A 111080-nucleotide genomic window follows, 5' to 3' on the forward strand; every position below is an offset into this window, starting at 1 on the left:
CCGGCGGACGCGACGAGGTCGACGGCTTCGTGCACCTCCGCGACCTGCTCCGGCCGAGCGACCCGGACGCACCGGTGTCGACCCTGGTGCGCCCCGTACTGGCACTGCCGGAGACGAAGTCGCTGTCGAGCGCGATCGCGGACATGCGGACCGACGGGCACCAGATCGCCCTGGTGGTGGACGAGTACGGCGGCAGCGCGGGCATGGTCACGCTCGAGGCGCTGCTCGAGGACCTCGTCGGCCGTATCCGCGACGAGTACGACGAACCCACGGCCGAGCACGACGGCGTGGACGGGTCCACGGTGCTCGAGGACCTCGTCGCCGACGGCGGTCCGGCGCTGCCCGACGGTGACTACGAGACCGTCGGCGGCCTCGTCCAGGTCCACCTGGACCGCGTACCGGAGGTCGGCGACGTCGTCGCCGCCGGCGGACACCGCCTCGAGGTGACCGCCATGGACGGTCACCGCGTGGCGCGCGTCCGGATCACGGCCGACATAACGCTCTGAACTCCGCGCAGCTGACCTGGAGGCCCGTGGCGTCGCCGCCACGGGCCTCCCGTCCGCCCGGCGGGTACCGCCAGTGCCTGCCGGACGGACAGCGCCGCCACGTACGCTCTCCCCATGGGTATCGACGTGCGCAACGAGATCCGCGACTTCCTGTCCTCCCGGCGAGCGCGGCTCACCCCCGAGCAGGTCGGCATGCCGTCGTTCGGCGGCGGGGTCCGACGCGTCCCCGGGCTGCGGCGGCACGAGGTCGCGATGCTCGCCGGCGTGAGCGTCGACTACTACACGCGGCTCGAGCGCGGATCGCTCAAGGGGGTCTCGGACAGCGTGCTCGAGGGCCTCGCGAGCGCCCTGCAGCTCGACGAGGACGAGCGCGTCCACCTGTGGGACCTCACCCGACTGGCGAACTCCGGCGTCAAGACGATGCACCGCACCGTCCCCACCCGGGTCCGCCCCGGCGTCCAGCGCCTGCTCGACGCCATCACCGGCGCGCCTGCCTGGGTGCGCAACGAACGCGGTGACGTCGTCGCGACGAACGAGCTCGGTCGCGCGCTGTACTCGCCGATGTTCGCCGGCCCGGGGCGCCCCGTGAACACCGCACGCTTCACGTTCCTCGACCCCGCGGCCCGTGACTTCTTCCCGGACTGGGCGCAGACCGCGAAGGACGCCGTCGCCGTGCTCCGGGCAGCCGCGGTGTCGAACCCGTGCGAGCCCGGACTCATCACCCTGGTCGGGGAGCTCTCCACCCGCAGCGAGGAGTTCCGCGGTTGGTGGGCAGCACACGACGTCCGGCTGCAGCGCGCCGGTGGGAAGCGCATCGACCACCCGATCGTCGGCGAGCTGCGGTTGTCGTACGAGGCGCTCGACCTGGTCGCCGACCCCGGCCTGACCCTGTTCACGTACTCGGCCGAGCCGGGCAGCGAGTCCGAGCGGTCGCTGGCCCTGCTCGGCACCTGGGCCGCGACGGAACGGGCCGAGCAGTACGCGGCCCTGCGCGCGGCGGAGTCGGAGTCCGAGTCGGTCGACTGAACCGCTGGTCGGCCCGGCGCACGGTTCGTAGGCTGGGGACGTGACCAGGACGACGGACGGATCAGCGGGGGACGCCGACTACGCCCGCATCGGGCAGGACTACCGGCAGTACCGGCGCCCCGAACCGACATTCGCGCGGGCGATCGCGAAGGCCCTCGGCGACGCCCGCACCGTCCTCAACGTGGGTGCCGGTGCCGGATCCTACGAGCCGACCGATCGCGACGTCACGGCGGTCGAACCCTCGGCGTCGATGCGCGCCCAACGGCCGGACACCCTGTCGAGGGCGATCGACGCCACCGCCGAGGACCTGCCCTTCGACGACGACACGTTCGACGCCGCGATGACGACGTTCTCGGTGCACCAGTGGGGCGACCTCGAGCGCGGGCTGGCCGAGCTGCGCCGGGTGACCCGGGGTCCGGTCGTGATCCTGACGTGCGACCCGGCCCGCGTCGAGGACTTCTGGCTCGCCGAGTACGCACCCGAGGTGATGGCGACCGAGGCCCGGCGCTACCCGGCGCTCGACCGCATCGCCGCCGCGCTGGGCGACGACACCGTCACGAACACCCCGCTGCCGATCCCGTTCACGTGCGTCGACGGCTTCTCCGAGGCGTACTACGCCCGGCCGGAGCGCCTGCTCGACCCGGGCGCCCGGAAGGCGAACTCGGCGTGGAGCTTCGTCGACGAGCTCACCGCACGGCGATCGGTGGCCGCCCTCCGTACCGCGCTCGACTCCGGCGAGTGGGACCGGCGGCACGGGGCGCTGCGGATCCGGCCGACCTACGAGGGCGCCCTTGTCCTGGTGACGGCCGTCCCCGCGCTTGACACGTCGACGTAGGCTGTTGGGGTGAGCTTCCAGGAGGTGGTCGGCGCCCGTAACGCCGGCATCAGGGCGTGAGGCCCCCGGTCGTGCCCGCAGGCACGGCCGCCCTCGTCGAACCCTGACCTCCTTCCGCCCGGTGCGGTGTGCGTCCGCACGCCCCGGGCCCGCTCGAAAGCGATGCACCATGCTCCCCATCACGGAGAAGACCCTCCGCACGTCCTTCGTCAACGCCTCCCGCAAGGAGACGACCGACATCACGCTGCCCGCCGACTTCGAGACGATCGGCTGGGACGCCCTCGACTTCCTGGGCTGGCGCGACCCGAAGATCGGTCGGCGTGCGTACGCCGTCGTGCCGACGCTCGAGGGAACGCTCGTCGGCATCGTGTTCCGGCAGGCCGAGGCCTCGTCGCGCTCGCGCGCCCAGTGCTCGTGGTGCCAGGACGTCAAGCTGCCGAACGACGTCGTGTTCTACAGCGCGAAGCGGTCCGGCAAGGCGGGGCGGAACGGCGACACCGTCGGCACGCTCGTCTGCCAGGACTTCCAGTGCTCGCGGAACGTCCGGAAGCTGCCGCCGCCCGCCTACGAGGGCTACGACGTCGAGGCCGCGCGCCTGCGGCGCATCGAGGACCTGCAGCTGCGCGCAGCGTCCTTCGCCACGGAGGTCTGAGCGCTCCTGCGCAGCAGGACGACGAGTGCGCGTGTTCCTGCCCGCGCAGACGTCGTCGACGTGCGCACGAGCGGACGGGAGGCGCGGGGCGGGGCCGCCACGGGCCTCCCGTCCGGCAGACGCGACCGTTTCAGGGCCGCGGGTCGCGTTGCGGGGGAAACCGCCCGGTAACGCGGGTGAAACGGTCGTTCCGTAGCCTCGCCACATGGACCTCGGCGACCTCGACGACGCGACCGCCCCCGACGCCGCCGCGGTGATCCGGCGATGGGCCGACGTGCCCGCGTGGGTCGACGCCCTGGTGGCCGCGCGCCCCTTCGGCTCGGTGCCGGCGCTGATCGACCGGGCACGTGCCGAGTCGGCGTCGTGGGGTGGGCCGGAACTCGACCACGCCCTCGCGCAGCACCCGCGGATCGGGGAGCGGACGACCGATGCCTCGTCCGCCCGCGAACAGTCGTCGATGCGCACCGCCGGCGACGAGGTGGCCGGCCGGATCGCCGACGGCAACGTCGCGTACGAGCAACGGTTCGGGCGGGTGTTCCTGGTGCGGGCCGCCGGTCGGACCCCCGAGGAGCTGCTGGCCGAGCTCGACCGGCGCCTCGGGGCCGACCCGGCGGTCGAGGCGCACGAGGCCGCCGCTGCCCTCGCCGACATCGCCCTGCACCGCATCCGTGCGACCTTCGCCGTGCCGCACCTGACCACGCACGTGCTCGGCGCCACCACCGGCACCCCGGCGGTCGGCGTCGGCCTGACGCTCAGCACCGTCGACGGTGACGTCGTCGCGACCGGCTCGACCGATACCGACGGCCGTGCGGCACTCGGCCCCGACGTGCTCGCGCGCACCGACCACGTGCTGCGTTTCGACACCGGCCCGTACTTCGCCGCCGCCGGGGTGCCGACCTTCCACCCGTTCGTGACCGTGGCGTTCCGCGTCACGGGAACCGAGCACCTGCACGTCCCGCTGCTGCTGAGCCCCTTCGCCTACAGCACCTACCGAGGGAGTTGACCGCCATGTCGGAGACCACCGTCCACTTGGGACCGAACAAGTACGGCAAGGCCGAGAACCGCCTGGTGCGGGTGACCCGGCACGGGGACCGGCACGAGATCGCCGACCTGACCGTGACGTCGCAGCTCATCGGCGAGGCGTTCGCCGGGTCGTTCACCAGCGGCGACAACTCCCGGATCGTCGCGACGGACACCCAGAAGAACACCGTGTTCGCCCTGGCGAAGGAGCACGGCGTCGGAGCTCCGGAGGACTTCCTCGCCCTGCTCGCCGACCAGTTCACGAGCGAGTTCGACTGGGTCGAGGGCGGGCTCTGGCAGGCGGAGGTGCACCCGTGGGAACGCATCACGGTCGACGGGCAGCCGCACGACCACTCGTTCCGCCGCACCGGCACCGGGACCCGTCTGGCGACGGTGCACGTCGAGGGCGGCGAGCGCCACGTCACCGGCGGCGTCAAGGACCTGGTCGTCCTGAAGTCGACCGGCTCCGAGTTCCACGGGTTCCCGCGGTCGCGGTTCACGACCCTGCCGGAGACGACGGACCGGATCATGGCGACCGAGGTCACGGCGCGGTGGCGGTACCTGCCGTCCGCCGTCGAGGCCGGGATCGACTACGACCACCTGTACGAGGAAGTCGTCGCCGTGATGCTCGAGCAGTTCGCCACGGTGCACTCGCTCGCCCTGCAGCAGACGCTGTGGGAGATGGGGCGGGCGGCGATCGAACTGCGGCCCGAACTCGCCGAGGTGCGGTTCGCGATGCCGAACAAGCACCACTTCGTCGTGGACCTCTCGCCGTTCGACCTGACGAACGAGAACGAGGTGTTCATCGCGGCCGACCGTCCCTACGGGCTGATCGAGGGGACGGTCGTCCGCGACGGCGTGGCCGAGGCGCCCCGCGCGTGGGAGCACCTGCCCGCCTTCGTCTAGGCCGAGGGCTCCTCGCGCGGCAGTGCGATCGGCGCCGTCGACCGCACCCCGTCGTACGAACCGACCGCCGGGTCCTCGCCGTACCGCTCGGCCACGGAACGCGACCCGAGCAGCAGGTTGAGCAGGATCGCCGCGACGGCGCCGGCCGAGATCCCCGAGTCGAACACCAGCGTGAACCAGGTCGGGAACTGCCCGTAGATCTCCGGGGCGACGGTCGGCAGCAGCGCGATGCCGAGCGGCAGCGCCACGACCAGGACGTTCCGGTTGTCGAACCGCACCTTCGACAGCGTCCTGATGCCCGACGCCGCGACCATGCCGAACAGCGCGACACCGGCACCGCCGAGCACCGCGTGCGGGATCGCCTCGACCACCGCGGCCACCTTCGGCACCAGGCCCAGCACCACGAGGATGCCGCCTGCCGCCGTCGCCACGTACCGGGAGCGCACGCCGGTCAGTGCGACGAGCCCGACGTTCTGCGCGAACGCCGTGTACGGGAACGTGTTGAACACCCCGCCGACGACGGTGCCGAGTCCGTCCGCGCGCAGACCGTCGGCGAGCGTGCGCTTCGACACCGGGCGGCCGGTGACCTCGCCGACCGCGATCATGTCGCCGGTGGTCTCGGTCATGATCACGAGCCCGACGACGAGCATCGACACGATCGAGGCGAGGTCGAACGTCGGCAGCCCGAAGTGGAACGGCGTGACGAAGGCGAACCAGCCCGCGCCGCCGATGCCCGAGCCGTCGACCATGCCGGGGACGAACAGCGCCACGACCGTGCCGAGCAGCAGTCCGAACAGCACCGAGACCCGGGCGAGACCGCGCGGCGCGAACCGTTCGACCAGGACGATCGCGAGCAGGACCCCGGCGGCGAACGCGACGTCGAGCGGGTCGGCAGCACCGTCCTTGCCGCCGTCGGTGACCCAGCCGGCGGCGACGCTCATGAGCGACAGACCGATGATGAGGATGACCGTGCCGGTGACGATCGGTGGGAACAGCCGGACGAGCTGCGCGAACCACGGTGCGACGACCACCATGAAGACACCGCAGGCGATCGTCGCCCCGTAGACGGCGGTGATGCCGTGCTCCGATCCGATCGCGATCATCGGGCCGACCGCGGCGAAGGTGACACCCTGCACGAGCGGCAGCCGGACCCCGAACCGCCAGAAGCCGACGGACTGCACGATCGTGGCGAGGCCCGCGACGAACAGGTCGGCGCTGATGAGGAACGCCAGGTCGGCGCTGTCGAAGCCGAGGGCCCCACCGACGATGAGCGGCACGGCGATCGCGCCCGCGTACATCGCGAGCACGTGCTGCAGGCCGAGCGGCAGGAGCCTGGCGAGCGGTGGGACGGAGTCGACGCCGTCCTCGGTCGGTGTCGCGCGCGGTGTCTTCGTGGTCGTCATGGCGTCCCCTTCGAGCGGTGGTTTCCCTGTGCTCCGGACGCTATGCACCCCGTGTTTCCCCGCGATGACGGGCGTGGGTCGCGTCGGTCACCGGACCAGCGCCCGAAACGCACGCCGAGACGGACGGGAGGCCCGTGGCGGATCCGCCACGGGCCTCCCGGCCGTCATCCGGTTGCGTCAGCGACCGATGGTCGACATGTCGGGGTAACGGTCGCCGCTCGGGACCGGGAGCGCCGACAGGCGCGTGACCTGGTCCGCGGTGAGGGTCAGGTCGGCGGCACCGACGTTCTCCTCGAGGCGCGACACGCGCTTCGTGCCCGGGATCGGCACGACGTCGTCGCCCTGGGCGAGCAGCCAGGCGAGGGAGACCTGGGCCGGGGTGGCTTCGGCCTCGGTCGCGATCGCCTTGACGGCGTCGACGATGCGCATGTTCTGCGCGAACGCTTCCTCTTGGAAGCGCGGGTTCGCCAGGCGGAAGTCGTCGGAGTCCAGGTCGGACGGCTTCGTGATCGCACCGGTCAGGAACCCACGGCCGAGCGGCGAGTACGGCACCAGGCCGATGCCGAGCTCGCGCAGGGTGTCGAGCACCGCACCCTCGGGGTCGCGCGTCCACAGCGAGTACTCGCTCTGCAGGGCGGTGATCGGGTGGACCGCGTGGGCCTTCCGGATCGTCTCGGGTCCGGCCTCGGACAGGCCGATGTGCCGGATCTTGCCCTCCTGCACGAAGCCCGCGAGCTGCCCGATGACGTCCTCGATCGGGACGGCCGGGTCGACGCGGTGCTGGTAGTACAGGTCGATGTGGTCGGTGCCGAGGCGCCGCAGGGACCCCTCGAGGGCCTCGCGCACGGACTCCGGTGCGGAGCTGATGCCGCGGCCGGTGGCGGGCGTCTCCTCACCGGCGGTGTGGGTGATGAGGCCGAACTTCGTCGCGATCACGACGTCGTCGCGGCGGTCGGCGAGGGCCCGGCGGAGCAGGTCCTCGTTCGTGTAGGGGCCGTACGCCTCGGCCGTGTCGAACAGGGTGACGCCGAGATCGATCGCGCGGTGGATCGTGTGGATCGACTCCGCGTCGTCGGTGCCGGCGCCCGTGTAGAAGGCGCTCATGCCCATGGTGCCGAGGCCGACGGGTCCGACCTCGAGGTCTGCGAGCTTGCGTGTCTGCATGGTGCAGGTCTACTCCGGGTGCGCCGCTCGGAGGAAGGCACTGCCTGTGCCGGTCAGACACGGGCACCGTTCGTGTGGATCCTCCAAGGTCCACGCGGGGCAGCGCGGCCTTCTGGTGTGATCGGGGCGTGAACCTGTACTTCCGGCTGTTCCTGTTGCGCCTGCGTGTCCGGCTCCGCCCGACGACGGGTGGACGGCGGCCGTCGCTCTGGGACGAGGCACGCACACCGTTCCGCGTGACCCTGACCGACCTGGACCCGCTGCGGCACGTGAACAACGGGAAGTACCTGTCGATGCTCGACCTCGGGCGGCTCGACCTGATGCTGCGGTCGGGGTTCTGGGGCGCGATCGCGGAGCGCGGCTGGTACCCGGTCGTCTCGGCGCAGACCATCACGTACAAGCGGCCCCTGACGCTCGGGCAGCGGTTCGAGCTCGTGACCCGGGTGCTCGGCGTCGACGACCGGGCCGTGTACCTGGAGCAGACCTTCGTCCGTCGCGGAGCCGTCGTCGCCCGTGCCGTCGTGCAGGCGCGGTTCCTGCGCCGCGCCGGCGGAACGGTCCCGATGGCGGACCTGCTCGACGCCGTCGGCGGAGCACCGGCCGACCGTGAACTGCCCGCGTGGGTGCACGGGTGGGCTGGTGCCGTTCGGATCAGCAGCGCGGCGTAGTCACGGCGGCGGTACGCTCGGGGGACGGGGTGGACGCCCCGGGACGGAAGGGGAACGTCATGGTCGTCATGTGGATCGTCATCGGAGTGGTCGTGGCCATCGCCGCGCTGCTCACCGTGCTCGAGGTGCAGAACCGCCGTCGTGCGAAGCGCCTCGCCCACCTCGAACCGGTCGACCCGACACTCGGCGCCCGCTCCCTCGCCGACGCCGAAGCGGCGCACTCGATGACCGAGGGCCTCGCGAAGTCTGCACACCCCGGCATCACCGGTGCCAGCGGGGGACTCGCCGGCTCGTGAGCCGCACGTCGACCCGGCGCGCCCTGCTCGCCGGGGGCGTCGGACTCGGGCTCGCCGGGGTCCTGGCAGCGTGCACCCGGCCGAGCCCCACTCCGTCGGGTTCGCCGCGACCGACCGCCAGCGGCTCCGCACAGCCGACGAGGACGCCTTCGAGCACGCCGACGCCCGGCGGCCCCGACTCGTGGGACGCCCTCGCCGCCGCGGTCTCCGGCACGGTGCTCCGGTCCGGGTCGAACGGGTGGGACAGCGCCCGCGTGCTCGAGAACCCGCGGTACGACGACGCCGACCCGCAGGGCATCCTGCGCGTCGCCGGGGTCGCGGACGTGCAGGCCGGTCTCGCCTTCGCGCGGAACACCCGCACCCCCGTCGCACTGCGCGCGGGTGGGCACTCGTACACGGGCTGGTCCGCCGGCGGCGCACCCGGGACCGACGTCCCGCGGTCGCTCGTGATCAGCACGCAGGACCTCGACGACATCGAACTGCACGACGACGACACCGTCACGATCGGCCCGGGCGCGCAGCTCGGGGACGTCTACGCCGCGCTCGCGAAGGCCGGACGGGCGATCGGCGCCGGCTCCTGTCCGACCGTCGGCATCGGCGGGCTCACCCTCGGCGGTGGGGTCGGCGTGCTCGTCCGCTCGTTCGGGCTGACCTGCGACCAGCTCACCGGCGTCACGCTCGTCACTCCGGACGGCGCCGTGCACGAGGTCTCGACGTCCAGCGAACCGGACCTGTTCTGGGCTTGCCGCGGTGGGGGCGGTGGAACCGTCGGCGTCGTGACCGCACTGACGTACCGGACGCAGGCCGCGCCTCCCGTCCTGCTCTTCAGCATCACGTTCGCGTGGTCGGCCGCCGCTGCCGTGGTGCGCGCCTGGCAGGACTGGGCGCCCACCGCCGACCCGAAGCTGTGGTCGACGCTCAAGCTGCTGAACGGCAGTCGGCACACCGCGCCGACGGTCACCGTGACCGGCGTGTGGACCGGATCGAAGACCGGCGCCGACACCTCCGTCGACGGTTTCATCGCCGCCACCGGTGCGAAGCCCCTCGCCCACACCGGGCAGGTGCTCACCTACGGCGCCGCGATGTCCGCGCTGGCGGGGAAGCCGCAGCGGGTGTCCGAGGCAGCGACGTCGTCGATCGGATCGGCGAAGCTCACCGACGCGCAGATCGACGTGCTCGTCGCCCGGGCGGCCGCGGCGGGCGACGTCGACGGCAACCTCGAGGGCGGGGTCGCGCTCGATGCCCTCGGCGGCGTCGTGGCGGACATCGGCCGGACCGACTCGGCGTTCCCGTGGCGGTCCGCGCTCATGACAGTGCAGTACACCGCGGTCTTCGCCGACGGCGCGGACCCCGCACCGTTCGACGCGTACGTGCGGGGGTTCCGACGGGCCATGCGGCCGGCGTGGGGCGACGCGGCGTACGCGAACTACTGCGACGCGGCGATCACGGACCCGTCGGCGTACTTCGGGGACAACACCTCGCGCCTGCACCGCATCGCCGAACAGGCGGACCCGACGGGCGTGCTCGACCAGCCGAACTGGGTCTGACGCCGCACGAGTCTCGGCCCGACGCACGCGAGAGCCGGGGCCGGCCGGCGGGCCGTCCTACGATGACCGCATGGACATCGTCGACCTGGTGCTGCCGGACGTCGCTGCCTGGCGCGCCTGGCTCGACGCGCACGAGGGTGACGCGGACGGGGTGTGGCTCGTGCTCGCGAAGAAGGGCGTCACCGAGCCGACGACCCTGACCTACGACACCGCCCTCGACGAGGCACTGTGCTCGGGCTGGATCGACGGGCAGCGGCGTGGGCGGGACGACACGACCTACCGCCAGCGGTTCACCCCGCGGCGGAAGGCCTCACTCTGGTCGCAGCGCAACCTCGGGCTCGTGGCGACGCTCATCGCCGACGGCCGGATGCGCGAGCGCGGGCAGGCCGAGATCGACCGGGCGAAGGGCGACGGCCGGTGGGACCGCGCGTACGCCGGGCCGGCGACCGCCACCGTCCCCGAGGACCTGCAGGCCGCGCTCGACGCGTCACCCGCGTCAGCCGCCCTGTTCGCCGAGCTCGACGGCACGAACCGGTACGCCGTGCTGCACCGGATCACGACCGCGCCGAGTGCGACCTCGCGGACGAACCGGCTGACCAAGCTCGTCGCAGGGCTGGAACGGGGTGAGACGCCGCACCCGCGTCCGGACCGGTCGGAGCGGCGGGGGACACCGACTCAGGGACCGGCAACGCCTCCGGCGTAGACCGGGGACATGACCACTGGCACCGACACCACGAACCGTCCGGCCGCCGCCTCCGGCACCTTCCGCATCGGGGGCGACCTCGAGGTCCACCGCCTCGGCTACGGCACCATGCAGCTCACCGGCCCCGGCGTCTGGGGACCTCCGAAGGACCACGACGAGGCCATCCGCGTGCTGCAGCGCGCCGTCGAGCTCGGCGTGGACTTCTTCGACACCGCCGACTCGTACGGCCCGTACGTCGCCGAGGAGCTCCTGCACGAGGCGCTCCACCCCTACGGGGACGACGTCGTCATCGCGACGAAGGCCGGACTCACCCGGACCGGCCCGAACGAGTGGCCGCCGGTCGGCCGTCCGGAGTACCTGCGTCAGGAGGCCGAGATGAGCCTCCGCCGTCTGGGCCTCGAGCGCATCGACCTGTTCCAGCTGCACCGCATCGACCCGAAGGTCCCGCTCGAGGACCAGGTCGGCGAGCTGAAGAAGCTGCAGGACGAGGGCAAGATCCGGCACATCGGCCTGTCCGAGGTGTCGGTCGACGACGTCAAGGCTGCCCAGGAGATCGCGACGATCGTCTCCGTGCAGAACCTGTACAACCTGCAGAAGCGCGACGCCGAAGAGCTCCTCGACTGGTCGACCGAGCAGGGCATCGCGTTCATCCCGTGGTTCCCGCTCGCGACCGGCGGGCTGACCGGCGAGGACTCCCCGCTCACCGAGATCGCGTCGCGGAAGGGTGCGTCCCCGGCGCAGCTCGCCCTCGCGTGGCTGCTCAAGCGCTCGCCCGTCGTGCTCCCGATCCCGGGTACCTCGAGCGTCTCGCACCTGGAGGACAACCTGCAGGGCGCGACCATCGAGCTGACCGACGACGAGTTCGAGGAGCTGTCGAAGCTGGGTTCCTGACCCGGGGTCGCGGACGCGACCGAAACGGCGGACGGGAGGCACGGTGCCAGCTGGCACCGTGCCTCCCGTCCGTCTCCCGCGCTCCCCACCACCGCGCTTGCGCATGCATACGCAGTATGGGCATACTCGGTATGTCCATGGTGGACGAGAGACGGGGGAAGTGTCATGAGCGTACGGATGGGCGTACTCGCGCTGCTGGTGGGGGGACCCGGTTACGGGTACCAGCTCCGGGGGGAGTTCGAGCACCGCACCGGCGGGAGCTGGCCGCTGAACATCGGCCAGGTCTACACGACGCTCGACCGCCTGGAACGCGACGGCCTCGTGGCCCGCGGCGACACCGACGACGACGGCCACGTCGTCTACACGGTGACCGACGCGGGTCGCGGGGAAGTGGCGCGCTGGTTCAGCGAGCCGGTGCCCGCCAAGCGCGGGCGTGACGAGCTCGCGATCAAGTTCGCCCTGGCCGTGACGGTGCCCGGCGTCGACGTCGCGCGCCTGGTGCAGGTGCAGCGCGGTGCCGCGATCCGGAACCTGCAGGACCTGACCCGGCTCAAGCGCACGACCGATCCCGCGACGGACCTGGCGTGGTCGCTCGTGCTCGAGTCGATGGTGTTCCAGGCCGAGGCCGAGGTGCGGTGGCTCGACCACGTGGAGTCGACCGTGGCGCGGTACCGGCCGGAAGAGCATCCGGCGGCGGACGCTGGCTCCTCGTCCGCGACCGCTGCCGACACCGCGCGGAGTGCACGGTGAGCGCCGCACCGCTCCTGCAGCTCGACGCCGTCAGCGTGCACTACGGCTCCGGCGCGAAGGCCGTCACGGCGCTGGCCGGCATCGACCTGGCCGTCCAGCGCGGCGAGATGGTCGCCGTCATGGGGACCTCGGGTTCCGGCAAGTCGACGCTGCTCGCCTGCGCCGGCACCCTGCTGCCGCCGACGAGCGGCGAAGTGCTGATCGACGGCGAGTTCGTGTCCGACCGGCCGGCCAAGGAACTCGCGGCCCTCCGCCGTCGCCTCATCGGGTTCGTGTTCCAGGACTTCAACCTGATCCCATCGCTCACCGCGGTCGAGAACGTGGCGCTGCCGCTCGAGCTCGACGGCTGGAAGGCCTCGCAGGCCCGCCGCGCCGCGGAGCTGGCACTCGACAACGTCGAACTCGCACACCGCGGCGACGCCTACCCGGACGACCTGTCCGGCGGGCAGCAGCAGCGCGTCGCGATCGCCCGGGGCGTGGTCGGCGAACGTCGGCTCGTGCTGGCGGACGAACCGACCGGCGCCCTCGACTCGCAGACCGGCGAGGTCGTGCTCCGCATGCTCCGACGGCACGTCGATGCCGGAGCCGGCGCGCTGCTCGTCACCCACGACGCCCGGCACGCTGCCTGGGCGGACCGGATCGTCTTCCTGCGCGACGGTCGCGTGGTCGACGAGACCGTGTACTCGGGCGTGGAGCTCGCCCTGTCGGACCGGACCGCGTCGTGAGCCGGCGTCGGCGTCCGGGTACCGGCCGGACGCCGTTCGCCCTCCGACCGGCGTTCCGTCTGGGGCGTCGACTGGCGTTCGCGAAGGTCGGTCGGGCGGCGCTGATCATCGCGCTCATCGGCATCCCCACCGCCGGGTTCGCCGCGGTGGCGGTCGTCGTGCAGTCGACGCAGCCCACGACCGCGGAGTCGCTGGACTACGACCTCGGCAAGGCAGCCGCGCAGATGCGGGTCTCCGGCCCGGACCTGCCCGGCATGCGGCAGGACCCGGTGCAGTGGCAGTTCACCGATGCGAAGCGGAACAGCCCGGTCACGGAGGCCGACGAGGACCCGCCGTTCGCGAACGTGCTCGCCCACGTGCCGGACGGTGCGCTGTCCATCCCGGTCGGCGGCACGCCCGTCGTGGTGCAGGGACCCAAGGGACCTGTCGGCCTGGCCGCGGTGGAGGGCAGCGTCTGGGACCCGTCGCTCGAGGGCCACTGGCGTGTCCTCGACGGTTCGGCGCCGACCGCGCGCAACCAACTCATGGTCACGCCGGCGACGCTCGACCGGCTCGACGCCCACATCGGTGACACCGTCGACATCACCGATCCCGTCACGAAGCGGTTCACGATCACCGGGACGATGCGCGACCTCGGCTCGGCGCCCAGCGAGCAGGGCGTGTTCCTGCCGTGGGGGACGACCCTGTCGACGACCGAGACCACTGACGACGCGGGTCTGACCGACGTCACCGTCTACCTGCCGTCGGACGCGCCGACCTGGTCGGAGATCCGGCAGCTCAACGCGCACGGCATCGTCGTGCAGTCCCGCCCGGTCGTGCTCGATCCGCCGGATGCCCGCCTGCCCGGCGGCCAGATGAGCTCGTCACTCGGCTGGTACCTCGGCGCGATGGCACTGCTCGGGGTCTTCGCGATGTTCGAGGTCGCGCTGCTCGCCGGGGCCGCGTTCCTGGTCGGCACCCGGGCGGACACCCGTTCGTACGCGATCGTCACGAGCGTCGGCGGGGACAAGCGGTTCGTCCGGACGATCGTCGCCGGGTCCGGCCTCGTGCTCGGGTCCATCGGCGCCGTCCTCGGCGTCGCGGTGGGCACCGGGATCGGCGTCGCGGTGTTCCGCCTGATCGACAACGGCGACGTCGTGTCGTTCCCCGGCTTGCACGTGCCACCGCTCCTGCTGCTCGTGGTCGCGGCCGCCGGCGTCCTCGCCGGGCTGGTCTCCGCACTCGTCGCCGCCCGGGCCGCCACCCGCATCAACGTGCTCGCGGCGCTGCGGGGTTCACTCCGACCCGCGCCCGTCGACCGTCCTGCTCGTCGTCGGCGACGCATCTGGGGGCCGGTGCTCATCATCGCCGGTGCCGTGATGACGCTGGCCTGCGGCGCCGGGGTGCTCATGCTCAACGACCGCCGGGTGCAGGACGACCACTGGGCGTGGGCGGCCGGTGCCGGGGTCGCGCTCGGGCCGTGCCTGATGCAGCTCGGCATCGCGATCTGCTCGCCGTGGCTCCTGGCCCTGGTGTCCCGGATGTCCGCACGCCTGGGCCTGTCGGCTCGGTTGGCCGCCCGCGATGCCCGGCGCAACCCGGTCCGGACGGTGCCGGTGCTCGCCAGTGTGATGAGCGTCGTGTTCGTCGCGTCGGTCGTGATCACGTGGAGTGCGTCGAGCCACGCGCAGTACGTCCGCGGGTACGAGTACACGACGGCGGTCGGGGTCGCGACGTCCGAGGTGCAGCTGTCCAGCGAGGACGGTGCCGCCAGCGGGCACGACGCGGCGTTGACGGCGCACGCGGCGAAGGTCGTGGCGCGGGTGCTCGACCACGACCGGATCCGGGTGCTCGGCGTGGCCGAGGGCTGGGCGGGCGACACCCCGTCGTCCGTGACGATGCCGCACCGGTGGACGGACTTCGACTGCGACGGCTACGACTCCACGTCGTGCTCGTACTACCTCGACACCGCTGACGCGACCGTCCCGCACATCTGGACGGGCACCGTCGACGACTACGCGGTGCTCACCGGACACCGACCGTCTGCTGCCGTGCGGGATGCGCTCGAGGGCGGCAAGGCGGTGTCACTGTGGCCGGAGTACGCCCACGACGGTGCGGTCCGCATCGACACGTTCCACGACCGCACGTGGGAGAGCCCGACGATCACGACGACGACGAAACCGGACGCCAGCGTGTCGATCCCGGCCGTGCTCGACGTGCAGTCGCCGCGGATCCAGGTCGGCGTCTTCATGACGAAGGCGACCGCGGCGCACTACGGGGTGCGCGCCGTCGACGGCATGCTCGTCACGACGCTGCCCGGGGACATCGCGCCCGAGCAGTGGGACGAGCTGAGTTCCGCCTGGCAGAGCTTCGGCGGCGCGGACCGCGCTCGGTGGGACGGCCCGCAGTTCGCCTACGAGGCCGGGCCGGTCGACAACGGCGCGCTCATCCGGGCGATCGTGCTCGCGCTCGCTGCGGCGGTGACGATCGGTGCGACGGCGGTGGCCATCGGGCTCGCGCGGTCCGACGGGCGCCGGGACGACGAGGTGCTCGACGCGATCGGTGCCGCACCACGACTGCGACGGCGGGTGTCGACCTGGCAGGCGGCGATCCTGGCCTCGGTGGGCGCGGTGATCGGCACCCTGCTGGGGCTGCTGCCGATGCGGGCACTCACCCTGCGGTTCACGGAGCCAGCGGTCGGGTCGAACCACATGCCGTTCGTGCCGGACTGGTCGATGCTGGCCGTGCTCGGGATCGGGTTGCCGCTCCTGGTGACGGCCGGGGCATGGCTCACCGCGCACGGCCGACGCCGGGTGGCGGTGCGGCGGGCGCACTGAGGTGTGGGGCGGCGCTGCACGTGGCGCCGCCCCGGTGCAGCCCGGTCAGGCGCCGGGCTGCACCACCATGAGCACGGCGACGACGACCCACACCAGGTTGAACAGGCCGACCAGGGCAGCGAGCTTCCGCGGCGAGCGCTCGGTCCCGTTCCCGCGCAGGACCTCGCGCTGCTCCGGCAGGACCCCGAGCGCGAGGATCCCCGCAGCCACCGCGGTCAGACCGATCGAGACGAGCAGCCACGCCTCGTCGAGTGCCCCGACCTCGAACGCCAGGGCCATGCCGAACGTCGGGACGGCGAGCGAGATGATCGAGTACACGTGGCAGATCCGGTGCAGGACCCTGGCGACCGCTCGGGCCACCTGGTCGCCCGGATCGGCGACGAGCGCGCGAGCCGGCTTCGGGAACATGCTCCCGGCGACCGCGACGGGTCCGAGGGTGAGCAGCGCCGCCACGACGTGCACGGTGAGGAGGACGCTGGACATCGCTTCCAGCCTAGGGCGCGGTACTTCGTGAGCAGAAATGGTCGGGTGGCCGTCGGCGGACTCGACCATTTCTGCTCACGAAGTGGTCACACGTTCGGGATGGGCACCTCGGCCAGTACGACCTCGGCGTCCATCGGGATCGGACCGCGCACCCGGGGGAGACCGTCGACCCACTCGACCGGCACCCCCGCAGCCGCGAGCCCCTCGACGCTCAGGTCGATCCGGAGCAGGGGCAGCGCGAGGTCGCCGTACCGCTCGGTGACGACCTCGGCCACCCGGTCGGGCGTGGTGGCGCGGACGTACCCGCCCGGCTCGAGCGGCACCCCGCGAGTGGACACCTCGTACTCGCCGAACCCGCGGCTCATCTCCCAGTCGTCGGCGATCGCCACGTGACAGACCACATCGGTCATGGACCCTCCTCGGTAATGAAACGGGAGCGTATCATTACCGCTAGGATGGGTCTGTGAACAAGCGTGGACGTCCGACCGCCGACGAGCGGATCGCCCGTGACGAGCGGATCCTCGACGTCGCGACCGACCTGTTCCTGGAGCACGGGTTCGCGGGCGTCGCACTCGACCGCGTCGCCGCCGAGGCCGGGGTCACCAAGCGCACGCTCTACACGGCGTTCGGCGACAAGCCCGCGATCCTCCGAGCGGTCGTCCGGCGGCAGCACCCGTACGCCGCGCAGCCCGCCGCGGACCTCGTGTCCACGGCCACGGCGATCGGCAGCGCGTTGCTCTCGGACCGCGCCGTCGCCCTGCACCGGCTCGTCATCGCCGAGTCGGCGCGATCACCCGAGCTCGCCCGTGAGTTCCACGAGGCCGGCCCGCTCGCCGCGCAGCAGGCCCTGGTCCGCGCCGGAGCCACTCCGGAGACCGCCGCCGAGCTCTTCACCCTGCTGCTCGGGGAGCTCCACCGCGAGCGCCTGCTCGGCCTGGCTCCGGCCCCGACGGCGGCCGCGGTCGCCGCACGCGCCGCGCGTGCCGTCGCGGTGCTCTCGACGTGACCCCAGGGCGGACGGGAGGCCCGTGGCCAGCTGGCACCGGGCCTCCCGTCCGCCACGGAGTGAGCAGAAGGCGACGGGTCACGCGCTCGGACTCGTCGCCTTCTGCTCACTCGATGCGGCGCGAACCGCGCTCAAGCGGGGTCGGGCAGCGCCTCCGCGTACGTGCGGAACTCGCCGCGCTCCGAGTGGATCGCCCACAGACGATCCGCGATGGACTCGCCGGAGTGCTCCGGCTGCCCGTCGTCGATGCCGAACGGGATGATGAGCTGACCGACGTGGACCTGCTCGTCGCGCACGGCGTCGTGCAGGAGCTGGGCGTAGGCGCTCTCGGCAGCGAAGGCGACCGAGGTGCCGGTGACCCGAGCGCCGGGACGCACCGCACTGCCGCCGTTCACGAACAGGATCGTGCCGTGGCCGATCGCGCGCATGCCGGGCAGCACCTGGCGGACCGCGTTGACCGAGCCGTAGACCGAGAACTCGATCGGGCCGACCAGGTCCTCCGCGGTGGTCTCGAGCACCGGGCGCATGTACTCCTTGGCGGGGAGCGGGCTGTACTGCAGCACCTCGATGGGACCGAGCTGCTCGGTCGCACGCTCGAGGGCGCTGCGGAGCGAATCGCCGTCACGGACGTTCGCGGCGAACCCGGCGGCCGTGATGCCCTGCTCGCGCAGCGACGCGGCGAGGCCGTCCAGGCGGTCCTGGTTGCGGGAGACGAGGGCGATCGAGAAGCCCTCGCGGCCGAAGCGTTCGGCGACGGCGAGACCGAGGCCCTTGCCGGCCCCGATGATGGCGATGGTGGTCATGCGGAGTACTCCTCGTCGGTGACGTGCTCGAGCCAGGTGGTGGTGGTCGCCGGGTCGTCGGCGAGGTCGAGCATCGCGAGGTGCTCCATGTAGTCCGTCGGGGTCGCACCGTGCCAGTGCTCCTCACCCGCAGGCGTGTAGACGGTCTGGCCCGGCTGGACCTCGACCACGCCGCCGTCACGGGTGCCCATGCGCGCGACACCCTCGGTGACGTGCAGGGTCTGGCCGTTGGCGTGCGAGTGCCAGGCGGTGCGGGCGCCGGGCAGGAACCGGACCTTCGCGACGGTCATCGACTGGCCGGCTTCCTTCGGGCTGGCGATGGCGTCGAGGTACACGTCGCCGGTGAACTGCGCGGCCGGGTTCTTGACGGTCGGCTGCTTCGGTTGGATCTCCATGGCCCCGACGGTAGGCCGATGTGCGCACCGGAGGGAGGTGCCGGCCGTACCCCTCAGCCGTTTCCCGAACACGACGTGTGTGATCGACGCACGATCCGGGAGGACCACCGTGGACAGCAGCGAACACCCGAACCCGCACCCGAGCCCGAACCCCACCCGAGCCCGACGCGGCTGGTCCGCTGCGGGCATCGCCGCGGTGGCCGCCCTCGCCCTGGGCGGCTGCGCCGATGCCGCACCGGACGACGACCGCGGCTCGTCGGCGAGCGCCCGCGCCACCGCCCCCGCCGACCTGCCCACCGGGCAGATCGCGCTCGACGGCGACACCAGCGACGTGGTCACCGGACTCGAAGCACCGTGGTCGGTCGTCCGCACCGGCGACGACGGCGACGCCCTGGTCAGCGAACGCGACTCCGCGAAGGTCCTCGAGCTGCAGGACGACGGCACGACGCGCGAGGTCGGCACCGTCGACGGCGTCAGCCACGGCGGCGAGGGCGGGCTGCTCGGGCTGGCCCTGCACGACGACGACCTGTTCGTGTACTCGACGGCCGAAGACGGCAACCGGATCCAGCGGTTCGAACTGACGGGCAGCGCCGGGTCGTGGGCGCTCGGCGACGCCACGACGATCATCGACGGACTGCCGTCGAACACGTTCCACGACGGCGGCCGCATCGCGTTCGGCCCCGACGACATGCTCTACGCCAGCGTCGGGGACGCCGGCACGAGCAGTGACGCGCAGGACGAGGACTCGCTCGCGGGCAAGATCCTGCGGCTCACCCCGGACGGCGACGTGCCGGACGACAACCCGTTCGACGGGTCACCCGTCTGGAGCCTCGGGCACCGCAACGTGCAGGGCCTGGGGTGGTCCTCCGACGGCACGATGTTCGCGTCGGAGTTCGGCGAGAACACCCTCGACGAGCTGAACGTGATCGAGGCGGGCGAGAACTACGGCTGGCCCGAGGTCGAGGGTGAGGGCGGCGAGGACCAGGGCTTCGTCGACCCGGTGCAGCAGTGGTCGACGGACGAGGCGTCCCCGAGCGGCCTGACGGTCGTCGACGACACCGTGTTCGTGGCCAACCTGCGCGGCGAGGTGCTCCGGGCGATCCCGGCGGACGACCCGGGGACGTCGACCGAGTACTTCCAGGGCGACTTCGGCCGGATCCGGACCGTGCTCGAGGGGCCGTCGGACACGCTGTGGTTCGTCACGAACAACACCGACGGCCGTGGTGACCCTGCGGAGGGCGACGACCGCATCGTGTCCGTGCCGCTGACCCGCGCCGAGGGGTGAGCCGACGGAGCGCTGCCACAGGGGTTCCGGCAGCCCCTCGCTCGCACGCTGTCCAGCGGGTTACCGTGACGGCATGAACCACCGCGACGAAGCCCGCGACTTCCTGTCCAGCCGTCGCGCCCGCATCACCCCCGAGCAGGCCGGGGTCAAGACGTTCGGAACCCGCCGTCGGGTCACGGGGCTCCGGCGCGAAGAGGTCGCACGGCTGGCAGGCGTCAGCATCGACTACTACACGCGGCTGGAGCGGGGGAACCTGCAGGGCGTCTCGGACAGCGTGCTCGAGGCCGTCGCCGGCGCACTGCAGCTCGACGCCGCCGAGCTCGAGCACCTGCGCGACCTGTCCCGGCACCAGAACGCGACACCGCGGCGCGCGGGCAAGGTGGTGCCGGTGGCCGCCGTCCGCCCGGAGCTGCAGTACCTGCTCGACGTCATCACCGATGCGCCGGCGATGATCATCAACAACCGGCAGGACATCGTCGCCGCCAACGCGCTCGGCTACGCGATGCACTCGGACCTGGTCTCGGCACCGGCCCGGCCGATGAACTTCTCGCGCTTCATCTTCCTCGACCCGCAGGCCCGGAACTTCTACCAGGACTGGCAGCGGGCGGCGCACACGAACGTCGCGATCCTGCGGCGCGAGGCCGGCCGTACACCGAACGACCGCGACCTCGCAGCACTCATCGGCGAGCTGTCGATGCGGAGCGACGACTTCCGCGCCCTGTGGGCCGCGCACGACGTCCGCCGCCACTACGCCGGCGTGAAATCCTTCCGGCACGCCGTCGTCGGTCCGCTCGAGCTGCACTTCCAGACGCTCGAACTCGCCGAGGACCCCGGGCTCGCGCTCACGATCTACCCGGCGACCCCGGGCAGCCCGACCGCCGACGCGCTCCGCCTGCTCGCATCGTGGGCGGCGACGGAGCAGATCGCGGAACGTGCGCGCAGCGCGGTCAGCCCCGGATGAGCGGTGCCCCGCGGAGCGTCAGCCCCGGATGATGTCGTCCGCGATCCGTGCGGCGTCGTCGATGGGCACCGCGAAGCCGATGCCGATGTTGCCGGAGGAGTAGCCGAGCGTCGCGATCGACGTGTTCACCCCCACGACGCGGCCGTCGAGCCCGACGAGCGGCCCGCCGGAGTTGCCGGGGTTGATCGACGCGTCGGTCTGCACGAGCGGCTGCGCGGATCGCTGCGAGGTCCGTTCGAGGGCGCTGATGATGCCCGAGGTGACGGTGCCGTTCAGGCCGAGCGGGGACCCGACCGCGATGACGGACTCGCCGATCCGCAGGTCGGCGCTGCGTCCGAGGTCGGCTGCGGGCACGGTCAGGCCGGTCGCCTCGATGACCGCGATGTCGCTGTCCTCGTCGCTGCCGACGACCCGGCCGTCGGTGCTGGTGCCGTCGGGCAGTACGAGCCGGACGGCCGACGAACCGTCGACGACGTGGTGGTTCGTCATGACGTGTCCGGCATCGTCGATGACGAAGCCGGAGCCGCTCCCGCCGGTCGTGCGGACCTGCACGACGCTCTGCAGCATCCGCTGGGCGGCGTCCTCGGCGTCGGTCGCAGTACCGCCGGACGAGCCGGACGTCCCCGACGAGCCGGACGTGCCGGACTGCTGCCGCCCGGCCACCGGGGCGCTGACCGGGGAGTCCGGGGTGACGAGCAGGGCGCCGGTGACCCCCGCGGTGCCGCCGAGGACGAGCGCGGCGACGAGGACGGTCGCGGTCCGGCCGCCGCCCCGCCGCTCGCGGCGCGGTGCCGGCTCGTCGAACTCGGACCGGCGGGTGGCCGGGTCCGGTGGGGGGCCCTGGACGGGCGTGGGGACGGACGGGAGGCCCGTTGCGAGCTGGTCCCGGGCCTCCCGTCCGCCGTCTGGTCGCGCAGATCGCTCGGGCGGTGCGCCGGTGGACCAGTGCTGTGGACCTGCGGGCCGGCCGATGCCGGGAGGGGTGTCACTCATGGTCGTGTCCTCGTGTTCAGACGATGCGGGCGAACCAGCGGAGGGAGAGCGCGCCGGCGGTGAGGGCGAGGAGCATGCCGAGCAGGGCGAGCCATGGTGTGATCTCGACGGGTTCCTCGTGCCAACCGATCGACGAGCCGATGTCCTGGTAGACCTCGCGGAGTTCGTCGGTGCTGGACGCCCGGTAGAACCGTCCGTCGGTCTCGTCCGCGAGCTGGCGGAGGGAGGTCTCGTCGACGGGGACGGCCTGCTGCGTCCCCCACAGGTTCGCGACCCCGGAATCGGTGCCGTAGGCGATGGTGGAGACGGGCATGCCGGCTTCGCGAGCTGCTTCGGCGGCCGCGGCGGGTTCGCGCCCGGTGGTGTTCGCGCCGTCGGAGAGCAGCACGAGTCGCGCCGGGATGCGCTCCGGTTCCCCGGACCCGCCGGGGGTCGGGGACGGCGACGCCGAGCCGGTGGCACCCTCGTCACTGAGGCGGTCGACCTCGCCGACCGCCTCGAAGACGGCCTCGCCGATCGCCGTCCCACCGCCGCCGTCGTCCATCCCGGCGATGGCCTCCCGGACCGCTTCGTGGTCGCGGGTGGCCGGAGCCAGGACGTCCGCGCCGCCGGCGAAGGCGATCGCCCCGACGTTGAACGTCTCCGGCATCTCGGCGACGAAGGACTCGGCGGCGGACTTGGCGGCCTCGAGCCGGTTCGGGTCGACGTCGTCGGCCTGCATCGAGCCGGACGTGTCGATCGCGACGATCACCGTGGCACGCTCGTAGGGCACCCGGACGTCGATCTCGGGGCGCGCACCGGCGAAGCCGAGGGCGGTCAGGCCGACCAGGACGAGCGCCGCGGGCAGGTGCCGACGCCACCGGGGCTGCTTCGGGACGAGCTTGTCGAGCATCGGCAGGGTCGCGAAGCGCACGGCGTACCGCCGGCGTCGGCGCTGGACGAGCAGGTGCGCGACGGCGAGCGCCGCCACCGGCACCAGGGCGAGCAGGAACCAGGGTGTGAGGAAGGTCATCGGGTCCTCCGTGCCGATCGGGCGGGCGTGCGGTGCCGGCGGTGGATGAAGCGGGTGAGTTCGCGGCCGAGGTCATCGTCGGTGCGCAGGACCAGGTGGTCGGCCCCGGCGGCGCGGACGGCGGTGGCGGTGGCCGCGCGGTGGGCGGCTGCTCCGGCGGCGTAAGCGGTGCGGAGTGCCCGGTCCGAGGTGGCGACGACGCGCTGGGCGCCGGACTCCGGGTCGACGAAGACGACGTCGCCGACGTCGGGCAGGTCGAGTTCGCGGGGGTCGAGCACCTCGACGACGATGACCTCGTGGCGTGCCGACAGCCGACGCAGGGCGGGCTCCCACGGCAGCCGCGCGCTGTCGGTCGCCGGCTGGTCGAGCAGGTCACTGATGACGACCCGCAGACCGCGGCGGGGCGCCTGGGCGGCGAACACGCGGAGCGCTGCGGACAGGTCGGTCGTCGGGACGCCGTCGCGGGGGCCTGGATCGGCACGGAGCACGCGGCGGGCGGTGGTGCGACCGGCGCGCGGAGGGGTCCAGCGGATCCCCTCGGTGCCGACGACGCCGAGTCCCACCCGGTCACCCGCGCCGGTGGTGAGCAGGCCGATCGCCGCCGCCGTCCAGGTGGCGACGTCGGCCTTCTCACGGTCGGTGGTGCCGAAGGCCATGCTCGGCGAACGGTCGACCAGCACCCACGTCTCGAGGGCGTGCTCAGCGCGGGTGAGCCAGACGTACGGTTCGCCGGCGCGAGCCGTGGCGTTCCAGTCGATCCGGCGGACGTCGTGCCCGGGCTGGTAGCGCACGAGTTCCTCAGGGTCGCTGCCCGTGCCGAGGGACAGGCCCTGGTGGTCGCCGTGCACCGTGCCGTCGACACGGCGCCGGACGGTGAGCTCGAGGCGGCGGAGCCGTGCGGCGTCGCTCACGGCGTCGCCTCGTACGGGGTGGAAGCGGCCGCGGCGGGGGTCGGTGCGGCTGGGGGGTACCGCACGTCACCGCCCGCCGCGACCGCGCTCGGGTCCTCGGACGCCGCGATCCGAGGCTGCGGGACGGCCACGAGCACGGCCTCGACAGCGGTCCTGGGGTCGACCCCGTCGGCGACGGCGTCGAAGGTGAGCACGAGGCGGTGCGCGAGCACGTCGGAGGCGACGTCCGCGATGTCACCGGGCAGCACGTAGTCGCGGCCCCGGAGGAGCGCGAGCGCACGGGCCGCGGCGACCAGGCCGAGCGACCCGCGAGCACTGACGCCGTACTCGAGTACTCCGTCGAGGGTGTGCACGCCGTACCGGTGCGGGTGGCGGGTCGCCATCACGAGCTGCACGGCGTACATGGCGACCGCGTGGTGCACGAAGACCTGCTCGGCTTCGGCCTGCAGCCGGACGATGTCCGGCACCGTCAGGATCTGCTGCGCGCGTGGCCGGTCGGCGCTCATCCGCTGCACGATGGTCAGCTCCCCGAGCTCGTCGGCATGGTCGACGTCGACCTTGAGCAGGAAGCGGTCGCGCTGCGCTTCGGGGAGCGCGTACACGCCGTCGTTCTCGATCGGGTTCTGGGTGGCGAGCACGATGAAGGGGTCGGGGAGCCGGTGGGTCTGCCCACCGATCGAGACCTGCTGCTCGGCCATCGCCTCGAGCAGCGCCGACTGCACCTTGGCGGGAGCGCGGTTGATCTCGTCCGCGAGCACGAGGTTGGCGAACACCGGTCCGGGTTCGACGTCGAAGGTCTCGGTGGACGGCCGCCAGACCCGCGTGCCGACGATGTCGGACGGCATCAGGTCGGGGGTGAACTGCAGGCGGACGAAGTCCCCGCCGACGACGGTGGCCAGGGTGCGCACCGCGAGGGTCTTCGCGACGCCGGGGACGCCCTCGAGCAGCACGTGGCCCCGGGCGAGCAGCCCGATCATCATCCGTTCGACCATGGCGTCCTGGCCGACGACCACGTGCTTGACCTCGAACAGTGCGCGTTCGAGGACGGCTGACGCGGACGGCGTCGTGTACGGGTCGGCGTGGGCGGCTTCGGTCATGGTGTCCTCCTGTCGTTCGGGTGCGTCCCACTCCAGTCGCCAGGGGCGAAAACGACGGGAAGCCGGATCGAAACCAGACCGAAAAGGGGGAACGGACAGTACCTGTCAGTCGCCCAGCCGCCCTGGTTACCGTGAGGCATGCGTGTGCTGATGGTGGAGGACGAAGCCGGTCTGGTGACCGCGTTGCGCGTCGCCCTGCAGCGTGAGGGGTACGCGGTCGACGCCGCCGGCACGCTCGGGGACGCCCGCGGGAAGCTCGCCGTCACGGACTACGACATCGTCCTGCTCGACGTGAACCTGCCGGACGGGGACGGCTTCGAGCTCGCCGGCGAACTCCGGTCGACCGGCGAACCCGGTGGGTCCGGTGGCCCTGGCCCACGGATCCTCATGCTCACCGCCCGCGGCCAGCTGCGCGATCGGGTCCGCGGGCTCGACCTCGGTGCCGACGACTACCTGGTGAAACCGTTCGCGCTCGTCGAGCTCACCGCCCGGATGCGCGCACTCACCCGGCGCTCGGGCGAGGCCGCGTCCTCCGTGCTCGTCGACGGCCCGATCGTCGTCGACACCGCGCGGCAGCTCGCGCGCCGTGGCGACCGCGAACTCGCGCTGACCCTGAAGGAGTTCGGGGTGCTCCGGTACCTGCTCGGCCGTGTCGGCTACGTGGTGTCGGCAGAGGAACTGCTCGAGCACGTGTGGGACGAGAACGCCGACCCGTTCACGCAGACCGTCCGGGTCACGGTGGGCACGCTCCGCCGGAAGCTCAGCGTCGCGGACGAAGAGCCGGCGATCGAGACCGTCGTCGGCCGCGGGTACCGGCTCCGGGAACTCATCGAGGACGGCACCGGGGACTCGTCGACGCTCGGAGCGCCAGCCGCGCCGGTACGGGCGGTCGGCGCGGCCGGCGCTGCCGGCGCTGCGTCGTGAGCGCGCTCGACCGCGCCAGGCGCGAGGTCGGCCACCGCCGGTTCCTCCGCCTGCCGGCCTGGGCACGCACGATCCGGATGCGCCTGACCCTGACGTACAGCGCCGTCCTGTTCGGGATCACCGCACTCGCCCTCGCCGCCGTCTACGTCGCCCTGTCGAGCACGGTCAGCGCCGAGCCCCTCAACCCCGTCACGGTGAAGAAGTTCTACAAGGCCGCCGACGGCACGATCGTCTACAAGCCCGGCGAGCAGTTCCAGGTCGCCGACCTCGAGACGGTGCAGGGCGCCGTCAACTACACGTCCCTGCAGTCGCTGCAGCAGTACTCGATCATCGCCCTCGTCGTGATGTTCGTCCTGAGCCTGGCGATCGGCTGGTGGGTCGCCGGCCGCGCGCTCCGCCCCGTCGGTGCGATCACCCGGGCGACGCAGGAGATCACCGCGACCGACCTGTCACGCCGCATCGACGCGTCAGGGCCTCCCGACGAGCTGCACACCCTCGCCGACACCATCGACGGGATGCTCGACCGGCTCGACCGCGCGTTCCGGGCCGAACGGATGCTCGTCGAGGACGTCTCCCACGAACTGCGGAACCCCGTCGCCGTCGTGCAGTCGAACGTCGAGGCCGTCCTCGCGGACGACGCCGCCACCCCGGCCGAACGGCAGGCGTCAGCCGACGTCGTGCTGCAGTCCACCCGGCGGATGAGCCGCCTGCTCGAGGACCTGCTCGCGACCGCCCGCACCCGGTCCGAGGCCTTCACCGACCGCGACGTCGACGTCGCGCGGCTGGCCGCGTCCGCTGCTGCGGAGTACGGGGTCCTGGCGAGCCGCCGCGACCTCACGATCCGCGAGCGGATCCACGGCGGCCCGGTGGTGTTCGCCGATCCCGACGCCCTGTCGCGCGCACTCGGCAACCTGCTCTCGAACGCCGTCCGGCTCGCACCCGTCGGCTCCACCGTGACGATCGGCGTCGGGAGCGTCCGTGGGTGGGCGTGGCTCGCGGTGCGTGACGAGGGCCCCGGCATCGCCGACGATGCCCGGCCACGGGTGTTCGACCGCTTCTACCGGGAGTCCTCGGACGCCTCCACCGGCAGCGGCCTCGGGCTGTCGATCGCGCGCCAGATCGTGGAGAGCCACGAGGGCCGCCTCCGCCTCGAGAGTCGCGGCTCCGACGGGTCGACCTTCGTCATCTGGTTGCCGGAGCGCGCCGTGCCGGGCGCCCCGACGAGGACGGACGAGCCGCCGGACGGCGACCCGCTCGCCTGAGTGCCGACCCCGTGACGGCCAGGAGGCCCGTGGCGGCGCCGCCACGGGCCTCCTGGCCGTCTCCTGGTCGCGTCAGGCCTCCGGGATCACCCGCTCGAAGCGGCTCGTGTCCGCACCGTCGGGGTCCGGGCCGTTCCGGCGGCCCGTGTCGAGCGCGTCCAGGGCCCTGAGGTCGTCGTCGGACAGCACGAAGTCGAAGACGTCGAAGTTCTCCGCGATCCGTCCGGGGTTCGTCGACTTCGGGATCGCGTTCCGCCCTTGCTGCACGTGCCAGCGGAGCATCACCTGCGCCGGCGTCTTGCCGTGCCTCTGGGCGATGGTCCGGATCATCGGGTCGTCCATCACGCTGACCCGCTCGTCACCCCAACCCGGGTAGAAGGTGATCCCGCCGATGGGGGACCACGCCTGGTCGAGGACCCCGTGCTCCGCGTCGGCGCGCTGCACGTCCGGCTGCGTGAAGTACGGGTGCAGCTCGACCTGGTTGAGCGCCGGGATGACGTCGGTCGCGTCGAGCAGCGACTGCAGGTGGTGCGGCATGAAGTTGCTCACGCCGATCGCTCCGATCCGACCGTCGGCGTACAGCGTCTCGAGCGCCTTGTACGCCTGCACCGTCCGTTCGAAGCGGTCCGGCGCGGGCTGGTGCAGGATCAGCACGTCGACGCGGTCGAACCCGAGCTTGCCGGTGGCCTTCTCGAACGCGTGCAGGGTCTCGTCGTAGCCGTAGTCGGAGACCCAGATCTTCGTCTCGACCACGATCTCGTCGCGGTCGACGCCGGAGGCGCGGATGCCCTCGCCGACCTCGCGTTCGTTGCCGTACGCGGCGGCGGTGTCGATGTGGCGGTACCCGGTCTCCAGTGCCGTGCGGACCGCGTCCACGGTCTCGTCGGGTGCGCTCTGGAACACGCCGAAGCCGATCGCGGGGATCTCGAGTCCGTTGTTGAGGGTGAGTGTGTCCATGCCCACGACGCTAGGCCGGTGCCCCTGACCCTGACGGGTACCAGCAACCCCTTCTTCCCCGCCCGGCACCGTCCTACCGTGGACGCATGGACACCAAGAGCGAAGTGCGCGACTTCCTCCGCACCCGCCGCGAGCGGGTCACGCCGCAGCAGGTCGGGCTGCCCGACTTCGGTGGCGCCCGACGGGTCAAGGGTCTCCGCCGCGAGGAGCTCGCGCTCATCGCCGGCATGAGTGTCGACTACTACATCCGCCTCGAGCGCGGGAACCTCACCGGCGTCTCGGAGAGCGTGCTCGAGTCGCTGTCGCGCGCGTTGCGCCTCGACGACGCCGAGCACGCGCACCTGTTCGACCTGGCCCGCGTGCAGAACGCCTCGGCGACCACGCGGCGGAAGCCCCCGACGTCGAAGGTCCGACCGAACGTGCAGCGCATGCTCGACGGCATGACGATGCCCGCGTGGGTCCGGAACGGCCGCTCGGACTTCCTGGCCGGCAACGCCTTGGCACGTGCGCTCTACTCGCCGCTCTTCCTCGACCCCGCCGGCACCCCGAACACCGCCCGCTTCGCGTTCCTCGACCCGCGCGGTCAGGAGTTCTGGCGCGACTGGGACGTCGTCGCGAGCGACATGGTGGCCGTGCTCCGTGCCGAGGCCGCCCGGTCGCCGTACGACAAGGGGCTGACCGACCTGATCGGCGAGCTCTCCACCCGCAGCGAGGAGTTCCGGCAGCGCTGGGCCGCGCACGGCGTCATGCGGCACCTGAACGGCTCGAAGCGGGTGCACCACCCCGAGGTCGGCGACCTCGACCTGACGTACGAGACGATGGAGCTCGCGACCGACACCGGTCTGACGCTCATCGCCTACGGCACCGAGCCGGGCTCACCGTCCGAGGAGCGCCTGCAGCTGCTCGCGAACCTCGTCGCCACGACGGCCGCAGCCGTCCCGGAACCGGAGGACGCATGAGCGAGACCGAGTCCGTCCCGACGACCGCAGCCGCCGCGCCGCTCGGGTTCCTGGGCCGGTTGCGGTTCCGCTGGCGCGCGGAGCAGGAGATCCACGACCTGACCCGCGACCGTGCGCTCGAGGAGCGCGTGCGTGCCGAGGCCGCTGTGCGGCTCGCGCCCGGCCCGTGGCACCTCGGCGAGCTGTTCCGACGTCGCTGACGTTGCGCGCGTGCCCAGATGGCGGACGGGAGGCCCGTGGCCAGCTGGCCGCGGGCCTCCCGTCCGTCAGTCGGTCGCGTTCACCGGCGACGTGCGGCGGGCACCAGGGTGTGCTGCCCGTAGCTGTTGTCGTCGGGGTTGATCGTGACGCCCGGTGCGACGAGCTCGTCGATGCGGTCCAGGACCTCGTCGCTGAGCACGCGGTCGGCGGCAGGGAGCTGCGACTCGAGCTGCTCCATGGTGCGCGGGCCGATGATCGCGCTCGTGACGCCGGGGTGCCGGATCACCCACGCCAGCGACATCTCGATGAGGGACATGTCCTGCGACTCGGCCAGGAGTGCGAGTTCCTCGACGATGTCGAGCTTCCGCTGGTTCGCGGGCGTCGACATGTCGAACCGGGCCGCGGGGCGGTGCTTCGCCGTCGGGGTCCCGGGAGCGTCCTTGCGCCAGCGGCCGCTGAGCCAGCCGCCGCCGAGCGGGCTGTAGACGAGGGTGCCCATGCCGTAGCGCTGCGTGGTCGGCAGGACGTCCTCCTCGATGCCGCGCACCAGGATCGAGTACGGCGGCTGCTCGGTGCGGAAGCGCTCCAGGCCACGGCGCTCCGAGGTCCACTGGGCCTCGACGATCTCGGCGCCCGAGTACGACGACGATCCGATGTTCCGGACCTTGCCCTGGCGGACCAGGTCGGTCAGGGCGCCCAGGGTCTCCTCGACGTCCGTCGTCGGGGACGGACGGTGCACCTGGTACAGGTCGATGTGGTCCGTGCCGAGGCGGCGCAGGGAGTTCTCGACCTCCTGCATGATCCAGCGGCGCGAGCCCCCGGAGCGGTTCGGGCCCTCACCCATCGGCATGAAGAACTTGGTGGCGAGCACGACGTCGTCACGGCGGTCCTTGATGGCCTTGCCGACGATCTCCTCGGAGACGCCGTCCGAGTAGGCGTCGGCGGTGTCGACGAAGTTGATGCCCGCGTCGAAGGCACGGTGGATGATCCGGATCGAGTCGTCGACGTCGGCGTTCGCCCACGGGCCGAACATCATGGTGCCCAGAGCGAGCGGGCTCACCTCGACGCCGGTGCGTCCGAGCTGGCGGTACTCCATGGTTTCCTCTCCGTGCCCGCGGGTCTCGCCGGGCACGGCTGCCACGCTAGGCCGGTCACCCACGGCGAAAGGGGGGAGGCCCTTACCTCCCTCGGTCGGCGGGGCGGTCGTAGCGTCGGGGGCATGACGTTCGCCGAGACCGACCCCGAGTTCGCCCAGTACCACGCCGACTTCGTGGACGATACGCTGCAGCACGCGTCGCTCAGCAGCCACGACCGCGCGGTCGTGCAGCTCGGCGCGATGATCGCCGCCGGCGCGCAGACCGCCTTCCGACAGCTGCTCGGCACCGCGCTCGACGGCTCGCTGACCCCGGTCGAGGCGAAGGAGATCGGGTACCAGGCCGTCGCCTACGTCGGGTCCGCACGCGCCTCGGACTTCCTCACGATCACCAACGACGTGCTGATCGCGCGCGGTGTCGAGCTGCCGCTCCCGGGCCGGTCGACGACCACCCCCGACGACCGACTCGAACGGGGCCGTGCGGTCCAGAGCGCCGTCGTCGGCGCCGGACGTGTCGACGCGATGTACGAGAACGCGGCCGACGACACCGTGCACTTCCAGCGTTTCCTGTCCGGCAACTGCTTCGGTGACACCGTCGGACGGGACGGGCTCGACCTGCCGACGCGTGAGCTGCTGACGTTCGCGGTCCTCGTCGCGCTCGGCGGCGCGGACGCGCAGGTCACGGGACACGTCGCGGGCAACCTGCACGTCGGGAACACCCGGCAACAGCTGCTCGACGTGCTCACCGTCCTGGTGCCGGTGATCGGCTACCCGCGGACGCTCAACGGGCTCGCCGCCGTGAACGAGGGTGCGCCCGCCGCTTGAGGTCGCGGCCGGTCCCTCAGACGACGAGGGGGCCTGCGACCTCGAGCTGGTCGTGGTCGACCTGCCAGCGGATGGCGTCGAGCACCGTCTGTTCGGCGGTGAACCCGGGCGCGTGACCGAGCAGGCGGCGGGCCTTCTCGACGCTGAACACCTGACTGCGTGACAGGTGCTCCCAGCTGGCGCCAGCGTGCTCTGGAGTGGTGGTCTCGCGGAACCGGTCCCAGCTGACGGACTCGAGCCGGGCCTCCTGGCCGAACCACGACGCTGCCAGGTGGGCGTACCCACGCGCGGTGAGCGCCGTCGGCGCCGTGATGAAGAAGTCCTCGCCGACCGCCGCCTCGCGGTGTTCGACGGCGAGCTGGAAGGCCTGCGCAACGTCGTCCGCGTGCACGTGGGCCATGGTCTCGGCACCGAGACCGGGGACCTCGATCGCCTCGCCGGCGGACAGCCTCGTCAGCACCGACGGGTCGAGGTTGCCGAGCGGACCGATCGGCATCCAGCCCGGACCGCTGATGTGACCCGGGTGCAGCGTCGTCGTCGCCAAACCCCCTGACACGGTTTCTTCCTTGAGCATCCGCGCGATCGCGTCCTTCTGCACGCCGTAGTCGCCGAAGGGCGGCGTGAAGTCGTCCTCGGTGATCGGCAGCACACGGGATGCACCCGCGCGCCAGATCGAGCCGCAGTGCACGAGGTGCGTGCCCGTGCCGCGGAGCGCTTCGACGAGGGCGGCGGCGGACGACTCGGTGAAGCAGACCAGGTCGACGACGGCATCGGCGTCGAGCGCAGCGATCCGCGCTCCGAACGTGCCGTCGCGGTCCTCCTGCTCACGGTCCGCGGTGACGCGTTCGACCCGCTGCCACTCGGGGGAGTCGGCGTAGGGGGTGCTGGTGCCGCGACTGATGGCGACGACCTCGTGACCGGCGCGGACGAGGCGGGGGACGAGGAACGTGCCGATGTGGCCGGTGGCTCCGATGACGACGATGCGCATCAGTCGGCGGTGATGACCTTCACGGAGCCGGCGATGGTCGCGGCGTCCTCGGCGAGCGCCACGACCGGGTCGGGCAGGCGGGTGGTGGCACCGACGAGCTTGCGGGCACCCCACCCGACGAACGACCCGACGATCGCACCGACGCCGCCGAGGATCGCGCCCTCGATGCGCAGGTCGCGCTTGCCGGTCGTGCCGAGTGCTGCGCCGACGAGCGCACCGGACCCGATGCGGCCGATCAGGCCGGCGGGGGAGATGCGGTTCGGGGTCATCGGCAGCTTGTCGCCGATGAGTTCACCGACGGCCGAGGCGACGAGGAGTCCGCGGCCGAGCGGGGTGCTGAAGACCTTCCAGTCCTGCCACGACCCCTTCAGCGAGGACCGGTCGTGGTTCAGCGCCAGCACCGCGAGCGGGGTGGCGCTGCGGCCGCCGCTCAGGATGCCGAGCACCAGGGTGCGGACCAGGGTGTGCTGCTCGTGCTGCGTGCTCATCGTGTCTCCAGTCGTGATCAGGTCCGACCGTACGCACGCGGGCCGCGAGCGCTCCGAGGGTCCTCACGGACTGCGGGTACTGAGCCGGCCCGAGTAGCGTCCGCCGCATGAGCAACGTCATCGTCTTCGGCGGCCACGGCAAGGTCGCACTCCTCACCACCCGCATCCTCAGCGACCGCGGCCACTCGGTCACCTCGGTCATCCGCGACGCGGACCAGTCCGACGAGATCCGTGCCCACGGCGGCGAACCCCGTGTCGCGGACATCCAGCAGCAGTCCCTGACCGACTTCGCGGAGCTCGTCCACGGGCACGACGCCGTCGTGTGGTCGGCCGGTGCCGGCGGCGGGTCCGCCGACCGCACCTGGGCGATCGACCGCGACGCCGCGATCCTGTCGGTGCAGGGCGCGAAGCAGGCTGGCGTCGACCGCTACGTCATGGTGTCGTGGTCCGGGTCGCAGCTCGACCACGGGGTACCGCAGGACAACGACTTCTTCGCCTACGCGCAGTCGAAGGCGATCGCCGACGCCGTGGTGCGCGACTCCGGTCTGCAGTGGACCATCGTGGCGCCGAGCACCCTGACGGACGACGACGCCACCGGTTCGGTCGACTGGGCGGGCTCGTCGAGCGACGTGCCGCGCGGCGACGTCGCACACGTGATCGCCGACGTGCTCGAGACCCCCGGCACGGCGGGCAACACCATCCGGTTCAACTCGGGATCGACCCCGATCGCGGACTTCCTCCGCGCCGACGCTGTCTGAGGACCCCGACGGGGTCTGACGACGGCCCGCGGCCCGCAGCCGCGCTTCAGTAGATCGCTGCGATGCCGGTCATGTCGCCGAGCCCGAGCGTGCGTGAGCCGGTGTCGCAGTACCCGCCGGACGGCTCCATGACCTGACCGGTTCCGGTCTTGACGTGGCCGAGTCCGTACAGGTGTCCCCACTCGTGGGTGGCGACGGCCTGGGTGTCGAACCGTGCGCCCGAGCAGGCGGTCGTCGAGCTCCACTTGTAGCTGGTGGCGTACCGCTGGTCGGACTCCTTCGCAATGCCGTTGCCGTCGTACCAGACGCACGTCACGCCGAGGGTGCCGGAAGGGAGCTTGCCCCATCCGACGACGCTGTAGCCGTTGCTCTTCGAGCAGCCGCCCTTGTCGGTGAGCCCGGGCACCTGGGTCGCCAGGCGCACGTAGGAGTTCCGGGCCGACGAGGTCACGGTTCGGTCGCACGACGCGATCGTGCCGGTCCACGCGTTCGCCGCCTTGCGCAGGGCGTCCTTGGCGTACGACGACTTCTGGCCGGACTCGTTGTAGTACCACTGCACCGTGCTCGACCAGCGGTACGGGTTCCGTGCGTTGGCCGTGCTGGTGCACTTGGTGGTGGCCGCGGCCGTGGCGGCCGGTGCTGCGGGTGCGCTGGCGGCGGCGCTGGCCGCCGCGCTCCTCGCTTGCTCGCGGCGCACGGCGGGCGCCGAACCGCTCCACCCCTCGTCGATGCGGACCGCGACACCGCCGGTGCCGGTGTTCGCGATGACGACCTCCGCCAGCTCCGGAGCACCCGGCGCAGCCGAGCTGCTGGCCATGACGCTCTCACCGGGTGCCGGCACGGCGAAGGTGCGGCCGTCCGGCAGCGCGACCGTGCCCGACGAGACCGTGCACCCCGACCGGAGCGTCTGCACCGAGAGCGTCCCCGTGGCGCAGCGGGTACCGGCCCCCGGCGTGGATGCCCCCGGCGTCGCCGCCTGCGCGGGTGCCGCCGTCGCGGTGAGGCCGACGACGAGTGCGATGACCGCTCCGGTGGTGAGCGTGTTCCTGACAGGACGCATGGTTGCCCTTCCCGCGGTGGGCCCCTGTGCCCGCCGTCCCTGATCGGGTCCATGCTCGCCGATGAGCCCCCGTCAGGTCCAGGGCTGCGCCGACAGGACAGGAAGCGCCCAGCCGTCGCGGTCGGTCAGCGCAGCCGCTCGACCATCGGACACGCGAACGGATCGCGAGCCGCGAGACCGACCTCGTTGAGGTAGCGGACCACGATGACGTAGGAGTGCACCAGCGTCGTCTCGGTGTACGGCACGCCCTGGTCCGCGCAGTACTTCCGGACCATGTCCCGGGCGGCCCGCAGGTTCGGTCGGGCCATGCTCGGGAACAGGTGGTGCTCGACCTGGTGGTTCAGGCCACCCATGAAGTACTCGACCCAGGCGCCACCACCGATGTCGCGCGAGGTCAGGACCTGGCGCGAGAAGAAGTCCACGCGGCGGCCGGGTTCGATGACGGGCATGCCCTTGTGGTTCGGCGCGAACGCGATCCCCATGAGGAACCCGAACACGGCGAGCTGCACACCGAGGAACGCGAAGGCCAAGCCGACCGGCAGGAACCAGAACACGACACCCAGGTAGAGCACGAACCGGCCGACGAAGACCGATCCCTCGGCCCACCGTCGCTTCACCGGGCCACGGCTCGTGTACGTGCGGATCGACTGCCAGTGCAGGTTCACACCCTCGACCAGGAGCATCGGGAAGAACGCGTACCCCTGCACGCGGACGAGCACACGCAGGAACCCGGTCCGGCTGGCAGCGTCCTCGGGTCGGAACGAGATCGCGTCGAACGAGATGTCCGGGTCCTTGCCGACGGTGTTCGGGTTGGCGTGGTGCCGGGTGTGCTTGTTCATCCACCACGCGTAGCTGATGCCGGTCAGGAACGTGCCGGCGTACCGGGCCGCTCGGTCGTTCCAGTGGTGCGACGCGAAGACCTGTCGGTGGGCAGCCTCGTGCGACAGGAACGCGAACTGCGTGAACAGTGCGCCCAGCACCCCGGCGACGATCAACTGGTACCAGGAGCCGCCGAGCACGGCGAACGCCCCGCCGGTGATGCCGAGCAGCGCGGCGAGCACTGCGATGAGGCCCCAGTACCAGCCCGTGCGGCGACCGAGGAGCCCAGCGGTGCGGACCTGCGCGAGCAGCGCGGTGTACGTGGAGGTGGTGTCGGTCCGAGGCGACCGTCGTTCGGTCTTCCGGTAGCCCGTCGGTACGACCAGTTCGTCGCCCATGGTTTCCTCCTGGATCCAGTGCTGCGCCTGCAACCGGGGTCCGGGGCTACGACTTGCTCGTGATCGTACGCCGGCCCGGACCGGGGACACACGGGATCAGGCGGGGAGGACCAGGCGGCGTTCGACGATGGCCCGAGCGACGTCGGCGAGGCGCTCCTGGTTCGACCGCGCGTACTGCCGCAGCAGTTCGAACGCCGCCTCGGTGTCGACCGAGTGCGTGTACGCGACGAACCCCTTGGCCTGTTCGATCACGACCCGGCTGTCGAGGGCTCGCTGCAACTGCGCCTGCGTCAGCGCCGCGTGTTGCAGGGTCCGCTGCTGCAGGATGCTGATGGTCGCGACGTCAGTCAGGGCCTGTGCAGCCAGGGCGTCGTCGCGGTTCAGCGCCCCCTCGGTCTCGCGGAACAGGTTGAGCGACCCGAGCGTGGTGTCCCGCAACCGCATCGGGATCGCGTGCACCGACGCGTACCCCGACTCGGCGGACGCGGCCGCGAACGTCGGCCACCGGCGTTGCATCTCCGCCTGGTCACTGACGGACACCGGACGGCCGGTCGCGAAGCACTCCACGCACGGCCCTTCGCCGGCGTCGAGCTGCAGGAGTCCGACGAAGCTGGACCGCTCACTGGTCGACGCCACGACCTCGAGTTCCTGGTGCTGGTTGGCCAGCAGGATGCCGGCCGCCGAGGCGTCGAAGATGTCGACGACGCTGTCGACCAGGTTCTGCAGCAGGTCGACGACGTCGTACTCGTCGACGAGGGTGTCGGTCAGCGTGACGAAGGTGTCGATGAGCCGGCGCTCGCGGGTCGGTGCCATGGTGCGTGCTCCTCAGTTCTCGGAACCGTACGGCCGGGCGAGGTCGATGCGGCGAGCGATGACGTCGGTGGCGACGTCGCGGACGGTGCGTTCGGTGGCGAAGGCGTGCGCCTGCAGCACGAGGAGGGCGTCGGTGACGTCCACCCCGAGCTGTGCTGCGACCATGCCGGTCGCCTGGTGCACCTCTCGTCGGGAGTAGCGGCTGGTGCCCATGTCGGCACGGCCGTCGGCGGCCGCGGCGAGCAACGCACCACGGAGCACCCGACGGGCTGCGACCTCGGTGAGCTCCACGGCGCCGCGGATCTGCCCCACGGTCAGGGTGCGCTCGCTGTCCACGGAAAGGTCGACGGCGCCGACGGGGATCGTCCCGATGCGCATCGGGAACGAGAACACCGCCCCGACCCCGGCGCGCAGGAGTTCCTCGAGCGCGAGCGGCCAGTCGGTGTTCGTCGTGCCGGACAGGTCGGACTCCAGGACCGGGCGGCGGGTCGTCAACGCCTGCCAGCACGGGCCCTCGCCGAGGTCGAACTGGATCTCGTCGATCCGCGCGGCGCGCGCGTCGCTCGCGCACACCGTCGCCGACCCGAGCGGGTTGCCGAGGGTGGAGATGCCGACCCCGGTGACGGGCAGCGTCGTCAGGAACGGCGGGCACATGTCGGCGCCGTCGGGTGCGGCCTGCAGTGCGGAGACTGCCGTCGTGAAGTCGTTCATCGCGAGGAAACCGTCCGGGTCCGTGAACGCGGGGCTGATCCGGCCCCCGCGTTGTGCAACGCTAGCGCAGTGCCCCGCTGGCGTCGCCCGCCGGGCACGTCGACCCGCGCGGACACGGTCAGCCCGCGCTGACGCGCGACGGCTCCGGCACGAAGTGGATCCGCTCCGCCGCCCGCGTGACCTCGCGGGCCCGGGCCGTGCGGTCGTCGAACTCGATGCGCGCTGCGTCACGGACCTGCTCCTTGTCGAACAACGACGCCCGGCTCACGACGTCGACGATCGTCGCGACCACCGTGGCGAGACCGCGTTCGAGCTGTCCGAGGTTCGTGTTGCCGATGACGAGACGCCGGTCCTGCACGTCGAGCGTGACGTCGGGGTAGCCGGCCGTCACGAGCTGCGCGTGTCCGTCGGCACCGCGCAGGCCGGCCATCTCGGCTGCGTCGGGTCGGCGGTTGAACACCGCCGGGACGTCGTAGTACTTCGCCGCCGTGGGCTTGCCGAGCTCGGTGGGCAGGCCGGAGGCCACCACACTCGTGAGCGCGAGCGGCGTCGAGGCCGCCTCGGACTGGTCCGTCATGATGACTCCCTTGGCGGATCCCCGCGGGAGCTCGAGAGGATCTCGGACTCGGTACGGCGACACCGTGGCGTCAGTGTGGGACCCGCGGATGTGAGCACTCCCAGCCGCGGCCCGACGCCGGGGCTCCACCACGCCCCGGCGCCACCCCGCTCAGGCGAACTGCGCGTAGAACGCCGACGGGTCCTGCGACAGCGACGCCTTCACCGCACTGCTCCACTCGTCGACGACGACCTCGGCCGCGCCCCGCTCGACGCCGTCCAGCGCGGCCCGCGCCACGTCGGCCGGGTCGACCTTCGGCCCCTCGTAGCCGTCCATCATGTCCGTGTCCGCCGCCCCGAGGTGCAGCCCCTGCACGCTGATCCCCTTGCCGGCGAGCTCCAATCGGACGGCGTTCGTCAGGTTCCACTCGGCGGCCTTCGCCGCCGCGTACGCGCCGGATCCCGGGTAGACGAACCAGGACAGTGCGGACAGGACGTTCACGATGCCGCCGCCGCCGTTCCGCTCGATCACCGGTGCGAACGCCCGGATCATCGCGAGGTTCCCCCAGTAGTGCGTGTCCATCTCGCGGCGCGCATCGGTCAGGTCGTCGGTGAGCAGCGAGCCCGTCGTCGAGATGCCCGCGTTGTTCACGAGCAGGGTGACGTCGCCAGCGGCTGCGGCCGCCGCCTCGACCGACGCCGGGTCGGTGATGTCGAGCGGCAGCGCCACGACGCCCTCGATGTCCACGAGCTCGGGTCGGCGTGCGGTCGCGTAGACCTTGGTGGCGCCGCGCTCCAGCAGCTGCAGGACGAAGCGGCGTCCGATGCCCCGGTTCGAGCCCGTGACGAGTGCGACCGATCCAGCGATGTCCATGGTGTCTCCTCCTGCCGCGCGGGTCTCTCCCGCAGCGGCTCGGTTACGCTAAGACCTCACATCGATGTCAGGGGCAAGCCCCGGATCGGAGTCCGCATGCGGATCGGCGACCTCGCCGCAGAGACGGGTGCCAGCGTGCGCTCGCTGCGGTACTACGAGGAGCAGGGACTGCTCACCGCGTCGCGGACCACCAGCGGGCAGCGCGTCTACGACACCCCGGCGGTCGAGCGCGTCCAGCTCGTGCAGCAGCTGTTCGCCGCCGGTCTGCCGAGCCGCACCATCGTGCAGCTGTTGCCGTGCGTGGACAGCGGGCACGCGACACCGGAGTCGTTCGCGCTGCTCGTGGCCGAGCGCGACCGGATCACGGCGCAGATGGCGGAGCTCGAGGCCGCGCGTGGCCGGCTCGACGAGGTCATCGCCATCAGCGAGCACCCGACTGCCGAGCACTGCCCGGCCCTGCGTGAGCCGGCAGACGGAGCGGTCGCGGCCTGAGACGTGGTGCGGGACGGACGGGAGGCGCGTGGCGGGTCCGCCACGGGCCTCCCGTCCGTCATCTGGTCACGACCAGAGCGCCGCCAGCGTCGCGGAATCGGCCCCTCGACCGCCGCGCGGTCAGATCAGCGCGTCGCAGGCGGCGTCCACGCCGGAGCTGCGTCCACTGCGTCGCCGATGCTCCGCGCGATGACCCCGAGCTGCCGCGTCTGGGTTTCGGTGAGCGTGTCGAACACCAGGCGCTCGACCAGGGCATGGTGCGCGGGCGTCGACTCGAGGACCTTGCCGTGCCCGTCATCCGTCAAGACCGCGAGGGTGAAGCGGCCGTCCGTCGGGTCGACCACGCGGCGCACCCACCCCTTCGCCTCGAGCCGAGTCACCGCGCGGGACAGTCGCGAGAGCGTCGAGCTCGCGTACCCGGCGAGCGTGCTCATCCGCAGGGTCCTGTCCGGCGCGGCGTCGAGGGCGGTGAGGACCCCGAGTTCGAAGTGCGTGAGGCCACTGTCTCGTTGGAGTTGGGCGTCCAGGGCGACCGGGAGCCGTTCGAGCATCGTCGCCACGGCTGCCCAGATCTCGAGTCGTTCGCCGCGCAGGCCGTGTGGTTCATCGGGCGGTGCCATCACGGCATCGTACGACCGGTGACTTGCCTGAGCAAGTAAACGGCCGTACGGTGACTTGCTCAGGCAAGTCACCGGGTCGAGTGACGCGGGACGACGAAGGAGGATCCATGGACCTGCAACTCCGAGGCAGAACGGCGTTCATCAGCGGATCGACGCAGGGCATCGGGTACGCGATCGCCTCCGCACTCGCGGCCGAGGGCATGCGCGTGATCGTCAACGGCCGGGAGGATGCCCGGGTCGAAGCAGCCGTCGATCGCCTGCGGCGTGACCAGCCGGGAACCACGGTGTCCGGGATCGCGGCCGACTTCGGAGACCCGGGCGACGTCACCCGACTGCTCGGGTCCCTCGACGACGTCGACGTCCTCGTCAACAACGTCGGACTCTTCGGCCTCGCCGCCTTCGAGTCGATCGCCGACGAGGACTGGTCCCGGTACTTCGAGGTCAACGTGATGAGCGGGGTCCGCCTGTCGCGGCACCTGCTCGGCGGGATGCTCGAACGCGGGTGGGGTCGCATCGTGTTCATCGGCAGCGAGTCCGGCGTGAACGTCCCCGCGGACATGGTGCACTACGGCGTGACCAAGGCCGCGGTGATCGCGCTCGCGAACGGACTCGCGAAGCAGACACGTGGGACCTCGGTCACGATCAACACCGTCCTCGGCGGTCCCACGTACTCCGACGGTGTCGCGACGACGGTCGAGGCGATCGCCGAGGCGCAGGCTCTTCCGGTCGAGGCGATGCAGGCCGCGATCATCGGTCAGAACCGGACCAGCCTGCTCGAGCGCTTCATCGACCCGGCCGAGATCGCGGCGCTCGTCACCTACCTCGCGAGCCCGCTGTCCTCCGCGACGAACGGCGCCGCGATCCGGGCTGACGGCGGCGTCCTGACCGGGCTCCTGTAGGTGGCACGTCAGCCGAGGTGTGCGTAGTCCGGCAGGTCGATCGCGTCCGCCGGCGGCGTGAAGAAGCGGTCGCCGAGCCGACCGATGAACGGGGTGGAGGCGACCCGAACCGCAGCACCGAACGCGGCGATCCCGAGCCGGCTCTTCGGGTTCGCGACCCGCGGCACCCCCGGCGGCAGCTGCTGCGCCTGGGTGACGTACGGCCGCATGATGCGCTCGTAGCCCCGGAATGCATCGCGGTGGTCGACGTGGGCGGCGAGTTCGCCGGCCAACACGTACGCCCCCGTGAGCGACAGGCTCGTGCCCATGCCGCTGACCGGCGAGGCGCAGTACGCGGCGTCGCCGACGAGAGCGACCCGACCCTCGGACCACCGCGGCGCACGGACCTGCCCGATCGACTCGGAGTACAGGTCGTCAGCGGCGTCGATGCCCGCGAGCACACGACGTGCTTCCCAGCCGGCATCGGCGAAGACCTCGTGTAGTCGCCGGCGCTGCTCCTCGATCGACCGTCGCTCGGAGCCGGCGCGCTCCCGTGTCCGGTCGGTCACGAACGACAGCGTCGCCCGGATCGTGCCGTGCGGGTCCGGACGGAGGGTGACCGACCGACCACCCGGTGCGTTGTACCAGCGCCACCAGTCGTCGTCGGCATCGGTGCGGGGGATCGTCGCGTAGGAGGTCTCGAGGCCGAGGGACCGGATCTCGGGCTCGTCGCCGAAGACCAGTCGCCGGGTGCTCGACCCGATGCCGTCCGCCGCCACCACCAGGTCGAACCGCTCGTCGGCGGCGTGCTCGAACTGCACGGTCACGCCGTCGCCGGCGCCGTCGTTGTCCGCGATGCCGGTGATGCGGTCGCCGAACCGGTACTCGGTGGTGTCGGTGGTCCGGCCGACCAGCAGCTGCGCGAGGTCACCGCGCAGGATCTCGAGCTCCGCGGTGGCGCCGCCCGAGTCCGTGGTTCCGGCCGGGAACTCCGCGATGACCGAACCGGAGCGGCCGATGAACCGCGTGCCGACCTCACCGGTCGTGGCGGCACGGATGTCGTCCTCGATCCCCATCCGCCGCGAGACCTCGCGCCCGGCGCCCCGCACGTCGACGTTCTGGCCGCCGGTCCGGAGCTCCGGCGCGCGCTCGACGATCGTCGTGTCGTAGCCGTACCGGTGCAGCCAGTAGGCCAGGGCGGGTCCGGCGATGCTCGCACCGGAGATGAGGACGCGCTTGCGGTCGGTCGACATGTTGCCTCGAATCTTGATTACCAATTAGATTGGCAATCTACACGACTACCATCGACCTCGTGCCGCACGACGAACCGACAGCGCCCACCGACGGACGACGAGACCGCGACGCCCGGAGCGACCGCGAAGATCGACGCGACCGCGAGGACCGACGCGACCGCGAAGCCGCCCGTCGCGACGGGCGACCGCTGCCCGACGACGACATCCGCGCACGGGTGCAGCAGGTCGGGGTGCGGCAGCAGCGCTTCGAGCGACACCTCGCCCGGACACTCGACGTCGACGCGGCCGGGCTCGAGGCGATGGACCACCTCATCACCCACGGACGGTCCACCCCGACCGAGCTCGCGCGGCGACTGGAGATCTCCACCGCCGCCATGACCCTCGTGCTCAACCGACTCGAGTCCGCCGGCCACGTCACGCGCGAGCGGCACCCCAGCGACGGCCGGAAGCTCGTGGTCACCGCAGCCGAGCGGTCGTCCGATCGTGCGTACGACCTGGTGCTGCCGCTGATCGAGGGGATCGAGGACGTCGTCGCCGACATGGACGACAGCGAGCGCGCCACGGTGCAGGCGTTCCTCGACCGCCTGATCGGGATCTACGACGACGCGATGGACTGATCAGTCGACTCCGTCGGGTGACCACGGTCGCTCACCGAGGCTCCACCGCGCCATCGCCTCGACCTGTGCCTTCGCGCTCTCCAGGCTCGTGTGGTCGCCGAAGACCTCGCCCGACCACCCACGGACTTCGTACCGGTTCGTGAAGACGACTGTTCCGATGTGGGACCGGCCGGAGCGGGCTTCCCACCGGCCGACCTCGAGCGCGGTCCAGCTCGTCGGGTCGTGCTGGTGTGGGAGATCGGTCTGCGAGGAGGACATGGCGTTTCCGGTCGGCATCGGACGAGGAGATCGTGCCGGCAGCCGGGGGCCTGGGTCACCTGCGGTCGACGGTAGTCCCTCCTCGTGCGGGTGGCCCAACGTCGACCGATTGACATCGGTTACTGAGTGCACTCAGAATTGAGTCTTCTCATCGACCCTCAGGAGCACCACCATGCGCGCCTTCGCGTTCGACCAGCACAAGCAGCCCCTCCGCGAGACCAACGTCCCCGAACCGGTCGTCGGCGACCACGACGTCCTCGTGGCCGTCGCCGCCGCCGGCCTGAACCAGCTCGACGAGAAGATCCGCCAGGGCGAGTTCAAGCTGATCCTGCCGTACAAGACCCCGCTCGTCCTCGGCCACGACGTCGCCGGCACCGTGATCGCGGTCGGCGCAGGCGTCCGACGGATCAAGCCCGGCGACGAGGTCTTCGCCCGCCCCCGTGACCACCGCATCGGCACGTTCGCCGAGCGCATCGCCGTCGACGAAGCCGACGTCGCCCGCGCGCCGTCGAACGTGAGCGCAGCCGAGGCTGCCTCGATGCCGCTCGTCGCCCTGACCGCGTGGCAGGCGCTCGTCGAGAAGGGCAGGGTCGGACCGGGCACGAAGGTGCTCGTCCACGCGGGCTCCGGTGGCGTGGGGACGATCGCGATCCAGCTCGCCAAGCACCTCGGTGCCCACGTCGCCACCACGGTGTCGGCCGCCAACGCCGACTTCGTCCGCGAGCTCGGTGCCGACGTGGTGATCGACTACCGCACCCAGGACTTCGAGCAGGAACTGTCCGACTACGACTTCGTCCTCGACAGTCTGGGCGGCGAGAACCTCGAGAAGTCCCTGCGCGTGCTGCGCCCCGGCGGCAAGGTCGTGAGCATCAACGGCACCCCTGACCCCGCCTTCGCGAAGGAGGCCGGGCTGGGCCCGGTGATCCGACTGGTCATCGCCGGCATCAGCCGCGGGGTCCGCGCGCAGGCGAAGCGACTCGGGGTCACGTACGAGTTCCTGTTCATGCGAGCGGACGGCGCGCAGCTCCAGCAGATCGCCGACCTCGTGCAGGCCGGCGCGATCCGCCCGGTGGTCGGCGCCACGTTCGCCTTCGACCAGACCCCCGAAGCGCTCGCGTCGATCGGGACGAGCCGCGTGCGCGGCAAGACCGTCGTCACCGTCGCCTGACGGGAGTCCGGCTCAGCGCGGCAGGACCGCCCCGAGCTGCGCCCGGATCGACTCGACGACGCTCGCCACGCTGGTCTCGGGGTCGACGTGCGACACCATGGTGACGAACACCACCGCCGAGACCACGTGCGCGAGCGTCGCGGCCCGTGCGTCGTCGAGACCACCGCGGTCGATCAGGATCGCCGCGATCGCCTGCTCGGTCATCCCCGAGATCGCGAGCGCTCGCGCATGATGCGGCTCGCCAGGGTCCCCGAAGGCCATCTCCCGCAGGTAGGTCCGCCCGTTGGACACCTGCACCCGGTTGCAGGCGACGATCGGCGTCACGAGCGCGAGCACCGCATCGAGCACGTCGTCGGTCGCCTCAGCAGCTCGACGGCCCTGTTCGAGCGCTTCGTCGTACTTCGCGTTCTGCACCAGCAGCAGCAACTCGCCCTTGGTCTTCGCGTACAGGAAGAGCGTGCCGGCTCCGATGTCCGCGCGCTCCGCGATCTGCTGCGTCGTCACGTCGTCGACGCCGTGCTCGGCGAACAACTCGCCGGCAGCAGCCGTGATCCGGTCGAGCTTGTCCTGCCGGTTCCGCTCACGCCGACCTGGAACCTGTGTCACGTGCACACTCCGGATCTGATCGGCGATGGGGTCGACCAATCCTGCCATCCGCAGGAGAACCCCGGGACCGCCGTCGGTCGTCGACGTGGCGCGCAGTGCGGACGGGAGGCCCGTGGCGGGCCCGCACCGTTCCTCCCGTCCGCCGCCCCCTGCGTTCAGTGCCCCCGGCGGTCAGCGCGCCGCCCGCGTGAACGTGCGGTGCACGACGCCCGACGGCGACGCGACCGTCTCGACGGCGAAGCGCTCCTCGATCCCCTCGAGTCCGTCCCAGAGCCGCTCGCCGCGGCCGAGCACGATCGGCACCTCGACCAGGTGCAGGTGGTCGACCAGGTCGGCCTGCAGGAACTCGCGGACGGTCTCGACCCCGCCGCCGATCCGGACGTCCCGGCCCGGTGCGGCCTGGCGGGCGAGCTCGAGCGCTTCCGCCGGGGTGGCGTCGACGAAGTGGAAGGTCGTCCCGCCCGCCATCTCGAGGGGCTCGCGCGGGTGGTGGGTGAGCACGAACACGGGCGTGTGGAACGGCGGTTCGTCGCCCCACCACCCGGTCCAGCCGTCGTCGGGCCACGGTCCGCGCTGGGGTCCGAACTTGTTCCGCCCCATGATCTCGACACCGATCTCCGGTCCCCAGGCGCGGGCGAACTCGTCGTCGACATCGGTGGTCCCGCCGGACGCTCCTTGCATCGCGCGGAAGGTGGCAGTGGCGGCGAACCACCCCATGAGTCGGCCGTCGGCGTGCCCGAACGGCCGGTCGATCGACTGGTCGGCTCCGGCGCCGTACCCGTCGAGCGAGATCGCGAAGTTGTGGACCCTGACCGTCGACATGGTGCTCCTGTCCTGCTTCAGAGGGTGATGCCCGTCGCCGTCGCCAGGGCGTCGACGAGTTGGCGGAGGAACTGCGGGTCAGCCACCGCCTGGTGCGGCTCCTGCCGCTGTCCGTGGAACCAGTAACCACCGCTGACGGTTGCGTCGGGGTCGGTCACGAGGACTTCCTGGGTACGGTGCCCGAGCTCGAGGTCGTCCGACGCCCCCGCGCCGCCCATCTTGGTCGGGACCCAACCCGGGTCGACGGCGTTGCTCAGGACCCCGGGCCGGCGCGCCGCGACCTCGGCGGCGAGCGCGGTCACGAAGAGCTTGGTGTCCGAGTACGTGTTGGTCTCCGCGGTGCCGTCCCAGTCGACGCCGTCCAGTCGGGGCCGGCCGCCGCGGTGCATCCCGCTGCTCAGGTACACGTGCCGGGTCGGCGCGTGGAGCAGCGCGGTGAACAGGTACGGCGCGACGACGTTGACCGGGATCAGCGCACGGCCGGAGATCACGCCGGCGTTGTGCACGACCGCGTCGATCGGGTCGCCGGCGTCGAGGTCGCGCGCAGCGGCGATCACGGCGTCGCGGTCGGACAGGTCGGCGACGACGAGCGTGGCACCACGGTCGAGCAGGTCGGCGACTGCCTCCGCCCGTGCCGTGCTCCGGGCGTGCACGACGACGTCGTGCCCGTCGCGGAGCAGGGTGTCGGCGGTCGCCCGCCCGAGGCCGTCGGTCGAGCCGGTGACGAGGATGCGGGACATGCGTTCATCATGCGCCGGGTGGCGCGGGCGCGTGCGGCGCGACACCGCGGCCTCAGCCGATGACGCCCGTGTGCTCGAGCACGATGTTCACGCCGATCAGGATGAGCACGACACCGCCGGCGATCTCGGCCGGCTTGCCGAACCGGGCTCCGACGCGGCGCCCGACGACCACGCCGGCGAAGGACAGCACTGCCGTCGTCACACCGATGAGCAGCACCGCGCCGCCGATCGACACCGGCAGGAACGCCAACGTGACACCGACGGCCAGGGCGTCGATGCTCGTCGCGATCGCCAGGACCAGGAGTTCGCGGATCGGCAGACGGTCGGTGTCCTGCTCGGTGTCCTCGTGCTTCGAGAACGCCTCCCACAGCATCTTGCCGCCGATCAGCGCGAGCAGCCCGAACGCGATCCAGTGGTCGAAGGCGGCGATGTACTGCGCGAACGCCGAACCGAGCAGCCATCCGAGCAGGGGCATGAGCGCCTGGAACGCACCGAACGTCAGCGCGATGACGAGCGCGTGCCGCACGTCGAAGCGCTTCATGTGCAGGCCCTTGCCGAGGGCGACGGCGAAGGCGTCTGCGGAGACGCCGAGCGCGATGAGGAAGAGGGCCCAGAACGACATGGGGGCGGCGCCTTTCGAGACGGTCGGACGGAGACGCCGACGTCTCAGGACCTGACGATCCTGGCATGGTTCCGAGGACGAAAAGGCCTGATCAGCGGTATTCGTCGTGCCGAATCCGGGGGTTGGTGCGCCCGCCCCGGTTCCTGACGGAAGGCTCGCGGCGGTGTCGGGCTGCGCGAGGTTCCACGACACCCCGCCCGCGTGCCGCCGAGGTTCCGATCGGGGCGCTGCGCGCCGGTGAGGTTCCGAGATCTCGGAACCTCGCCGGCGGGGTGGGCGGGGTTGGCGGGGTGGGCGGGGTGGGCGGGGTGGGCGCGACCGCGGGCGGACGGGAGGCCCGTGGCAGGCCCGCAACGGGCCTCCCGTCCGGTCTGCGGCGCGTCAGCGACCGGCTGCTGCGTGGGCGGCGACCTGGGTGGCGGAGAGTTCCGTCCCGTAGACGGCCGCGTACCGCATCGAACCGGTGAAGTAGGGGTTGGCCGGGGAGCCCGGCCATCCGCTGACGGTGTCGTAGCCGATCCGGAAGTAGCCGGTGTAGCTCTCCGGGTTCTTGTACGCCGCGTTCGACGCGACCAGCGTGCCGTCGACGTACAGGCGCATGCCGTTCGTCGGCGACATCGTCGTCACGGCGTGGTGCCACGTGCCGTCGGTGTACACCTTGGGCGAGGTGACGACCTGGGTCGTGCCGCTGTACGTGCCGAACACGAGCTGTCCGCTCGTGTTCAGGTAGAGCTTCCGGTCGTGCTGCCCGGACCCGCCGGTCTGGCTGCTGCCGAAGCCGATGAGCTGTCCACCGGCGACCGTCGTCTTGAACCAGACCTCCTCGCTGAAGGTGGTCGGGTTGGCGTACGAGCGCGAGGTGGAGACGTAGCTTGTGGAGCCGTTCAGCACGTAGGCACTGCCGGTGTCGCGCGGGCAGGCGTTCGGGTCGGGCGTGACCGCCGTCATCGATCCCTGGTAGGTGCCGTTCACGCCGCGGCCCGACCAGTCCGTGGCGGTTTTCGCGTTCGTCGACTCGGTGAGCCGGTACGCGAACAGGGCGTTCGCGGTGTCGGCTCCGACGGCGCCCGTGCAGGTGAAGTACGGGGCGGTCGCGGCGGTGTTCGTGTCGTTCCGGACGGTGGCGCTGTAGGCGGAGCGCGTCGGCGCGAACTGGTTCAGCAGGACGACGACAGCCAGGGCGACCACGAGCAGGAGGGCGACGACGCGGCCGTCACGCATGCGACGGAGGATCACGAGGGACGCACCGCCTCGACGCGGCCGACGGCCAGGCAGGCCACGAGCGGCACCAGGCACATGGCGATCAGCGCCACCCACCCGAGCGGGTCGAGGTCGATGTTCGAGGTCAGCTGGTAGTGCCCGTTCTTCGTGAGTTCGTGGATGACCATGCGGCCGACCTCACCGTCGACCAGGTGCACGGTGTTGCCGCCGTGGGCATCGACGCGCACCGGGAAGATGCCGGACGAGATGACGGTGGCCTCGACGCCCGTGGGGCTCGAGGTGTTCGTGATGGTCGTCACGTTGACGAACGGCTTGAGCACGAACGCGGCGTACGAGACCGTCAGGGCGGAGCCCGCGATCCGGAGGCAGGTGCGGGTCACCCGGTCCGTGAAGGCACTGGTCAGGGTCAAGATCAGGAGCGTGCCGATGAGCAGGATCGGGGCGGCGCGGAACAGCCAGCCGAGGTGCGGGACCAGGAGCGCCGGGGTGCCGATCACGTCGGCCTGCGACAGCGTCCACGGGTCGACCGCGCCGTTCACGTCGCCGCGGGTGTGCAGGCCGCCGTCGGCGTCGATCGCGATGATGCGGTGCGTGTAGACGACGTCGGGGTTGGCGGAGGTCTCGAACGAGACGACGTCGCCGACGCGCAGGGTCGTGACGTCGACCGGCAGGTCGAGCACGAGGGTCCCCACCGGGGCTGCTTCACCCATCGAGGGCGTCTCGACGACGAACCAGCGGCCACCGGCGGACAGGAACAGCACCGCGGCGGTGAGCAGCAGGGCGGCGACCAGGGCGAGCAACCAGGCGAGGACGGTCTCGGACCGGGTGACCGCGCGACCGCGGAGGACCGGACGGTCGAGCGTGCCGCTGAGCGGGATCGCTGCGGTCTGGCTCATGTCGTGCTCCTGCGGCTCGGTGGGGTGCGGCTACTGCGCTGGTGGAACGGGGGTGGCGACGCTCGGCCGGAGGGGGGTCGGTCGAGCGTCGCCGGTCTGGGGTCACGGGACGTCCCGGGACGGCTGGGGGGAGCCGGCCCGGAGCGGGATCAGGCCGTGAACGTCCAGGTCATGGGGACCGAGGCTGCGAGGCCCTGGTAGGTGTTGCCCGCCGAGGAGTCGAGGGTCACCGCGAAGTTGAACGGCGTCGAGGCGCCGGCGGCCGGAGCTGCGGGCATCGTGAAGGCCGACGCTGCGGCGCCCTTGAAGCTGGCGAGTGTGCCGCTGAAGACCGTGGTCGAGCCCGAGGTGATGACGAGGTTCATCTTGGCGCAGAGGTCGGTCGCGGTTCCGTTCGAGGAGCCGTTGTTCGACTGGGTGCACGTGCTGCCCGGCGTCAGGGTGAAGGTGCTCGCGGCAGCGGTGCCGGTGTTCTTGATCGAGATCGCCGTGTTGACCGTGTTGCCCGGCGTCATCGTCGTGCTGCCGCCGAACTTGTTGATCGTCGAGCAGGTCGCGGAGTTCGTCGAGACCGAGCCGCCGTCGGTGCTGAGGCAGGTGACGGTCGCGCCGGCGTTCTGCTCCTGCATGATCAGCGTGCCGCTGGCGGCGGTGTTGCTGCTGTTCGTGATGCTCGCCGCGAACCCGGACAGGGTGCCGGTGAGCGAGAGGGAGAGGAGCACGGCGGCGAAGATGCCGGCGAGGAGCGCCACGGGGGCGAAACGGATCCGCTTCAGCGCGGAGGTGCGGAGCTTGGTGGACACGGTGTACCTCATCGGTTCGGTGGTTCGCAGTGGTTGGGGGAAGCAAGTCACTCGGGCGGATTTGCTTCAATCATTAAGATAGTCACCGCTTGACCAAGTTAGCCACTCGCACACCTACCCCAGTGCGGGGGACGCTCCCGTCCCCCGGGTTCCCGACATGGAAGGATTCCCCCCGTGACCCCCGCCGCACCCGATGACGACGCCGCCGACCTGATGGCCGCGTTCACCGCTGTCGTGCGCGCGAACGCGAGCCTGGTGAACCAGCTCAGTGCCCGAGCCGGGGTGCACGAGAACGCCCTGCGAGCACTCGTGCTCATCAGCGACACCGGGTACTCCACGCCAACGGAGGTCGCTGGCTACCTCGGCCTGACCTCGGGCGCGGTGACGAACATGATCGACCGGATGAGCACCGCCGGACTCCTCGAGCGCGCGCCGAACCCGAACGACCGTCGTGGGTCGTTGCTGCGGCTGCTGCCGAGTGGCGACGACGTCGTCGCGGACTACCGGCAGCGCTACGCCGCCATGCTCCGGGCGGTCGACGGCGCGCACGGCGGCGAGCTGCACGAGGTGCTCAACGACCTGGCGACGAGTCTGTACCAGCAGGCCGCGGCAACGGGGGAGTAGGGGCTCGTCAGACCGGCTGGAGCGCCTGCTGCTCGCCGGCGGGGAGCTCGACACGGATGCGGTCACCCGTCCGGACGACACCGCCGGTCACGACGACGCTCATCACGCCGCCCTTCCGCACCACCGCACCGTCCTCGTCCCGCCCGAGCACCTCACGCAACAGACCCGGTTCGAACCCGTTGATCTGCTGGCACGGGTTCCGCAGGCCCGTCACCCGGACGCACGCCTCGTCGCCGAGGTGCAGCACGGTGCCGGTCGGCAGGCCGAGCAGGTCGACGCCGCGGGTCGTGACGTTCTCGCCCATCTGGCCCGGCTCGAGGTGGTACCCGGCGTCGGCGACCTCGTCGAACACCTCGGCGTGGAGCAGGTGGACCTGCCGCAGGTTCGGCTGGGAGGGGTCACGTGCCACGCGGGAACGATGTTGGACGGTCGTCCCGGCGTGGGCGTCGCCCTCGATGCCCCAGCCCTCGACCAGGGTCACCTCGTCGACGACGGGCTTGCTGAACCGATGGACGTCGTCCCGGCTCACGGCGATCACACGCGGATGGTCGTCACGGTTGTCGGTCATGGTGCGATTCTGGCGCAGGTCGGGGTCCGGCGCAGCACAGATCTGGTCACGCGCTCACGCGCTCACGCGCTCACGCGCTCACGCGCTCAGCTTCGCGAACGCGGATCGGTGCCAGACCAGCGGGCTGTGCGAGAAGTCCGACATCAGACCGTTCACCCGGAGGACCACGATGTAGTGGTCACCCGCCGGGTAGGTGTGCTCGACCGAGCACTCCAGCCAGATCGGGGCTCCTTCGAGGAACACCGCGCCGGTGTCGGAGACCATCGTCTCGATGCCGACGAACCGGACGGACTTGTCGCGCGACGCGAGCTGCCGCGTGACGGGTTCGTGGCGCTCCCCGAGGACCGAGACGCCGATCGTCCGTGCGCCCGCGAGCGCGGGCCAGGTGGTCGAGGTGTGCTGCACGGCGAACATCACCAGCGGCGGGTCCTGGGAGACACCCACCGTGAACGAGGACGCGACGAGGACGGTCGGCTCGTCGTCGACGACGGCGGACAGCGCGGCGACGCCGCACGGGAAGCCGGAGAACGCCTGGCGGAGCAGGGCCGGATCGGCGGTGGACGGTGCGGTGAACATCGGGACTCCTTCGAGGGTGGGCGGGCAGAGGGTCAGGCAGCGTCCGCGTGTGCGGTGAGTCCGGACCGGTCGAGGGCGGTGGTCACGGCGCGGACGAACTCGTCCGTCGCGAGGGCCGGGAACTGACCGGTCGAGGGCATCGCCACGACGTCGGTGCCCGGGACCACACCGAACGTGATCGGGTCGTCCGAGGTGAACTGCGCGGTCGGCGGCTCGAGGACGGTGAGGTGCACGCCGGCCGCCACGAGCGCGTGCATGTCCTCCCACGTCTGCCGGTGCCCGCGGAACACCGCGGGGTAGACCGAGGCGTACCGATCGGCGTTCGCGATCGTGTCCGCGACGGCTTCGTAGAGCACCCGTGGGTTGTCGCTGCCGTACAGGCCGACGTTCTTCGCGTAGAGCTTCGTCAGCGTCGACCCGTCCGCCGGGAACGCGATCGATGGCGCCCAGTCGTTGGCCCAGTGCTCGAACGCTGCGTCGTCCGGCTCCTCCTGCGCGTAGAGCACGGCGCCGGGGACCCGGTCCGCCCCGGCCGCGACCGCCATCGCGGTGACGAGTGCCGACCCGGTCTTCATCCCGACCGGCAGGAACCGTCCGACCCCGAGCCCGTCGAGGGCCTGCAGCAGCACGGTCGCGTAGTCACCCAGGGGTCGGTCTGCCGGTGCGTCGTCGGACTGTCCGAACCCCGGGGTGTCGAAGGCGAGCACGGCGACGCCGTCCGGGAACGCCTCGAGGACGGGGTCGTAGACCGCCGAGGTGCGAGGTGACTCGTGGTACATCGCGATGACGCGCTCGGCGTCCCCCGGGGTCGGTCCGCCGGCGCGGAAGTGCACCTGGCCCCAGTCGGTGTCGACGTAACCGCGCATGATGGTTCCTCTCGTCGGGCCGATGCCCGGTCAGAACGCCCGCAGGTTGTCCCGCAGGTGCTCGTGGTCGTACTCGGTGCGGGTCAGCCCGCGAGCCTGGAGCTCCGGGACGAGCCCGTCGCACACCTCGGCGATGAACCGCCGGGTGACACCGTTCGTCCCGATCAGGAAGCCGTCCCCACCGGACACGTCCGCGAACGCCTCGAGCTGGTCCGCGACCTGCTCGACGGACCCGACGAGCGCCGGACCGGCGCCACCGGCCTCCTTCGCGACCGCCTGCCGCAGCGTCAGCGTGGCGTTGCGGTCCCGGTAGAGCGCGAAGTTCTGGGTACCGTTCGTCGCCAGGTCGAGTTCGCCGAGCGGGGTGTCGAGCGGCACGGTCGAGAAGTCGATGTCGGTGGACTTCGACATCGTTGCGAGCGGGATGTCGATGTTGTCCATCGCGAGCTGGACGCGGTCGTCGGCACGTTGCCGCGCCTCCGCCTCGCTGGACCCGACGATCGGCCAGACCCCGAACAGCACCTTGACGTCGTCCGGGTCGCGCCCGACCGCCGCGGCGGCGTCACGGACGCGGTTCCGGTAGTCGCGCGCCTTCTCGGGGGACGAGTGGATGGCGACGATGGTGTCCGCGTACTGCGCTGCGAACGCGATGCCGCGCGGCGAACCACCGGCCTGCGAGATCACCGGGCGGCCCTGTGGCGAGGGCCCGGAGTTCAGCGGCCCCCGGGTCGAGAAGTGGCTTCCCCGGTGGTCGGCGTACCGGACCTTCGTGTGGTCGGCGAAGGTCGCCGTGCGACGATCCGCCACCACCGCCCCGGGCTCCCACGTGTCGAACAGCGCGGTCATCGAGCGGACGAAGTCCTCGGCCACGTCGTACCGGGAGTCGTGCTCGTCCATCCCGTCGTGGCCGTAGTTCTGCAGCGCACGGTCGCTCGTGCCGGTCACCACGTTGACGCCGAACCGGCCCTTCGACAACTGGTCGAGCGTGCCCGCCATCCGCGCGAGCAGGTAGGGGTGGTACGCGAAGGTCCCGGCCGTCGCGATGATCCCGAGCCGTTCGGTCGCCTGCGCGAGCAGTGTCGCGACGATCATCGGGTCTTGCCGCGGCGCCTGCATGGCGTACTTCAGGTAGACCTCCATCGAGTCGCCGTAGCGGTCGCCGACGAAGGTGTTGTCCTCGATGAGCACGTAGTCGAACTTCGCGCGCTCCATGGCCCGGGCCAGGTCGACGAAGATCTGCGCGTCCTGCCAGTCGTCGCCGATCGAACCGGAGAACGGCTGTGCCCAAGCGGGTACCGAGGTCCCGTTGCAGAACCACCCGAGGTGGAATGGTGAGGCGGTCATGAGTGCTCCAGTCCCGACGCTCAGAACGCGGCGAGGTTCGCTTTGAACGTGGACTCGGGGTAGTCGCTGCGGATGAGCCCGCGCTTGCGGAGCTCCGGCGCCAGACCCGATGCGATCTCGTCGATGTACCGGCGCGAGTGCGTCCGCACCGGTTCGCCGCGGATCAGGAACCCGTCACCGCCGACGGCCTCCATGACCTCGTCCATCTGCTCCGCGACCGACGCCGGTGTGCCGACGAGCTCGACGGCCTCGGTCTGCTGCCCCATCAGCGCCTCGCGGATGGTCTTGCCCTGCGTGCGCTTCCGGAACTGCTCGAGCCCGGACTGGTGCCCGTTCGTCGAGACGTCGTCGGGCAGCGGGGCGTCCAGGTCGAACTGCTTGAAGTCGACCTCGGTGGTGATCGACATGATGCCGAGGATGGTCTCGATCTGGTCCTGGGTCAGCTCGTTCCGGCGGCGCGCGATCTCCTCGGCGTCGGCCAGCGTCTCGCCGAGGACGGGCTGGATGATGTACATGACCTTGACGTCGTCGGCGTCCCGCCCGTGACCGACGGCACGCGAACGGATGTCGTCGCGGTACTCGCGCATCTGGTCGACGCCCTTGGGCGCCGAGAGCAGCACGTTGGCGTGCCGCGAGGCGAAGTCACGCCCCTTCGGCGAACCACCGGCCTGGCAGATGACGGGGTGGCCCTGCGGCCCGGCCGGCAGGTTGAGCGGTCCGCGGACCTTGAAGTACTTGCCGTCGTGGTGGATGGGGTGCACCTTCGTGTGGTCGGCGAGGTACCCGGACTCGCGGTCGGCGACGATCGCGCCCGGTTCCCAGGAGTCCCAGAGGTCCTTCACCACGGTGATGAACTCGTCCGCCATCACGTAGCGCTCGTCGTGTGGCAGCAGGTGGTCGAGGCCGTAGTTCTTGCCGGCGAGGTCCTCGGAACTCGTCACGACGTTCCAGCCGACGCGCCCCTTGGTCAGGTGGTCCATCGTCGCCATCACCCGTGCGACGAGGAACGGCGGGTAGAACGAGGTCGACATCGTGGCGATGAAGCCCATGTGCTGGGTGACCTGCGCCAGCATCGGCAGCAGCGGCACCGGGTCACCCTTGGGGGAGTGCAGCCCGTGCTTCAGGTCGTTCTCGGTGCTGCCGCCGTAGGTGTCACTGACGAGCGTGGAGTCCTCGAACATCATGAAGTCGAAGCCGGCGCGCTCGAGCGAGCGGGCCATGTCCATGTAGTACTCGCCGTTGAGCCAGGTGAGCGGGGTGTCGGCCGCCCAAGGGGACTTCCACGCGGGCGTCTTGAACGGGGTGAACCACGCGAGGTGGAAGGGTTCGGCTGCCATTCGTGCTCCAGAGGGGGACTGAGGTGGTGGTGCGACCAGTCGATCAGTGCGCGATTTCGCCGCGGCTGCGCCACCGTGAGGATTCGATTACGCGTGCACCCGATCGCTCGGACCACCCGCTGATCGGGGGTTTCAGGCGGACGTGGAGATTTCCGCCTGCGGTTCGGGCGTGCCGGTGGTCCGGTCCGCCACCGCGCCCGCCAATACGCCGGAGCGGTGGCCGGCGAGCACGGCGTCGGCGGACGGCACCGGGATCCGGTAGGCCGACGTGATGGTCGTGTAGAGCGCGCCGCCGAGGCGGCCGACGGGGCGGTAGCGCTCGATGTCGATGCGCCCACGGTCGTCGAGGACCCCGTCGTCGGTGTGCACACCGACCACCTCGGCGAAGACGAGCGTCGCGCCGGGCATCTCCTTCTCCTCGGTCGCACGACACTCCAGGGCGACCTTGGCACCCGCCAGGCGTGGCGGCGTGACGACGGTGCTCGGGGTGGTGTCGAGTCCGAGCAGGGCCGCTTCGTCGACGTCGGCGTCGAACAGCGCGGCCGTGTCCGTCTGGTCGGCCTCGAAGCCCTCCGTGACCAGGTTGACAACGAAGTCGCCGGTGTGCCGGATGTTGTCGAGCGTGTCCTTGCTGCCGGTGAAGGACACCATGAGCATCGGTGGGTCCATCGTGACGAGCTGGAAGTAGCTGTACGGGGCCAGGTTGTACCCGCCGGCGAGCGAGACCGAACCGATCCAGGCGATCGGCCGCGGCACGACCGCGTTCTTGATCATCCAGATGAAGTCGACGTGTTCGGACGAGGTGTCGAGGTACATGCGGTGGCCTCCTGGCGCGCGTTCGTGGGTCGAGATCTGACGGGAGGCTCGGTGCAGGTCCGGTGGGTCGGCGCGCCTCCCGGGGCAGCCGGTCGCAGGGCCCGGCTCAGGCCGCGCGGTCGTCGTCCAGCACGCGGGCTCCGGGGATCGCCCGGAGGAGCGTCCGGGTGTACTCGTGCTGCGGGGCACCGAAGATCTGGTCGGGGGTGCCGGACTCGACGATCTGCCCGTGGTCCATGACGTGCACGCGGTGCGACACCATCCGGACGACGGCGAGGTCGTGGCTGATGAACAGGTACGCCAGACCGAGTTCCTGCTGCAGCTCGACGAGGAGCTCGAGGATCTGCTCCTGCACCACGACGTCGAGCGCGGAGACGGCCTCGTCGAGGACGACCAGGTCGGTCTGGAGTGCGAGGGCGCGGGCGATGGCGACGCGCTGGAGCTGCCCGCCGGACATCTCGTTCGGCAGCTTGTCCGCGGTCGCCGCCGGCAGAGCGACCCGGTCGAGCAGGTCGAGGGCGCGGGCCTTCCGCGTTGCGGCGTCGCCGATGTCGTGCAGCACCATCGGTTCCTCGATGCTCCGACGGACGGTCCAGCGGGCGTCGAGCGAGCCGTACGGGTTCTGGAACACCGGCTGCACGCGACTGCGGAACCGCATCAGGTCGCCGCCGCGCAGCCCGGAGAGCTCGGCGCCGTCGAAGGTGATCGAGCCGCTCGTCTGGTGCTCGAGCGCGAGGACCATCTTCGCCGTCGTGGACTTGCCGGACCCCGAGCCGCCCACGACCGCGACCGTCTCACCGCGTGCGATGTCGAAGGTCGAGCCGGTCACTGCGACGAAGGGGTCCTGCCGCCGCCAGCCGCTCGAGCGGATCGGGTACTCCTTGCGGACGTCGGTGAGCCGGACGAGCGGTTCGGCCGCCGCCACCGCGAGGTCGGGGCCGGTCGGACGGTGAACCGTCGTCGCAGGGCCGTCCCCGACGAGGCGGACGGATCCGAAGTCCGGGGCGGCCGCGAGGAGCCGCTGCGTGTACTCGTGCTGCGGACGCGCCAGGATCCCGGCGGCGCGGCCCTGCTCGACGACGTCCCCGCGGTACATGACGAGGATCGTGTCGGCACGTTCGGCGGCGAGCGGCAGGTCGTGGGTGATCAGGAGCACGGCGGTGCCGAGTTCACTGGTCAGCCGGTCGAGCTCGTCGAGGATGGTCCGCTGCACGGTGACGTCGAGGGCACTCGTCGGCTCGTCGGCGATGAGGAGCTTGGGACGACAGGCGAGCCCCATCGCGATGAGCACCCGCTGCCGCATGCCGCCGGAGAGCTCGTGGGGGTACTGGCGTGCACGGCGCTCCGGCTCGGGGATCCCGACCATCTCGAGCAGCTCGACGACACGGGTCCGTGCCGCCGCGCCCTTGGCGATGCCGTGCACCTCGAGTGCCTCGCGGATCTGCGTGCCGACACGGTGGATCGGGTCGAGGTTCGACATCGGGTCCTGTGGCACCAGGCCGACGCCCTTGCCCCGGATACCGACCATCGTGCGCTCGGGGGCATCGTGGATCGACACCCCGTCGAAGGTGATGCTGCCGTCCGAGATCCGGCCGTTCTCGGCGAGCAGGCGGTTCACGCTGGCCGCCGTCGTCGACTTGCCGGAGCCGGACTCGCCGACGATCGCCAGGGTCTCCCCGGCGGCGAGGTCGAACGACACCCGGCGGATCGCCTCGAACTCACCGGACGGGGTCGTGAACGTCACGGCCAGGTCGCGGACGGACAGGAGCGGCTGCTGCGTCATGGGGGCTGCCTTCGGGACAGGAGCGGAGCGTGCGAGGAGAGGGGCGCGGGCCGGCCGTTGCGGCCGGCCCGCGCTGGGGTGGTGACTAGACCGCGACGGTGGGGAGCGGGGTCTCCACACGCGGCTGGGGCGTGCCTGCGAAGGACGGTGTGCCGCCCCACGAGGTCTCGACGTCGGCGAGCTCGACGACCTCGCCGAACGACCAGCCCATGCCGAACAGGGCGAAGTGGTTGCGCTCCGGCGTGAACTCGGCGACCGCGTCCCGCACGACGTACGTGGCGTAGTCACGCTGTCCCGCGTCGCGGACGGTGGTCTCGACGCAGATGTTCGTCGTCACACCGCAGACCACGAGGTTGCGGACACCCATGCCGGTCAGGACGGGTTCGAGCCGGGTGCCGTAGAACGCACTCGGGCGGGACTTGTCGATCACGACCTCGTCGGGTCGGGCTCCGAGCTCGGGGATGAGCTCGATCTCGTCGGTGCCGTACCCGAGCGAGTTCGCGGCGATCCGGTCGGTTGCCTTCGCACCCTTCGTGACACCGAAGTCGACCATGCCAGGGCTGTAGACGTAGCGGGTGAAGATCACCGGCACGCCGGCAGCACGTGCGGCGTCGACGAGGGCGACGGTGCCGGGGATCGCGTGCCGCAGCGGGGTGACGTCGATGCCGGCGCGGCCGAGCGAGTCGTCGTTGTCGAAGAACGCGCGCTGCATGTCGACGACGATGACGGCGGTGTTCTCGGTGGGGATGGTGGTGGTCATCGTGCGACTCCTAGTTGAAGAGGATCATGCCGTTGGGACGGGGCGTCCAGTCGAGCCCCTTGGTGACGCCGTACGTGTAGGTGTCGGCGATGAGCGGTGCGTAGTACGTGTTCTCGTCGACGATCGCCGAGACCTGCCCGAGGTCGGCGTTCCGGGCGTCCTCGTCGGGTTCTGCGAGCTCCTTCTCGAGCAGCGCGTCGATCTCTGCGTTCTTCGCGTAGCCCTGGCCGCCGGACTTGGTGAGCATGGTCAGGGGAAGGTCGGCGTCGAGCACCGACGGGGCGAACGCGTAGATGTACAGACCGGAGAACTTGTTCGAGAACCAGTTCGACGAGAACGTCGAGAACTCCTGGCCGTCGAGCTCCACCGTGATGCCGACCGCTTCGAGGTACTGCTGGATCGACTGTGCGAGCTGCTGGATCTGCGGCAGGGTCGTCGTCGGGTAGCTCAGCGTGATGGCGGACCCGTCGTACCCGGAGGCCTCGACGAGCTGCTTCGCCTTCGCGACGTCCTGCTCCGTCGGCTCGATGGAGTCGTCGTAGCCCTGGGTCACCGAGGCGACGAGCTGGCTGGCCGGCTCGGTGGTCCCGGCCATCAGCTTCTCGGAGATCGCGTCGCGGTCGACAGCCAGGCTGACGGCCTTGCGGAAGTCGGCGTCGTCGAGCCACTTCGCGGTCGCGTTGAAGCCGGTGTAGATGACCCGGTTCGACTTCGTGTCGACGACGTCGATCGCGTCGGACGACTCCGCGGTGTCGACGCTGGCCGGTCCGAGCAGCGCGATGTCCAGGTCGCCGGACTGCACCGAGTTCGCGCGGGTGGTCTCGTCCGGCACGAACTGGAAGACGACGTTCTCGTAGGTGCCCTGCTTGCCCCAGTAGTCCGGGTTCCGCTTCAGGGTGATGGAGTCGCCGCGGGTCCACTTCACCACCTCGTAGGGACCGGAGCCGACCGGCTTCTGCCCGAACGCCTTCGCACCCTCGGCGTAGATCGCCTCCGGCAGGATCGACACGAGTGTGACCTGGCGGTCGAACGGCGCGTACGCGGTGTTGAGGTGGAACACGACGGTGGTGTCGTCGGTCGCTTCGAGGGAGTCGATCGCGGTCATGTAGCCGCCGAGGTTCGACTCGGGGTCCTTCATCGCCGTCTCGTAGGTGTACACGACGTCGTCGGCGGTGACGGGGGAGCCGTCGGAGAACTCGGCGTCGTCACGGAGCGTGAACGTCCACGTCGTCAGGGCGTCGTCGTGGGTCCACTCGGTCGCCAGGCCCGGCTCGACGCTGCCGTCCGCCCCGATGGTCGTCAGCTGGTCGAAGACGTTCTCGAAGACGTTGAGCGACTGCAGGTTCGTGTCGAACACCGGGTCGAGGGTCGACGGTTCGGCGGTCAGGGCGGCGGTGACGGTGTCCTTGGTGGTCGAGCCGCTGCCGGTGTCGGCGGACGAGAAGCCCGAGCAGCCGGTGAGCACGAGTGCTGCGGTGCCGGTGAGGCCGACCGCAGCGAGGAGTCGGTGGATCCGGGGTGATGCCATGAGGGGGTGGTCCCTTCCGGGTCAGGGGTGCGGGGGTGGGACGAGCGGTCAGCGACGCGAACGGCGCGCGGACAGGCCCTGCGAGACGAACTGGACCCCACCGATGACCATCAGGATCATCAGGGCGGGCAGGACGACGAGCGCTGGGTTGGTCTGCAGGTAGTTCTGGCCGTCGGCGATGAGTCCGCCGAGGCTGGGGGTCGGCGGCTGGATGCCGAGGCCGAGGAAGGACAGGGACGACTCGATCGTGATCACGGTGCCGACCTCGAACGCCGCGAGGATCGCGATCTGCGGGAGCACGTTCGGCAGCAGGTGGCGGCTGATGACCCACCATCCGGACCCGCCGGCCGCGGTCACGGCGGTGACGAACTCGCGTTCCCGCAGCGACACCGCGATGGAGCGCGAGACGCGGCCGTAGCCGACCCAGTTCGTCAGGCCGAGCATCACCACCAGCAGGGTGGTGCTCGAACCGAGCGCGGCGACCAGCACGATGAGGAGCAGGACGACCGGGATCGACAGCTGCACGTCGGCAACGCCCATCAGGAACGCGTCGAGACGACCGCGGCGCCACCCGGCGACGAGCCCGATCGCCAGCCCGAGGACCATCGAGATGAGCACGGCGCCGAAGGCCACGACGAGCGACGTCCGGGTCGCCACGGACAGCCGGCTGAGCAGGTCACGGCCCAGTGCGTCCGTCCCCATCAGGTGGGCACCACTCGTGAAGGGCGTCTGCTGCGCACTCGCGAGGTCCTGCGTGTACGGGTTGAAGCCGGGCAGGAACGGCACCACCACCACGACGAGTGCGACGATCACGAGCATGACGGTCGCGACGACGAGCGAGGGCGCCGCGCCGACGAGTCCCGCGGTGAGGGACCTTGCCTGGGTGCGGGAACGGAGCCGGTTCGTTGCCTGGGTCATGAGAGCCTCACTCGCGGGTCGAGCACCGCGTAGAGCATGTCGACGATGAAGTTGATGCCGACGAAGAGCACGGCGATCAGCACGACGCCGGCCTGCACGATCGGGTAGTCGCGCTCCGTCACGCCCTGCACGATCAGCCGGCCGAGGCCCGGCCAGTTGAAGACCATCTCGAGCACGACCGTGCCGCCCATCAGCACCCCGAGGTTGATGCCGGCGATCGTGATGACGGGCAGCAGGGCGTTCGGAAGCATGTGCCGCGCGACGATCCGGCCTCGGGGGACGCCCTTCGCGCGGGCGGTCCGGACGTAGTCCAGGGTCCGTGACTCGTCGAACGAGGACGAGATCAGCCGCAGGTACAGCGCCACTTCGAACGTCGCCATCGTCGCGACGGGGAGCACGAAGCTCGCGTAGCTCGTGCGGCCGATCGCGGGGAGCAGCCCCAGGGAGACCGAGAACACGAGCACCAGCAGGATGCCGAACAGGTACGGCGGGATCGCCTGCCGGACCGTCGCGAGCCACATCAGCGTCGACCGGAGCCGCTTGCTGCCGGTCGTCTCGGCGACGACCGCCAGGGCCACCGCGAGCGCGAACCCGATGACGAACGAGGTCAGGGCGAGCTCGACGGTGTTCGGCAGCCGCTCGAGCACGAGGCCGAGTGCTGACTGACCCTGCCGGATCGAGTCGCCCAGGTCGCCCCGGAACGCACCCGCCATGAAGTCGACGTACTGCACGAGCAGCGGCCGGTCGAGCCCGAGGCTGTGCCGGGCGGCGTCCACGTCGGCCTGCGTCGCCTGGTCCGGCAGCATGAGCCGGACCGGGTCCCCGGTCAGCCGGGCGAGCACGAACGCGAACGTGAGCACCGCGAGGACCGTGACGACGATCCGCGCGACGCGGGAGCCGATGAACCGCACCATGTGACGGTCCTTCCTTGAGCGGGTACGAGGTGGTCACCTCGGTGTGCAGGTGACGCTACGGACCGATTGATTCCGCACCGTGACCTGTCGGTAACGGTTGATTGCGCGCCGTCGATCCGCATGGGCAAGCCGATCGAGGGCGTTTCCGCCGCTGTCGGCGGTCTTGGTTCGTACCGCGTTGCTCAGCGCGGAGGCGTCGGTGTCTTGAGCATCGCGGGAACGTCGTCGTGCTTCGCCCACAGCGCCACACGGTCGCCGCGGTAGTGGCCGTAGGCGAGCATGCCGACGCGACCGTCCGCACCGCGCACGAGCGTCTCGCGCACCAGGATCGCGGCACCGACCGCGACCTTCAGGACCTTGGCGGTGCGCTCGTCGCAGTTCACCGCCTCCACGGTCGCCTCGACGTGCGACAACGCGACCTGCCGCATCGCGTTGAGCCGGGCGTCCCGGTCGTCGTCGTCGACGAGCAGGTCCGGCGCGTCCATCGGGTAGTACCCGACGAGCACGCCGAGCGGTTCGCCACCGCGGGTGACGAGGTCCTCGCGCATGAGCACGTACTCATCGTCGATCTCCAGCCGGCTCCGGATGTGCTCGTCGGCCAGCACGGGCGCGCGCTCCAGCTCGGTCAGTTCGAGGGACACGGAGGGCCGGTCCGGGTCCTCCTCGGCGCGGGTCCATCCGCCGATCGGCAGGAGTTCCAGCAGCGGCAGCTCGGAGATCGAGGCCACGACGCTCGTCCCGATGCGCTGTCGTCGTTCGATGAGCCCCTCGGCACCGAGCATCGACAGCGCCGACCGGATGCTGCTCCGGCTCATCATCATCGACATGGTGAGGCTCTGCTCCTCGACCGGACGCCCGGCCGCGAGCACGCCGCGCCGGATGCTCGCCCGCAGGAGCACGTGGGCCCGTCGCGGGGAGGACTGCAGGAGTTCGCGGATCCGCTGGCCACTGCCGCTCCGGGCTCGGGCGATGGCCTCGGTGAGTTCGGTCTGCGTGTACACGTCGATCCTCCGGTCCGGAGCCGACAGTGCCAGCGGCCCCTCGGTGGAGGCGAGCTTATGGACGACGCGTGTCGTGCAACTACCCCGGAGCGTTACGTGTTGATTACGCCGTGCAGCCGGCCGAGCGCAGGGGTCAGTGTCCGAGCTCGACCAGGAACACCCCGGCGATGATCAGCGCGATGCCGCCCAGCATGAGCAACGTCAAGGGTTCGCGGAAGAGCACCCGGCCCAGGATCGCCGTCAGTGCGACACCGGTCGCGGCCCAGATCCCGTAGGCGACACCGATCGGCAGGCCGAGCGTCAGGGCCACGGCGAGCAGGCTGAAGGCGACGAGGTACCCCAGGACGACGGGCACGAAGAACAGCTTCTTGCCGTCGGTGGCGAGCTTGAGGCTGATCGTGGCACCGACCTCGGAGACGATCGCGACGGCGAGCAGGACCCAGGCCATCAGAACGCCTCGCGCTCTGGCGTCTGGCGCTTCCGTGCGGCGAGGGCTCGCTGCGAGCCGATCTCGACCAGCAGCACGCCGGCAGCGATCAGCACGATGCCGACGACCATGGTGAGCGTGAGTGCCTGCCCGAACAGCACGGCCGCGAGCACGGCGGTCAGGGCGACGCCGGAGGCTCCCCAGATGCCGTAGGCGACCCCGACCGCCATCCCCGCGCGGAGCACCAGGATCAGCATCGCGAACGCGGCGACGTAGCCCACGGCGACGAGCGCGTACCACCCGGGCTGGTCGACGGCAGCCTGCATCGAGAGCGCTCCAGTGACCTCGGCGACGATCGCAGTCCCGAGGAACAGCCACCTCATGCGCCGGTCCCGTCCGCCAGGGCCGCGATCGCCCGTGCCGCGACCCGGACGGTGGCCTGTGCGGCCCTGTCGTCCCGGTCGGCGAGCCACGTCGAGCTGATGCCGTCGGCCGTCGCGATGAGCAGCCGGACGACGTGCTCGACCGGCACTGCCCAGCGGATGCCGTCCTCCGCGGTCCACTCGTCGACCTGCTCGCGGACCGCATCGAGGTACGCGTGCTGCTCCCAGGCGGCGAGGTCCTGCAGGTCGGGGTCGCGTCGCGAGTAGGTGACCAGCTCGACGACGGCGAGTGCGGTCGCTGGGTCGTCGCGCGTCTGCGCGAGGTGGGCCGACAGGCCGGAGGCGATCCGGGCCTCCAGGTCGAGCCGCGTGACCGGCGGTGCGAACGCGACCGCCATGGCCGTGCGGAGCTGGCGTTCGAGCACGGCACGGAAGAGCGGCGCCTTCGATGCGAAGCAGTAGTGGAAGGCGCCGTGCGGCAGACCGGCGCGGGCGGTGACCGCGCGGGTGGTCACGGCGCTGATGCCGCCGTCGCGCAGGACGGCGATCGCGGCGTCGACGAGCTGCTCGCGCCGTTCCTCGACGCTGCGGTGCTCTTGCTGGAGGGTCATGGTCCGACCGTAACGCCGTACTTGGCCATGTGGCCAAGTCGGCGGTGAACTCTCAGCGTGGGATGGGTTCGCCCCAGCACCCCGGTCCACCACAGAACGACCCTCAGCCCACCGGCTGAGGGTCGTTCTGTGGTGCGACGCGCCTACTTGCGGAGCAAGAGGCTGGCCACGCCGAGGGCGGCGAGGGTGATCTTGTAGCTGCGAGGAGACATCAGACCGTCCTTGCTTGCACTAGCTGGCACTCTTGTCAGCTGGCGGGCGGCACCCGCCCTACTGCGGCATGTCCACGAACCGCGAGAACATCCCGTGGAACGCCACGGTGATGGTGTCCGTCGGCCCGTTACGGTGCTTCGCCACGATCAGGTCGGCCTCACCCTGGCGCGGGTTGTCCTTCTCGTACGCCGACTCGCGGTGCAGCAGGATGACCATGTCGGCGTCCTGCTCGATCGAGCCGGACTCACGCAGGTCGGAGATCGCCGGCTTCTTGTCGGCACGCTGCTCGGGACCACGGTTCAGCTGGGACAGCGCGATGACGGGGACCTGGAGCTCCTTCGCCATCAGCTTCAGGGCACGTGAGAACTCGGAGACCTCTTGCTGGCGGCTCTCGACCTTCTTGCCCGAGGTCATCAGCTGCAGGTAGTCGATGACGACGAGCTTGAGGTTGTGCTGCTGCTTGAGTCGACGGCACTTGGCGCGGATCTCGACCAGCGTCATGTTGGGGGAGTCGTCGATGAAGAACGGCGCGTCGTTGATGCGCCCGCGGGTCTGCGCGATGGTGGTCCAGTCGCGGGAGTCCACGGTGCCCTTGCGCATGTTCTGCAGCGGCACGCTGGTCTCGGCGGACAGCAGACGCATGGCGATCTCGGCGCGACCCATCTCGAGCGAGAAGAAGGCGGCGGTCTGGTCGTGCTTGATCGCCGCGGCGCGGCACAGGTCGAGCGCGAGCGTGGACTTACCGAGGGCGGGTCGTGCGGCGACGATGATGAGCTGGCCGGGGTGGAAGCCGTTCGTCAGGCCGTCGAGCTGCGCGAAACCGGTCGGCACGCCGGTCATCTGGCCGTCACGCCCCTTGGCGGCCTCGATCTCGTCGAGGGCGGCGGAGATGGCGTCGGTCAGGGGGACGTAGTCCTCGGTCTGCACGCCACCAGCGACGTTGTAGACCTCGGCCTGCGCGCTGTTGACGAGGTCGGTGACCTCGCCTTCGGAGGCGTAGCCCATCTGCACGATGCGGGTACCGGCGTCGACGAGGCGACGGAGCACGGCCTTCTCGGCGACGATCCCGGCGTAGTACCCCGCGTTGGCCGCGGTCGGCACCATGCTCGTCACGCTGTGCAGGTACTCGGCGCCGCCACCGCGGGAGAGCAGACCGGTCTTGGTCAGCTCGTCGGTGACCGCGATGACGTCGGTGGGCTCGCCGTGCGAGTAGAGCGACAGGATTGCGTCGAAGATGACCTCGTGCTTCGGGACGTAGAAGTCCACGCCACGAGCGGTCTCGATGACGTCGGCGACGGCGTCCTTCGACAGGAGCATGCCGCCGATGGTCGACTGTTCGGCCAACAGGTCGTGCGGCGGGGTGCGTTCCATGCCGCGCTCCGCGTACTCCTGCGGTGCGGGCTCAAGATGCGCGATCGACACACTTTCTCCTCTGTTGAACGACGCAGGGCTGGACACGGTGGTCCGACACCTGCAACGACTTTCTACCCCCAGCGACTGACATCCCCGAGTCGCTGGGCCAAGCTACGGCCGCAGAGTTATCCCCAACAAACGGCCCTGTGGATAACTCTGTGGAGGGATTGCGGAACACGCCGGAATGCTGTGTGGAGAACTGTGGACGAGCCTGTGGAAACATGGCCATGGGAACACACTTTCGACCACCTGACCGGGGGTTTTCATGTTCACACGGTGTGTGGAAAAGTGGGGTTCAAGTACGCCTTGAAGGTTCCGATTTGACACGTTTCTGCTGTGTAAAACGACTTGACAAGCACCCCTCCTGTGGGAAGTGTTCTCGGGCCGTTCCCAGCAAGCCGGGCCGTGCCTGAGAGGTAACCGGCCAGCCAAGCCGAACCCGCCCGTGCAAGCCGAGCCGGGCCTCCCGGCCGTTCTGGACGACCGTGCGTTGATGGTGAGCAGAAGATGTCGAGTGGGGGATCGGGACCCGACCTTTTCTGCTCACCAAGTGAACCCCGCACGCCCCGCGCCCCGCGCCCCGCCCCACACCCCACCAACGCAACGACGGGCGGGCCTCCCGGAGGAGACCCGCCCGTCGTGGAGCGGAACGTCAGTGCTACTTGGCAGCGACGACCTTGAGCGAGATCACGGCAGTGATGTCCTCGCGCAGACGCACGGTGGCCTCGTGGTCACCGACGGTCTTGATGGTCGCGGGGACCTCGACCTTGCGCTTGTCGAGCGAGCCGACGCCCTGCGCCTGGACGGCGTCAGCGACGTCGCCCGGACGGACGGAGCCGAACAGACGACCGTCCTTGCCGGCCTTGACCGCCAGGGAGATGGTCGCGTTCTCGAGCTTCATCTTGAGGTCCTGTGCCTCTTCGATGGTGGCGAGCTCACGCGCGGTGCGCGCGGCACGGATCGACTCGACCTGCTTCTCGCCGCCCTTGGACCACGCGACAGCGAAGCCCTGGGGGATGAGGTAGTTGCGGGCGTAGCCGTTCTTGACGTCGACGACGTCACCAGCGGAACCGAGGCCGGAGACCTCGTGGGTGAGGATGAGCTTCGACATGTGTCGACCTCCGATCAGCGGCCGGAGCCGGCGTAGGGGAGGAGCGCCATCTCACGGGCGTTCTTCACGGCACGGGCGATGAGGCGCTGCTCCTGGACGGAGACGCCGGTGATGCGACGGGCGCGGATCTTTCCACGCTCCGAGATGAACTTGCGAAGGGTCGCAACGTCCTTGTAGTCGATGACGCCGACCTTGATCGACTTCGCGGGAGCGGCGTTCTTGCCGCCCTTGCCGCGAGGCTTCCGGCGGTCGCCGGTGCTCTTTCCAGCCATAGTGATTTGTCCTTAGAAGAAAAGTTGTGTGTCCGTCGGAACCAGGAGGATCAGAACGGGGTCTCGTCGTCGAAGTTGCCGCCGGGGGTGCTCCACACGTCGTTCGACTGTGCGTTGCCGCCGCCCTGCTGGCCACCCTGCGGGGACCACGGCTCGTCCGACTGGCCGCCAGCGGAGGCGTTGCCGCCACCGTTGTTGTTCCAGCCGCCATTGCCGCCGCCCTGCTGACCGCCGCCGTTGCCTCCGCCGACCTGGCCACGACCGCCGCCGCCACCCGCTGCGCGGGTGATCTGTGCGGTCGCGTACCGGAGCGACGGGCCGATCTCGTCGACCTCGAGCTCGATGCTCGTGCGCTGCTGACCCTCACGGTCCTGGTAGGAACGCTGACGCAGACGACCCTGCGCGATGACGCGCGAGCCCTTCGTCAGCGACCCCGCCACGTGCTCGGCGAACTCCCGCCACACACTCGCCCGGAGGAACAGCGCGTCGCCGTCCTTCCACTCGTTCGCCTGACGGTCGAACGTGCGAGGCGTGGAGGCGATGGTGAAGTTCGCCACTGCGAGCCCGTTCTGCGTGTACCGCAGCTCGGGGTCCGCGGTGAGGTTGCCCACCACCGTGATGACGGTTTCGCCGGCCACGGGTTACTCGGCGCTCGCGGTCGCGGTTGCGGAGGCGTTGGCAGCCTTGCGGGCTGCGCGTGCCTCGTCGCGCTGCTTCTGGGCGGCGACCTGCGCGATGCCCTCTTCGGCGCGGAGGACCTTCGTGCGGAGCACGGCCTCGGAGAGACCGAGCTGACGGTCGAGCTCCTTGGCGGCCTCGGGCGAGGACGTGAAGTCGACGACGGCGTAGATGCCCTCGGACTTCTTGGCGATCTCGTAAGCGAGCCGGCGACGGCCCCAGACGTCCACGTTGTCGACGGTGCCACCGTCGTTGCGGATGACAGCGAGGAACTTGTCCAGGCTGGGAGCGACGGTGCGCTCATCGATCTCGGGGTCGAGGATCGCCATCAGTTCGTACTGGTGCATGCGGAACCCACCTCCTCTGGTCTCAGCGGCCCCGGGCAGTTCCCGGGGCAGGAGGGTTGATGCATGTGCCACGGCACGCAGACACGCGCCGGGCAACCTGCACAGACTACCCGACGGCCTGGAGGCGCGCCACCGGTCTGTGGAGAACCGTCGCGTCCGTCAGGCGGTCGCGTCCCGAGCGGCCCACCAGTCGCGCAGGCGCGCCTCGGCAGCGTCGGCGCCGAGCGGCCCGTCGTCCATCCGCGCCTCGAGCAGGAAGCGGTAGGCCTCGCCCACGGCACGCCCCGGCGGGATGTCGAGGATCCGCATGATGTCGTCGCCGGTCAGGTCGGGCCGGATCGAGTCCAGCTCCTCTTGGTCGGCCAGGACGCGGATCCGCTCCTCGAGGTCGTCGTACGCGAACGCCAGGCGATCGGCCTTGCGACGGTTCCGCGTGGTGACGTCCGAGCGGGTGAGCTCGTGCAGCCGTTCGAGCTGCGGGCCGGCGTCGCGGACGTAGCGCCGGACGGCCGAGTCGGTCCAGGCACCGTCGGTGTACCCGAAGAACCGCAGGTGCAGCTCGATCAGGCGGGACACTGCGGCGATGGTGTCGTTGTCGAAGCGCAGGGCCCGGAGCCGCTTCTTCGCGAGCTTCGAGCCGACCAGGTCGTGGTGGTGGAAGCTGACGGCGCCGCCCGGCTCGAGCTTGCGGGTGGCGGGCTTGCCGATGTCGTGCAGCAGCGCCGCGAGCCGCAGCACGGTGTCCGGGGGGTCGCCCGCGTGCCGCTCGGCCTCGTAGCCGATCGCCTGTTCGAGCACGGTCAGGGAGTGCTCGTAGACGTCCTTGTGGTGGTGGTGCTCGTCGATCTCGAGCTGCATCTCGGGCAGCTCGGGCAGGAACCGCTGCGCCAGCCCGGTGTCCACGAGCAGGCGGATGCCCGGCACGGGGTCGCCCGTGCCGAGCAGCTTGACGAGTTCGTCGCGCACCCGCTCGGCGGACACGATGTCGATGGAGTCGACGAGGTCCTGCATGGCGGCACGGACGTCGTCGTCGACGGTGAACCCGAGCTGCGAGGTGAACCGCGCAGCCCGCATCATCCGGAGCGGGTCGTCGCGGAACGACACCACGGCGGCCTGCGGGGTGCGGAGTCGTGCGGCCAGCAGGTCCTCGACGCCGCCGTGCACGTCGACGAGCTCCCGAGCGGGCAGCCGGAGCGCCATCGCGTTGACGGTGAAGTCGCGGCGGAGCAGGTCGTCCTCGATGGTGTCGCCGAACGCGACCTCGGGCTTGCGGGTCTCGCCGTCGTACACGTCGCTGCGGTAGGTGGTGATCTCGACCTGTTCGCCGCGGACCAGAGCGGCGATCGTGCCGAACTGCCGCCCGACGTCCCACGTGGTGCTCGCGATCGGCTCCACGATCGCCAGGATCTCGTCCGGACGCGCACTCGTCGTGAAGTCGAGGTCGGTGACGGGACGACCGAGGAAGGCGTCCCGCACGGGTCCACCGACCAGGGCCAGCTCGTGTCCGGCGTCGGCGAAGGCCCGAGCGAGGAGGTCGACGGGCTCGGTGGTGGCGAGTGCGTCGAGTCGTTCGACGGCCTGGGCAACGGACTGCATGACGGTGCTCATCCTCCCAGATCGAGGCCCCGAGTTCTCCACAACCCCGCGCGCACGGGACCTGTTCATGGTCACGCCTCATACACTCGTGCTCGGCCCGAACCGACCCCGTGGCCCGCTTCCGTATGCACATCCTCCGCACCACGCTCGCCGCAGCCGCGTCGACCCTCGTCGCGCTCGGCCTGGTCGTCGCGCCCGTCAGCGCCCCGCACGCCGATGCTGCGACGGTGTCGTCGGCCAAGACCCACCTCGCCGATCCGGCTGCTGCCGATGCGGGCAAGGCCACGATCTCGGTCGCCCCCGCGCACCGTGGGATCGTCCAGCGCGACCAGGACCTCACCCTCTCGGTGACCGTCACGAACGACACCGACGCCGCGCTGCCCGCCGGCACCGCGGAGTTCGACATCTTCCGCTCCGTGAGCACGCGGGACGTCCTCGCCGACTGGCTCGCCGACACCACCACGACCGGTTACCTCGGCGCCCCGATGGACTCCGTGGACATCCCGGAGGTCCCGGCGCACCGATCGGTCACCATCGACTCGGTCGAGATCGTCTCGGGCAACGTGGCACTCGGCGGGTACTCCTCGTTCGGTGCGCGGCGCATCGCGGCGGAGTACACGGCCGGTGAGACCTTCGCCGTCGCCCGCTCCGCGATCACCTGGTACCCGGACTTCGAGCAGGTGCCGGTCAGCGTCTCCGTCGCGATGCCGGTGACGGTCCCGAAGTCCACGGACGGCATCCTCAGCGCGGCCGTCCTCGCCGCCGCGACCTCGGTGGACGGCACCCTCACCCAGCAGCTCGACGCCGCCGAGGACCACAACGTCGCCGTCGCGGTCGACCCCCGCATCATCGCCTCGATCCGGATCCTCGGCGAGAACGCGCCGTCCGCGGCGACCGCGTGGCTCCAGCGCCTCGAGTCCCTGCGCAACGAGACCTTCGCGTTGTCCTACGCCGACGCCGACGTCACCGGGCTGCGCCAAGCCGGGTCGGACGGCATCCTCGCCCCGATCTCGCTCGACCAGTCCGTGAAGACCGAGAACTTCCCCGGCGCCGAGACCCCCGCACCGACCCCGACCGCGACGCCCGGGCAGACGACGACCCCGAGCAGCACCGCGTCCCCGAGCGACGACGCCACCACCGACGCCGGCTCGGGCGAGACCGCGGAGACGCTGCCGACGACCGAGCAGCTGCTGGACTTCCCGTACTCGATGGACTCCATCGCGTGGCCGGCGGACGGCACCGTGACCGCGGCCGACCTCACGGCACTGCAGCGGGCCGACAAGGACACCACCATCGTGTCGAGCGGGAACACCTCCGCCGGCGCGAACGCCACGGTCTCGGCGTCGGAGAAGATCGGCGACGACCACGTCCTCGTGTCGGACCAGTCGATGTCGTCCCTGCTGCGCGACGCCGCGACCGCACCGGACCGCCAGAGCTGGTCGTCGGCGATGTCCGAGCTCACGGCGACGCTCGCCACCTCGGCGCGCGACGGCACCGCCACGGGGCCGATCTTGCTGACCCTCGGTCGCGACTGGCCCTCGGACTCCACACGCCTCAGCCAGACCCTCGACGCCCTCGAGAGCACCGCCTGGGTGGCACCGGCCGACCTCTCCACGGCGTCGGACGCCACGGCGGGGTCGCTCACGCTCAACAGTGCGTCCACCGGGGCCGACCGCATCGCACAACTCAAGCGCCTCGTGCAGGGCGAACAGGGGCTCTCCGCGTTCGCCACCATCCTCGACACCCCCGCTGAACTGACGGCTCCCGCACGCCTCCGGCTGCTCGCCATCGCCTCGAACGCGTGGCGCGGGGACGACGACGGGCTCCAGGCCGCGGTCGACGTCCGCACAGCGGCCTGGGCGAAGCAGACCACCGAGGTCGGGATCGTCGACTCGAGCAGCCTGACCCTGCTCGGCGACCGGTCCTCGCTGCCGGTGTCCATCCGCAACAGCTCGGACTACCCGGTGACGGTGCACCTGGCCGTCCAGCCGTCGAACTCCGCCCTCCGGATCGTCCGCAACGACATCGTCGTCGAGATCCAACCGGACTCCTCGACCCGAGCGACCGTCCCCGTGCAGTCCGTCGCGAACGGCAAGGTCGAGCTGACGATGTCCCTGTCGAGCCCGACCGGCGTCGCCATCGCGCAGCCGGCCACCGTCGAACTCAACGTCCAGGCGCAGTGGGAGACGGTCATCACCGCCGCCGCAGCGGTCGCCCTGATCGCGATCTTCGGCTTCGGGATCTTCCGCAGCATCCGGAAGCGCATCCGTCGTCGCAACGGCGAACTCGACGACGAGGACGACGACGACCCCAACCGCCCGCTCGCCGTGCAGCCGGGTGCGCCCGGCGCGGCTGCTCCGTCCGCGGGATCGGTCGCCGGACCGGGAGGCCCGGATCACCGCGCCGAGGCGCCCACCGCGTTCGCCGTGGCCGGCTCCGGAACGGCCGCTGTCGCGGCTCCTGGTGGCGACCGCCTGCAGGACGCGATCGCCCGTGCCGGGGCCGAGCCGGGCCTCCCGTCCGACGCCCGTACCAGCCGCGTCGCGGACGCCCGCGACCCCGAGGAGCCGACCATCAGCGCCACCCAGCCCCAGCCCGACGTCGACGCGGAACCGGTCGCGGAGCGAAGCCTGGGGCGTGCGAGTGCGATGCTCGCGGCGGGGACGATGGTGAGCCGGATCCTCGGCTTCGCGAAGACCTTCGTGCTCGCGTACGCCATCGGGCAGAACAAGAGCCCCTCGGCGAACGCGTTCGCCGTCGCGAACCAGCTGCCGAACAACATCTACGCGCTCATCGCGGGTGGCCTGCTGTCGGCCGTGCTCATCCCGCAGATCGTCCGCGCCATGAAGAACGGCACGGACGGCGGACAGGCGTACGTCAACAAGATCGTGACGCTCGGCGGGTCGGTCTTCATCGTCATCACGATCGTCGCGACGGCACTGGCGCCGCTCCTGGTCCGCCTGTACACGACGTCCTCGGACACCCGGAGTCCCGCTGCGACCGACCTCGCCATCGCCTTCGCGTTCTGGTGCCTGCCGCAGATCCTGTTCTACGCGATGTACTCGCTGCTCGGTGAGGTCCTCAACGCCAAGCAGGTGTTCGGTCCGTTCACCTGGGCACCGCTGCTCAACAACGTCATCGCGATCGCCGGGCTCGTGGTGTTCATCGCCCTGTACGGCACGAGCGGCAGCGCCCTCGACGATTGGACGCCGGCGAAGATCGCGCTCCTCGCCGGCAGCGCCTCGTTCGGTGTGTTCGCCCAGGCGGCGTTCCTCCCGCTGTTCTGGCGGCGAGCAGGGCTGTCCTTCCGGCCGGACTTCCGGTGGCGCGGCGTCGGCCTGAAGTCGACGGGAACCGCTGCCGGCTGGCTCTTCGCGATGATCCTGGTGACCCAGGTCGCCGGCATCGTGCAGTCCGCGGTCGCGTGGAAGGGTCAGGGCGACGGACCCGGCAACGCGGTACTCGGCAACGCGTGGCTCATCTTCATGCTGCCGCACTCGATCATCACGGTCTCCATCGCGACGGCGTACTTCACCCGGATGAGCCACGATGCTGCACGCGGCGACCTGGCATCAGTCCGACGGAACCTGTCGCTGTCCCTGCGCATCGTCGGACTCTTCACGGTCTTCGCGTCCGTGGCGCTGGTCGTCGTCGCGGTGCCGTTCGGCCGGCTCTACGAGGGCACGTTCGAGAGCGCCCTGCAGGTCGGTGCCGTCCTGGTCGCCTACATGCCGGGCCTGGTGCTGTTCAGCATGTTGTTCATCATCCAGCGCGTGTTCTGGGCCATGCACGACCACCGGACCCCGTTCCTGATGCAGTGCATCCAGTCCGTCCTGTTCGTCATCGGTGCCCTCGCGGTGTCGACGTTCCCGACCTCCGTGATCGGCATCGGTGTGGCCGCGTGCACGACGCTCGCCGGCACCGCGCAGACGATCGTCGCGCTCGTCCTGGTGCGTCGCAAGCTCGGCAGCATCGAAGGACCGGTCGTGACCCGCTCGCACGTGCAGTTCGTCATCGCCGCGCTGATCGCCGGGGTGGTCGGCCTGCTGGTCGTGAACTTCTTCGGGGCGTTCTCCGCGGCCGGGTTCGCGATGTCGGACCGCACCGGGGCACTCATCACCATCGTCCTGACCGGCGCCGTCATGGTCCTCGTGTACTTCGGGGCGCTCGTCGTCGCCAAGAACGGCGAGATCAAGAACGCCGTCGGCATGGTGAAGAGCAAGCTCGGTCGCTGACCGCACGCTTCCCGGACGTCGCGGAATGCCGCGCCGGTACCATGTGTTGACCCGGTCAGCACGCAACGGAAGGGCAGTCAGGCATGCGCCAGCTCATCATCATCGGTTCCGGTCCGGCCGGGTTCACCGCCGGCATCTACGCCGCGCGCGCAGAGCTCAAGCCGCTCATCGTCGCGTCCAGCGTCGAGACGGGCGGGGAACTCACCAAGACGACCGAGGTCGAGAACTTCCCGGGCTTCCCCGAGGGGATCCAGGGCCCCGACCTCATGATCAAGATGCAGGAACAGGCCGAGAAGTTCGGCGCTGAGGTCCTGTACGACGACGCCGTCTCCGTCGACCTCACCGGCGACGTGAAGAAGGTCACCGTCGGCTCCGGCGAGACGTACGAAGCCCTCGCGGTCATCTACGCGACCGGTTCGGCGTACCGCCACCTCGGCATCGCCGACGAAGAGCGCCTCTCGGGCCACGGTGTCTCGTGGTGCGCGACCTGCGACGGCTTCTTCTTCCGCCAGAAGAACATCGCCGTGGTCGGCGGTGGCGACTCCGCGATGGAAGAGGCGACGTTCCTCACGCGCTTCGCCGACAAGGTCACCGTGATCCACCGCAAGGACACCCTCCGCGCGTCGAAGATCATGCAGGACCGCGCCCACAACGACCCGAAGATCGAGTTCGCGTGGAACAAGGAGGTCATCGGCATCCAGGGTGACTCCGCCGTGACCGGCGTGACGCTCAAGGACACCGTGGACGGCACCGAGAGCGAACTCGCCCTCGACGGTCTGTTCATCGCGATCGGCAACGACCCCCGCGTGCACCTCGTGCACGGTCAGCTCGAGCTCGCTCCCGAGGGCACCATCGCCGTCGAGGGCCGCACGTCCAAGGCCGTCGGCGTCCCCGGGGTCTTCGTCGCGGGCGACGTGCTCGACCACACCTACCGCCAGGCCATCACGGCTGCTGGGTCCGGTGCCGTCGCTGCGCTCGACGCCGAGAAGTACCTCGCCGACCTCGAGGACTCGCTGACCGACGCTGCTGCGGGCGAGACCCCGGTCGAGCCGGTCACCATCTCCGCCTGACCCTTACGGCCCCCGGAATGCCGGGGGAGCGTCCGCGGTTCCACATCCAGTACCGACTTCTCACGAAAGGACACCCATGTCCAACGCAAAGGCTGTCACCGACGCCACCTTCTCGGACGAGGTCCTCAAGTCCGACAAGACGATCCTCGTCGACTTCTGGGCCGAGTGGTGCGGCCCGTGTCGCGCCGTCTCGCCGATCCTCGACCAGATCGCCGAAGAGCACGCCGGCAAGATCGAGATCGTGAAGCTCAACGTGGACGACAACCCCCAGTCGGCCATGAACTACCAGATCACGTCGATCCCGGCGATGAAGGTCTTCAAGGGCGGCGAGGTCGTCAAGACCGTCATCGGCGCCAAGCCGAAGCCCGCGCTCGAGGCCGACCTCGCCGAGTTCCTCGCGTAGGTCGCACCAGCTCCACCGAACGCCCCGTCCTCGTCCTGCTCAGCAGGCGCCGGCGGGGCGTTCGCATGTCACCCGTTGCGGATCGGCCCCCGCCGCGGAGCCCGGGTTTCCGGGGTCGATGTCGTAGTGTGGCGGGAATGTCTCACTGATCGGAGCACGGTATGACGAACGGCAACAGCCTCGACCCCTGGTACGACTCCTACGCCCAGCGCACCGCCGGGCTGAGCGCCTCCGAGGTCCGAGCCCTGTTCGCCGTCGCCTCGCGCCCCGAGGTGGTCTCGCTGGCCGGCGGCATGCCGTTCGTCTCCGCGCTGCCGAGGGAGCTCGTCACGGGCTCCCTGGACCGCGTGATGAACGAGCACGCAGCCATGGCACTGCAGTACGGCGGCGGACAGGGTCTGCGGTCCCTCCGCGAGCACATCGTGGACGTCATGAGCCTCGAGGGCATCCGTGCCAGTGCCGAGGACGTCGTCGTGACGACGGGCTCGCAGCACGCGCTCGACCTCGTCACGCGGCTGTTCATCGATCCGGGCGACGTCGTCCTCGCCGAGTCCCCGTCCTACGTCGGTGCGATCGGTGTGTTCCGGTCGTACCAGGCCGAGACCGTCCACGTGACGACCGACGAGCTCGGGCTGGTGCCCGAGGCACTGCGCGAGGCGATCGCGAACCTCCGGACGCAGGGCAAGCGGATCAAGTTCCTCTACACGATCCCGAACTTCCACAACCCGGCCGGCGTCACCATGAGCCGGGAGCGCCGCATCGAGGTGCTCGACATCTGCCGGTCGAACAACATCCTGGTGCTCGAGGACAACCCCTACGGACTCCTCTGGTTCGACGAGCCGGCACCGCAGGCGATCCGTTCCATCGACGAAGAGGGCGTCGTGTACCTGGGGTCCTTCTCCAAGACCCTCGCACCCGGTTTCCGCGTCGGCTGGGCGCTCGCACCGCACGCCATCCGCGAGAAGCTCGTGCTCGCCAACGAGTCCGCCGTCCTCGCCCCGAACTCCTTCGGTCAGTACGTCGTGAACGCCTACCTGGACGCCGCGGACTGGAAGGGTCAGGTCGACACCTTCCGGGGCATCTACGCAGCGCGCCGTGACGCCATGCTGTCCGCTCTGGGGGAGTTCCTGCCGGACCTGTCCTGGACGAAGCCGAACGGTGGCTTCTTCGTCTGGCTGACGCTCCCCGAGTCCCTCGACTCGAAGGGCATGCTTCCGCGCGCCGTGAAGGAGCTCGTCGCCTACACGCCGGGGACGGCCTTCTACGCCGACGGTCGTGGCGGCGGGCACATCCGTCTGTCGTTCTGCTACCCGACCCCCGAGCAGATCCGCGTCGGCGTGAAGCGGCTCGCCAACGTCGTCAACGACGAACTCGAGCTGATCGAGACGTTCGGTCCGACGACTCGGCCGAACAGCGTCGTCCGCGAGACGTCCTCGGTCAGCGCTCCGCCGCCGAACATCTCCTGATCAGCGCTTTTCCGCGGTGCGTGGCCCACCAGCACCGTCGTTCCACACCGGAGGACCCCCATGGCTGAGCTCACTCGTCGTCACGTCGTCGTCGTCGCCGGAGGGATCTCGCACGAGCGTGACGTCTCCCTGCGCTCCGGTCGGCGGGTCGCCGACTCGCTGACCGGGTACGGCTGGCAGGTCGATCTCCGCGACGCCGACGCGCTGCTGCTGCCGGCTCTCGCCGAGTCCCGCCCGGATGTCGTGTGGCCGGCTCTGCACGGCGCCTCCGGTGAAGACGGGGCCCTGCGGGGCATCCTGGAGGCGGTGGACATCCCGTTCGTCGGCTCACGTTCCACGTCGGCCCGGTTGGCATGGGACAAGCCCACGGCGTCAGCGCTGGTCGCGCGGGCAGGCGTCCGCACCCCTCGCTCCGTCACGCTGTCCCACGACGTGTTCCGCGAGCTCGGCGCCGTCGGGGTCCTCGAGGCCATCGCGGGGGAGCACCCGGTTCCGCTCGCCGTGAAGCCGGCACGCGGCGGCAGCGCGCAGGGAGTGACCCTCGTCGACGACGTCAACGACCTCCCGCGTGCCATGGTCACGGCCTACACGTACTGCGACGACGTCGTGGTCGAGCAGCTCATCCGCGGCACCGAGGTCGCAGTCGGCATCATCGACACGGGCGACGACCCGGTGGCGCTCTCCGCGGTGGAGATCGTCCCGCGGAACGGCATCTACGGCTTCGAGGCGCGGTACAACGCGGGGGAGACGACGTTCTACACCCCCGCCCGACTGTCTGACGAGTTCGCGAACGCTGCAGCCGATGCCGCCGTCGCGGCGCACACAGCCCTCGGCCTCCGCCACCTGTCCCGTGTGGACCTCATCATCGACGGCGCCGGAACGCCGTGGTTCCTCGAAGCCAACGTACTCCCGGGTCTGACCGAGACATCCCTGCTGCCGCAGGCACTCTCCGCATCGGGGTTCGATCTCGGGTGGACGTACGCCGAGCTCGCCGAGCAGGCGATCCGCGACCACCACGCCTGATCCTCAGCTCGACGTTCCACGTGGAACATCGGAGTGGGTGAGAGTCGATGTTCCACGTGGAACGTCGCACTCGTGGTTTGCTGCTGAGAGCTGATCCGCTCTGAGCAGCAACGGGTGCCTCGGGTCATCTGCGGGCGCACGGTGGACGCATGACTGATTCACCACCCCCCGCAGCCTTCACGACCGAGTACCGGCGTGCCCTCTTCGACCAACGCGTGCTCGTACTCGACGGTGCCCTCGACGACGACAACGGCACCGTCTTGATGACGCAGTTGGTACAGCTCGCGACGGCGGACCCCTGGAACGACATCGCGCTCTGGATCCATTCGCCCGGAGGATCGGTTCCAGCGATGCTCGCACTCCGGGACCTCATGCGGGTGATCCCCAACGACGTCAGCACGCTCGCGTTCGGGATCGCTTGCAGCGCGGGGCAGTTCCTGCTGTCCTCGGGTACCCCTGGCAAGCGACGAGCGCTGCCGCACAGCCGGATCCTGATGCACCAGGGATCCGCAGGGATCGGGGGGAGTGCGGTGGACGTGGCGCTACAGGCGGACCACCTCCGTGACACCCGCGACACCGTGCTCGGACTCATCGCAGCGGACACCGGGCAGACGGTCGACCGCATCTTCGAGGACTCGCTGCACGACCACTGGTACTCCGCGGAGGAGGCCCTCGACTACGGGTTCGTCGACCTGATCGTCGACGACTTCTCGGTGATCCGGCCCCAGCAGCCGCGTTCCACGGTGACAGGCTTCGGCGGGCCTGCCGCAGGGGAGGGAGACCGATGAGCGCGTACACGATCCCGAACGTCATCGCGCGGGACGCTCGCGGCGACCGGGTCTTGGACGTCTACTCGCACCTGCTCACCGAGCGGATCATCTACATCGGGACCGCGATCGATGCTGGCGTCGCCAATGCCCTCATCGCGCAACTCCTCTTCCTCGAGTCGGACAACCCGGACTCGGACGTGCAGCTCTACGTCAACTGCGACGGCGGCGATCCGAGTGCCATGCTCGCTGTCTACGACACCATGCGGTTCATCCGCCCCGCCGTCGCGACCACCTGCGTTGGGCAGGCAATCGGTGTCGGAGCCGTGCTGCTCGCCGCGGGCGCCGAAGGAAAGCGGTCGGCCCTGCCGCATGCTCGGGTCGTGCTCCACCAACCCGCGGCGCAAGGGCAGGGGGCCATTCCCGAGCTCATCTTGCAGGCCGACGAGGTCGTCCGGATCCGGGCCGAGATCGAGCACCTGCTCACCGAGCACAGCGGCCAGAGTGTCGACCAACTCCGAGCCGACACGGACCACGATCGGGTCTTCACGGCCCGTCAGGCCCAGCAGTACGGGCTCGTGGACCACGTGATCACTCGACGCTGACCGACGGCGCTCCCGGACGCCTCAGGCTGCGAGGAGGAAACTACTCCGCAGCTGTTCGCCACCAGTACCTGCGGAACGTGCTCGCTCGCGGAGCTGTTCTGCTGCCGCCGCCGTCAAGTCCAGCAAGGAGCTCTCGAGCGCGCCGGCCACTGCTGCCAACATCTCGCTCGAAGGCTCCTTCCGCCCCCGTTCCATCTCCGACAAGTACTGCGGCGACACCCCTGCGCGACGGGCGACATCTTGCAGGGTGTCCCCGCGGACGCGGCGACGAGCGCGGAGTTCTTGACCGACGACATCACGCCAGAGCGGCTCGGGATTGCGGGATCTCATGATGCGAGCCTGGCAGTGTTCCACGTGAAACGTACGGGCTTCCCGTTCGCTGCTCGTGAACTCGAACCAGCGGAACGGCTACGCGCCCCGTGTCGGGCCGAACGACCCGTCGCTGCTCCAGGCACCCGCGCCGGGCATGCGAGGCCCGCTACGGGGCGCACAGCGCCATTGACAAGCCGTCAGGACGAGAATTCGCTGATCCCCAGCTCCGACAGAATGCGATTGAGGTCGTCGCCGTTCGCGAAGTCGATCGTCACGGAGCTCTTCCGGGCACCGACGGCGATCTTGACCCGTGTGTTCAGCCGGTCACCGATGCGCTCAGCAAGGTCGTTGAAGTGCGCCTGGTTCTTGGAGGGCTGCGGCGTCGTCTTCGGAGGGGTCTTCGTCGCCAACTGCTGCGCGATCGCTTCGGCAGCGCGCACCGACAGGTCCTCGTTGACGATCTTCTCGGCGAGGTACTCCATCGCCTCCGCGTCCGGGGCAGCAAGGATCGCGCGGGCGTGACCGGCCGACAGCACGCCGGCAGCCACTCGACGCTGCACGGGGGAGGGGAGCCGCAGCAGACGGATGGTGTTGGTGATCTGCGGACGCGAGCGACCGATGCGCTGGCCGAGCTGTTCCTGCGTGATCCCGAAGTCCGCCAGGAGCTGCTGGTACGCCGAAGCCTCTTCGAGCGGGTTGAGCTGCGCCCGGTGCAGGTTCTCGAGCAGGGCATCCCGGAGCATCGCGTCGTCCGGCGTCTCCTTGACGATCGCCGGGATGGTCGTGAGCCCGAGTTCCTTGGTGGCGCGGAGGCGCCGCTCACCCATGATCAGCTCGTACTGCGGCTCCGTCCCCGCAGCCCCGGGGATCGGACGGACCACGATGGGCTGCAGCACCCCGATCTCACGGATGGAGTGGACGAGCTCCTGCAACTCCTCTTCGCGGAACTCCTTGCGCGGCTGCTGCCCGTTCGGGATCACGTCCAGCGGGTTGAGGTTCGCGAGTCGGGCTCCCGGAACAGCGACGAGCTCGTCCGCGGTGGGTGCCGACGCCGGCGACCCACCAGTCGGGAAGAACACGTCGACCGGGCGGTCCTGCTGGTCCGTCGCCGTCGGGATGAGCGCGCCGATGCCGCGGCCGAGTCCGGTTCGCTTGGGTGCCATCAGTCTTACGCTCCTCGTGCTGCGATCTCGGCGGCCGCTTCCAAGTAGGAGAGCGACCCGGTGGAGTTCACGTCGTACGCGACGACGCTCTGTCCGTAACTCGGCGCTTCACTCACCCGGACGGACCGGGGGATCATCGCCTTCAACACTTGACCACCGAAGTGCTCGCGGACGTCGTTCGCCACCTGGTTCGCCAGGTTGGTCCGACCGTCGTACATGGTGAGCAGGATCGTCGAGACCCTGAGGTTCGGGTTGAGGTGCCGCTCGATGAGCTCGATGTTGCGCAACAGCTGGCTGAGTCCCTCGAGCGCGTAGTACTCGCACTGGATCGGGATCAGGACTTCCTGGGCCGCCACGAACGCATTGATGGTGAGGAGACCGAGCGACGGCGGGCAGTCGATGAAGACGTAGTGGTACGGCTCGTCCAGCGACTGGAGGTACAGATCGAGCGCCGAGCGCAGCCGCTGCTCTCGAGCGACCAAGGAGACGAGCTCGATCTCAGCACCCGCGAGGTGGATCGTCGCCGGGACGCACCAGAGGGTGTCGGACTCGGGGGACCGCTGCACGGTGTCGGCCATCGCGGCCTCATCGACGATGACGTCGTAGATGCTCGCGACTTCAGCCTGGTGGTCGACGCCCAGGGCCGTCGACGCGTTGCCCTGCGGGTCGAGGTCGATCACGAGCACCCGTGCGCCACCGTGGGCGAGGCCGGCGGCCAAGTTGACGGTCGTCGTGGTCTTCCCGACGCCGCCCTTCTGGTTCGACACGGTGATGATCCGCGTCTTCGGGGGCAACGGGAACTGCTGCGTCGCGATCGCACGTCGCCGGCGGTTCAGGTCGGCGATCTCGCGAGCAAGCGGAGTCGACGCGTCGTAATCGGTCGATGAGCTCAACGAGTGCCTCTTCCCCGGTTCGATGTTTCACGTGAAACGTGGAGCAGCACGCGATCAGTTGTCCCGATCCGAGCCGCAGGGTCAGTCAACTGTAGCCCGGAAGACCCGCGTGGTCTCTGCGACCACACCGTCCCCGAGCTCGAGGACCTCGACGTCCGACAGGTGCTGGCGCAGGATGACCTTGCGTGCCTTCTCGATCTCGTCGTCGACGCGCGCACCCTTCATGAGGATGAGCTGCCCGCCCGAGCGGACGAGTGGAACCGTCATCGGGATGAGCTTCGACAACGCACTGACCGCGCGGGCCGTGACCTGGTCGACGACGATGTCGTCGGAGACGTCCTCGGCGCGGCCGCGGACCACCGTCACGTTGGACAGCCCGAGCCGGCTCGCCTCGTTGGTGAGCCAGTCCACTCGACGCTCCATCGGCTCGATGAGCGTGAAGTGCACGTCCGGACGGGCGATCGCGAGCACGAGACCGGGCAATCCCGCACCCGAGCCGACGTCGGCAACCCGACCACGGGCCTCCAGGAGGGGCGCCAGCAAGGCTGAGTTGAGGATGTGTCGTGTCCAGAGTCGAGGCAGTTCGAGCGGGCCGATCAGGCCCAGCTCCTCACCGCGACGAGCCAACTCGTTCGTGAACGACCGAGCCGTCTCGATCCGGTCGCCGAAGAGCGCGGACGCAGCCGCAGGCTCGGCCTCGAGCACCGGAGCAGCGTCCGGAGCTGTGGGAGCGGTGGCCGAGGACACCGACTCGTCCGTCATCGGGTGACGACCGTGTGGCGGTCCCGACCCTCACCCTCGGACTCCGAGTGGAAGCCCTTCTCAGCGACGAGGTCGTGGACCAGCTTGCGCTCGTACGACGACATCGGGGGGAGTGCTGCGGACGACGATCCGGCTTCGATGCGCTCGACGGCGGTGTCGACCAGTCGCTGCAGCTCGTCGGCACGAGCGTCACGGGAGCCGCCCACGTCGAGGATGAGCCGGCTGAACTCGCCCGTCTCGGCCTGGACGGCGATGCGGGTGAGTTCCTGCAGCGCGGTCACGGTGTCCGGCTTGGAGAGGACGCGGAGCGCCTCTCCGTCATCGGTGACCGACAGGTACACGCGACCGGCGCGCTCCTCGATCTCGATGTCCCCGTCGAGGTCGCAGATGTCGAGGAGTTCCTCGATGTAGTCCGCAGCGATGTCAGCCTCGTCACGGGCGTCCTCGTCCGGGACCTCGGTGGTGTCGACGGCTGCGGCGGTGTCCTGCTCGGTCACTTACTTCTTCCCGTTCTTCTTCGAGCGCTGCTTGCCGACCGGCTGCGAACGCTGGGTGGTGACGCGCACGGCCTCGATCTCGGCGGCGCCAGCACCGGCACCAGCCTCGGCGAGGACCGGGTTGGCGATCCCGCGACGCTGGGCCTTCTTGGCCAGACGCGCCTCACGTGCCAGGGCCGCCTCGGAACCGGGCGTCGGCATGCTGCGGATGACGAAGTACTGCTGCGCCATCGTCCAGACGTTCGAGGCGAGCCAGTAGAACATGACGCCGAGGGGGAAGCTCAGACCCGAGATCACGAAGACCAGCGGGAGGATGTACAGCATCATCTTCTGCTGGCGGTACATCGGCGACGCCTTGGTCTCCGGCGACATGTTCTTGGCGACGAGCTGCAGCTGCGTGATGAACTGCGACGCGGTCATGACGACGATCATGAAGCCGGCGATCGCACGGACTTCCCACCCGGAGGCGTTGGTGAACGTCTCGTGCAGGGGAGCACCGAACAGGGCCGCGTTGCCGAACGACGCCGCGAGGTCGTTCGTCAGCAGGCCGATGCCCGTCTTGTTGATCTGGGCTTCGTGCAGCACCGAGTACAGCGAGAAGAAGATCGGCATCTGCAGCAGCAGCGGCAGGCAGGAGCTCAGCGGGTTGGTGCCCGTCTCCTTGTACAGGGCCATGGTCTCGCGGCTCATGGCCTCACGCGAGAACTGATCCTTCTTGCCCTTGTACTTGTCCTGGATCTTCTTCAGCTGCGGCGCGACCTCGAGCATGCGGCGCTGCGACTTGATCTGCCGCACGAAGATCGGGATCAGCGCGGCGCGGACCACGAAGGTCAGGAAGATGATGGAGAGGACCCAGGTGATACCCGCGCCCGGGTCCATGCCGATGCTCTCGAAGATCCAGTGGAAGCCGACGAGGATGGCGGAGACCACCCATTTGAGCGGCCAGAGGATCGTACCGATGATGTCCATGGGGACGGCTACGCCTTTCGAGTGCGCTGGGGGAGCAGGACCGGCCGGGCCGTTCCGACCGCGGGGTGCGGCTGCTGCGGGATCGGCGCGAGGACGAACCCGAACCGGTTGACGACGAACGGGCGACGACGTTCCGTGACGTCGTCGATCCCGCCTGCAGCCCAGGGGTTGCAGCGAGCGATGCGCCAGGCGCCCATCGCGGATCCGCGGACGACGCCGTACTGCTGGATCGCTTCGAGGGCGTACCGGGAGCACGACGGGTGGTACCGGCAGACGTTGCCGTACAACGGGGAGATCACTGCACGGTAGGCGCGGAGCACGACGACGCACGCGTTGCGTGGGAGCAACGCGGCGACCCAGGCCAGCCGGGTCCACAGGGTGCGGTTCATGCTGCCTTCTCCACCCCGCGCGCGAAGGAGCGCACGACGTCTTCGAGCAGGGTAGGCCATCCGGCCTGCGATGCGGCTGGCAGTGCGCGCACCACCACGTCGTACCCCACGGGGGAGTCGGCGAGGATGCCGTGCGCGATCGCCTTGAGCCGCCGCCTGATCAGGTTCCGGGTCACGGCGTTGCCCACCGTCTTCGCGACGATGAACCCGAACCGCGACGGTCCGGCAGGGTCCGTCGAGCGACGGACCACGGACACGACGACGTGCGCCGTGGCGCTCTTGCGACCACGACGCACGACGTTCCGGTAGTCGTCCCCGCGGACGATGCGGTTGGCGCTGGCCAACACTGCGATGCCGGGGTCAGACCGAGGACCGGATCAGGCGGTGAGCCTGATCAGGCCGAGAGCTCGGTGCGGCCCTTGGCGCGACGCGCCGACAGGATGGCGCGGCCGGCACGCGTCCGCATGCGGAGGCGGAAGCCGTGCTTCTTGGCGCGGCGACGGTTGTTCGGCTGGAAGGTGCGCTTGCTCATGATCTCTCCACACGGCTGCTCGCGGCGAGCCGTCACGTATGTATGTGTCATCGCTCGGTGTCGAACGACGCAGATGGGCGCGACCAATCGGCCGCAGTCAACTGGTTAACGGTACGTGACAGCAGCGAGCAGGTCAAACGCCGATCGGGCCGGCCTCGGTGCCGGAGGCGTCGAGGACACCGCTGCGGTCCATTCTCCACATTGGGGACAACTTCCGTTCGGTGCCACCCGGCCCGGTCCTTTACAGTGGGGTCATCGATCGGCCCCGCGCCCCGGTACGACAGGGAAGTACTCCTGTCCGACGGATCCGGGCGGTCGTGGACAACACTGTGGACAACCCTGTGGGAACACGCGCGGTACGAGGCGTCGACGAAGCCCCCGAGACCCCGACGAACCGCCGGCGCACGACACGGTCCGCTGAGCGCCACACCCCGCGGCACTCCGGCACGTCCGACCCAGCAGGACGCACCCCGGTCCGGCACCGAACGCACGACACACACCTGGAGACGAGCGCGACATGACGATGCCGGCCGACCCCGTCGAGGACCTCTGGTCATCCGTACTCGGAATCCTCAGCGAAGACCCCCGCATCACGCCGCAGCTCCACGGGTTCCTCAACCTGGTCGAACCGAAGGGCGTCCTCGCCGGCACCCTGTACCTCGAGGTCCCCAACGACCTGACCCGCGGCATGCTCGAGCAGCGGATCCGCATCCCGATCACCGAGGCCGTCGCCCGCATCGGTGACGACTCGGTCGCGAACTTCGCCATCACGGTGAACCCGGACATGGCGTCCGAGCCGCGCGTCGACCCGAACGTGCCGGAGTACGCCGAGCCCGTGCAGGAAGCGGTGGAGCAGAGCGCTGCACCCCGTCAGTACATCGAGGCACCCTTCGTGCCGAGCCAGATCGACTCCCCGGGCACGAGCGGCCGGCCGGAGTCGCGGCTGAACCCGAAGTACAACTTCGACAACTTCGTCATCGGCTCGTCGAACCGCTTCGCCCACGCCGCAGCGGTCGCGGTGGCCGAGGCTCCGGCGAAGGCCTACAACCCGCTCTTCATCTACGGCGACTCCGGGCTGGGCAAGACCCACCTGCTCCACGCCATCGGGCACTACGCCGAGAGCCTCTACCCGGGGATCCGCGTCCGGTACGTGTCGAGCGAGGAGTTCACCAACGACTTCATCAACTCGATCGCGAACAACCGCTCGAACCAGTTCCAGCAGCGCTACCGCGACATCGACATCCTGCTGATCGACGACATCCAGTTCCTGCAGGGGAAGGACTCCACGCAGGAGGCGTTCTTCCACACGTTCAACACGCTGCACGACCACAACAAGCAGGTCGTCATCACGTCCGACGTCGCACCGAAGCACCTCACCGGCTTCGAGGACCGCATGCGGTCGCGCTTCGAGTGGGGTCTGATCACGGACGTCCAGGCGCCCGAGCTCGAGACGCGCATCGCGATCCTCCGCAAGAAGGCGCAGTCCGACCACCTGCAGGTGCCGGACGACATCCTCGAGTTCATGGCCTCGAAGGTGTCGAGCAACATCCGGGAGCTCGAGGGGACGCTCATCCGCGTCACGGCGTTCGCGAGCCTGAACCGGACGGCCGTCGACATGGCCCTGGTGCAGACCGTCCTCAAGGACCTGATCACCCTCGACGAGGACAACGTCGTCGCGCCGACGGACATCATCAACCACACCGCCGAGTACTTCAAGCTCTCCGTCGACGACCTGTACGGCTCGTCCCGCTCGCAGGCGATCGCCACCGCGCGACAGATCGCGATGTACCTGTGCCGCGAGCTCACGAGCCTGTCGCTCCCGAAGATCGGGCAGCTGTTCGGCAACCGCGACCACACCACGGTCATGTACGCGAACAAGAAGATCACCGAGCTCATGAAGGAGCGGCGGTCGATCTACAACCAGGTCACCGAGCTCACGAGCCGCATCAAACAGGACCGCCGCTACCGCTGAGATCGGTACGTCTCCGGGCGTATCCACCATCTGAGACGGTTCCATGGGCCGGAGTTCTCACAGTGTGGATAGCCTGTGGATAACTGTGGAGGACACGCCGCCCGGTTGTTCACAGCGAGGGGGCCTCCTGTGGAAACTGGGGATGGAAGTGGATAGATGAGATTCATTCATCCCGACGTCGCCCACAGCTCGCCCACAAGTCACAACGGTGTAGTTCCCTACGGCCGAGCGGCATGCACAGGGTTATCCACAGTGTGCACAGGCGTTAACACCATTACTCCTGGTTAACGATCCATCTCCGCGGGACAACCTTGTGGACGGCGGGATGACAAGAAATCCGGCCCACGTCCGCCTGTGCCAGAATGGGGCGGCCGGACAGTCCAAGCCGATCGACAGGGGTTCCAGCTGTGAAGTTCGAGGTCAACCGGGACGTCTTCTCCGAAGCCGTCTCCTTCGCGGTGAAACTCCTCCCACAGCGCACGACCCTCCCGATCCTGTCGGGCGTCCTGATCCACGCCGACGGCGATCGTCTGACGCTCTCGTCGTTCGACTACGAGGTCTCGGCGCAGACGTCCATCTCGGCGCAGATCGACGACCCGGGCACGGTCCTGGTCAGCGGTCGCCTGCTGAACGACATCGCGAGCCGACTGCCGAACGCCCCGGTGACCTTCACGACCGAGGACTCCAAGATCTCGGTCTCCTGCGGATCGGCGCACTTCACGCTGCTGTCCATGCCGGTCGAGGAGTACCCGACGCTGCCCGAGATCGGTCCGCAGACCGGTGTCATCCCCGGCGATGCCTTCTCCGAGGCCGTGTCGCAGGTTGCCGTCGCCGCGAGCCGCGACGACGTCACCCCCGTCATCACTGGTGTCCAGCTCGAGGTCGGTGACAACGACCTGTCGCTCATCGCCACGGACCGGTACCGCGTGGCCGTCCGGACCATCGCGTGGGACTCCGGCCGCGTCGGCTCGGACCCGCTGCACGCCCTCGTCCCCGCGCGCACGCTGCAGGAGGTCGGTCGCACCTTCGGGTCGGCGTCCACCGTCTCGGTCTCGATCAGCGGCAACTCCGACCGTGAGCTCATCGCGTTCCACGCCGACGACAAGACCGTCACCTCGCTGCTGATCAAGGGCAACTACCCGCCGGTCCGCCGGCTCTTCCCCGAGAACGTCAACGACCACGCGGTGATCAACACCGCTGAGCTGGTCGAAGCCGTCCGACGGGTCTCACTCGTCCTGGAGCGCGAAGCAGCGCTCCGGTTCTCCTTCACGGTCGACGGGCTCACGCTCGAGGCGATCGGATCCGAACAAGCGCAGGCGTCAGAGTCGATCAGTGCGTTGCTGACCGGAGAGGAAACGGTGGTCTCGCTGAAGCCCGCCTTCCTCCTCGACGGACTGAACGCGGTGCACTCCGAGTTCGTCCGCATCTCCTTCACCAAGACGGAGAACCCCAACAAGCCGGGCCCGGTGCTGATCACCGGCCAGACTTCGCAAGAGGCTGCCGCGACCGATGGATACCGGTACCTGCTGCAGCCCAACCTGCTGCTGCGATAGGCGCAACAGGAACACTGCGCTGACGCACCAGCTGCGGCCTCAGCGCGACGACGAAACAGAAGAGGAAATCATGCACATCGGTCTTGTCGGCCTTGGTCGCATGGGCAACAACATGCGTGCCCGTCTCCGCAACGCAGGGATCGAGGTCACCGGTTACGACGCGAACCCCGCCGTCTCCGACGTCGCGAGCCTCGCAGACCTGGCGGGCGCCCTGCCCGAGGGTCAGCGACTCGTCTGGGTGATGGTGCCGCACGGCAAGATCACCGACGACGTCATCACCGAGCTCGCCGGTGTCCTGAACGAGGGCGACCTCGTCATCGACGGTGGCAACTCGAAGTGGCTCGACGACACCACGCACGCCGAGCAGCTCCGCGCGCGCGGCATCCGCTACATGGATGCCGGTGTCTCCGGCGGCGTGTGGGGCAAGGACAACGGCTACGGCCTCATGGTCGGCGGTGACGTCAAGGACGTCGAGTTCGCCATGCCGGTCTTCGACGCACTGCGCCCCGAGGGGCCGCGCGAAGAGGGCTTCTCGCACGCCGGTCCGATCGGCGCGGGGCACTACGCCAAGATGGTCCACAACGGCATCGAGTACGCGATCATGCAGGCCTACGGCGAGGGCTACGAGCTCCTCGAGGCCAAGGACCTGATCACCGACGTCCCCGCCGTGTTCGCCGGGTGGCAGCGCGGGACGGTCGTCCGTTCCTGGCTGCTCGACCTCATGGTCCTGGCCCTGAACGAAGACCCGAAGCTCGACGAGCTCGAGGGCTACGTCGAGGACTCGGGCGAGGGCCGCTGGACGCTGGAAGAGGGCATCGAGCTCGCCGTTCCGATGCCGGCGCTGTCGGCGTCGATCTTCGCGCGCTTCGTCTCGCGTCAGGGCAGCGCGTCCCCGACGATGAAGGCCGTCGCGGCGCTCCGCAACCAGTTCGGCGGTCACGCCGTCAAGAAGTCCTAGGACCACCCGGGGAAACCCGGACTCGGCCCGCGTGCACGTCGACCATCTCCAACTCACCGACTTCCGGAACTACCGGGAGGCGGACGTCGACCTCGCACGCGGGCCGAACCTGTTCGTCGGGCGGAACGGGCAGGGCAAGACCAACCTGGTCGAGGCGATCGGGTACCTGTCGACGCTCGGTTCTCACCGGGTCCCGACGGATGCAGCGCTCGTCCGCCAGGGTTGCGACGCCGCGATCGTCCGGGCCCGCCTGGCGCACGAGGACCGCAGCATCCTCGCCGAGGTGCAGATCAACCGCACGGGGGCGAACCGTGCGCAGGTGAACCGGTCGGCGATCAAGCCCCGTGAACTCCCGCGCTACTGCACCTCCGTCCTCTTCGCTCCCGAGGACCTCGCCCTGGTCCGTGGCGAACCGGCCGGTCGCCGACGCATGCTCGACGAACTGCTCGGCCAGATCGCGCCGCGGATGCAGGGGGTCCTGGCCGACTACGACCGCACGCTCCGCCAGCGGAACACCCTGCTCAAGTCGGCCCGTGCCACCGGCGCCAAGGCCAACGCGCTGTCGACGCTCGACGTCTGGGACGACCGCCTCGTCGGACTCGGTGCCGAGATCGTCGCCGCGCGCGACCACCTGACCCGCCGGCTCGCACCGTTCGTCGCCGAGGCGTACGCCACCGTCGCGGGCGAGGACCACGATGCCTCGATCGCCGGTGTGCTCTCGATCCGTGGCGGAGACCCGGAGGCCGCCGCCGCGACGGACCCGGTCCTCGGCACCCCCGACGAGCCGGTGAGCGTGACCGCCGCAGCCGAGGCGTTCGCGGCTGCCCTCGAGCGGCGTCGTCGTGACGAACTCGACCGCGGGTTGACCCTGGTCGGGCCGCACCGGGACGACGTCCTGTTCCAGCTCAACGGGTTACCTGCCCGCGGGTACGCCAGTCACGGGGAGTCCTGGTCGTTCGCGCTCGCGATCCAGCTGGCGAGCGCGTCGATCCTGCGGGCGGAGTCGAACCTCGGTGACCCGATCATCATCCTCGACGACGTGTTCGCCGAACTCGACGAATCCCGGCGCGAACGCCTCGGGAACGCCGTGGCCGACTACGAGCAGGTCCTCATCACGGCCGCGGTGTTCGGCGACGTCCCCTCGCAGCTGGCCGCGCACACGGTGCGGATCGAGGCGGGCACGATCGTGACCGACGCGACCCCGCCGGAAGCCGACGCCTGATGCCCCGCCCGTGGAAGCCGACCGAGCCGTCGCGGCTGTACCGGCACCTCCGTGCCGTCTTCGGTGACCCCTCGAAGCGCGGGGTCGACGCCCGCCGCCGTCGCTCCCGCGAGTTCGACGCCGACACCGTCCCGTACGGCCGTGGCCGCGAACCCCGTGGGCTCGGTGACGTGGTCGGATCCCTGGCCAACGAGCTCGGCTGGACCGAACCCCTGGCCCGCTCGGAGCTGTTCGTGGACTGGCCGAGCGTCGTCGGTGAGGAACTCGCGAAGCACTCCACGCCGGTCACCATCGACGACGGTGCGCTGGTCATCCGGTGTGACTCGACGGCCTGGGCGACGCAGCTCCGTCTCATGCGGGCCAGCGTCACGACGACCATCGCCGAGCGGCACCCGGAAGCCGGGGTCGAGTCGATCCGGGTTTCGGGGCCGGACGTCCCCACCTGGAAACGCGGCCCCAGGACGGTCCAGGGGCGCGGTCCTCGCGACACCTACGGTTGAGCCGACGAAATCATCCTGTGGTGCCAAAAAAGCCCGCCTGTGGGCCGGATGAGCCCTCGAAAGAGGGGCCTCTGCGGTAGACTGGGAGGTGCAGTGCGCGGGCGTTCCGCGCGCAGGCAGGAGCACGCTCGACATGGCATCAGAATCTGAAGACGACCCGCAGAACCCGCTCGACGCGGAGACCCCGCAGAGCGAACCGTCCTACGGAGCAGACCAGATTCAGGTGCTCGAGGGGCTCGAGGCGGTCCGCAAGCGTCCCGGTATGTACATCGGTTCGACGGGGCCCCGCGGTCTGCACCACCTGGTCCAGGAGATCGTCGACAACTCCGTCGACGAAGCCCTCGCCGGGTACTGCGACACCATCGACGTCACCATCCGTGAAGACGGCGGTGTCCGCGTGGTCGACAACGGCCGTGGCATCCCGGTCGGCATCCACGCGGCCGAAGGCGTCTCGACCGTCCAGGTCGTCCTGACCGTCCTGCACGCCGGCGGCAAGTTCGGCGGCGGCGCGTACGCGGTGTCCGGTGGTCTGCACGGTGTCGGTTCCTCCGTCGTGAACGCGCTGAGCTCCGAGCTCGACGTCGAGGTCCGACAGCAGGGCCACGTCTGGCGCCAGAGCTACACCGACGGCGTCCCGGTCGCACCGCTGACCAAGGACGAACCGTCCGACGAGCACGGCACCACGATCACCTTCTGGCCGAACGCCGAGATCTTCGAGACCGTCGTCTTCGACTACGAGACCCTGCGCACCCGGTTCCAGCAGATGGCCTTCCTCAACAAGGGCCTGCGGATCAACCTGCGCGACGAGCGCACCCCGGAAGAAGGGGAAGAGGCGCGGAACGACTCCTTCATGTACGAGCGCGGTCTCGCCGACTACGTCGAGTACATCAACGCGCAGAAGAAGGCCGACCTCGTCCACCCGGACGTCATCGGCTTCGAGTCCGAGGACACCGAGCGCAAGATCGCGCTCGAGGTCGCGATGCAGTGGAACACCTCGTACCAGGAGAGCGTCCACACCTTCGCGAACACGATCAACACGCACGAGGGCGGCACCCACGAAGAGGGCTTCCGCGCGGCGCTGACGTACCTGGTGAACAAGTACGCGCGCGAGACGAAGATCATCAAGGAGAAGGACGACAACCTGACGGGTGACGACATCCGTGAAGGGTTGACGGCCGTCATCTCCGTGAAGCTCGGCGAACCGCAGTTCGAGGGCCAGACGAAGACGAAGCTCGGCAACACCGAGGCGAAGGGCTTCGTGCAGCGCGTCGTCGGCGCCGAGCTCACGCACTGGTTCGAGAGCAACCCGACCCAGGCCCGCGACGTCGTCCGCAAGGCGATCCAGGCGTCGCAGGCGCGGCTCGCGGCCCGCAAGGCCCGCGAGACCACGCGTCGCAAGGGGCTGCTCGAGTCGGGTGGCATGCCCGGCAAACTGAAGGACTGCCAGTCGAAGGACCCGACCCTGTCGGAGATCTTCATGGTCGAGGGCGACTCCGCCGGCGGTTCCGCGGTGCAGGGCCGCAACCCGATGACCCAGGCGATCCTGCCCCTGCGCGGCAAGATCCTGAACGTCGAGAAGGCGCGGCTCGACCGCGCGCTCGCCAACCAGGAGATCCAGTCGATGATCACGGCGTTCGGCGCCGGCATCGGTGAGGACTTCGACCCGGACAAGGCCCGGTACCACAAGATCGTGCTGATGGCCGATGCCGACGTCGACGGCCAGCACATCACCACGCTGCTGCTGACCCTGCTGTTCCGCTACATGCGGCCGCTCATCGAGCGCGGTTACGTGTACCTCGCGCAGCCGCCGCTGTACCGCCTCAAGTGGTCGAACGCGGCGCACGAGTACGTGTTCAGCGACCGGGAGCGCGACGCCCTGATGCAGTCGGGCATCGCCGCCGGCAAGCGGATCCCAAAGGACAACGGCATCCAGCGCTACAAGGGCCTCGGCGAGATGGACTACAAGGAGCTCTGGGACACCACGATGAACCCGGACACCCGCACGCTCCTGCAGGTCACGCTCGAGGACGCCGCCGCGGTGGACAGCACCTTCTCGACGCTGATGGGTGAAGACGTCGACGCACGTCGCCAGTTCATCCAGCAGAACGCCAAGGACGTCCGCTTCTTGGACATCTGAACAGACTCGACATCTCGACCCTGGCCTGGAGGCGCGGTGCCAGCCGCGTGCTCTGGTCCGGACCACTTGTGGTCGCGTCCACCGCGACGAACGTCACCACGGCCTCCCGGCCGTCAGAAAGGTAACGCAAGCCAATGGCTGACGACAACGAGAACGCCCCCGACGAGCAGCCCGAGATCGTCCACGGCGACAGCGGGGACATCGTCGTCTCCGGTGACCGCATCTCGCAGGTCGACCTGCAGCTCGAGATGCAGCGTTCCTACCTCGACTACGCGATGTCGGTCATCGTCGGCCGTGCGCTGCCCGAGGTCCGTGACGGCCTGAAGCCGGTGCACCGCCGCGTGATCTACGCGATGTTCGACGGCGGCTACCGTCCGGACCGCGCGTTCTCGAAGTGCTCCCGCGTCGTCGGCGACGTCATGGGGCAGTTCCACCCGCACGGCGACTCGGCGATCTACGACGCGCTGGTCCGTCTGGTGCAGCCGTGGTCGCTGCGCTACCCGCTCGCACTCGGTCAGGGCAACTTCGGCTCGCCGGGCAACGACGGCGCAGCAGCCCCGCGGTACACCGAGACCAAGATGGCGCCGCTCGCCATGGAGATGGTCCGGGACATCGACGAGGACACCGTCGACTTCCAGGACAACTACGACGGTCGGACCCAGGAACCCGCGATCCTGCCGGCACGGTTCCCGAACCTGCTCGTCAACGGCTCGGTCGGCATCGCGGTCGGCATGGCGACGAACATCCCGCCGCACAACCTGCGCGAGGTGGCCGAGGGCGCGAAGTGGGCCCTCGACAACCCCGAGGCGACGCGCGAAGAGCTCCTCGCCGCGCTCATGCAGCGCATCAAGGGGCCGGACTTCCCGACCGGTGCGCAGATCCTGGGCACCAAGGGCATCCAGGACGCCTACCTCACCGGTCGTGGTTCGATCACGATGCGCGCCGTCGTCAACGTCGAGGAGATCCAGGGTCGCACCTGCCTCGTCGTCACCGAGCTGCCGTACCAGGTCAACCCGGACAACCTCGCGATCAAGATCGCCGACCTGGTCAAGGACGGCAAGCTCGCCGGCGTCGCGGACATCCGCGACGAGACCTCGGGTCGCACCGGCCAGCGCCTGGTGATCGTGCTCAAGCGCGACGCCGTGGCCAAGGTCGTGCTGAACAACCTGTACAAGCACACGCAGCTGCAGGAGAACTTCGGCGCGAACATGCTCGCGATCGTCGACAGTGTCCCGCGGACCCTGCCGCTCGACGGGTTCATCTCGGCGTGGGTCGCGCACCAGGTCGACGTCATCGTCCGCCGCACCCAGTTCCGCCTGCGCGAGGCCGAGAAGCGCGCGCACATCCTGCGCGGCTACCTCGCAGCGCTCGACGCCCTCGACGAGGTCATCGCGCTCATCCGTCGGTCGCCCGACGTCGAAGAGGCCCGCTCCGGCCTGATGGACCTGCTGTCCGTCGACGAGATCCAGGCGCGCGCGATCCTCGAGCTCCAGCTCCGTCGACTGGCCGCCCTCGAGCGCCAGAAGATCCACGACGAGGCCGAAGAACTCGAGCGCAAGATCGCCGACTTCCAGGACATCCTGGCGTCGGAGACCCGGCAGCGCACGATCATCCGCGACGAGCTCGAGGAGATCGTCGACCGCTTCGGCGACGACCGGCGCACCGAGATCATGCTCGGCTACGACGGCGACATGTCGATGGAAGACCTCATCCCCGAAGAGGAGATGGTCGTCACCATCACCCGCGGTGGGTACGTCAAGCGCACGCGCAGCGACCAGTACCGCTCGCAGCACCGCGGTGGCCGTGGTGTCCGTGGCGCCCAGCTCCGCGCGGACGACATCGTCGAGCACTTCTTCGTCACGACGACGCACCACTGGCTGCTGTTCCTCACCGACCAGGGCCGGGTCTACCGCGCCAAGGCGTACGAGCTGCAGGAAGCCGGCCGCGACGCCAAGGGCCAGCACGTGGCGAACCTGCTCGCGATGCAGCCGGACGAGCAGATCCAGCAGGTGCTCGACATCCGTGACTACGAGGTCGCGCAGTACCTCGTCCTCGCGACCGAGCACGGGCTGGTGAAGAAGACCGCGCTCACCGAGTACGACACCAACCGCACCGGTGGCATCATCGCGATCAACCTGCGCGACGGGGACAAGCTCCGCCAGGCGCTGCTCGTCGACGAGCACGACGACCTGCTGCTCGTCTCACGACAGGGCATGTCGCTCCGCTTCACCGCGACGAACGACACCCTGCGGCCGATGGGTCGGTCGACCTCCGGCGTGAAGGGCATGTCCTTCCGCGACGGCGACTCGCTCCTGGCCGCACGCGTGGTGGCGGACGACGGTTTCGTCTGGGTGATGACCGAGGGCGGGTACGCCAAGCGCACCGCCGTCGACCAGTACCGCATCCAGGGACGCGGTGGTCTCGGCATCAAGGTGGCGAAGTTGGCGACCGACCGAGGCGACCTTGTGGGTGCTCTCATCGTCGGTGAGGACGACGAAGTGCTCGTCGTGCTGCAATCGGGCAAGGTGGTAAGGTCTGCCGTGGCCGAGGTCCCTGCCAAGGGTCGCGACACCATGGGTGTCGTCTTCGCCAGGTTCGCGGCGAACGACAAGATCATCGCAGTGGCCCAGAACACCGAGCGGAACCTGGTCGACCAGGACGACGCCGAGATCGAGCCAGCGGGCCCGGTGGAGACGGTCAGCCCTTCCGAAGCGGCCCCGGACTCCACTGATCCCATCGACACCGAGCCCGTCGCGGACGAGGCCGGAGAGGACCAGTCAAGCAATGAGTAGTGTCGCCGAGAAGCTCCAGAAGAAGGCGAAGCGACCCGTCGGCACCCGCCAAGTGCGGCTGCGGTTGGTCTACGTCGACTTCTGGTCGATGGTGAAGCTCAGCTTCCTCATCGCCCTGGCCGGCAGCATCGTGATCGTGGTCGCCACGGCGCTGGTGTGGGTCATCCTCAACCAGACGGGCGTGTTCACGCAGGTGGACGCCTTGTTGAAGGACGTCACCGGTCAGAACAGTTACTCGATCATGGACCAGTTCTCACTGGGCCAGGTGCTCGGGTTCTCCATCGTCGTGGGCATCCTCAACGTGGTCGTCGGCACCGTGCTCGGCGCCATCGTGAGCGTCCTCTACAACCTCAGTGTCCGCATCACCGGCGGCTTGCTCGTCGGCTTCACGAACAACTGACACACCCGGGCCGGGTGAGCCGACCGCTCGATTTCGTTCTGCGAGATCCGTGGGGTAGGCTTTCATCCGGTCTGAGGGGCTATAGCTCAGGCGGTTAGAGCGCTTCGCTGATAACGAAGAGGTCCAAGGTTCAAGTCCTTGTAGCCCCACCAGTTCTTCGGAACACACGACAATTCCATCCCGCCGCCGATCACCTCGGTGGCACCCGGGGCCTTAGCTCAGTTGGTAGAGCGCCTGCTTTGCAAGCAGGATGTCGGGAGTTCGATTCTCCCAGGCTCCACTCCACTCCGGGATGACCCTGCTGCGGTCGTTCCTTCCTCCGCCGGATCGTTCCGCCGTGCTGGTCTCGTGCCTTCGGCACGGGCCGCTCCGCGATAGCCGTCTCTGTGCGACATCGTGCGTTCGTCGTCGTCGTCGTGCGTGCTGGGCTTGGGCGGGTGTTGGTGCCCCGAGGTCTCGCGGCGCCGAGGTTCCGAAATCACGGCATCTCGAGCGCTCCAGGGGACGGCCGTGGAACCTCGGCGGCTGGCGTGCGGCATGTCGCGGAACCTCGGCGTCGGCCGGCCGGCCGGCCAGCCAGTTGGTGCCTCGTCGCAGACCCGAGGCCGGGAACGACGAAGGGCCCCGGCGGCGTGCCGGGGCCCTTCGTACGAACCGTGGAGGTCAGGCGGCAGGCTTCTCCGCCGTGTCAGCGTCGTCGGCAACCCACAGGTCGTCGTCGGCGCGGAGCGTCTGGTACGCGGCGTACGCGGCACCAGCAACGGCGACGACGCCGACGATGATGAGTGCGACACCACCGAAGCCGATGCCCTTCTTCTGCTGTGACGGAACGTACTTCACAGCAGCCTTCTTGGCCTTCTTGCCCTTCTTCTGGGCGTTCTTCACGATCTTCTTGACCCGGGGGTCCTTCGCGAGGTCGGTGACGCTCAGCACGGAGCCAGCGGTCGACACCAGTCCGGGGATGACCTCGGACTGGAACTTGTGCGAAGCGTTCTGTGCTGCGGACGTCGCAGCGTGGACCCCGGTCGCGACCGCGGGACGGATCCCGTTGTCGATCGCGTTCTGCACACGAGGGGCGATGTCCTTGCGGGCTGCGTCGGCTGCGTTCGACCGGGCTTCCGCCAGGATCGCGTTCGCGTGCTCGAGGACCTTGCGCTGCTCTCCGAGGAGCGAGGCGGTCTGGCCCTTGAGCTTCTTGATCTGCTTCCGACGCTTGCGCGGGATCTCGATCGTCGTCATCTGGTACCTCCATCGGATCGGCGTGACCCCATCCTGCCACCAGAGTCCCTGACAGGTCACGGAGCCTCACCTGTGGGTCCGGTCCGTACGCAGCCGGTACATGCGAGAATCGGAACATGTCTCTGCACACCGCTGTCGCAACGATCCACACCAACAAGGGCGACATCCGCGTCAACCTGTTCGGCAACCACGCACCGAAGACCGTCAAGAACTTCGTCGACCTCGCCACGGGCAAGCAGGAGTGGACCCACCCGGGTACGGGCAAGGTCTCCACCGACAAGCTCTACGACGGCGTCGTCTTCCACCGCATCATCAAGGACTTCATGATCCAGGGCGGCGACCCGCTCGGCCAGGGCATCGGCGGTCCGGGCTACCGCTTCGACGACGAGATCTCCCCCGAGCTCACGTTCCAGAACCCCTACATCTTCGCCATGGCCAACGCCGGCATCCAGGGCGGGCGTGGCACCAACGGCTCGCAGTTCTTCATCACCACGGTGGCGACGCCGTGGCTGCAGGGCAAGCACACCATCTTCGGTGAGGTCGCCGACGACGAGTCGCGTGCCGTGGTCGACGCCATCGAGGGTGTCCCCACCGACGGCCGTGACAAGCCCGTCGAGGACGTGGTCATCCAGAGCATCGACGTCGAAGGCGTCTGATCCACACGTGACCGACCAGGCGTACAACCCGAACAACACCTGCTACCGGCATCCGGACCGGCAGAGCTTCGTGCTCTGCCAGCGCTGTGGGCGGACGATCTGCCCGGAGTGCCAGACGCCGGCGGCAGTCGGGGTGCACTGCCCGGAGTGCGTGCGTGAACAGCGCGCACAGTTCGCAGCGAACCGTCGCGCGTCCGGAGCCCCCAGCGGGCTGACGGTCGCGCGACGGCGCTTCGCGATGCTCGACCAGAAGGCGACGGTCGTCATCGTGGCGATCACGGTCGCCATCTGGCTGCTGGACCAGGTGAGTGGTCGGTTCTTCACCGGCCTGCTCGCCTACAACTCGTTCTTGCTGCCCACGGAGCCGTGGCGGGTCGTGACCGTGCTCTTCGTCCACTCGGGCATCCTCCACATCGTGTTCAACATGTGGGCGTTGTGGATCTTCGGCCGGATGCTCGAGAACATGCTCGGTGCCTGGCGATTCGTGGCGCTGTACTTCATCACGGGGGTCTTCGGTTCGATGCTCGTCACGTTCCTCGCTCCCGGTACCTGGGTGGTCGGGGCGTCCGGTGCGATCTTCGGGCTCTTCGCGGCGTTCTTCGTGCTGCAGCGGAGCCTCGGGCAGAACGCAGTGCAGCTCCTCGTGATCATGGGCCTCAACCTGGTCGTCGGGTTCCTCCCGGGGACGAACATCTCGTGGCAGGCGCACGTCGGTGGCATCATCGGCGGCTTCCTGGTGGGTTTCGTGTTCGCCAAGACCCGGAACATCCGGCAGCGGCCCCTGCAGATCGGCCTGCTCGTCGCCACCGCCTTGGTGGGCATCGTCCTCACCGCAGTCGGGTACGCGGTCACCATCGGCTGACCCGACCCGGACACACGTCCACCGAACGCCCCGTCGCATCAGCGGCGGGGCGTTCGTCGTTCCGAGACATCCGTGCGCCCAGCCCGTCGTGCGGTCACTCTCCCGCGGAAGCGACAGTCTGTCGCCGACCTTTCGGCGACATCTGACGCTTTCGCAGGCGGAACGGCGCAGCCAGCCGCGCATTCGTCGCTCCCGCGACTGGACGGCGGACGGGAGGCACGGTGCCAGGCCGCCACGGGTCTCCAGTCCGCCGTCCACAAGGCGTCCGCAGAGTTATCCACAGGTGTGGAGAAACCGGTGAGTTACACGCGTGTGATTATCCCCATTGTGGACTCAGCTGTGGATAACTCCGGGGTCGGGGTGTGGATGACGATGTGGAGAGTGTGTAGAAGTGTGGAGAACCGCCCGGATCCTCGATGATCCGGGGATCAGCGGCAGCAAGTCCTGTGGAGAACGACAACGCCCGCCGCACCAAGTGGTGCGACGGGCGTCGGAGTGTCTCGAGGCTGCGGATCAGCGCCAGCGGGTGGTCATGAGGAAGCCGATGAACATGATGCCGAAGCCGACCAGGATGTTCCACGAGCCGAGGCTCGGCACCGGCAGGGTCGCGTTCGAGATGTAGAAGACGATCACCCAGACGAGGCCGATGAGCATGAAGCCGAACATGACCGGCTTGAACCACACCGGGTTCGGGGCGTCCCCCGCGGTGTCGACCGAGTCGGCTCGGGTCCTCCGGGCGGGCTTGGTGCGGTCCTTGTCACTGGCCATGGCCGGTATCCTACCGTGACCACGTGTGTGGATCGGCCCGCAGACCGCTGCACACATCCCCCACGAGTACGGTGAACCGCCATGACCAGGATCCTCGTCGTCGACAACTACGACAGCTTCGTCTACACGCTGAACGGGTACGTCCAGCAGCTCGGAGCCGAGACGGACGTGGTGCGCAACGACGCCTTCCCCGAGTCGGAGATCGCGGACCGCATCGCCGACTACGACGGCATCCTGCTGTCGCCCGGCCCAGGCACCCCGGCCGACGCCGGCGTCTCGATCCCCACGGTGCACGCGGCGATCGCGTCCGGCACCCCCCTGCTCGGGGTCTGCCTCGGCCACCAGGCGATCGCAGAAGCCCTCGGCGCCACGGTCACGCACGCCGACGAACTCATGCACGGCAAGACCTCGCAGGTCGACCACGACGACAGCACGCTCTTCGCGGGCGTTCCGCACCCGTTCACGGCGACGCGATACCACTCCCTCGCAATCGTCGACGGCACGGTGCCCGACGAGCTCACCGTCACGGCCCGGACCGGCGGCGGCGTCATCATGGGAGTCCAGCACCGCGCCCACCCGCTGTACGGGGTGCAGTTCCACCCCGAGTCGGTCCTGACCGAGGGTGGCTACCGCATGGTCGGCAACTGGCTCGAGACCACCGGTCTCTCCGGGGCTGCCGAGCGCGCCGACGGGCTCGGCCCGCTCATCGCGACGCACCGCGGCTGACTCGTCAGAGCGCACTCGACGGCGTCGCGTGTCGACGTGCTTGGAGCAGTGGACGCGACGACCTGGCGGGCCCGCGGACGCGTGGCGGGGGTGCGCCGGGCCTCCTGGCCGTCAGCGTGCCGACGGGAGGCCCGTCACCGGTCCGTCAGGCCACACGCGTGTGCGTGTGGTCGGCGCGACGGCCGCGGTGGCGTCGTTCCTGATCGGGACGGTCAGCGACCGTCGCCGTTGTCGCCGCCGGTGTCCCCATTGTCTCCACCGGTGTCCCCGTTGTCGCCCTTGTCGTTCCCGTTGTCGGACGACGGGGCGTGGGTCGGCTGGCTCGACGCGGCGCAGTAGGTCAGGGCGACGGCACTGCCCTGGGCGACATCGCCCTGCGGGGTGTCCTGCTGCGTCACGAGGCCACCCGTGCACGAGTACGACGGCGACGGCGTCACGGTGAGACCGAGCTGCTCGAGCGACGCCTTCGCCTCGGAGAACTGCTGGTTCGTGACGTTCGGCAGCTGCACCTTGCCGTTGGACACCGTGAGGTTGATCACGATGCCCTTGGTGTGGAGCGAACCGGACTCGGGGTCGGAACTCATCACGGTGCCCTCTGGCACGTCGGACGAGTAGTCGGAACTGATCGCGCCGACGCGGAAGCCGGCATCGTCCAGTGCCTGCTGTGCCGCTGCCTGGGACTGCCCGTTCAGCTCGGGGACCGGGACCCGCTCGGGGCCGAGGGAGACGACCACGTTCACGCTGGACTTCCGGCCCACGTTGATGCCGGAGCCCGGGTCGGTGCGGATGACCGTGCCCTTGTCGACCGAGTCGGAGTTCTCCTCGACCTTGACGGCCGTCAGGTCCTTCTTCTCGAGGGCGGTGGACGCGGCACTGAAGGTCGACCCGGTGACGTTCGGCACGCTCACGGACGACGACACCGGTGGCTTGCCCGGCTGCAGGTTCGCGACGAAGAACACGACCCCGACGATGACCGCGACCGTCAGCAGGATGCCGACCCAGATCCACGCCACCGGCGGACGGTTCTGCGTGCGCTGCGGGCGGTGCTCAGCGGTGTCGTCGTCGAGCTCGCGGAACGCCGCGGCGGGGTTCGACGTGGTGCGCGGGTCGACCCCGAACAGCACCGTCGAGGCGTCGTTCGCCGCGTTCTGCTGGATCTTCTTGGTGGATGCCGGGACTCGGCCCGCAGCGGCCTGCTGCAGGTCCGAGCGGAACTCGGCGGCGTTCTGGAAGCGGCGCGTGCGGTCCTTGACCAGGGCGTGCAGGGTCACGGCATCGAGTGCCGGGGACACCTCTGGTGTGATCGACGACGGGGCGACGGGCTGCTCGCTGACGTGCTGGTAGGCCACCGCCACCGGGGTGTCACCGAGGAAGGGCGCGCGGCCGGTGAGCAGCTCGAACAGCACGACACCGGTGGAGTAGATGTCCGTACGGGCGTCGACGGTCTCGCCACGGGCCTGCTCCGGCGAGAAGTACGACGCAGTGCCGAGGATCGACGTGGTCTGCGCGACCGTGGCGGAGGTGTCGGTGATGGCTCGGGCGATGCCGAAGTCCATGACCTTGACCTGGCCGCTGTGCGTGACCATGACGTTGGCGGGCTTGATGTCGCGGTGCACGACGCCGGCGCGGTGGGAGTACTCGAGCGCGGTGAGGATGCCCTCGGTGATGCGGACGGCCTCGGCCGGAGCGACGGCGCCCTCGGCGATGATGTCGGAGAGCGGGCGGCCCTCGACGTACTCCATCACGATGAAGGGGACCTGCACCTCGGCGCCCGAGGTCTCGGTCACGGTCTCTTCGCCGGCGTCGTACACGCGGACGACCGTGGGGTGCGCCATACGTGCGGCGGCCTGGGCTTCCTGCCGGAACCGGGTGCGGAACGCCGGGTCGTTGGCCAGGCTCGGCTTCAGGAGCTTCACCGCGACCTTGCGACCGAGACGGGTGTCGTTGCCGAGGTGCACGGTTGCCATGCCGCCTCGGCCGATGACATCACCGATCTCGTAACGGTTGGCGAGGAGGGTGATCCCCGCGGTCACACCTTCTGGCACGTACTCCTCCGTCTGTCCGTCCGGGCTAGTGTACGGCAGCACCACCTGGTGAGACGCTGGTCAGGGAGGGGTCGACCGAACCGTTACCGAACGGTGTCGACAGTCCCCGTCCGGGGGTCGTTCAGTTGCCGTCCATCGGGGCGTCGGTCGGGTCGATGCCGTCGTTCGGGTCGGTCGTGGGCTCCTCGGTGGGCTCGGTCCAGGTGACCTGCGCAGCCTCCGAGGAGTTCGACACCGCTGACCCACCGCCGACGGACGAGCACGCAACCGTGTACGTGAACGTGGTCGGCGCGCCGGGTGTGGCGGCGGCGATCGTCACAGCCGTTCCGGTCGTCGACCCTTCGCTGCTGCCGTTCGAGACCACCGTCCCGTTCGTCACCGTGTACGCGTACGTCGTCTTACTGGTGTACCCAGTGGGGCACTTCTCGTACGTGGGCCAGGTAAAGGTCACACGCCCTGACTCGGACACCGCTCCGGGCGTCGCAGCAGCGGGTGCATCTGGCGTCGGGATGGCCTTGTACGCCTTGATTGAGATTGTCGTCCCAGGCTCGAGACTTCCCTCGGGTGTGAGGGATTGAACGGTCCCGACGAGATCCTCGGAAGGCGCGTTGTCACCGTCCGTGACGTTGACGGTAAAGCCTTGAGCTCGAAGCTGATTGGCGACGTCCTGGGCGTCCTGGCCGTTGTAATCCGAGGCGTTGACCGTGATTCGGGTGTCGACCGGCGTCTGGGACGGGGTCTCCGACGGGGTCTGCGACGGACGCGAGGTCTTCGAGGCGGACTTCGACGGGCTCGGGTCGGGGTCAGCCGGGTTGTTCAGGGCGTACACACCGAAGCCACCCGCGATGGCGAGCACCACGACGATGCCGACGACCCACCAGATCCAGGCGCGCTTCTTCTTCGGTTCCTCGGGCTCGTCCGTCGCCGGGGAGCGCGGTCCGACGGGTCCACCGGCACCGCCGGCGGCTGCACCGGACTGGGTGCCGAGCAGCGCGGTGGCAGCGTCGCTGCCCTGACCCTGCGGCGGGTTGAACGCGACGGTGCCGCCCTGTGCGATGGCGGGGACGGCGACGGTGGCCGCTGCGACGTCACCACGGCGGAGCGCCTGTGCGGCGCGCGCCAGGTTGGCGGCGGTGGCGGGACGATCGGCGGGCTTCTTCGCGATGCACGAGATCACGAGGGCGGCGACGGGCTCGGGGATGTCCCCGGGCAACGCCGGCGGCTGCTCGTTGATGTGCGCCATCGCGATCGCGACCTGCGACTCGCCCGTGAAGGGACGACGACCCGCCAGGGCTTCGTACGCGACGATGCCGAGCGAGTAGATGTCGGTCGACGGCGACGCCGGGTGTCCGCTCGCCTGCTCGGGCGAGAGGTACTGCACGGTGCCCATGACCTGGCCGGTCGCGGTGAGCGGGACCTGGTCGGCGATGCGTGCGATGCCGAAGTCGGTGATCTTGACGCGGCCGTCCGGCGTGATGAGCAGGTTGCCGGGCTTGATGTCGCGGTGCACGAGACCGACCGCGTGCGCGGCCTGCAGGGCGTTCGCGGTCTGCGCGACGATGTCCAGGACCTTGTCGACCGGCAGCGTGTGCTCGCGCTCGATCATGGTCGAGAGCGCTTCGCCGGGGACGAGCTCCATCACGAGGTAGGCGCTGCCGTCCTCTTCGCCGTAGTCGAAGACGTTGGCGATGCCCTCGTGGTTGACGAGCGCAGCGTGGCGGGCCTCGGCGCGGAAGCGCTCGAGGAACCCGGGGTCGCCGAGGTACTCGTCCTTGAGGATCTTGAGTGCGACGGTTCGGCCGATGACGAGGTCGGTGGCCTGCCACACCTCTCCCATGCCGCCGATGGCGACCCGGGACGAGAGCTGGTACCGCCCACCGAAGGTGAGTCCGCTGGTGGGTCTCATTTGTTCAGCACCGCCTCCATGACTTTCTTCGCGACCGGGGCCGCGACTGTGTTGCCGACTCCCGACTGGCCGAGCCCGCCGCCGTCTCCGACGACGACCGCCACGGCGACCTCCGGGTCCTTCGCGGGCGCGAACCCGGTGAACCAGAGGGTGTAGGGATCGCCTGTTCCGCCCTCGGCCGTGCCCGTCTTCCCTGCGACGTCGACACCGTCGATCTTGGCATTCGTTCCGGTCCCGGCGTTCACGACGCTCTGCATGGCCTCGGTGAGGTCAGCGGACTCGGAGGAGGACAGCGGATCACTGTACTGCCTCGGGGAGAAGGACTCGACCGTCTTCAGGTCGCTCGTGGTGATCGAGTCGACGAGCGAGGGCTGCATGACCTTGCCACCGTTCGCGATACCAGCCGACACCATGGCCATCTGCAGCGGGGACACCCGGACGCTCGCCTGGCCGAACGCGCTGAGCATGAGCTGCGCGGTGGAGTCGACCTCGGGGTACTGGCTGGCGGTCGCGGACATCGGGACCTCGATGGCGTCACCGAAGCCGTACTTGTCGGCCATGCTCTTGATCGCGTCGTACCCGAGCTTCTGTCCGAGCTCGGCGAACGGGATGTTGCACGAGTACTGGATGGCCGTGCGGAGCTTGACCTTGTCGCCGCCGCCGCACGTGCCACCCTCGGCGTTGTTGATGTACGAGCTCGTACCGGGGAGCTGCAGGCGCGACGGGTTCGGGAACGTCGAGTCGAGGTTGTACTTGCCGCCCTCGAGCGCCGCCGATGCCACGACGAGCTTGAAGACGGATCCGGGCGTGTAGAGGTCGCCGCCGATGGCGCGGTTCTGCAGCGGGGACGACGAGGCGCCGAGCAGGGCGTCGTACTGCTCCTTGACCTTCGCGGTGTCGTGCGAGGTGAGGGTGTTCGGGTCGTAGCTCGGCTTCGAGACCATCGCGAGGATCTTGCCGGTCTTCGGCTGGATGGCCACGACGGCGCCGCTGTTCGTGCCGAGGGCGTCGTACGCGGCCTGCTGCACGGCGGGGTCGATCGTCAGGTTGACGTTGTCGCCCTGGACGTCCTGGCCGGTGAGGATCGAGTTGAGGTTCTGGAAGAACGAGGCGTCGGAGTTGCCGGAGAGCACGGTGTTCTCCGCGCTCTCGATGCCGGTGTTGCCCTGGCCGATGGTGAAGTACCCGGTGACCGCCGAGTACAGGTCGCCGTTCGTGTACTTGCGCTGGTACTCGTACTGGTCGTCCACGGGGGTCGACTCGGCGATCGGGCTGCCGTCGACGAGGATCGCACCGCGCTTGGTCGAGTAACTGTCCAAGATGGTGCGTGAGTTGCGGGAGTCGGCGCGGAGCGTGTCCGCCGAGAAGAACTGGATCGAGGTCGTCGACACGAAGAGTGCGACGAACATGAGCACGATGACGGTCGAGACACCGCGGAGCTGTCGGTTCATCGACGACGCTCCTTCCTGGTCGCGCGCGCGGACCGCCCGCTCGCGGCGGGGATCGCACCCTGCTGGACGCGTTGTTCGGCTGGGATGGAATCGGTGAGTCGCAGCAGCATCGCGGCGATGATCCAGTTGGCGATGAGCGAGGAACCACCCGCGGCCATGAACGGCGTGGTGAGGCCGGTCACCGGGATCACGCGGGTGATGCCACCGACGACGACGAACACCTGCAGGGCGATCACGAAGCCGAAGCCGACGCCGAGCAGCTTGCCGAAGTCGTCCTGCGCCATGAACCCGACGCGGATGCCGCGCGAGGCCAGCACGATGAAGAGCGCCAGGATCGCGAAGACACCGATCAGGCCGAGCTCCTCGCCGAGTGAGGCGATGATGTAGTCCGCGTTGGCGACGGGCGTGATGTACGGGCGCCCCTGGCCGAGGCCGGTGCCCGTGATGCCGCCGTTCGCGAAGCCGAACAGTCCCTGCACCAGCTGGTAGCTCGCCTGGGTGTCGCGGCTGAAGACCTCTTGGTTGAACGGGTCGAGCCACTGCTCGAAGCGGCCGTGCACGTACTCGAGGGCGCTCTGCGCGACGAGGGCACCACCGACGAACAGCGCCAGACCGATGACGACCCAGCTGATCCGCGCGGTCGCGACGTAGATCATCACGAGGAACAAGCCGAAGTACAGCAGCGCCGTGCCGAGGTCGCGCTGGAAGACGAGGACCGCCATCGCGGCGCCCCACATCACCAGGATCGGGCCGAGGTCGCGGGCACGCGGGAACGTCATGCCGAGGAACTTCTTGCCGACGATCGACAGCGAGTCGCGCGCGGTGACGAGGTACCCGGCGAAGAACAGCGCCATGGTGATCTTCGCGAGCTCGCCCGGCTGGAACGAGAACGGTCCGATCTTGATCCAGACCCGTGCACCACCGATGTTCTGACCGATGCCGGGCAGGATCGGCAGCAGCAGCAGCGCGATCGTCAGGAACATGAAGATGTAGCGGTAGCGCTGCAGGAACCGGTGGTTCCGGACCAGCAGCAGCGTGATGATCGCCAGGACCATCGCGAGCATCGTCCAGACGATCTGCTTCACACCGATGGCGTCCCAGCCGGTCAGGCCGTTGTGGACGTCGATGCGGTAGATCTCCGCGATGCCGATGCCGTTCAGGACGAGTGCGATCGGCAGGACGAACGGGTCGGCGTTCTTGGCGACGACCCGCAGCACGACGTGCATCACGAGCCCGAGCCCGAGGATGCCCCCGCCGACCCACAGCACCGAGGTGTCGAACAGTCGCCCCTTGGTGCCGAGCTGCACGAGCACCATCGCGCCGGCGCAGATGCCGCAGGCGATGACGAGCAGCACGAGCTCGAGGTTCCGAGCACGTGCGGGTTCACGGAGCTTGATCGTGATCGCCTGCGTGAACGACTGGGCGGTGGCGTTGCTCATCGCGAGCCCCGGGTCGGGGACGGGGAGGGCGTCGACGACCGGGTCGGTGACGGCGAGGGTGACGAGGTGGATCCGCCGTCACCGCCGGTACCGGCTTGGTCCTGCCCGGTCTCGGCAGCCTTCCGCAGTCGGTCGACGATGTCCCGCGCGTCGTCGAGCGACTGCGCGTTGATCGTCGAGCGGACGTTCTCGCGGGTGTAGTCCGGCAGCATCGACACGGTGATGTCGGTGTCCTCGTAGACGTCCGACAGCGCCAGTGGTCCGATCGACTGCTGGACGCCCTTGTAGATCGCGACCGTCCCGCGGTCGGTGCCGACGTAGTAGTGGTCCTGGGTGATCCGCCAGCCGAGGAACACGGCCCCGACCAGGGCAGCGACCGCCACCACGAGCGCGACCGTCCACGAGACCCGACGTCGGATGCGGCGTCGGCGGTCCTCGGCGATGAGCTCCGCGAAGAACTGGTCGGACTCGGGCTCGAAGTGCGAGTCCTCTGGCGCGGTGGTGACCTTGAGCGGGTGCAGCAGGATCGTGGGGAGGCGGATCGGCTTGCGACCGGTCGACGCCTCGAAGGTCAGGGGAGCGGCCGCGGACCCGACGGTGGTGGCCGCGTCGTCGTCGTCGTCGACCTCGTCCGCGGTGACGTCCATGACGACGACGGTGACGTTGTCGGGGGCGCCGTGGTCGAGGGTCTCCTTGACCAGACGCTGCGTGACCTGGTTGGCGTCCATGTTCGACGCCAGGGCGTGCCGGATGCGCTCTTCGGCCAGGTACGACGACAGGCCGTCGGAGCACAGCAGCCAGCGGTCGCCCGGCTGGATGTCCATGATCGCGGTGTCGACCTCGGGTGCCGCATCGACGTCGCCGAGCACCCGCATGAGCACCGAGCGACGGGGGTGGACCGCGGCTTCCTCCGGGGTGATCCGGCCGCTGTCGACCAGGCGCTGCACGAAGGTGTGGTCCGACGTGATCTGCTGCAGCTCGCCGTCGCGGTGGCGGTAGATGCGCGAGTCACCGATGTGCGCGATCGCGATCTGCTCGCCGACCCGGATCATCGCGGACACCGTGGTGCCCATGCCGGTCAGTTCCTGGTGCTCGAAGACCGTCTCGGTGATGAGCTGGTTCGCCGCGATCAGGGCCGACTGCAGCGCGAACTCGGCGTCGTGGGCCGAGGGGAACTCGCGGTCCACCTCCCTGATGCGCCGGATCGCGATCGCCGAGGCGACGTCGCCGCCGGCGTGCCCACCCATGCCGTCCGCGACCGCGAACAGGTGCGCCCCGGCGTAGCCGGAGTCCTGGTTGTTCGCGCGGATGCGGCCCACGTGGGACACAGCGGCGCTCAACGTGCGAGCGGTCATGCCGGGTTACCGCCGCAGCTCGAACGTCGTCGTCCCGATCGTGATCGGCGTGCGCTCCGCGACGATCAGGGGAGCGCTCACCTTCTGACCGTTGACGAAGGTGCCGTTCGTGGACTCGAGGTCGGTGAGGAGCCAGCCGTCGGCGCGCAGGTCGAGCCGGGCGTGGTTGGTCGAGGTGTAGTCGTCGCGGATCACGACGTTGGACTCGCTGGAGCGGCCGATCGTGATCGGCCCGCCGCCGAGTGGCATCTCCATGCCCTCACGCGCGCCCTCGGTGATCACGAGGCGCACCGCTGCCGGCGAGGGCGACTGCGTCGCCGCCGTGGGTTGCCCGATGAGGTCGGTGAACGCGCCGCCCGAGGCCGCTGCCGGCGCCGCCGCTGCGGGGATCGTCGGGGTCGTCGGGCCGGAGGGAGCCGACTTGGAATCCGTGGGGATCGTGCGCACGCGCTGGCCGAAGAGATCACTGCGCAGGGCGAAGACGATCACGAAGACGAACAGCCAGAGCACCGCGAGGAACGCGAAGCGCAGGACGAGCAGGGTCAGGCCTGTGGTCATCGAGCACCTCCGTCGTTCTCCGGGATCACCCGGAACACCATACGGGTACGACCGATCTCGATGGTGGAGTCCGGCTCCACGATCGCCTGTTGGAAGTGCTGTCCGTTCAGCTTCGAGCCGTTCGTCGAGCCCAGATCCGTGGCCTGGGCGTGCTTGCCGTCCCACAGGACCTCCACGTGCTTCCGGCTCGTCCCGGTGTCCGCGATGGTGATGTCGGCGTCACTGCCACGGCCGATCACGGTGCGTCCGCGCTGCAGGCGGTGGCGCTGCGAGCCGATGTCGAGCACGGCGATCCAGGCGACATCGCGCTGCACCGTGGTGGAGTCGATCTGCAGGATGCCGGTCGACAGGGTGCCGTCCTGCTGCAGCCGGATGGTGACCGGTCCGGAGAACGAGTAGTTCTGCGCGACGGCGTGCTGGTGGGCCATCTGCGTGAGTTCGTCGATGAGCGGACGACCGACGTCGTTCATGCGCGTGAAGTCCGGCGGTGCGAGGCGCACGGTGAACTCGTTCGGCACGAGGATGCGCTCTCGCGACACCACGGCGGCCTTCGTGTCGAGCTCACGGCGCAGGGCGCTGGAGATCTCGACCGGCTGCACACCGGAGCGGAAGGTCTTCGCGAACGCGCCGTTCACGGCGCGCTCCAGCCCTCGCTCGAAGTTGTCCAGCAGGCCCATGTGTCTCCAGAGTCGTCGGTCGTCAACCACTGCATGGTAGTGGTTGGCGCAGGGGGCAGTCTGTGCGTGGTAGTGTTTTGGGGCTGGCGCGAGTGGCGGAATTGGTAGACGCGCACGGTTCAGGTCCGTGTGCTGGAAACGGCGTGGGGGTTCAAGTCCCCCCTCGCGCACCAGGCGAAACAGCGAAAGGCCCCGGAGGAATCCGGGGCCTTTCGTGTTCCCCCAGGACGTACCGGGGCGGCCGTCGCCGGTGGGCGGATCAGGTCCGATCGGCGTCCGTCGCGTGGTCGGGATCCGGCCAGGAGGCGCGGCTCGACCCCGACACGCCGGGTCCGGAGATCCCGTGGTCGGTTCTTCCCGCATCGCTCGGTGCGAAGAACGGGCGCGCGCTGGGCAGGAAGAGGAGGACCGCGGCGACGACCGACAGCGCGATCGTCAGGAGTCCAAGTTCGCCGCTCGCGAGGCTGAGCACCGCACGGGCCGCGGCGACGACGACCAGCACGATGCGTGCAACCCGCGACCCGGCGGCCGTGCGGACGACCGCCCACCCGACGAGTCCCCAGACCACGATGGCGACGAGCACCGTCAGGACCGTGCCGATGGCGTTGCCGCCCGTTCCCGCCACGAACTGCAGGACGGTCGCCACCAGGCAGACCGCGACCCAGACGAGCCAGAGCACGAACGACACGGTGACGACCTGCGGTCGGTCCGGGCGACGGGTGAACGGTGTCCTGGTCATGGCTGCACGGTACCGGGCGGGCAGGTCGTGCGAGCAGCCGCCCCGCTAGCGTGACCAGGTGACCGATGATCGTGCAGCAGCCCCTCGTCCCGGTGTCGACGTCCCCGATGCCCGTGGGCGGACCGGACTCGACGCCGTCGGCCGTGACCTCGACCGCAACCCCGACGTCGTCGTGCGGGACGTCGAGGTCGTGTCGGACGGCTGGCACGTGCTCCGTCGCACCACGCTCGACGTCCGGCGCCGGGACGGCCGGTGGGACCGGCAGCAGCGGGAGACCTACGACCGCGGGAACGGCGCCACGGTGCTGCCGTACGACGCCGAGCGCCGTACCGTCCTGCTCACGCGGCAGTTCCGGTGGCCGGCGTACGTGAACGGGCACCCGGACGGCATGCTCATCGAGGCGGCGGCGGGGCTGCTC

General features: G+C 69.9%; 116 protein-coding genes, 3 tRNA genes and 1 pseudogene (2 of these 120 only partly in view). 50 read left to right on the plus strand and 70 right to left on the minus strand.

The window, feature by feature from the left end; translation table 11 throughout:
• The 6 genes from EDF48_RS02195 to pucL all read left to right on the plus strand — a co-directional run.
• Positions 1–506, plus strand: partial view of a hemolysin family protein gene (locus EDF48_RS02195; RefSeq protein ID WP_131877808.1) — the 3' end only. It extends 754 nt beyond the left edge of the window; 506 of the gene's 1260 nt are visible here — the last part of the coding sequence; its start codon lies off the left edge, out of view; its stop codon occupies positions 504–506.
• Between the two features lie 114 nt (positions 507–620).
• On the plus strand, positions 621–1532 hold the full coding sequence (locus EDF48_RS02200; protein ID WP_123293003.1) for a helix-turn-helix transcriptional regulator: 912 nt from the start codon (positions 621–623) through the stop codon (positions 1530–1532).
• A 40-nt stretch (positions 1533–1572) separates the two neighbouring features.
• Entirely contained in the window at positions 1573–2367 is a 795-nt protein-coding gene (locus EDF48_RS02205; RefSeq protein WP_131877810.1) for a class I SAM-dependent methyltransferase, read from the plus strand.
• Between the two features lie 169 nt (positions 2368–2536).
• Positions 2537–3019 carry an FBP domain-containing protein gene (locus tag EDF48_RS02210; RefSeq protein ID WP_123937056.1) on the plus strand — a complete coding sequence of 161 codons (483 nt, stop codon included), beginning with the start codon at positions 2537–2539 and terminating at the stop codon, positions 3017–3019.
• Positions 3020–3224: 205 nt separating this feature from the next.
• The gene (gene uraH, locus EDF48_RS19585) at positions 3225–4022 is read left to right on the plus strand and encodes a hydroxyisourate hydrolase (RefSeq protein WP_347812843.1); all 798 of its coding nucleotides are present in this window, start codon (positions 3225–3227) and stop codon (positions 4020–4022) included.
• A 5-nt stretch (positions 4023–4027) separates the two neighbouring features.
• Entirely contained in the window at positions 4028–4945 is a 918-nt protein-coding gene (gene pucL, locus EDF48_RS02225) for a factor-independent urate hydroxylase (RefSeq protein ID WP_131877812.1), read from the plus strand.
• Here the strand turns inward: pucL and EDF48_RS02230 are convergent.
• Both EDF48_RS02230 and EDF48_RS02235 read right to left on the minus strand, forming a co-directional pair.
• Complete coding sequence (locus EDF48_RS02230; protein ID WP_243698011.1) at positions 4942–6348, minus strand: nucleobase:cation symporter-2 family protein; 1407 nt, start codon at positions 6346–6348, stop codon at positions 4942–4944. The two genes, pucL and EDF48_RS02230, sit on opposite strands and share 4 nt — an antisense overlap.
• Positions 6349–6525: 177 nt before the next feature.
• Positions 6526–7512: an aldo/keto reductase gene (locus EDF48_RS02235; RefSeq protein WP_131877814.1), complete on the minus strand. Its 987-nt coding sequence runs from the start codon at positions 7510–7512 to the stop codon at positions 6526–6528.
• Between the two features lie 128 nt (positions 7513–7640).
• On the opposite strand from EDF48_RS02235, the gene EDF48_RS02240 reads away from it, so the two are divergent.
• The 8 genes from EDF48_RS02240 to EDF48_RS02270 all read left to right on the plus strand — a co-directional run bounded on the left by EDF48_RS02240 (position 7641) and on the right by EDF48_RS02270 (position 15908).
• Positions 7641–8180 carry an acyl-CoA thioesterase gene (locus EDF48_RS02240; protein WP_131877816.1) on the plus strand — a complete coding sequence of 180 codons (540 nt, stop codon included), beginning with the start codon at positions 7641–7643 and terminating at the stop codon, positions 8178–8180.
• 59 nt (positions 8181–8239) lie between these two features.
• Positions 8240–8476 (plus strand): hypothetical protein, encoded by a 237-nt coding sequence (locus EDF48_RS18985; protein WP_159572479.1) that lies wholly within the window; start codon positions 8240–8242, stop codon positions 8474–8476.
• On the plus strand, positions 8473–10023 hold the full coding sequence (locus EDF48_RS02245; RefSeq protein WP_165932301.1) for an FAD-binding protein: 1551 nt from the start codon (positions 8473–8475) through the stop codon (positions 10021–10023). The genes EDF48_RS18985 and EDF48_RS02245 overlap by 4 nt, the downstream gene beginning before the upstream one ends.
• A gap of 70 nt (positions 10024–10093) precedes the next feature.
• Positions 10094–10726, plus strand: a complete 633-nt coding sequence (locus EDF48_RS02250) for a YdeI/OmpD-associated family protein (RefSeq protein ID WP_131877821.1) — start codon at positions 10094–10096, stop codon at positions 10724–10726.
• Positions 10727–10735: 9 nt separating this feature from the next.
• A complete protein-coding gene (locus EDF48_RS02255; protein ID WP_131877823.1) occupies positions 10736–11617 on the plus strand; it encodes an aldo/keto reductase in 882 nt (293 codons plus the stop codon).
• Positions 11618–11782: 165 nt separating this feature from the next.
• Positions 11783–12367 carry a PadR family transcriptional regulator gene (locus EDF48_RS02260; RefSeq protein WP_243692331.1) on the plus strand — a complete coding sequence of 195 codons (585 nt, stop codon included), beginning with the start codon at positions 11783–11785 and terminating at the stop codon, positions 12365–12367.
• Positions 12364–13092, plus strand: a complete 729-nt coding sequence (locus EDF48_RS02265; RefSeq protein WP_123292992.1) for an ABC transporter ATP-binding protein — start codon at positions 12364–12366, stop codon at positions 13090–13092. Before EDF48_RS02260 ends, EDF48_RS02265 begins: the two co-directional genes overlap by 4 nt.
• Positions 13089–15908: an FtsX-like permease family protein gene (locus tag EDF48_RS02270; protein ID WP_131877825.1), complete on the plus strand. Its 2820-nt coding sequence runs from the start codon at positions 13089–13091 to the stop codon at positions 15906–15908. Before EDF48_RS02265 ends, EDF48_RS02270 begins: the two co-directional genes overlap by 4 nt.
• 45 nt (positions 15909–15953) lie before the next feature.
• Here EDF48_RS02270 and EDF48_RS02275 read toward each other — a convergent pair whose 3' ends face one another.
• Both EDF48_RS02275 and EDF48_RS02280 read right to left on the minus strand, forming a co-directional pair.
• Entirely contained in the window at positions 15954–16391 is a 438-nt protein-coding gene (locus EDF48_RS02275; protein WP_131877827.1) for a hypothetical protein, read from the minus strand.
• A gap of 86 nt (positions 16392–16477) precedes the next feature.
• On the minus strand, positions 16478–16801 hold the full coding sequence (locus tag EDF48_RS02280) for a DUF952 domain-containing protein (RefSeq protein ID WP_131877829.1): 324 nt from the start codon (positions 16799–16801) through the stop codon (positions 16478–16480).
• 53 nt (positions 16802–16854) lie between these two features.
• Between EDF48_RS02280 and EDF48_RS02285 the strand changes: the two genes are divergently transcribed.
• The gene (locus EDF48_RS02285; protein ID WP_131877831.1) at positions 16855–17397 is read left to right on the plus strand and encodes a TetR/AcrR family transcriptional regulator; all 543 of its coding nucleotides are present in this window, start codon (positions 16855–16857) and stop codon (positions 17395–17397) included.
• 131 nt (positions 17398–17528) lie between these two features.
• On the opposite strand, the gene EDF48_RS02290 is transcribed toward EDF48_RS02285, so the two are convergent.
• Both EDF48_RS02290 and EDF48_RS02295 read right to left on the minus strand, forming a co-directional pair.
• Positions 17529–18200 (minus strand): SDR family NAD(P)-dependent oxidoreductase, encoded by a 672-nt coding sequence (locus tag EDF48_RS02290; protein WP_131877833.1) that lies wholly within the window; start codon positions 18198–18200, stop codon positions 17529–17531.
• A complete protein-coding gene (locus EDF48_RS02295) occupies positions 18197–18595 on the minus strand; it encodes a cupin domain-containing protein (protein ID WP_131877835.1) in 399 nt (132 codons plus the stop codon). The genes EDF48_RS02290 and EDF48_RS02295 overlap by 4 nt, the downstream gene beginning before the upstream one ends.
• Before the next feature lie 109 nt (positions 18596–18704).
• Here EDF48_RS02295 and EDF48_RS02300 point away from each other — a divergent pair, with 109 nt between their 5' ends.
• Positions 18705–19880, plus strand: a complete 1176-nt coding sequence (locus tag EDF48_RS02300; protein ID WP_243648812.1) for a PQQ-dependent sugar dehydrogenase — start codon at positions 18705–18707, stop codon at positions 19878–19880.
• Positions 19881–19953: 73 nt separating this feature from the next.
• Complete coding sequence (locus EDF48_RS02305; protein WP_131877839.1) at positions 19954–20841, plus strand: helix-turn-helix transcriptional regulator; 888 nt, start codon at positions 19954–19956, stop codon at positions 20839–20841.
• Between the two features lie 18 nt (positions 20842–20859).
• Here EDF48_RS02305 and EDF48_RS02310 read toward each other — a convergent pair whose 3' ends face one another.
• From EDF48_RS02310 to EDF48_RS02325, 4 genes are read right to left on the minus strand one after another with little or no spacing between them, the layout of a single operon-like run.
• Positions 20860–21834: a trypsin-like peptidase domain-containing protein gene (locus tag EDF48_RS02310; RefSeq protein ID WP_131877841.1), complete on the minus strand. Its 975-nt coding sequence runs from the start codon at positions 21832–21834 to the stop codon at positions 20860–20862.
• A gap of 16 nt (positions 21835–21850) precedes the next feature.
• Complete coding sequence (locus EDF48_RS02315; protein ID WP_131877843.1) at positions 21851–22846, minus strand: VWA domain-containing protein; 996 nt, start codon at positions 22844–22846, stop codon at positions 21851–21853.
• On the minus strand, positions 22843–23757 hold the full coding sequence (locus tag EDF48_RS02320; RefSeq protein WP_131877845.1) for a DUF58 domain-containing protein: 915 nt from the start codon (positions 23755–23757) through the stop codon (positions 22843–22845). The genes EDF48_RS02315 and EDF48_RS02320 overlap by 4 nt, the downstream gene beginning before the upstream one ends.
• A complete protein-coding gene (locus tag EDF48_RS02325) occupies positions 23754–24854 on the minus strand; it encodes an AAA family ATPase (RefSeq protein WP_131877847.1) in 1101 nt (366 codons plus the stop codon). Before EDF48_RS02325 ends, EDF48_RS02320 begins: the two co-directional genes overlap by 4 nt.
• Positions 24855–24992: 138 nt before the next feature.
• On the opposite strand from EDF48_RS02325, the pseudogene EDF48_RS02330 reads away from it, so the two are divergent.
• Together EDF48_RS02330 and EDF48_RS02335 are read left to right on the plus strand one after the other, a co-directional pair.
• A pseudogene (locus tag EDF48_RS02330) lies at positions 24993–25673 on the plus strand (response regulator transcription factor); the annotation flags it as partial.
• Between the two features lie 101 nt (positions 25674–25774).
• Complete coding sequence (locus tag EDF48_RS02335; protein ID WP_207913210.1) at positions 25775–27040, plus strand: HAMP domain-containing sensor histidine kinase; 1266 nt, start codon at positions 25775–25777, stop codon at positions 27038–27040.
• 72 nt (positions 27041–27112) lie between these two features.
• On the opposite strand, the gene EDF48_RS02340 is transcribed toward EDF48_RS02335, so the two are convergent.
• Positions 27113–27997 (minus strand): aldo/keto reductase, encoded by an 885-nt coding sequence (locus tag EDF48_RS02340; protein WP_131877851.1) that lies wholly within the window; start codon positions 27995–27997, stop codon positions 27113–27115.
• A gap of 86 nt (positions 27998–28083) precedes the next feature.
• Between EDF48_RS02340 and EDF48_RS02345 the strand changes: the two genes are divergently transcribed.
• Positions 28084–28956 (plus strand): helix-turn-helix transcriptional regulator, encoded by an 873-nt coding sequence (locus EDF48_RS02345; RefSeq protein WP_165932302.1) that lies wholly within the window; start codon positions 28084–28086, stop codon positions 28954–28956.
• Positions 28953–29156: a hypothetical protein gene (locus tag EDF48_RS02350; RefSeq protein ID WP_123671333.1), complete on the plus strand. Its 204-nt coding sequence runs from the start codon at positions 28953–28955 to the stop codon at positions 29154–29156. The genes EDF48_RS02345 and EDF48_RS02350 overlap by 4 nt, the downstream gene beginning before the upstream one ends.
• Before the next feature lie 80 nt (positions 29157–29236).
• Here the strand turns inward: EDF48_RS02350 and EDF48_RS02355 are convergent, their stop codons facing one another.
• On the minus strand, positions 29237–30253 hold the full coding sequence (locus EDF48_RS02355; RefSeq protein WP_131878098.1) for an aldo/keto reductase: 1017 nt from the start codon (positions 30251–30253) through the stop codon (positions 29237–29239).
• A 123-nt stretch (positions 30254–30376) separates the two neighbouring features.
• Between EDF48_RS02355 and EDF48_RS02360 the strand changes: the two genes are divergently transcribed.
• The gene (locus EDF48_RS02360) at positions 30377–31075 is read left to right on the plus strand and encodes a carboxymuconolactone decarboxylase family protein (protein WP_131877853.1); all 699 of its coding nucleotides are present in this window, start codon (positions 30377–30379) and stop codon (positions 31073–31075) included.
• 16 nt (positions 31076–31091) lie between these two features.
• On the opposite strand, the gene EDF48_RS02365 is transcribed toward EDF48_RS02360, so the two are convergent.
• Both EDF48_RS02365 and EDF48_RS02370 read right to left on the minus strand, forming a co-directional pair.
• Positions 31092–32063, minus strand: a complete 972-nt coding sequence (locus EDF48_RS02365) for an NAD(P)-dependent oxidoreductase (RefSeq protein WP_131877855.1) — start codon at positions 32061–32063, stop codon at positions 31092–31094.
• Complete coding sequence (locus EDF48_RS02370) at positions 32063–32551, minus strand: DUF4126 family protein (protein WP_123671330.1); 489 nt, start codon at positions 32549–32551, stop codon at positions 32063–32065. The genes EDF48_RS02365 and EDF48_RS02370 overlap by 1 nt, the downstream gene beginning before the upstream one ends.
• Before the next feature lie 107 nt (positions 32552–32658).
• On the opposite strand from EDF48_RS02370, the gene EDF48_RS02375 reads away from it, so the two are divergent.
• A complete protein-coding gene (locus EDF48_RS02375; RefSeq protein ID WP_131877857.1) occupies positions 32659–33309 on the plus strand; it encodes an SDR family oxidoreductase in 651 nt (216 codons plus the stop codon).
• 46 nt (positions 33310–33355) lie between these two features.
• On the opposite strand, the gene EDF48_RS02380 is transcribed toward EDF48_RS02375, so the two are convergent.
• The 6 genes from EDF48_RS02380 to EDF48_RS02405 all read right to left on the minus strand — a co-directional run bounded on the left by EDF48_RS02380 (position 33356) and on the right by EDF48_RS02405 (position 38539).
• Positions 33356–34369 carry a matrixin family metalloprotease gene (locus EDF48_RS02380; RefSeq protein ID WP_131877859.1) on the minus strand — a complete coding sequence of 338 codons (1014 nt, stop codon included), beginning with the start codon at positions 34367–34369 and terminating at the stop codon, positions 33356–33358.
• A 125-nt stretch (positions 34370–34494) separates the two neighbouring features.
• Positions 34495–35586: an acyl-CoA desaturase gene (locus EDF48_RS02385; RefSeq protein ID WP_131877861.1), complete on the minus strand. Its 1092-nt coding sequence runs from the start codon at positions 35584–35586 to the stop codon at positions 34495–34497.
• Positions 35587–35682: 96 nt separating this feature from the next.
• Positions 35683–36399, minus strand: a complete 717-nt coding sequence (locus tag EDF48_RS02390) for a GAF and ANTAR domain-containing protein (RefSeq protein ID WP_123339354.1) — start codon at positions 36397–36399, stop codon at positions 35683–35685.
• Positions 36400–36411: 12 nt separating this feature from the next.
• A complete protein-coding gene (locus EDF48_RS02395; RefSeq protein ID WP_131877863.1) occupies positions 36412–37110 on the minus strand; it encodes a GAF and ANTAR domain-containing protein in 699 nt (232 codons plus the stop codon).
• Between the two features lie 118 nt (positions 37111–37228).
• The gene (locus tag EDF48_RS02400; RefSeq protein WP_123339352.1) at positions 37229–37687 is read right to left on the minus strand and encodes a hypothetical protein; all 459 of its coding nucleotides are present in this window, start codon (positions 37685–37687) and stop codon (positions 37229–37231) included.
• Positions 37688–37837: 150 nt separating this feature from the next.
• A complete protein-coding gene (locus tag EDF48_RS02405) occupies positions 37838–38539 on the minus strand; it encodes an SDR family oxidoreductase (RefSeq protein WP_123937081.1) in 702 nt (233 codons plus the stop codon).
• A 96-nt stretch (positions 38540–38635) separates the two neighbouring features.
• On the opposite strand from EDF48_RS02405, the gene EDF48_RS02410 reads away from it, so the two are divergent.
• Positions 38636–39031: a MerR family transcriptional regulator gene (locus EDF48_RS02410; protein ID WP_131877865.1), complete on the plus strand. Its 396-nt coding sequence runs from the start codon at positions 38636–38638 to the stop codon at positions 39029–39031.
• 125 nt (positions 39032–39156) lie between these two features.
• Here EDF48_RS02410 and EDF48_RS02415 read toward each other — a convergent pair whose 3' ends face one another.
• Complete coding sequence (locus EDF48_RS02415; protein WP_131845124.1) at positions 39157–39651, minus strand: MarR family transcriptional regulator; 495 nt, start codon at positions 39649–39651, stop codon at positions 39157–39159.
• Between the two features lie 107 nt (positions 39652–39758).
• Between EDF48_RS02415 and EDF48_RS02420 the strand changes: the two genes are divergently transcribed.
• Complete coding sequence (locus EDF48_RS02420; RefSeq protein WP_131845123.1) at positions 39759–40550, plus strand: SDR family NAD(P)-dependent oxidoreductase; 792 nt, start codon at positions 39759–39761, stop codon at positions 40548–40550.
• Positions 40551–40558: 8 nt separating this feature from the next.
• Here the strand turns inward: EDF48_RS02420 and EDF48_RS02425 are convergent, their stop codons facing one another.
• Complete coding sequence (locus EDF48_RS02425) at positions 40559–41782, minus strand: FAD-dependent monooxygenase (RefSeq protein ID WP_131877867.1); 1224 nt, start codon at positions 41780–41782, stop codon at positions 40559–40561.
• Positions 41783–41841: 59 nt separating this feature from the next.
• On the opposite strand from EDF48_RS02425, the gene EDF48_RS02430 reads away from it, so the two are divergent.
• On the plus strand, positions 41842–42399 hold the full coding sequence (locus EDF48_RS02430; RefSeq protein WP_243698012.1) for a MarR family transcriptional regulator: 558 nt from the start codon (positions 41842–41844) through the stop codon (positions 42397–42399).
• Here EDF48_RS02430 and EDF48_RS02435 read toward each other — a convergent pair whose 3' ends face one another.
• A complete protein-coding gene (locus EDF48_RS02435; RefSeq protein WP_123292961.1) occupies positions 42400–42675 on the minus strand; it encodes a hypothetical protein in 276 nt (91 codons plus the stop codon).
• Between the two features lie 154 nt (positions 42676–42829).
• On the opposite strand from EDF48_RS02435, the gene EDF48_RS02440 reads away from it, so the two are divergent.
• On the plus strand, positions 42830–43825 hold the full coding sequence (locus EDF48_RS02440) for an NADP-dependent oxidoreductase (RefSeq protein ID WP_131877869.1): 996 nt from the start codon (positions 42830–42832) through the stop codon (positions 43823–43825).
• Between the two features lie 12 nt (positions 43826–43837).
• Here EDF48_RS02440 and EDF48_RS02445 read toward each other — a convergent pair whose 3' ends face one another.
• The 7 genes from EDF48_RS02445 to EDF48_RS02480 all read right to left on the minus strand — a co-directional run bounded on the left by EDF48_RS02445 (position 43838) and on the right by EDF48_RS02480 (position 49535).
• Entirely contained in the window at positions 43838–44437 is a 600-nt protein-coding gene (locus EDF48_RS02445) for a TetR/AcrR family transcriptional regulator (RefSeq protein ID WP_243698013.1), read from the minus strand.
• 165 nt (positions 44438–44602) lie between these two features.
• Positions 44603–45253 (minus strand): dihydrofolate reductase family protein, encoded by a 651-nt coding sequence (locus EDF48_RS02450; protein ID WP_131877873.1) that lies wholly within the window; start codon positions 45251–45253, stop codon positions 44603–44605.
• A gap of 17 nt (positions 45254–45270) precedes the next feature.
• Positions 45271–45993 (minus strand): SDR family NAD(P)-dependent oxidoreductase, encoded by a 723-nt coding sequence (locus EDF48_RS02455; protein WP_131877875.1) that lies wholly within the window; start codon positions 45991–45993, stop codon positions 45271–45273.
• Positions 45994–46045: 52 nt separating this feature from the next.
• The gene (locus tag EDF48_RS02460) at positions 46046–46615 is read right to left on the minus strand and encodes a manganese efflux pump MntP family protein (protein ID WP_131877877.1); all 570 of its coding nucleotides are present in this window, start codon (positions 46613–46615) and stop codon (positions 46046–46048) included.
• A 381-nt stretch (positions 46616–46996) separates the two neighbouring features.
• Positions 46997–47836 (minus strand): LamG domain-containing protein, encoded by an 840-nt coding sequence (locus EDF48_RS02470; RefSeq protein WP_243698014.1) that lies wholly within the window; start codon positions 47834–47836, stop codon positions 46997–46999.
• Between the two features lie 11 nt (positions 47837–47847).
• Positions 47848–48732 (minus strand): S26 family signal peptidase, encoded by an 885-nt coding sequence (locus EDF48_RS02475; RefSeq protein ID WP_131877883.1) that lies wholly within the window; start codon positions 48730–48732, stop codon positions 47848–47850.
• Positions 48733–48881: 149 nt separating this feature from the next.
• A complete protein-coding gene (locus EDF48_RS02480) occupies positions 48882–49535 on the minus strand; it encodes a hypothetical protein (RefSeq protein WP_123293393.1) in 654 nt (217 codons plus the stop codon).
• A gap of 174 nt (positions 49536–49709) precedes the next feature.
• Here EDF48_RS02480 and EDF48_RS02485 point away from each other — a divergent pair, with 174 nt between their 5' ends.
• Positions 49710–50159 carry a MarR family winged helix-turn-helix transcriptional regulator gene (locus tag EDF48_RS02485; RefSeq protein ID WP_207913211.1) on the plus strand — a complete coding sequence of 150 codons (450 nt, stop codon included), beginning with the start codon at positions 49710–49712 and terminating at the stop codon, positions 50157–50159.
• A gap of 7 nt (positions 50160–50166) precedes the next feature.
• On the opposite strand, the gene EDF48_RS02490 is transcribed toward EDF48_RS02485, so the two are convergent.
• The 21 genes from EDF48_RS02490 to EDF48_RS02590 all read right to left on the minus strand — a co-directional run bounded on the left by EDF48_RS02490 (position 50167) and on the right by EDF48_RS02590 (position 69621).
• Entirely contained in the window at positions 50167–50727 is a 561-nt protein-coding gene (locus EDF48_RS02490) for an MOSC domain-containing protein (protein ID WP_131877885.1), read from the minus strand.
• 78 nt (positions 50728–50805) lie between these two features.
• Positions 50806–51303: a flavin reductase family protein gene (locus EDF48_RS02495; RefSeq protein ID WP_131877887.1), complete on the minus strand. Its 498-nt coding sequence runs from the start codon at positions 51301–51303 to the stop codon at positions 50806–50808.
• 32 nt (positions 51304–51335) lie between these two features.
• On the minus strand, positions 51336–52169 hold the full coding sequence (locus EDF48_RS02500) for an alpha/beta fold hydrolase (RefSeq protein ID WP_131877889.1): 834 nt from the start codon (positions 52167–52169) through the stop codon (positions 51336–51338).
• A 30-nt stretch (positions 52170–52199) separates the two neighbouring features.
• Positions 52200–53513 carry an NtaA/DmoA family FMN-dependent monooxygenase gene (locus EDF48_RS02505; protein ID WP_131877891.1) on the minus strand — a complete coding sequence of 438 codons (1314 nt, stop codon included), beginning with the start codon at positions 53511–53513 and terminating at the stop codon, positions 52200–52202.
• Positions 53514–53533: 20 nt separating this feature from the next.
• The gene (locus EDF48_RS02510) at positions 53534–54850 is read right to left on the minus strand and encodes an NtaA/DmoA family FMN-dependent monooxygenase (RefSeq protein WP_131877893.1); all 1317 of its coding nucleotides are present in this window, start codon (positions 54848–54850) and stop codon (positions 53534–53536) included.
• A 132-nt stretch (positions 54851–54982) separates the two neighbouring features.
• Entirely contained in the window at positions 54983–55666 is a 684-nt protein-coding gene (locus tag EDF48_RS02515) for a flavin reductase family protein (protein WP_131877895.1), read from the minus strand.
• Positions 55667–55772: 106 nt separating this feature from the next.
• Positions 55773–57449: an ABC transporter ATP-binding protein gene (locus tag EDF48_RS02520; protein ID WP_131877897.1), complete on the minus strand. Its 1677-nt coding sequence runs from the start codon at positions 57447–57449 to the stop codon at positions 55773–55775.
• A gap of 85 nt (positions 57450–57534) precedes the next feature.
• On the minus strand, positions 57535–58209 hold the full coding sequence (locus EDF48_RS02525) for an isochorismatase family cysteine hydrolase (RefSeq protein WP_131877899.1): 675 nt from the start codon (positions 58207–58209) through the stop codon (positions 57535–57537).
• A 10-nt stretch (positions 58210–58219) separates the two neighbouring features.
• Positions 58220–59737, minus strand: coding sequence for an ABC transporter substrate-binding protein (locus EDF48_RS02530; protein WP_131877901.1), 1518 nt, complete (start codon positions 59735–59737; stop codon positions 58220–58222).
• 48 nt (positions 59738–59785) lie between these two features.
• On the minus strand, positions 59786–60655 hold the full coding sequence (locus tag EDF48_RS02535; protein ID WP_131877903.1) for an ABC transporter permease: 870 nt from the start codon (positions 60653–60655) through the stop codon (positions 59786–59788).
• Positions 60652–61569, minus strand: coding sequence for an ABC transporter permease (locus tag EDF48_RS02540; protein WP_131877905.1), 918 nt, complete (start codon positions 61567–61569; stop codon positions 60652–60654). Before EDF48_RS02540 ends, EDF48_RS02535 begins: the two co-directional genes overlap by 4 nt.
• A 182-nt stretch (positions 61570–61751) precedes the next feature.
• Positions 61752–62570 carry a UTRA domain-containing protein gene (locus EDF48_RS02545; protein ID WP_131877907.1) on the minus strand — a complete coding sequence of 273 codons (819 nt, stop codon included), beginning with the start codon at positions 62568–62570 and terminating at the stop codon, positions 61752–61754.
• A gap of 133 nt (positions 62571–62703) precedes the next feature.
• Positions 62704–63018 carry an SMR family transporter gene (locus EDF48_RS02550; RefSeq protein WP_131845112.1) on the minus strand — a complete coding sequence of 105 codons (315 nt, stop codon included), beginning with the start codon at positions 63016–63018 and terminating at the stop codon, positions 62704–62706.
• Complete coding sequence (locus tag EDF48_RS02555; protein ID WP_131877909.1) at positions 63018–63380, minus strand: SMR family transporter; 363 nt, start codon at positions 63378–63380, stop codon at positions 63018–63020. Before EDF48_RS02555 ends, EDF48_RS02550 begins: the two co-directional genes overlap by 1 nt.
• Positions 63377–63991 (minus strand): TetR/AcrR family transcriptional regulator, encoded by a 615-nt coding sequence (locus EDF48_RS02560; RefSeq protein WP_131877911.1) that lies wholly within the window; start codon positions 63989–63991, stop codon positions 63377–63379. The genes EDF48_RS02555 and EDF48_RS02560 overlap by 4 nt, the downstream gene beginning before the upstream one ends.
• Positions 63992–64261: 270 nt before the next feature.
• Entirely contained in the window at positions 64262–65626 is a 1365-nt protein-coding gene (dnaB, locus tag EDF48_RS02565; protein ID WP_111083664.1) for a replicative DNA helicase, read from the minus strand.
• A gap of 649 nt (positions 65627–66275) precedes the next feature.
• On the minus strand, positions 66276–66728 hold the full coding sequence (rplI, locus tag EDF48_RS02570; RefSeq protein ID WP_111083665.1) for a 50S ribosomal protein L9: 453 nt from the start codon (positions 66726–66728) through the stop codon (positions 66276–66278).
• A 14-nt stretch (positions 66729–66742) separates the two neighbouring features.
• Entirely contained in the window at positions 66743–67000 is a 258-nt protein-coding gene (rpsR, locus tag EDF48_RS02575) for a 30S ribosomal protein S18 (RefSeq protein WP_017887834.1), read from the minus strand.
• Positions 67001–67050: 50 nt separating this feature from the next.
• On the minus strand, positions 67051–67638 hold the full coding sequence (locus tag EDF48_RS02580) for a single-stranded DNA-binding protein (protein WP_123311310.1): 588 nt from the start codon (positions 67636–67638) through the stop codon (positions 67051–67053).
• Between the two features lie 3 nt (positions 67639–67641).
• Positions 67642–68025 carry a 30S ribosomal protein S6 gene (gene rpsF, locus EDF48_RS02585; protein WP_111083667.1) on the minus strand — a complete coding sequence of 128 codons (384 nt, stop codon included), beginning with the start codon at positions 68023–68025 and terminating at the stop codon, positions 67642–67644.
• 159 nt (positions 68026–68184) lie between these two features.
• Positions 68185–69621 (minus strand): CCA tRNA nucleotidyltransferase, encoded by a 1437-nt coding sequence (locus tag EDF48_RS02590; RefSeq protein ID WP_123937113.1) that lies wholly within the window; start codon positions 69619–69621, stop codon positions 68185–68187.
• Between the two features lie 110 nt (positions 69622–69731).
• Between EDF48_RS02590 and EDF48_RS19350 the strand changes: the two genes are divergently transcribed.
• From EDF48_RS19350 to EDF48_RS02625, 7 genes are all read left to right on the plus strand, one after another.
• Positions 69732–73856 carry a DUF6049 family protein gene (locus tag EDF48_RS19350; protein WP_243698015.1) on the plus strand — a complete coding sequence of 1375 codons (4125 nt, stop codon included), beginning with the start codon at positions 69732–69734 and terminating at the stop codon, positions 73854–73856.
• 83 nt (positions 73857–73939) lie between these two features.
• A complete protein-coding gene (gene trxB, locus EDF48_RS02600; RefSeq protein WP_131877913.1) occupies positions 73940–74926 on the plus strand; it encodes a thioredoxin-disulfide reductase in 987 nt (328 codons plus the stop codon).
• Between the two features lie 76 nt (positions 74927–75002).
• Complete coding sequence (gene trxA / locus EDF48_RS02605; protein ID WP_017887828.1) at positions 75003–75329, plus strand: thioredoxin; 327 nt, start codon at positions 75003–75005, stop codon at positions 75327–75329.
• Between the two features lie 161 nt (positions 75330–75490).
• The gene (locus tag EDF48_RS02610; RefSeq protein WP_131877915.1) at positions 75491–76795 is read left to right on the plus strand and encodes a PLP-dependent aminotransferase family protein; all 1305 of its coding nucleotides are present in this window, start codon (positions 75491–75493) and stop codon (positions 76793–76795) included.
• 60 nt (positions 76796–76855) lie between these two features.
• A complete protein-coding gene (locus EDF48_RS02615; RefSeq protein ID WP_131877917.1) occupies positions 76856–77818 on the plus strand; it encodes a D-alanine--D-alanine ligase in 963 nt (320 codons plus the stop codon).
• A 149-nt stretch (positions 77819–77967) separates the two neighbouring features.
• Positions 77968–78606, plus strand: a complete 639-nt coding sequence (locus EDF48_RS02620; protein ID WP_131877919.1) for an ATP-dependent Clp protease proteolytic subunit — start codon at positions 77968–77970, stop codon at positions 78604–78606.
• A complete protein-coding gene (locus EDF48_RS02625; protein ID WP_131877921.1) occupies positions 78603–79190 on the plus strand; it encodes an ATP-dependent Clp protease proteolytic subunit in 588 nt (195 codons plus the stop codon). The genes EDF48_RS02620 and EDF48_RS02625 overlap by 4 nt, the downstream gene beginning before the upstream one ends.
• Before the next feature lie 21 nt (positions 79191–79211).
• On the opposite strand, the gene EDF48_RS02630 is transcribed toward EDF48_RS02625, so the two are convergent.
• The 9 genes from EDF48_RS02630 to rpmH all read right to left on the minus strand — a co-directional run bounded on the left by EDF48_RS02630 (position 79212) and on the right by rpmH (position 84707).
• The gene (locus EDF48_RS02630; RefSeq protein WP_131877923.1) at positions 79212–79520 is read right to left on the minus strand and encodes a helix-turn-helix transcriptional regulator; all 309 of its coding nucleotides are present in this window, start codon (positions 79518–79520) and stop codon (positions 79212–79214) included.
• Positions 79521–79699: 179 nt separating this feature from the next.
• Entirely contained in the window at positions 79700–80665 is a 966-nt protein-coding gene (locus tag EDF48_RS02635) for a ParB/RepB/Spo0J family partition protein (RefSeq protein ID WP_131877925.1), read from the minus strand.
• 5 nt (positions 80666–80670) lie between these two features.
• Positions 80671–81558 carry a ParA family protein gene (locus EDF48_RS02640; RefSeq protein ID WP_279432374.1) on the minus strand — a complete coding sequence of 296 codons (888 nt, stop codon included), beginning with the start codon at positions 81556–81558 and terminating at the stop codon, positions 80671–80673.
• An 81-nt stretch (positions 81559–81639) separates the two neighbouring features.
• Entirely contained in the window at positions 81640–82320 is a 681-nt protein-coding gene (gene rsmG, locus EDF48_RS02645; protein WP_131877929.1) for a 16S rRNA (guanine(527)-N(7))-methyltransferase RsmG, read from the minus strand.
• Positions 82317–82817 (minus strand): R3H domain-containing nucleic acid-binding protein, encoded by a 501-nt coding sequence (locus tag EDF48_RS02650; RefSeq protein WP_111083678.1) that lies wholly within the window; start codon positions 82815–82817, stop codon positions 82317–82319. The genes rsmG and EDF48_RS02650 overlap by 4 nt, the downstream gene beginning before the upstream one ends.
• Complete coding sequence (yidC, locus tag EDF48_RS02655; protein WP_123292941.1) at positions 82818–83786, minus strand: membrane protein insertase YidC; 969 nt, start codon at positions 83784–83786, stop codon at positions 82818–82820.
• A gap of 8 nt (positions 83787–83794) precedes the next feature.
• Entirely contained in the window at positions 83795–84175 is a 381-nt protein-coding gene (yidD, locus tag EDF48_RS02660; protein WP_165901008.1) for a membrane protein insertion efficiency factor YidD, read from the minus strand.
• Positions 84172–84522, minus strand: coding sequence for a ribonuclease P protein component (rnpA, locus tag EDF48_RS02665; RefSeq protein WP_123292940.1), 351 nt, complete (start codon positions 84520–84522; stop codon positions 84172–84174). The genes yidD and rnpA overlap by 4 nt, the downstream gene beginning before the upstream one ends.
• 47 nt (positions 84523–84569) lie before the next feature.
• Positions 84570–84707: a 50S ribosomal protein L34 gene (rpmH, locus tag EDF48_RS02670; RefSeq protein ID WP_022889115.1), complete on the minus strand. Its 138-nt coding sequence runs from the start codon at positions 84705–84707 to the stop codon at positions 84570–84572.
• Between the two features lie 517 nt (positions 84708–85224).
• Between rpmH and dnaA the strand changes: the two genes are divergently transcribed.
• The 10 genes from dnaA to EDF48_RS02720 all read left to right on the plus strand — a co-directional run bounded on the left by dnaA (position 85225) and on the right by EDF48_RS02720 (position 96521).
• Positions 85225–86679, plus strand: a complete 1455-nt coding sequence (gene dnaA / locus EDF48_RS02675) for a chromosomal replication initiator protein DnaA (RefSeq protein WP_111083682.1) — start codon at positions 85225–85227, stop codon at positions 86677–86679.
• A 407-nt stretch (positions 86680–87086) separates the two neighbouring features.
• Positions 87087–88232, plus strand: coding sequence for a DNA polymerase III subunit beta (gene dnaN, locus EDF48_RS02680; protein WP_111083683.1), 1146 nt, complete (start codon positions 87087–87089; stop codon positions 88230–88232).
• A gap of 70 nt (positions 88233–88302) precedes the next feature.
• On the plus strand, positions 88303–89190 hold the full coding sequence (gene gnd / locus EDF48_RS02685) for a phosphogluconate dehydrogenase (NAD(+)-dependent, decarboxylating) (protein WP_131877931.1): 888 nt from the start codon (positions 88303–88305) through the stop codon (positions 89188–89190).
• Positions 89191–89221: 31 nt separating this feature from the next.
• Positions 89222–90412, plus strand: coding sequence for a DNA replication/repair protein RecF (recF, locus tag EDF48_RS02690; RefSeq protein WP_131877933.1), 1191 nt, complete (start codon positions 89222–89224; stop codon positions 90410–90412).
• Positions 90412–90912, plus strand: a complete 501-nt coding sequence (locus EDF48_RS02695; protein ID WP_111083686.1) for a DciA family protein — start codon at positions 90412–90414, stop codon at positions 90910–90912. The genes recF and EDF48_RS02695 overlap by 1 nt, the downstream gene beginning before the upstream one ends.
• A gap of 133 nt (positions 90913–91045) precedes the next feature.
• Complete coding sequence (gyrB, locus tag EDF48_RS02700) at positions 91046–93049, plus strand: DNA topoisomerase (ATP-hydrolyzing) subunit B (protein ID WP_123292937.1); 2004 nt, start codon at positions 91046–91048, stop codon at positions 93047–93049.
• Between the two features lie 134 nt (positions 93050–93183).
• Positions 93184–95841, plus strand: coding sequence for a DNA gyrase subunit A (gene gyrA, locus EDF48_RS02705; RefSeq protein ID WP_243698016.1), 2658 nt, complete (start codon positions 93184–93186; stop codon positions 95839–95841).
• Positions 95834–96241 carry a DUF3566 domain-containing protein gene (locus EDF48_RS02710; RefSeq protein ID WP_027466922.1) on the plus strand — a complete coding sequence of 136 codons (408 nt, stop codon included), beginning with the start codon at positions 95834–95836 and terminating at the stop codon, positions 96239–96241. Before gyrA ends, EDF48_RS02710 begins: the two co-directional genes overlap by 8 nt.
• A 75-nt stretch (positions 96242–96316) precedes the next feature.
• A tRNA-Ile gene (locus EDF48_RS02715) sits at positions 96317–96393 on the plus strand.
• Positions 96394–96448: 55 nt separating this feature from the next.
• Positions 96449–96521: transfer RNA gene (locus EDF48_RS02720), tRNA-Ala, on the plus strand.
• 383 nt (positions 96522–96904) lie between these two features.
• Here the strand turns inward: EDF48_RS02720 and EDF48_RS02725 are convergent.
• On the minus strand, positions 96905–97480 hold the full coding sequence (locus EDF48_RS02725; protein WP_111083687.1) for a hypothetical protein: 576 nt from the start codon (positions 97478–97480) through the stop codon (positions 96905–96907).
• Between the two features lie 116 nt (positions 97481–97596).
• On the opposite strand from EDF48_RS02725, the gene EDF48_RS02730 reads away from it, so the two are divergent.
• Positions 97597–98136 (plus strand): peptidylprolyl isomerase, encoded by a 540-nt coding sequence (locus tag EDF48_RS02730; RefSeq protein ID WP_111083688.1) that lies wholly within the window; start codon positions 97597–97599, stop codon positions 98134–98136.
• A 7-nt stretch (positions 98137–98143) separates the two neighbouring features.
• The gene (locus EDF48_RS02735) at positions 98144–98998 is read left to right on the plus strand and encodes a rhomboid family intramembrane serine protease (RefSeq protein WP_131877935.1); all 855 of its coding nucleotides are present in this window, start codon (positions 98144–98146) and stop codon (positions 98996–98998) included.
• Positions 98999–99511: 513 nt separating this feature from the next.
• On the opposite strand, the gene EDF48_RS02740 is transcribed toward EDF48_RS02735, so the two are convergent.
• Positions 99512–99766, minus strand: a complete 255-nt coding sequence (locus EDF48_RS02740) for a cell division protein CrgA (protein ID WP_123292935.1) — start codon at positions 99764–99766, stop codon at positions 99512–99514.
• An 81-nt stretch (positions 99767–99847) separates the two neighbouring features.
• Between EDF48_RS02740 and EDF48_RS02745 the strand changes: the two genes are divergently transcribed.
• On the plus strand, positions 99848–100492 hold the full coding sequence (locus tag EDF48_RS02745; protein WP_131877937.1) for a gamma-glutamyl-gamma-aminobutyrate hydrolase family protein: 645 nt from the start codon (positions 99848–99850) through the stop codon (positions 100490–100492).
• Positions 100493–100704: 212 nt separating this feature from the next.
• Here EDF48_RS02745 and pknB read toward each other — a convergent pair whose 3' ends face one another.
• The 7 genes from pknB to EDF48_RS02780 form a co-directional block, all read right to left on the minus strand.
• On the minus strand, positions 100705–102525 hold the full coding sequence (pknB, locus tag EDF48_RS02750) for a Stk1 family PASTA domain-containing Ser/Thr kinase (RefSeq protein WP_131845192.1): 1821 nt from the start codon (positions 102523–102525) through the stop codon (positions 100705–100707).
• Positions 102526–102658: 133 nt separating this feature from the next.
• Positions 102659–104443: a serine/threonine-protein kinase gene (locus EDF48_RS02755; protein ID WP_131877939.1), complete on the minus strand. Its 1785-nt coding sequence runs from the start codon at positions 104441–104443 to the stop codon at positions 102659–102661.
• Complete coding sequence (locus tag EDF48_RS02760) at positions 104440–105894, minus strand: penicillin-binding protein 2 (RefSeq protein WP_111083694.1); 1455 nt, start codon at positions 105892–105894, stop codon at positions 104440–104442. The genes EDF48_RS02755 and EDF48_RS02760 overlap by 4 nt, the downstream gene beginning before the upstream one ends.
• On the minus strand, positions 105891–107333 hold the full coding sequence (locus EDF48_RS02765) for an FtsW/RodA/SpoVE family cell cycle protein (protein WP_123339315.1): 1443 nt from the start codon (positions 107331–107333) through the stop codon (positions 105891–105893). The genes EDF48_RS02760 and EDF48_RS02765 overlap by 4 nt, the downstream gene beginning before the upstream one ends.
• The gene (locus EDF48_RS02770) at positions 107330–108688 is read right to left on the minus strand and encodes a Stp1/IreP family PP2C-type Ser/Thr phosphatase (RefSeq protein ID WP_111083696.1); all 1359 of its coding nucleotides are present in this window, start codon (positions 108686–108688) and stop codon (positions 107330–107332) included. Before EDF48_RS02770 ends, EDF48_RS02765 begins: the two co-directional genes overlap by 4 nt.
• 6 nt (positions 108689–108694) lie before the next feature.
• Positions 108695–109246 (minus strand): FHA domain-containing protein, encoded by a 552-nt coding sequence (locus tag EDF48_RS02775; protein ID WP_111083697.1) that lies wholly within the window; start codon positions 109244–109246, stop codon positions 108695–108697.
• Complete coding sequence (locus EDF48_RS02780) at positions 109243–109923, minus strand: DUF3662 and FHA domain-containing protein (protein ID WP_123292929.1); 681 nt, start codon at positions 109921–109923, stop codon at positions 109243–109245. The genes EDF48_RS02775 and EDF48_RS02780 overlap by 4 nt, the downstream gene beginning before the upstream one ends.
• Positions 109924–110009: 86 nt before the next feature.
• On the opposite strand from EDF48_RS02780, the gene EDF48_RS02785 reads away from it, so the two are divergent.
• Positions 110010–110096, plus strand: a tRNA-Leu gene (locus EDF48_RS02785).
• 86 nt (positions 110097–110182) lie between these two features.
• On the opposite strand, the gene EDF48_RS02790 is transcribed toward EDF48_RS02785, so the two are convergent.
• Positions 110183–110662 carry a hypothetical protein gene (locus tag EDF48_RS02790; RefSeq protein ID WP_131877941.1) on the minus strand — a complete coding sequence of 160 codons (480 nt, stop codon included), beginning with the start codon at positions 110660–110662 and terminating at the stop codon, positions 110183–110185.
• 58 nt (positions 110663–110720) lie between these two features.
• Between EDF48_RS02790 and EDF48_RS02795 the strand changes: the two genes are divergently transcribed.
• A protein-coding gene (locus EDF48_RS02795) for an NUDIX domain-containing protein (RefSeq protein ID WP_131877943.1) crosses the window boundary here: on the plus strand, positions 110721–111080 show its 5' portion. 342 nt of this gene lie beyond the right edge of the window; only the first 360 of its 702 coding nucleotides appear in the window; its start codon is at positions 110721–110723; the stop codon falls past the right edge of the window.

The sequence above is a fragment of the Curtobacterium sp. PhB191 genome (genome assembly GCF_004346515.1).
Lineage (GTDB): Bacteria > Actinomycetota > Actinomycetes > Actinomycetales > Microbacteriaceae > Curtobacterium.

What these genes read in the sequence shown, in the direction of transcription:
- EDF48_RS02590 (WP_123937113.1), bottom strand. Translation starts at nt 69,621, where the DNA reads ATGCAGTCCGTTGCCCAGGCCGTCGAACGACTCGACGCACTCGCCACC.
- EDF48_RS02755 (WP_131877939.1), bottom strand. Translation starts at nt 104,443, where the DNA reads ATGAGACCCACCAGCGGACTCACCTTCGGTGGGCGGTACCAGCTCTCG.
- EDF48_RS02695 (WP_111083686.1), top strand. Translation starts at nt 90,412, where the DNA reads ATGCCCCGCCCGTGGAAGCCGACCGAGCCGTCGCGGCTGTACCGGCAC.
- EDF48_RS02490 (WP_131877885.1), bottom strand. Translation starts at nt 50,727, where the DNA reads ATGACCGACAACCGTGACGACCATCCGCGTGTGATCGCCGTGAGCCGG.
- EDF48_RS02425 (WP_131877867.1), bottom strand. Translation starts at nt 41,782, where the DNA reads ATGTCGACCGACCGCAAGCGCGTCCTCATCTCCGGTGCGAGCATCGCC.
- EDF48_RS02295 (WP_131877835.1), bottom strand. Translation starts at nt 18,595, where the DNA reads ATGGAGATCCAACCGAAGCAGCCGACCGTCAAGAACCCGGCCGCGCAG.
- EDF48_RS02740 (WP_123292935.1), bottom strand. Translation starts at nt 99,766, where the DNA reads ATGGCCAGTGACAAGGACCGCACCAAGCCCGCCCGGAGGACCCGAGCC.
- EDF48_RS02475 (WP_131877883.1), bottom strand. Translation starts at nt 48,732, where the DNA reads ATGAGCCAGACCGCAGCGATCCCGCTCAGCGGCACGCTCGACCGTCCG.
- EDF48_RS02340 (WP_131877851.1), bottom strand. Translation starts at nt 27,997, where the DNA reads ATGGACACACTCACCCTCAACAACGGACTCGAGATCCCCGCGATCGGC.
- EDF48_RS02455 (WP_131877875.1), bottom strand. Translation starts at nt 45,993, where the DNA reads ATGTCCCGCATCCTCGTCACCGGCTCGACCGACGGCCTCGGGCGGGCG.
- EDF48_RS02350 (WP_123671333.1), top strand. Translation starts at nt 28,953, where the DNA reads ATGAGCGAGACCGAGTCCGTCCCGACGACCGCAGCCGCCGCGCCGCTC.
- rsmG (WP_131877929.1), bottom strand. Translation starts at nt 82,320, where the DNA reads ATGACGGACGAGTCGGTGTCCTCGGCCACCGCTCCCACAGCTCCGGAC.
- EDF48_RS02415 (WP_131845124.1), bottom strand. Translation starts at nt 39,651, where the DNA reads ATGGCACCGCCCGATGAACCACACGGCCTGCGCGGCGAACGACTCGAG.
- EDF48_RS02470 (WP_243698014.1), bottom strand. Translation starts at nt 47,836, where the DNA reads ATGCGTGACGGCCGCGTCGTCGCCCTCCTGCTCGTGGTCGCCCTGGCT.
- EDF48_RS02435 (WP_123292961.1), bottom strand. Translation starts at nt 42,675, where the DNA reads ATGCCGACCGGAAACGCCATGTCCTCCTCGCAGACCGATCTCCCACAC.
- EDF48_RS02510 (WP_131877893.1), bottom strand. Translation starts at nt 54,850, where the DNA reads ATGGCAGCCGAACCCTTCCACCTCGCGTGGTTCACCCCGTTCAAGACG.
- EDF48_RS02355 (WP_131878098.1), bottom strand. Translation starts at nt 30,253, where the DNA reads ATGGAGTACCGCCAGCTCGGACGCACCGGCGTCGAGGTGAGCCCGCTC.
- EDF48_RS02230 (WP_243698011.1), bottom strand. Translation starts at nt 6,348, where the DNA reads ATGACGACCACGAAGACACCGCGCGCGACACCGACCGAGGACGGCGTC.
- EDF48_RS02305 (WP_131877839.1), top strand. Translation starts at nt 19,954, where the DNA reads ATGAACCACCGCGACGAAGCCCGCGACTTCCTGTCCAGCCGTCGCGCC.
- EDF48_RS02560 (WP_131877911.1), bottom strand. Translation starts at nt 63,991, where the DNA reads ATGACCCTCCAGCAAGAGCACCGCAGCGTCGAGGAACGGCGCGAGCAG.
- trxA (WP_017887828.1), top strand. Translation starts at nt 75,003, where the DNA reads ATGTCCAACGCAAAGGCTGTCACCGACGCCACCTTCTCGGACGAGGTC.
- gyrA (WP_243698016.1), top strand. Translation starts at nt 93,184, where the DNA reads ATGGCTGACGACAACGAGAACGCCCCCGACGAGCAGCCCGAGATCGTC.
- dnaA (WP_111083682.1), top strand. Translation starts at nt 85,225, where the DNA reads ATGACGATGCCGGCCGACCCCGTCGAGGACCTCTGGTCATCCGTACTC.
- EDF48_RS02345 (WP_165932302.1), top strand. Translation starts at nt 28,084, where the DNA reads ATGGACACCAAGAGCGAAGTGCGCGACTTCCTCCGCACCCGCCGCGAG.
- EDF48_RS02635 (WP_131877925.1), bottom strand. Translation starts at nt 80,665, where the DNA reads ATGGCACCCAAGCGAACCGGACTCGGCCGCGGCATCGGCGCGCTCATC.
- EDF48_RS02745 (WP_131877937.1), top strand. Translation starts at nt 99,848, where the DNA reads ATGACCAGGATCCTCGTCGTCGACAACTACGACAGCTTCGTCTACACG.
- EDF48_RS02775 (WP_111083697.1), bottom strand. Translation starts at nt 109,246, where the DNA reads ATGACCACAGGCCTGACCCTGCTCGTCCTGCGCTTCGCGTTCCTCGCG.
- EDF48_RS02495 (WP_131877887.1), bottom strand. Translation starts at nt 51,303, where the DNA reads ATGTTCACCGCACCGTCCACCGCCGATCCGGCCCTGCTCCGCCAGGCG.
- EDF48_RS02550 (WP_131845112.1), bottom strand. Translation starts at nt 63,018, where the DNA reads ATGGCCTGGGTCCTGCTCGCCGTCGCGATCGTCTCCGAGGTCGGTGCC.
- EDF48_RS02315 (WP_131877843.1), bottom strand. Translation starts at nt 22,846, where the DNA reads ATGACCTTCCTCACACCCTGGTTCCTGCTCGCCCTGGTGCCGGTGGCG.
- EDF48_RS02275 (WP_131877827.1), bottom strand. Translation starts at nt 16,391, where the DNA reads ATGTCCAGCGTCCTCCTCACCGTGCACGTCGTGGCGGCGCTGCTCACC.
- EDF48_RS02630 (WP_131877923.1), bottom strand. Translation starts at nt 79,520, where the DNA reads ATGAGATCCCGCAATCCCGAGCCGCTCTGGCGTGATGTCGTCGGTCAA.
- EDF48_RS02365 (WP_131877855.1), bottom strand. Translation starts at nt 32,063, where the DNA reads ATGCGCATCGTCGTCATCGGAGCCACCGGCCACATCGGCACGTTCCTC.
- EDF48_RS02760 (WP_111083694.1), bottom strand. Translation starts at nt 105,894, where the DNA reads ATGAACCGACAGCTCCGCGGTGTCTCGACCGTCATCGTGCTCATGTTC.
- EDF48_RS02375 (WP_131877857.1), top strand. Translation starts at nt 32,659, where the DNA reads ATGAGCAACGTCATCGTCTTCGGCGGCCACGGCAAGGTCGCACTCCTC.
- EDF48_RS02765 (WP_123339315.1), bottom strand. Translation starts at nt 107,333, where the DNA reads ATGAGCAACGCCACCGCCCAGTCGTTCACGCAGGCGATCACGATCAAG.
- EDF48_RS02555 (WP_131877909.1), bottom strand. Translation starts at nt 63,380, where the DNA reads ATGAGGTGGCTGTTCCTCGGGACTGCGATCGTCGCCGAGGTCACTGGA.
- EDF48_RS02380 (WP_131877859.1), bottom strand. Translation starts at nt 34,369, where the DNA reads ATGCGTCCTGTCAGGAACACGCTCACCACCGGAGCGGTCATCGCACTC.
- EDF48_RS02440 (WP_131877869.1), top strand. Translation starts at nt 42,830, where the DNA reads ATGCGCGCCTTCGCGTTCGACCAGCACAAGCAGCCCCTCCGCGAGACC.
- gyrB (WP_123292937.1), top strand. Translation starts at nt 91,046, where the DNA reads ATGGCATCAGAATCTGAAGACGACCCGCAGAACCCGCTCGACGCGGAG.
- rpsF (WP_111083667.1), bottom strand. Translation starts at nt 68,025, where the DNA reads ATGCACCAGTACGAACTGATGGCGATCCTCGACCCCGAGATCGATGAG.
- EDF48_RS02505 (WP_131877891.1), bottom strand. Translation starts at nt 53,513, where the DNA reads ATGACCGCCTCACCATTCCACCTCGGGTGGTTCTGCAACGGGACCTCG.
- EDF48_RS02610 (WP_131877915.1), top strand. Translation starts at nt 75,491, where the DNA reads ATGACGAACGGCAACAGCCTCGACCCCTGGTACGACTCCTACGCCCAG.
- EDF48_RS02280 (WP_131877829.1), bottom strand. Translation starts at nt 16,801, where the DNA reads ATGACCGATGTGGTCTGTCACGTGGCGATCGCCGACGACTGGGAGATG.
- EDF48_RS02535 (WP_131877903.1), bottom strand. Translation starts at nt 60,655, where the DNA reads ATGACCCAGGCAACGAACCGGCTCCGTTCCCGCACCCAGGCAAGGTCC.
- EDF48_RS02400 (WP_123339352.1), bottom strand. Translation starts at nt 37,687, where the DNA reads ATGACGGACCAGTCCGAGGCGGCCTCGACGCCGCTCGCGCTCACGAGT.
- EDF48_RS02615 (WP_131877917.1), top strand. Translation starts at nt 76,856, where the DNA reads ATGGCTGAGCTCACTCGTCGTCACGTCGTCGTCGTCGCCGGAGGGATC.
- uraH (WP_347812843.1), top strand. Translation starts at nt 3,225, where the DNA reads ATGGACCTCGGCGACCTCGACGACGCGACCGCCCCCGACGCCGCCGCG.
- trxB (WP_131877913.1), top strand. Translation starts at nt 73,940, where the DNA reads ATGCGCCAGCTCATCATCATCGGTTCCGGTCCGGCCGGGTTCACCGCC.
- EDF48_RS02710 (WP_027466922.1), top strand. Translation starts at nt 95,834, where the DNA reads ATGAGTAGTGTCGCCGAGAAGCTCCAGAAGAAGGCGAAGCGACCCGTC.
- EDF48_RS02620 (WP_131877919.1), top strand. Translation starts at nt 77,968, where the DNA reads ATGACTGATTCACCACCCCCCGCAGCCTTCACGACCGAGTACCGGCGT.
- EDF48_RS02255 (WP_131877823.1), top strand. Translation starts at nt 10,736, where the DNA reads ATGACCACTGGCACCGACACCACGAACCGTCCGGCCGCCGCCTCCGGC.
- yidD (WP_165901008.1), bottom strand. Translation starts at nt 84,175, where the DNA reads ATGAACCGCACCCTGTGGACCCGGCTGGCCTGGGTCGCCGCGTTGCTC.
- EDF48_RS02515 (WP_131877895.1), bottom strand. Translation starts at nt 55,666, where the DNA reads ATGTACCTCGACACCTCGTCCGAACACGTCGACTTCATCTGGATGATC.
- EDF48_RS02385 (WP_131877861.1), bottom strand. Translation starts at nt 35,586, where the DNA reads ATGGGCGACGAACTGGTCGTACCGACGGGCTACCGGAAGACCGAACGA.
- EDF48_RS02310 (WP_131877841.1), bottom strand. Translation starts at nt 21,834, where the DNA reads ATGAGTGACACCCCTCCCGGCATCGGCCGGCCCGCAGGTCCACAGCAC.
- EDF48_RS18985 (WP_159572479.1), top strand. Translation starts at nt 8,240, where the DNA reads ATGGTCGTCATGTGGATCGTCATCGGAGTGGTCGTGGCCATCGCCGCG.
- rplI (WP_111083665.1), bottom strand. Translation starts at nt 66,728, where the DNA reads ATGTCGAAGCTCATCCTCACCCACGAGGTCTCCGGCCTCGGTTCCGCT.
- EDF48_RS02500 (WP_131877889.1), bottom strand. Translation starts at nt 52,169, where the DNA reads ATGCGCGGTTACGTCGACACCGACTGGGGCCAGGTGCACTTCCGCGCC.
- EDF48_RS02210 (WP_123937056.1), top strand. Translation starts at nt 2,537, where the DNA reads ATGCTCCCCATCACGGAGAAGACCCTCCGCACGTCCTTCGTCAACGCC.
- EDF48_RS02520 (WP_131877897.1), bottom strand. Translation starts at nt 57,449, where the DNA reads ATGACGCAGCAGCCGCTCCTGTCCGTCCGCGACCTGGCCGTGACGTTC.
- EDF48_RS02725 (WP_111083687.1), bottom strand. Translation starts at nt 97,480, where the DNA reads ATGACGACGATCGAGATCCCGCGCAAGCGTCGGAAGCAGATCAAGAAG.
- EDF48_RS02540 (WP_131877905.1), bottom strand. Translation starts at nt 61,569, where the DNA reads ATGGTGCGGTTCATCGGCTCCCGCGTCGCGCGGATCGTCGTCACGGTC.
- rpmH (WP_022889115.1), bottom strand. Translation starts at nt 84,707, where the DNA reads ATGAGCAAGCGCACCTTCCAGCCGAACAACCGTCGCCGCGCCAAGAAG.
- EDF48_RS02420 (WP_131845123.1), top strand. Translation starts at nt 39,759, where the DNA reads ATGGACCTGCAACTCCGAGGCAGAACGGCGTTCATCAGCGGATCGACG.
- EDF48_RS02410 (WP_131877865.1), top strand. Translation starts at nt 38,636, where the DNA reads ATGCGGATCGGCGACCTCGCCGCAGAGACGGGTGCCAGCGTGCGCTCG.
- EDF48_RS02395 (WP_131877863.1), bottom strand. Translation starts at nt 37,110, where the DNA reads ATGAACGACTTCACGACGGCAGTCTCCGCACTGCAGGCCGCACCCGAC.
- EDF48_RS02530 (WP_131877901.1), bottom strand. Translation starts at nt 59,737, where the DNA reads ATGGCATCACCCCGGATCCACCGACTCCTCGCTGCGGTCGGCCTCACC.
- EDF48_RS02730 (WP_111083688.1), top strand. Translation starts at nt 97,597, where the DNA reads ATGTCTCTGCACACCGCTGTCGCAACGATCCACACCAACAAGGGCGAC.
- EDF48_RS02790 (WP_131877941.1), bottom strand. Translation starts at nt 110,662, where the DNA reads ATGACCAGGACACCGTTCACCCGTCGCCCGGACCGACCGCAGGTCGTC.
- EDF48_RS02460 (WP_131877877.1), bottom strand. Translation starts at nt 46,615, where the DNA reads ATGTCGTTCTGGGCCCTCTTCCTCATCGCGCTCGGCGTCTCCGCAGAC.
- EDF48_RS02260 (WP_243692331.1), top strand. Translation starts at nt 11,783, where the DNA reads ATGAGCGTACGGATGGGCGTACTCGCGCTGCTGGTGGGGGGACCCGGT.
- EDF48_RS02200 (WP_123293003.1), top strand. Translation starts at nt 621, where the DNA reads ATGGGTATCGACGTGCGCAACGAGATCCGCGACTTCCTGTCCTCCCGG.
- EDF48_RS02450 (WP_131877873.1), bottom strand. Translation starts at nt 45,253, where the DNA reads ATGTCGACGGTCAGGGTCCACAACTTCGCGATCTCGCTCGACGGGTAC.
- EDF48_RS02525 (WP_131877899.1), bottom strand. Translation starts at nt 58,209, where the DNA reads ATGACCACCACCATCCCCACCGAGAACACCGCCGTCATCGTCGTCGAC.
- EDF48_RS02390 (WP_123339354.1), bottom strand. Translation starts at nt 36,399, where the DNA reads ATGGCACCGACCCGCGAGCGCCGGCTCATCGACACCTTCGTCACGCTG.
- EDF48_RS02325 (WP_131877847.1), bottom strand. Translation starts at nt 24,854, where the DNA reads ATGACCGAAGCCGCCCACGCCGACCCGTACACGACGCCGTCCGCGTCA.
- EDF48_RS02625 (WP_131877921.1), top strand. Translation starts at nt 78,603, where the DNA reads ATGAGCGCGTACACGATCCCGAACGTCATCGCGCGGGACGCTCGCGGC.
- EDF48_RS02235 (WP_131877814.1), bottom strand. Translation starts at nt 7,512, where the DNA reads ATGCAGACACGCAAGCTCGCAGACCTCGAGGTCGGACCCGTCGGCCTC.
- EDF48_RS02250 (WP_131877821.1), top strand. Translation starts at nt 10,094, where the DNA reads ATGGACATCGTCGACCTGGTGCTGCCGGACGTCGCTGCCTGGCGCGCC.
- EDF48_RS02780 (WP_123292929.1), bottom strand. Translation starts at nt 109,923, where the DNA reads ATGGGCCTGCTGGACAACTTCGAGCGAGGGCTGGAGCGCGCCGTGAAC.
- EDF48_RS02360 (WP_131877853.1), top strand. Translation starts at nt 30,377, where the DNA reads ATGACGTTCGCCGAGACCGACCCCGAGTTCGCCCAGTACCACGCCGAC.
- EDF48_RS02770 (WP_111083696.1), bottom strand. Translation starts at nt 108,688, where the DNA reads ATGACCGCTCGCACGTTGAGCGCCGCTGTGTCCCACGTGGGCCGCATC.
- yidC (WP_123292941.1), bottom strand. Translation starts at nt 83,786, where the DNA reads ATGGACATCATCGGTACGATCCTCTGGCCGCTCAAATGGGTGGTCTCC.
- EDF48_RS02290 (WP_131877833.1), bottom strand. Translation starts at nt 18,200, where the DNA reads ATGACCACCATCGCCATCATCGGGGCCGGCAAGGGCCTCGGTCTCGCC.
- EDF48_RS02370 (WP_123671330.1), bottom strand. Translation starts at nt 32,551, where the DNA reads ATGAGCACGCAGCACGAGCAGCACACCCTGGTCCGCACCCTGGTGCTC.
- gnd (WP_131877931.1), top strand. Translation starts at nt 88,303, where the DNA reads ATGCACATCGGTCTTGTCGGCCTTGGTCGCATGGGCAACAACATGCGT.
- EDF48_RS02405 (WP_123937081.1), bottom strand. Translation starts at nt 38,539, where the DNA reads ATGGACATCGCTGGATCGGTCGCACTCGTCACGGGCTCGAACCGGGGC.
- pucL (WP_131877812.1), top strand. Translation starts at nt 4,028, where the DNA reads ATGTCGGAGACCACCGTCCACTTGGGACCGAACAAGTACGGCAAGGCC.
- rpsR (WP_017887834.1), bottom strand. Translation starts at nt 67,000, where the DNA reads ATGGCTGGAAAGAGCACCGGCGACCGCCGGAAGCCTCGCGGCAAGGGC.